Origin of the sequence: Sphingopyxis sp. UBA6723, assembly GCF_002454115.1 — a bacterium.
Lineage (GTDB): Bacteria > Pseudomonadota > Alphaproteobacteria > Sphingomonadales > Sphingomonadaceae > Sphingopyxis.
This window is the reverse complement of the sequence record NZ_DKIH01000006.1, coordinates 243,735-346,961: the sequence shown is the minus strand read 5'-3', so window position 1 is coordinate 346,961 and position 103,227 is coordinate 243,735. Positions and strand designations below refer to the sequence as shown.

Here is a 103,227-nt window from a genome sequence, read left to right as displayed (position 1 = left end):
GGGGTGACGATGATGGATGGGGCGGCTTTCGGTCGCAACCCGCCGTCACCCCATCATCACACCAGCGCCTTGTACAGCCCGAACGCGCTCGTCGCGGTCAGCACCACCCCGACCATCACCAGCATGACCTTGGGCGAAAAACGCTTGGCCATATAAGCGCCAAGCGGGGCCGCCGCGACGCCGCCGATGATCAGCCCCAGCGTGGGGCCAAGGATTTCCTCGAACCCCAGATTGGCGATAAAGGCGATCGACACCGCGACCGCCAGGAAGAACTCGACGCTGTTGACCGTGCCGACGATCTTGCGCGGTTCGCCGCCTTGGACGAGCAGGTTCGAGGTCACCACCGGCCCCCAGCCGCCGCCGCCCGCGGCATCCAGAAACCCGCCGACCACCGCGAGCGGCGCCACGACCTTGGGTTTCGAGATTTTCGGCGGATACAGCAAGCCGCGCACCAGAAGCCAGACGCCGATCAGCGCCAGATAGCCGAGCACGAACGGCTTGACGATGTCGGCGTGGAGCGAGGTCAGCACATAAGCCCCCAACACCCCGCCGATGACGCCGGGAATCAACAAGCGCCAGAACAAGGGCCAGTCGATGTTGCGGTGGAACAAATGGCTGAGCCCCGACGCACCGGTCGTGAAAATCTCGACGACATGGATGCGCGCCGACGCCGTGGCGGGCGGCACGCCCAATACCGCGACGAGCAGGGTGTTACAGATCACCCCGAACGCCATGCCCAGCGCGCCATCGACGAGCTGCGCGGCAAAGCCAATCAGGATGAACGGCAGCAGGGCGGTAAAGTCGATAGCCGCGAAGTCGATCATAGGATCATCCCAACCGATTAAGTTGAGAACCTGCTGCCGCGATTTGTGGGCCGAGGCGAGTCCAATTTTTCTGCTGCCGACGAAGGGATTTGTTTCCGCGCCGGACCGAGCCCCGAAACAAGGGCGATCGCGTCAAAAATGGTCGGGCAGATATTCGCGCGCATAGTCGATGAAAGCGCGCAATTTGGGCATCACCTGTTTGCGGCTGGGATAATAGAGAAAAAGGCCTGCCGTGCTCGGCGAGAAATCGCCCAGCACCAGGTTCAACTCGCCGCGCGCGACGTGTTCGGCGACGACCGGTTCGGCGGTCATGCCGATCGCCAGCCCGCTACGCACCGCGACCATGATCCCGGCAAAATCATTGACGATCACCGGCCCGGTCACCGGCACATCGAATTCGCGATTTCCGTCGACAAAGGTCCACGGCATGATGCCGCCGCTCGACAGCCGCATCCGGATGCAGCGGTGGTCGCGCAATTCTTCGGGGCGCTGCGGCATGCCATAGCGTGCGACATAGGCGGGCGCTGCCACCGCGACGAAGCGGAACGGTCCGGACAGGCGGATCGCGATCATATCGGCTTCCAGCGCTTCGCCCATTCTGACCCCGGCGTCGAAGCCGCCGGCGCTGAGGTCCGACAGCGCATCGTCGGCGTAGATCTCCAGCTCGATCTCGGGATAGGTATCGCAAAAGCCCGCTATGATCGGTTCGAACAGCGGCTGGATCGCGCCGCGCATCAGATTGATCCGCAGCCGACCGGCGGGCCGGTTGCCCAGATTGCGCGCCGCTTCATACGCCTCGGCCAGCCCCGCATAGGCGGGAGCGGCGCGTTCGAGAAATTGTTCCCCCGCCTGCGTCAACCCCACGCTGCGCGTCGTGCGCATGAACAACGGCGCGCCAACGCGCGTCTCCAGCCCCCTGATCGTCTGGCTGATCGCCGAAGGCGATACCCCCAAATCCGATGCGGCGGCAGAAAAGCTGCGCCGTTCCGCGACACGCAGGAAAGCTTCGATCCCGTCGAGCGCCCCATGGGGGATTGTTAAATCCTGCTTCAAAGCACTTGCAGATTATAGAGGATTATCTATCTGCGCAACCGCGCCTAAAAAGGTTGCACAACAAAACGAAAGGACTCTCTCCCATGGCCTATCAGATCTCCTCATTTCGCCGCTTTCCTGCCGCCTTCGCCATCGTCGCCGCTTCGGCACTGGCGTTCACCGGCCTGATGGCAACCGCAACCCCCGCTTACGCCCAGTCAGGCAGCGACTATCGCTGCGCCGGTCTGGCCGAGCAGGCCCATGTCGCCGCTGGCGGCGTCGAAGGCGGCAAGCAGGCGAGCGCCAAGCGCTTCGTTTCGACCGGCAAGAAGCTGTGCGAAGCGGGCAACGAACGCGCCGCTGCGAAGCAGTTCCGCGCCGCGCTGAAGATTGCCGGCGTCGCCGAAGTCGAAACCGACAGCCGGATGGCGTCGCGCTAAGACGAACCGCTAAGCCAGACAAGACACCAATCTCCGAACCGTCCTCTCCCTCTCCCCGACGGTTCCACTAAACTGGGGCGGCACTCATAAAGAGGCCGCCCCATTTGTTTGGGCGCCGTAAACTTCGGCGTCAGCGGCGGCGGTAGCGGAAATACCACACTTCATGTGCCAAGTCAATCATACTATTGAAATAGAATGATTTTTCACAAAATATTGACCTCAAAAAATTGGCCAGCAATCACCCAGCAATCACCGTTTCCAGGGGCGAAAAAACCTCGTGTCCACGCGCAAATCTGCTCGTCGATCGGACCTTTCCAAGACCAATCTTGACGACTGTCCGATGGCGAAGGTCACCGGTTCAAATCCTGTAGGTTGCCTCCCATATCCTCCCTCAGTTAGCCTCGCCAAAGATGGCGAGAAGTGCCGGGCCGTGGGTAAGAATCTAGTACCTCTCAACCCAACATTGGACCAGTTTAGGCTACCACCGCCTGACAGGTTCAGATCGCGTGAGGCGCAAGAGCGGTCGCTCGATCTAGCGATCGCCGACATCGAAGACGCGCAACCCCGCTGGCGCAGCTTTGGACGGCATACTCTAATTAGATCCATTTTCGGTTCCAGTTTTGGTTGCTGATTATGATCAATCTGTTGGAAGTAGGCGCCCGCCCGTATAGTCAACTGGGCGAGTGACCGGGTTCCGCCACGTATGTCCAGGCAATTGCTAAAGGTGGCGGTACGTGCTCCAGACGCGCGTTTCCTTTGCTCGGTCACTTTTTCGCGATGCAACGCCTAGAATAATAATTGGATTATTAAATAGTATCGCTCTGGCGAGAGGCATACTTTTCAACTGCGACTCATCTTGGTCGCAACCTTGAAAAGGAACGTGACATGAAAACGCATGACGACATCATCGATCTCGGCGCCGCCCAGGACGAAACCCTCGGCGCGCTGCCGTCGGGCCAGCAGGACGTACAGCCCGGGGACAAGTTTATCCTCGGCGGCATCAGCGCCGACGATTGACTGACGCGTGGCGTGCAGTCCTCGCACTGCACGCCACCGCTCCGTCGCGCGCTTCCATGATGAATGTCATCACTTCAGCTGCCACGCATTGGTGCAGAGTCGGCGGCACCTTCGTCTTTCTGGACTTGTCCCGCGATCGCTATTTCATGCTTGAGCAAAGTGTGGCTGATCGCTTTTCCCGGATTGTCGCGGGAGCGCAAGAGGAGGGTGACAATGATTGGCTTGCCGCACGCGGCTTGCACCATCTGGCGCCGCCGGTCGATCAATCTAGTTCCGCAAGGATCGCTCCGACCAGCAGTGTTCTCGAGGAGCCAAATCTCGAAAGGGCTTCGGCGGTTGAGACAGCCCGTGCGGTATTGGCCCTGGCCATAGCTCAGCGACATGTGCGGAAACTCCCTCTTCAGGAAATTCTGCCCAGTAGTTCGCAAGTCGTGCCGGTACCGCTGCAAGTTCAACGGTCGGATGCGCGCCAGGTAGCCGCCGCGTTTAAGCGGGCGCGGCATTATTTTTCCGGCATGGATGAATGCCTCAGCCGCGGCGTTGCAATGCGCCGTGTGCTGGCCGGAAAGGGGTGCGAGGCCCGGCTGGTGATCGGCGTAACTTTGCCATTCGCCGCGCATTGCTGGGTGCAGCTGGACTCGGCGGTATTGACCGATCCGCTTGATGTGGTGACCCCCTACACACCGATATTGGTCGCCTGATGCCGGGGTACTTTCGCATCGAGATTTCCGAGGCGTCAGGACAGGCTGATCGTGACGACATCGAAGCGGACTCATCCACCTTATCGCTTCCAGGCGCTCGACTCTGGTGCGATCAGCAGCCGCTTGCCATGGGTGGGCATGGATATCTGATCGGCCACCTGTTCGAGCGAGGTGAAAAGAGCCGCCGCGTCTTGGATCTCCACGAGACGGCAGTCGCCAGAATCGAGGCGTCTAGCGGTCGGTCACTCGTGTCCGACTATTGGGGCGGCTATGTGTCCATCTTGGCGCGGCCCGGTGGAGGTCTCGCGATATTTCGCGACCCGTCCGGGTTGTTGCCTGTCTATTACCGCGCCGATGGGGCGGGCGTCACAGCGTCGAGCGACGCCGCCGATCTCGGCAGACGTGGCGGCGTCGATTATCCGGCAGTTGCGCGGTTTCTGGCTAATGGAGGCGCGCCTAGCCGAGAGACCTGTCTCGAGGGCGTTCGAGTCCTGCTTCCCGGCGAATGCCTGATAGTTTCTCCTGGATCGCATTGTCTGGAAAGCTGGTGGTCGCCGTGGGATTGGACGCAGGTCCCCCACAAGCGGTTCAACGTGGCCACCCGTAAGCTTCGCGTCGTGGCGCTCGACTGTATCGAAAGCTGGGCGACTTGCTTTGACTCCATATTGATCGGCGTGTCTGGTGGGCTCGATTCCTCGATCGTTGCCGGCGCCGCTGCCCGCCGCGCCGCCGCGCTTCTTTGCCTGACGATGGTAGAAGACGATGCCATTGGGGATGAGCGCCGCTATGCTTCCCTTCTCACGGAGGCGATTGGCGTACCATTGCGCGAAGCCCGCTACGACCTCAGCGAGGTTGATATCGGTCGCGCCGTGGCGCCGCACCATCCATGGCCGCACGCACCATTCTATATGCAGGCCATCGCGTCGGTTCATCAAGAACTCCGCCGCGAGCATCAGATTGATGCCTTCTTTTCGGGCAATGGCGGGGACAATATCTTCTGCGCAATTCGAAGCGCCTCGCCCTTCGTCGATCGCTTCATGGCACAGGGACCGCGCCATGGGCTATTCGACACCTTGCGCGATTTGAGCGATCTGACGGGAGCCAGCGGTGCGACCATCTTGCGGCACGCTTGGGATCGCTATCGTGACTGCAGCCGGCCTGCGAAAATTCATCGCGACACTTCCGGGCTATCTTCCGCCGCGATCGCCGAACTGGATCAATCCGGACCCTCGCACCCGTGGATAGAAGCGCCCGACGGGACGCCGCCCGGCAAGACTGCGCATGTCAGGTTGCTTGCGCGCGCCCAGCGCAGCATTGAGCTTTATCCCCGCCGCACCCATCCGCAGCATGTCGCGCCGCTGTTGTCGCAACCGATCGTCGAAACATGCCTGTCGATCCCGACATGGCAGTGGATCGAGGGCGGCAGGGATCGGGCCGTCGCGCGGGCGGCATTCAAATCCGTCGTTCCTGCGCCGTTGCTGCGCCGCACGTCCAAGGGCGGGCCGGGCGGCTTCATGCAGCGAATTTTTCAGTCGAATGCCGAAGAGGCCGGCGATCTGCTTCGCAACGGCCTGCTCGCGCGGGCCGGTCTGCTCGATCTCAGGATCTTGGAAGGGGCGTCGCAACCGACCGTCGAGGGGTTTGAGAAGGCGCAGCGGATCCTCGCGCTGTGTGCCGCCGAAAGCTGGGTTCGTTGGTGGACGGACGTTGGCGCGTCGTGACGCTATCTTCGCTCGGCGCCCAGCGCTCGCCTGCACCCTGGCTTCCATTGCGCCGCCATTTTTGACCAGCGATCAAATGCGCCTCTGTCCTCCAGTTCCGGGTCGCGCCGATCTCGTAGCCAGAAGTCGAACCAGGCCAGATTCTCTCGCATCGCGCGCATCCGATTGGACGGGATATGAAACAGATGGGTCTCATCGGTGGCAGTCGTCTCGCCAGGATAGAGGCTGATCTGCGCGGGAACATTGGCTTCGCGAAGCACGGCATAGAAATCAATCGCTCCCGCAAAGGGAGAAGCCATCTGCTGCAGGATTGGACCGCACGCCTTGTCAGCACGGAGCGACGGCGACAGCTGGCGATAGGCATCGAGGTGTTGGCCGGAGGGGGGACCGCCGAAGATGGCGTGGTACCCGTCTTTCGGATCCGAATAGGATGCGGGTTCGAGATAATTGCCGTCTCCACTGGAAGCAGCGCGGAATATCTCCGATTGGGTCATGGCGACATTCACCATCTGCGATCCGCGGCTGTATCCGGCAATGCCAATGCGGTCGGATCCACAATGCCTTCGCTTGCCAACTCGGCGAGCGCGTCTTCGAAACTATAGACGCCGTTGAGCCAGATCAGCTCGCGCAGCTTAGCGGGACCGAGTGTGCCGGGGCCTCCCGACCACTCCATATAGGCGTTCCACAGATGTGCCTGCTGCCGCGCCGAGGGGTCATTTATGAGGATAACCACATATCCGCGCTCGGCGAACAGCTGGGCCGGGTAGTTCCATTGCAAGTCGGCGCTCGCAAAGCGCTCGTCCGCGTCGCTGCCATGGGTGATGATGATCGCCGGGTAGCGGCTGTTTTCCTGGTAATTGCGAGGCCAGATGATGAATCCGGTCGATCGGTAACCGAGCCGGTTTGTCCATTGATGGGGCGTGACGCGCAGCGGTGCGATTGACTCATGGACAGAGGCCAGCGGGGCCAATGTCTGCACGCGCCCATCATGCGGTGAGACCTGCACGAGGCGCGGGGCTTGGTTCAGCCCCTCCTCGACGCAAATACCCCAGGCAAGATCCTTGCGAAAATCGCAGGCCGTCAAGCTGCCCGAGTGGATCAGCGGCTTTGCGTGCCGGCTTGTAAGCAGAACCAAGCCGTACCGCGGATGCGAGAGCGTTCGCACCCCCAGCAGGGCAGTTCGCCCATCCGCCGCGAGCCAGTTTCCCGCGGACCGCGGGTCGCCGACATAATAGGGCTGGCCGCCATATTGGATTTTCCGGCCATCGGTTCGCGTCTCGGTAAGCGCTACCGCGCTTCCGAAACCTTCGCTCGCGACGGTTCCGCCGTTAGGGCCGTGCAGCAGCCCGATTGCCGGAAAACCCGAACTTTTCTCGATGGGGCGGCTCGTCTTGGTGGCAAAGCTCCAGGCAAAAGTTCCGACGCCTTCGGTCCATTCCGCATCGGATTGCTCCAATTGATAGCGCGGCCCTTCCTCGGTCCATTCGACATTGCCACCATAATAGAATGCGAGCCGGTCGCCCGATGGCCGCGATGCCACTAGCCAGTCTTCGCCCGTCGCCGACCGTATTCGCAGCTCAACCATTGCTTTGACTGGCGCGCGACGCCGATTGCGCTGGCTAACCACCGCGTCGTCGATGGCTACATCGACGGGCTCCGAACGCGGCTTGAGCGCGGCGTACCAGAGCCATTGCCCGTCGGGAGACCAGTCGTGATACAAGATACCGATACGGCGAGGCGCACCGCTTCGGACCGCGAACAGCCCGCCTTCGGTTTGGCCGACGGTGACTTTCCCATCGCGCACCAGCAGCCGTTTGATCGTCCCTTCGGCGTCGAGAGCATAGAGCTGAAGACCGTCGCCCTGATCGAGCAGGAGGCTCCAGCCCTTGCCTTTCGGCAGCGGCCGGAGCTGTTCTGCGCTTGCCGCTCGCAGAATCTCGCGCGAGACGCGCGAGCGCGGGTCAAACAGGTGGAGGATCGAGACGGTCTCATTCTTTTCGAGATCCGCCCGCCGTTCGAGATAGGCGAGCGACTTGCCGTCGCTCGCCAAGCTCAAATCGAAATCCGCCGGGACGGTCACCACATCCTCGACCGTCCAGCGCCGACCTTCCTCCGCGACGGCCGTGCCGACGTTAGCGAGACTGCCCAACAGAAGGAGCGGCAATATGCGAGCGCTACCAGTCATGCCGGACCGTGAAGCTCAGGAAGCGGCCAATTGCTGACCCGTTCGTCGTGTCAAACGGTGCATCGAAAGGCGAGGTGGTGAAGATCGGCTCGGGCTTGCTGTCGAACACATTCTGTGCGCTCAGTGCGACTTCCGTGCCTGCGCCGAGCCGCAATCGGCCGGTCAGGTCAAGCGTTGTCGATCCGCTGAGTTTGACGGCTGCAGGACGACGATTGTCGGTGACGCTCGCGCTGTGATTAAGAAAAGCTGCGAGCGAGAACGCCTTGTCGCTCAGCGTGAGCCCGCCGCGCGCCCGAAAATGCGGCGGGCGGAAAATCGTTCCCGCAAGGTCGGTCACCGGCAGGCCGGGAAGCAATTGCTGGCTGCTGTCGAGCCAGGTGGCTCCAGCGTTCAGGCTTAGCTGCCGGTCGCTGCCAAGCTGGGCATCATATCGCACCGCGATGTCGACGCCGCGATATTTCTGCCGCGCGATATTGCGGTCGCGAGCATCGAGGAAGGCGACGACGCGCGCCGGGTCGTAGGGAAACCCCGTAATGTTCTGGAGCCCGCCATCGGCACCGGCGAAGATGGCGTCGAGCAGGGCAGGCGCAGGGCTTAAGGTAACGAGATCGGCAAAGATCGGATTGTTCAGAACCCCGGCGCCCGAGGCGAGCGGCGGCGCAACCCGATCCGTGTAGTCGATCCGGAAATAACTTGCCGACACCTCCAGACCATGGACCGGTTTCACGGTGGCGCTGAAGGTCCAGTTTTCGGAGCGTTCAGGCTCGAGCTGGTCGTTCGGCCCGAGGGCATAAGCGACGGTCGATCCAGCGGGAAAACCCTGCCCGAAGCCGCCGACCGGAACGAGCAGCGCAACATAGCCTGAATATTGCTGATAGAGCGTCGGGAGCTTGAAGGACTGGCCCCATGACACCCCCAGCCGGACCTGTTCGACCGGATCATAGACGAAGCTCAGCTTCGGGGTGACGATGTTGCCGGAGTCCGAATAATCCTCATAGCGTAGCGCGCCGGTCAGCGAAGCGCGATGCGCAAAGGCCAGACCCTGATCGGGGTCCGCGATCGGCAGCAGCAGTTCACCATAGGCAAAGTGATTGCGACGCGAGCGTGAGAAGCTGCGCGTCCCGATTTCGGATTTGAAACGGTTGGTGCGATAGCCGCCGCCAAAGGCCAGTCGCGCGGCGCCCGCGGGGAGCTCGAACAGCGACCCCTCCAGTCCCGCCTCCACCGCGATATTCCGGTTGAAGAAGTGCCGGGCGGTGGCGGTGCTCGGCGCGCCGCCGCTGAAATTCTGGCTGAGGCCATCGGTCGTGTCGGTGCCAAAAAACGCGCCCGCTTTCAGCTTCCAATTGGCCGACAGTTCGGCCGACAGCGTCGGTGCGACACCGAATGTTGCGAATTTGGTGCGCGCCTCGAGCCCTGAGTGTCGGAGCGGCTGGGCCACGGTGAAACCGGTCGCGGACTCCATCCGTCCGCGTTTGTAAATAAGATCGGCAGCCAGGGTGACGCCGCCGCCAAGCGACTGGTGACCGCTCAGCAGAACCGCGTGGCGGCGAAGGTTTGGGAACAGCGTGGAGTCGGGATTGTTGGCGGAGGCATAGCTGCGATCCTTCGCGCGGATCGCGGTGCCGTGCGAATAATCATAAGCTGCGATGATGCCGCCGTCCGACCAGCGCGAGCCGCCGAGAAGATTATATTGCTGCTGGAAATTGCCGCCGTCGGTCGACAGGCCGATCCGGGCGCTGGTCGACACGCCCTCATAGTCGCGCTTGAGGAGAATATTGACCACCCCGGCGACCGCGTCGGCGCCGTAGATGGCCGATGCCCCATCGGCCACGATCTCGACGCGGTCGACCGCCGCGATGGGAATGGCGCTGACGTCGATCACCGAATTGACGCTGCTGTAGGCAAAGCGATTGCCGTTGATCAGCGTCAGTGTCGCATTGGGACCGATACCGCGCAGGTTGAAAGTCGATGCGCCATTGGCGTTGACGTTTTCATTCGCCGCGCCTTGCGAATTTCCGATTCCGGGATTCTGGCCTCCGCCAAAGTTCTGCGGCAAGCTGCGCGCCACCTCGCCAAGATCGGCATGACCCGAATTGCGGATGTCTTCCGACGTTACCCGGATGACGGGGGTTGCCGTGGGCGCGCCCGTGATCCTCGACCCCGTCACGACGATTGGCTCGGCGTCGGTTGCGGTGGTATCGTCGGCGGACGTGAGTTTGGAAATGACGACCGAGCCGACTTCGAACCTTGCGGTGAGCCCGCTACCTTTGAGGAGCGCCTCGATTGCTTCGCGGCTCGTCAGCTCGCCTTTCAACGGCGGCGCAGTCTTTCCATCAAGATCGCGCGATGACGCGTAGAGTTCGATGTCGGCAATCGTGGCAGCGCTGCGCAGCGCGTCGCCGAGATCCTGCGCCTGTAGATCATAAGACTGGCGCTGTTGCTGCATGGCCAGCGCAACCGCAGGTGAAAAACAGGCGGCGCTGCCGACCAGCAGCGCGACCAGCGAACGGGACTTCTTCAACATTATCACTCCCCCATTTTCTCGGCCGTGCTTCAGGCAGGCGGCCAGTGGGGGTGCGTTGACGGGGCGAAGGGGAGCCCCTTAGTCTTGGGTGAAAAAATTATCGGCGGCGCAGATGGATGCCTCTCGCCGTGCGGTCGACCCTGAGACCGAACAGGATTGCGATCCGTTCGGCGAAAGCTTCGGTCTCGCTGAGATGGAAGCGGCCGGAAACCTCAAGGGCTGCGCTCGTTCTATCGTCAATCACGATCGGGATGACGGCATAGCGATTGGCCTCGGCAACCAGTTTGTCGAGCCTTATCGACCGATATTCGGACCAGCCTTCGGGCCAGGTTGCGGGAATGTCCGACGCTTGAGGCGTCCTAAGCTGCAACTTGCCATCATCCCGATAGGTCAGCGTCCTTCCCCGTGACAGCGACGTCGCGGGACCGGTTTTGGCGTCTGCGCGCAGGTCCGCATCGCCGCGCCGGAGTACCGCGCTAACCGTTCCCGCCTCGTCGAGGCTGAGGTCGATCTCGGCATCGTTGGCGATTGCTGCGCCTGGCCCGGCGTCGATATGGAGCGGTATAGCTTGGCTGGCGATGGAAAGACGGACCCTGCCCTTTACCAAGCGGACGCTGCGGTCGCCGTTTCCAAACGCGACGTCCAGCCGGCTGTCGGTATCAAGCGTCGCGCTCGAGCCGTCGGCAAGCCGGAACGTGCGGATCTCGCCGCGCTGCGTAATCAGGGGTTCGGCGGCGCGGGCGATCGAGGCGCTGCCCGGCTGGCCGGGAAGGGAGGCGCCTCCAGCTCCGATTACTACAATCAGGAGTGCAATTGCCGTCGCGGCGGCGCCCCATGGCAGCCAGCCGCTTACCCGGCCCCGCCGAGCTTCGGCATGGCTGCTTCCGTACCGCTGCGATCCCTTGAGAACCGCCAACGCCGCCATTCGGTGTTCGGCACGGCGATAGGCTTCGCCATGATCGGCGGATGCGAGGAGCCATCCTTCAAACTCTCCGCGCAGCGCGCCGGCATCCTCGCCGCGCATCTTGATCAGCCACGCCTGGGCCACCTCGTCGACGGGATAGTCGCCGCCGCTTGTGCTGGTCATCGGCCGCCGTCCACCACCTTGGAAATCTGACCGAGCGCTTTCATCATATGATATTCCACCGTCGCGATGCTGATGCCCAGCAGTTCATGTATCTCGCGATAACTGAGTTCGTCCACCCGGTGCATGAGGAAAACGCGCCGCGTCTTTGGCGGCATGGCGTCAACTGCGGCTTCGTACAATCGCAGCAAGTCCGCGGCTTCGAGGTTCCATTCCTGCGCGGCAGGCGTGGCGCCGTCGCTGTCTTCGCGAAGCGGAAAGAAAGTCGCCCGCGCGGACGTTTGGCGCCGCGCGCGATCGATAAGAAGATTTTGGGCGATGCGGCGAAGAAACCCGCCCGGATTGATGAGTTGGTGGCGCTGCGTGCTCCCGGCGGCGCGAGCAAAGACTTCCTGCACGAGATCCGGCGCTTCCTCGGATCCCGCCTTGCGGCGCAGGAAATGGAATAGCGATATGCGATGCGTCCGATATATCGCGTCCAGATCGTGCCCGGCTTCAGGCTGCTGCTCGACCGGCGGCGGACGATCGGCCGGATGGGCATGGCAGGCCGAGGACACCGAAAAGGGATGACGCGGCGGGGCACGGTCGCCGCAGGTACAGGAAGACACGACAGAAAATCCCGGAGGCACGAGCGGGACCAGCCGGCATTCGCCAGAGACCCGTCTCCCAGTGCTGTGCCGCCGTTTGGTCGCTCGCGCGAACCATGGACCGGTTGGGCCGCCGGTCCGGTCAGGGACTGGCGCATATGATGCCTGGCGAAATATTCCGCGCAGGAGCTGCCAGCGATGCTCTTGCACGGTCGAATCATGTCAATTGTGGGCGGTCCTGACAAGCAAAACGTCACTCTCTTTTCGGCCAGCGATCATGGCTGTCGACCTGGATGACCGGCGAGCGTTCGGGCGTAGGTAGCCGCTTCATGCGCGCGCCGCTCGTGATAGCGGAGCAGGAAGTTGCGCACTTTCGCCTGCGGCTCGGCATCGGCGAAGGCGATCGCGATTGCTTCATACTCCTCGTCGGCATCGGCGAGGATCGTCACGTCGAAATGACGCGAAAGCTGAAGCCGGTCGCCGATCGCAGCGATGCTCGCGACTATTTCGCTGTTCGACGAGCGCTCGGCAATCGCGAGAAACAGGTCGGCGACGCGATCGGGATAAGGCTGGTCAGCGGGGACCGACGTTGCCGACCCTTTTTGCGCCGTCGCTAGCGCCGCGAGCAGCAGGATCAGGTGCAGCTCGAGCAGGTCGCGAAACTCGGTCTCTGTCAGGCGATGGACATGAAAACCCTCGCCGGGCATGAAATCGACCATCCGCTCGCCATTGAGCCGGTAAAGGCTATCGCGTACCGGGGTGACGCTGACTCCGAGATCGTCGGCGAGACGGGCCGCCTCGATCCGGGTACCGCCGGCCCATTCCCCGCTCATCAGCCGACGCTTGATTGCCTCATAGGTCGGCTCGAACACATGCGCCGGGCTCATTGGCCGTTCCTTTCGGCAGCGGCAAAATCGGCGACCGCATCCGACTGGTCGGGCCTGAGCGCGTCGATCGCGCCGATATGGGCGGGAATGTCGTCCTTGAGCAAAACCGAAGGACATTGGCCCTCGTAATTGCCGAGATTGGGGCGGTGCTGCGCATAACCGGCGAGCGCAGCCAATTCAGGCGGAAACGTCCGGGCGACCTCGGGCGGATAAGCGAGCCACAAATTCTCATAGGGCTTCAGCCATCCCAGGCTGTAGCTGACGAGTACGCCGCGCCGGACCTCGTTGCTGAGGTTCGAGCCCGCCCCGTGCGCCGTCGATCCCAGAAAGCAGATTGCTGCGCCCGGTTTGCCTTCGGCGAAAATGGGCGGACCAAGATCGGTTTTCGCGATGCCTTTCACGCCGTGGCTCTTCGGAAAGATCCGCGTGGCGCCATTTTCCTTCGTGAAAGGCGTCAGCGGCCAGAGGACGTTGACCAGATATTCCTGGCTGCCGTCGGCGCCGCGCCACATATCCTGGTCGCGGTGTGGAAACTGCCGCACTTCGCCCGGATGAATCTCGATCGCCTGGGTGAGGTTCAGCTGGATCCGGTCGCATCCCGTGCCGAGGATCGTCTCGACCGCAGACAGGATGATGGGGTTGAGCACCAGTTCGGCCATATGCGGCGACCTTTTGAGCAGGCTGCCGAACCTTTTCGTGCGGCGACCATAGAAATTGCCTTCACAAAAGGGCGTCGCGGCGAAGATCGGGTCGAGATCCCTTGCGAGCGCATGGACACGCGCGACCGCCTCGTTGCGAATGATGCAATAGCCTTTGCGGCGCAGCTCATCGACGAGCAGGCCAGGAAGATCGGCTTCGGTCAGATCCTTTTTCATCGCCCCGGCTCCCCGCCTTCTTCGAACTTGAGGACAAGCGGCGCGTAGGTGCCGGTGCGCTGCAACCCGGGGAGCGTGTCCTCGTCGATCGCTATGCTGAGGGCGAGTATCCGGCACGCGCCGTCCCGCTGAACGGGACCCAGCGTGCGGCATGTCCAGCCAAATTTGCAGATCGTGTGATACCAACCGGCTTCGGCGACACCGACATATTCGCCTATGCCGTGGTGGAGAGCATAGTCCGCGAGCGCGGTGACCAACTGGTTGCGCGCATCGCGGCACTCGGTCGGCGTTTGCGCGGGGTCGAGGCAAAAGCGGCTGATCTCCCATATGCCTTCGCCGGACGGCGCCTCGCCGGCGCAAAGATGCGAATAGATGTTGCCGAGCAGGTGCGGCGCCGTTGTCGGCAGGAGCCGCGCCGACGCCCGGTGGCGCAGATCATCGGGATCGAGCAGGATGAGATATCGTGCGTCCGGGGTATCGAACTGGTCGAGCTCGAAGCGGCCATCGAGGGCGGGCAAATCCCATTGCAGCTTGTCGATGAAGACCTGCTTGCGGGCGGCGAACATGGCGCGTAGCGCCGCATTCCCGGGCGCGTCATGCGCCCGCGTGGATTGAGTGATCATGAAACTTCCTTGGCTGTTGAAGCCGGAATCAGACCATCAATCCCGCGGCACGCCTATGCCCATTTCTGGGCAAGCTTTGTGCGTTTGTCTGCTCCTCGTCAGAGCGGGCGCCACCAATCATAGACATCCGAAAAGCCGATGACGCCGTCGAACAGGGCGCAGAGGATCAGCATTTGCCGGCACGGCACCGAATAGCGCTCGCGCGCGATCTTGAGATGACGGACCACGGTCTCTTCGCTGATGCCGAGGATGCCGGCGGTCTCGCCGGCGGTCTTGCCGCGCGCCGACCAGAGCACGCACTCGCGCTGCCGCTCGGTCAGCGCCGCCCGCGGAGTATAGGAGCCTGTCCCGATGAGCTGCCGCGCCGCGGCGAGCGCCACGGCGCCGACAATCTCGGCGGCGTGGAGCATCTCGAGCGGGAGCCTGGCATTGGGAGCGACGGCAAAGGAGCAGCTTCCGGTAGCTTCGCCAGGCAAGTGCCGCGGCACCGTGAAGCCGTCGCCGATTCCGCTCTCGCGGGCGACCTTCAGCAATTGCCGGTCACCGCGGGAAAGCGGGATGTAGTGGTCGACATTGCGCCATTGAAAGCCCGTCATGGATTTTTCGCCGGCGCGGCGGATCGGGTCGGTGCCGCTCAGGTCGAAGCCGACATAGACATTGGCCCAGGCGTCGGGATAATTATGCACGAGCATCGATGCGGCTTCGCCGCCGCCGCGGCGGTCGAAGGCGAGCGCGAAAAGATCGAATCCCATGCGGTCAGCGGCGTTCGAGAGGGCAGCAAAGAGCCGCTCTTCCTTGTCGGCGCCTGATATGTCGTGTGCGAGTTCCTCCGTCAGATTAAAATGCTTCACGTCGATTCATCGGCCGCCGGCACGTTCCCGACCCGTCCGCCCGCGATCCGCTCCATGGCTCATCGCTCCCGTTTCCTCTCCGGGAGACAATGAAGTTGGACAAGCTTCGCGATGGTCCTCGCACTGCGGCGGGCAGGTAATACCTTAGCCTCTATACGCAATGCCGATCGCCTCTTCGGTGTAACGACAGGAAATCGCCTGATAAAGCGGCTTGGTGTGCTAATCGGACCCAGATTGACACCAATCGGTCCATGTAGAGACTGGACCGCGATAATCCTCCAAGCGGAGCCGACGCACATGGGTGATAATCGTCCCACGGCATTTCACCGACCACAAGGATGGTGCTTTGCTTTTACGGTGATCAAATCGGACGCCTTGCCCGTGGATCGCGGGCAGTTTCATGTGACAAAAGCTCCAACTGAATTGCGATGAGTCAGAGCTTTTGTCACATCGCGAACGGAGCAACGGGGTCTGTCCTACATTGTCCGGCCATGGCATGTACGGCCAATGGATCAGGAACCGAAATGGAAATCGCGCGCGCTGGCGATCGAATTCTGGTTCGCCGCCGTACTCGTCGGCGGCTCCTTCATTGCCGGACTCGTCGGCGCGATCCGATCGCTGTTCGGCGGATGAAGCGTTGCCCCACGATCCAAACTCTCAAAGGAGCGTCGGGGTCTCGGCGCTCGGGGGCTTGCGGCTAAACCACGGGACGTCGGTCCGCTCGACCTCCAGCTGGCTTGCCGGATATTGGGTCACAAGCTTCATAGCTTCCTCAGGGGGCGCTTGCAGCCAGGCATCATGATCGGCGGCGTGAAGAATGACCGGCATCCGGTCGTGAATATCAAAGAGCTCCTCGGTCGCATCGACCATCACCATCGTATAGCAGTCGCCCCACTCATCGGTCGGGCGCCACAATCCTGCACAGGCCGCGAGCGGCTGATCGGCGACGCGAAGCCAGGTGCGCGTCATCTTGCCCTTCGCGCCCTCGGCCTCGGCGAAGGCGCTGATCGGGATGAGACAGCGCTGGGCGGGATTAGTGAACCAGGTCCGCCAATAGGTCATCAGCTTGTCGTCGCGGGCATTGTTGACGGGCTTCGGCTTGCTCGTCGGTTTCATATGCTTGAGCCGAACCGGGAAGCCCCAGGTCATCGACTGGAGCGCGCGGGCGCCCCCGTCCTCGCGCACCACGAACCCCTGTCCGCCCGGATAGACCTCGCCGGGCTGAGCATTAGTGAGGGGGCGCCGCGCTCCGAAGGCCGAGGCCACTTCGGCAACCGAAGCCTTGAGGGTCACGAGATTGCACATGGCGGCGGTTCCCCTTGGACGGTTTCGGTCAGGCCGCGCCGAGCATTTCGTCGAAATTCTGCTGAATCGGCGGCATGATGCTGAAGCTATTCTTGGGGAAAGGCCGCAACATGTCCAGCGGCGGCCGCGCCCCCATCAACCAGTCGAACCAGTCCTCGGGGCGGACCACGCCGACGTGGCGATCCTTGTGCGGCGCCAAATCGTCATAGGCCGGGACGGTGAGCGCCGCGAAGCTCTCGGGCCACAGGCGGTGCGCCGGCCGCCAGACCGCCGCGATGCAGAAGAAGGGCTCGTCGCTGATGAGGATTGCGGCATAGACCGTCTTACCGCGCTTCACGAGGCCGAACTCATTGGCGAGCAGCAGACAGGGCCGATCGATGATCGCGGTCTCGGACTTCAGGAGCGGGATCTGGAATATATCGGCATCGCGCGAGGGCAGCCCCCACAGCATCTCCTTCTCGCGTTCGCGCTGGCCGTCCCATACCATCACGCGGTGGAGCTTGCCGATGCCGACCAGTGCGTCGTCCGTCTCGATATCCATAAGATCAGTCCTCAGGCGCGGAAACGGCTGAGCGCGCGCTTCCATTCGCGTTCTTCGGGCATCGGCAGGGCGATGTCATCGGGGCTCGGGTCGACAAGTTCGATCCGCACCGGGCGAACGCGCTTGCCTGTCCGCGCGCCGCAGCGGACGCACCAGAATTTTTGGCACGCCTTGACGAGATTGCCGTCCCACATCCTGCACTCGAAGCGCCACCAGATCCCATATGGATTGAACGTCGCGCTATGCCCGCAGCGGCAAACGGGCTTGATCGCCCGAAACCAGGCCGCGGCCTCGAAGACATGCGTGGCGCGATGCTGTCCGTCCTTTGTCCAGCCGCCCACGTCACAGGGAGAGCCCGAGCTGGTCGGGGTTTTGTGGCTCCGCGCCGGCGCGCACGCTCTCGACGATCACGCGCGCGAGTTCGAACGCGGCCTCGACCCGGATATGGCTGGTCGGCGCGGTGATGCCAACGCGCGCCCAGCCGGGGGCGGAAAGGATGGTCTCTGCGACTCGGGCGGTATCGATATTGTCCATCCCCCTATGAGAACATAGGAAGAACATGTTGACAAGTCCCGCGGCGTAGTCGGGTCGGGCAGCGACAGCGCACGTCGGCCGTGCGGCGGTGATGCCGCCGCACGAGAGGCAGAGGAGGGCCGGGAAACCGGGACGGATTGGGCGCGGCGAGAGAGGCTCGCCGCCGGTCCGCCGCGGAGACCTGAAATGCCCCAACTGGCAACATCCCACCATCGCGGCGACGCGCGCGCGTCGCTCTATGAAGATATCACCAGCCGAATCATCTCGGAACTCGAAGCGGGGCGCCTTCCCTGGGTGCAGCCGTGGGACGCGGGCCAAGCTGCGGTCGGCCTTCCCTATAATGTCGTAAGCGACCGGCGATACAGCGGCATCAATATCCTGACGCTCTGGCACGCGGTACTGACTCGCGGTTTTCAGGGACACGGCTTCCTGACGTTTCGCCAGGCCGCCGCGCTCGGCGGCACGGTTCGGCGCGGCGAGCGCGGCATCGGCGTCGTCTACACACGGCGGGCAGGAACCGATGCCTCCGAGCCGCGCCATGATGGCAAGCGCGAGCGGAAGGGTGGCTTTGCCTTCCTGAAGCAGTTCACTGTCTTTTCGGTCGATCAATGCGACGGGCTTCCCGACAAATATCATGTCCCGGCGCCGCCGATCCCTGAGGGCCTGATCCTGCCGCACGCCGAGGTGCTGATCGCAGCCACTGGGGCGGACTTTCGGATCGGCGGGGCGTCGGCCTATTACAGCCCCCGCCATGATTTCGTCGCGGTGCCGCGTCCGGACGATTTTTACGAACCGATCAACTGGCACCGGACCGCTTTCCACGAACTCGGCCACTGGACGGGCCATGACAGCCGTCTGGGTCGAGATCAGACCGGCAGCTTCGGCTCGAAGCCCTATGGCCATGAAGAACTGATCGCCGAAATGGCGGGCGCCTTCGTCTGCGCGGCGCTCGGCATCGCGCCGAGCGTGCGTCATGCGGATTATATCGGCTCTTGGCTCGATATCATCCGCGAGGATCATCGCGCGATCCTCCGCGCCGCCAGCGCCGCGTCGAAAGCGGCCGACTATCTCCTCGCCTTTCGGTCCGAGTTGGCGGCGGATGCCCTTGCGTCGCCCGTGCGCTGCCGCGCCAACGACAAACTGCAGATCGAGGGGATCGCGGCATGAAACTGCTCACCCCCGAAATCACCGCCCGCCTCGCGGCCAACGCTCGCGCGCGGGTTGCGGCGATCGAACGCGGCGCGTGCGAACCCGACCCGAAACCCGTGGTGCGCTTCTTCAATCCCGTCGGCGCCGCGACCTGGCTTGCCACCGAGATCGACGCGGATGGCATCCTGTTCGGCCTCGCCGATCTGGGGTTCGGCTGTCCGGAACTGGGCAGCTTCTCGGCCGCCGAACTCGAGGCGGTGCGGCTCCCCTATGGTCTCGGCATCGAGCGCGATCTCCATTTCGAGGCGGCGCATCCACTCTCGGTCTATGCCGAAGCCGCCCGCGCAGCGGGCTCGATCATCATTGGCGAGCAGCGCCTCCGCGCGGCGGCCCGCCGGCTTTCCGGCCGCGGCTGACGACGCGGGCCTTGTCCGGGGCCGCCGGTGGCGGCCCCCTTCGAGGAAGAGAGAAGCCGGGGCTTCGTGACGGGCTTCAAGAGCCGGGAGAGTGTCTCGCGGCGGCCCGTCATGGAGAATGGCCATGGCCAGAGCAAAGCAGAAGATCGTCCTCAGCCCGTCGCGCGACATTCCGTTCGACCGGCTGATCCTGTCCCAGTCCAATGTCCGGCGCGTGAAGGCCGGGGTGTCGATCGGCGAGCTTGCCGATGACATCGCCCGCCGCACCCTGCTGCAAAGCCTCAATGTGCGGCCACACATCGGTGACGATGGCGCGGATACCGGCCTGTTCGAAGTCCCCGCCGGCGGCCGGCGCTACCGCGCGCTCGAACTGCTCGTGAAGCAGAAGCGGCTGGCGAAGGATGCGCCGGTACCTTGCATCATTCAGTCGGCCACGGGCATCCTTGCCGAAGAAGACAGCTATGCGGAAAACGCCATGCGCGAAAATCTGCACCCGCTCGACCAGTTCCGCGCGATGCAGGCGATGGTCGACAAGGGCAACGAAGTCGAAGCGATCGCGGCGCATTTCATGACCACGCCCGCCGTGGTGCGCCAGCGCCTCAAGCTCGCCGCGGTGTCGCCGACGCTGCACGACCTCTATGCCGCGGATGACATGTCACTCGATCAACTCATGGCCTTCACGGTGTCGGACGACCATGAGCGGCAGGTCCAGGTCTGGGAACTGCTTGCGCACAGCTGGAACAAGTCGCCGGCGTTCATTCGTCAAAAACTCACCGAGAATAGCGTCCGCGCGGCGGACAAGCGCGTGCGCTTCGTCAGCGTCGATGCCTATGTCGCGGCGGGCGGTAGCATCGTGCGCGACCTGTTCGAGGCCGATGACGGCGGCTGGCTTACCAATCCGCCGCTGCTCGACCGCTTGGTCGACGAGAAGCTCACCGCGATCGGCCAGCGCATCGGAGAAGAAGGCTGGAAATGGGTGCAGACCACGATCGACTTGCCCCACGGTGCGGCGCGGGGATTGCGCTGGCTCGAAAGCAGCGAGGTCGCGATGACCGAGGACGAAGAGGCCAGCCTCGCTGCGCTCGAAGCCGAGGCCGAGACGCTGTCGGACAAATGGTCTGAAGAGCCCGAGGTGCCGGAGGAGGTTCACGCACAACTCGAGGCGATCGAGGCCAAGATCGGTGCGCTGATTGATCGACCGAAAATCTTCGACGAGGCTGAAGTCGGCCTCGCGGGTGTGTTCGTGTCGATCGAGTATGACGGGACGATCCGTGTCGATCGCGGTTTCGTGCGGCCTGAGGACGAGCCGGTCGAAGAACAAGACGGCGGCGACGCAAATCCCGCAGGCGAGGTGCCCGTCGGCGACGGCGAGGGCGATGCGGGCGTTCCGGAGGCCGAACCCCGCGGCGGTGACGTCGCGCCGGTCGAAGAGGAAGGGCTCAAGCCTTTGCCCGATCGTCTCGTCGCCGACCTCACCGCCTGGCGGACGCTCGCGTTGCAGGATGCCTTCGCGCAAAATCCGCAGCTGGCGTTCGGCGCCGTCCTTCACGCGTTCGTGCTGTCGCTCTTCTATCGCTTCAGCCACGCATCCTGTCTCGGACTGCGGGTCACGGAGGTCTATTTCTCCAATCCACCGGAAGGCCTTCGCGACAGTGGGCCGGCGCGGGCAATCGATGCGCGGCATGCGGCATGGCGCGAGCGGTTGCCGCAGACCGAAGCCGAACTGTGGGACGCGCTCATCGCGCTCGACGCGAACGAGCAGGCGAGCCTGTTCGCCCATTGTGCGTCGCTGTCGCTCAACGCCCAGATCGACGCGGGTCAATCCGCGCGCAGCGACATCGCCGGTCGTGTGGCCCACAGCCATGCCCTCGCGCGCATCGTGGCACTCGACCCGATCGCGGCGGGGTGGCGAGCGACCGGTGACGGCTATTTCCGCCATGTCACCAAGGCGCGCATTTTGGCCGACGTCACCGAAGCGCGCGGGGCGGAATTCGCCGGAATGATCGATCATCTCAAGAAACCCGACATGGTCCGTGAGGCGGAGGCGCTGCTCGAGGAATCGGACTGGCTGCCCGAGCCGCTGCGCACCCCGGTCGAACAGGCGTCTGGCGAAGAGGTGCCTGTCGAAGAGGTGTCGTCCAATGAGGTGTCGGTCGGGGAATCCCACGGCGTCGAAAACGAGGTCGCCGCATCCGATGCCGACACGGACGGCACCGAGGCGGACGGGACCGGCGAACGGGACGGTGTCGATAGTGACGACGGCTGGGACGAACTCCCGGTTGCGGCCGAGTGACTACGAACGGGGCGGCTTCGGTCGCCCCGTTTGCTCGCGCGGCAGCGGACGGCATCATGCCGTTCGCTGCCGCATTTTCTTGAAATCGGCGCGTCGTTTATGGCATCCTCCGCTGCTCTGCCGGCAGGGGCTGTCGGCGCCGTATGCGCGGGCGGGCCGATCCTTGACGATTGGCCTTGCGCCGCGTCCGTCGCCGTGGAGCCCCCATGGACAGTATTTCCGACATCGTGCGCCGCTTGGCCGAAAACGCCGAGGCCGTCTGCCGCCGCTATCTTTCGAACGGTCGCCGCGAAGGCCGCTACTGGCTCGTCGGCGATATCCACAATGCGCCGGGTCGCAGTCTCTATGTCCTGCTGTCGGCGGCAGGCGACACGCGCGCGCAGGTCGGCAAATGGACCGATGCGGCGAGCGGCGAGCATGGCGACCTGCTCGACATCATCGCCGCCAGTTGCGTGCATAGCGCGATGCGCGAAACGCTCGCCGAAGCCCGAAGGTTTTTGAGCCTGCCATTGCCGACGTCGTTCGGCACGCGATCGCCGCGTGCCCGCAAGACACCGGCCGGGACGCCTGTCACGGCGCGGCGCCTCTGGGCGGCGGCAAAGCCTGTCGGTGAGACGGTGGTTGCAGCCTATCTCGCGGCGCGCGGTATCGGCGTCGCCGGGAGCGGCGCTTGGCTGCGCTATCATCCTCGCTGCTATTACCAGGCGTCACGGGACGACGCGCCTGGCGTCCGTTCTGCATGGCCGGCCATGATCGCGGCGGTCACCGACGATCAGGACGATATCGTCGGTGTCCATCGCACCTGGCTCGATCCGGCAGGCGGCAAGGCTCCGGTCGCCTGTCCGCGCCGCGCCATGGGACACCTTCTCGGACATGGTGTTCGGTTCGGGCGCTCTGACGCGACTATGGCGGCCGGCGAAGGCATCGAGACGATGCTTTCGCTTCGCGAGGCCCTGCCGAGCCTCCCGATGATCGCGGGGCTGTCGGCGGCGCATCTTGCCGCCATCCGCTTTCCGCAGCCGCTGCGCCGCCTTTATGTCGCCTGCGATAAGGATCCCGCCGGGGCGGGTGCGCTGAAGACCCTTGTCGAACGCGGCGTCCATGCTGGGATCGAGGTCGTGCCGCTGGTCCCGGAGCGAGGCGATTTCAACGACGATCTCGGCGCGCTGGGACGAGCGCGATTTGCGGACCGGCTCGGGTGCCTGCTTCGGGGCGAAGACACAGCACGCTTTCTCGTTCGTTGAGGCGGCCGGGAGGGAAGGCGTGGGGGCGGGCGTGTCGGCGTTTGGGCGCGTGCGTCTCCGGGAGGGCTGCGCCTTCGGCCTTCGCTGGAGGGCGACTGCGGCACGCGGGGCCGGTACCGCAATGGCTTGCCGGGCGGCTATTTTCCGCCGGGGCTGACGCCCCTTTGCATCGCGATCCAAAATAGCCTTCGGCCGCCATCCTCCGCTGGCGCTCCGGCCGGGCGGGGGCAAGCCCCCTTCGGTGCGGACCCGGCCCGCGCGCCGCAAGGCGTCGCCGCGAAGGCCGCGAAAGGCGCGCGCCTTCAGCCGGAGAACAGCGCCATGACCTATGATGCCGAACAGCCCGATCCCGACGAACCCTTCGAACCCGGCGCGAGCGCGCATCTTCTCCAGGAAATGCAGCTCTACGGCCATCGTCCCTTCGAGGACGAACCCGACGGGCGCCCGCTGCCCGACGACCGGCTCGCCAGCGGCGCGGTCGCCGACATCTTCGATGCGCTTACGGGCTGTCTGATCGACACCAGGATCGAACCCGATCTTGAGGATTTGCTCTGGGGCGTCGTCAATCTCTTCCACGGCGCGGGCACGCGGATCGAACGCGATCTCGATCGCAACGAGGCGGCGCAGCGCGACCTGCAGCGCGAACAGGATGGCAGCGAAATCCGCTCGGTCGAACTCGAGCGCACGATCGCCGAGGGCATCACGATGATCGAGCGGCGCGATACGATGGAATTTTTCCGTGAATGTGCCGCCGAGCAATATCGCATCCATGCCCGCAAGGCCTGGCAGCCTCACACCGGCTCACGCATCCGCCACAAGACGATGACCGCTGCGATGATCGACAGCCGCGACTTCATGGACAAGCGTCTCCGCGAAAAGGCCAAAGCCCTGATCCCCGAGGGGACGCGCATCGCCTTCAGCGGTGGACCTTCCTGCAACGATCACCAGCATATCTGGTCGGCGCTCGACAAGGTTCATGCCCGCCATGCCGACATGATCCTGCTGCACGGTGCGACCCCGACCGGGGCCGAGCGTGCCGCCGCTTGCTGGGCCGACGCCCGCAGCGTGCCGCAGGTCGCGTTCCGGCCCGACTGGAACCGCGACAAGAAGGCTGCCCCGTTCAAGCGCAACGAGCGGCTGATCGACGCGATGCCCACCGGGCTGATCGTCTTCTCGGGGACCGGCATCCAGGACAATCTCGTCGACAAGGCGCGGGCGTTTGGCATCCCGGTCTGGGATTTTCGGATCAAGGAAGGGGCGTGAGGTGCCGATTTGGATCCGACGGCGCTTGCCATCCGGCGAGCGAAATTACACAGGTGAGAACAGTCATGCGAACCGATCTCGATCATCTCCCGGCCAACAAGCAGCGCGAGCTCGAGCGCGTGAAAGCGATCATCTTCGAAGAATTCGAGGATGCGATCGCGCTCGGCACCATGGGCTGGAAAAAGAAGGGCCGGATCGACAAGATCATCTTGTACGGCAGCTATGCGCGCGGCGGCTGGGTCGATGAGCCGCACACCGCCAAAGGCTATCGCTCGGACTTCGATCTGCTGATCATCGTCAACGACAAGCGGCTGACCGACAAGATCGATTTCTGGTCGAAGCTCGACGATCGGCTGACCCGTGAGCTTGCGATCGACAAGACGTTGCACACGCCGGTCAACTTCATCGTTCACACGCTGCAGGAGGTGAATGACGGGCTCGCGCACGGGCGCTATTTCTTCATGGACGTCGCGCGCGACGGGATCGCGCTCTACGAGTTTGACGACAAGGAGTTGCACAAGCCGAAGCCGAAGACGCCTGAGCAGGCGCTGGCGATGGCGCGGGAATATTTTGACGAATGGTTTCCGGCGGCCCTGCGAAAGTCCAAGCTGTCGAGTGATGCGATCGAGCAATCATTTACAAAGGAAGCCGCATTTCTCCTGCATCAGACCACTGAAACGCTATACCACTGCGCGCTTCTGGTCTGCACGTTCTACACGCCGCACGTTCACAACCTGGGCTTTCTGCGGACGCAAGCCGAGCGCCTCGATATGCGTTTGGTCGATGCTTGGCCGCGCGAAGTAAAAGCGGATCGATCGCGCTTCGAGAAACTCAAGGAGGCCTATGTGAAGGCCCGCTATTCGAAGCATTATCGCATCAGTGAGGAGGAGCTCCTCTGGCTGGCCGGATGTGTCGAGAAACTCGGCCGGGCCGTCCATGCCATCTGCTCCGAGCGCATCGTCGAGTTGGAAGCTCGCGTCGGCGCCTAAATCATTTTTTGCCTCGGAAACGCGCGAAACGCTCCCGACCTTCGATGACCTCCAAGGCGATATCTGCATTTCTGCATTCGTCGCCGCGGATTGATCCGTCCCTGCAATTGGCGGCGACCTCACGAGCAGCGTCGGGGTTCGCCTCGAAATATTGAACGCTTCGTGGTTCGCTTTGACCGCAGGCCGAAAGGCAAACGGCGAGGAGCAGAATGACGGGCGGTTTCAAAGGATCCTCCATGTTTGATGAGGAGGCAAAGATATCGAGATCTTCCTTGGTCGAAAGCGCAATTGCACCCGAATTGAGAGTCGATTGCGCCGTCGGCTTTGCGCCTCATGCACTAACCCGCTTCGCGGGATGGGCGCCTTGGACTGAGGTGGCAGGGGACGCAGGGACGTTGAGCTAGGCCGACAGTGGGCAGATCATGGAGCTCCTTCAACGAAGAGGAGCCTGCCATGACTATTGTTACGACCGACGCCCCGATCACCCCGCTTCGCCAGCGCATGCAGCACGATATGATGATGCGCGGGCTGGGTCGGCACACCCAGCAGGATTATATCCGCCACGTCCGACGCTTCGCCGCATTCCTTGAACGCCCGCCCGATACGGCAACGGCGGAGGATATTCGGCGCTTTCAGGTGCACCAGCACGAGCAGGGCGTCAGCCCTTCGACTATCAACGGGGCCGTTTCGGCGTTGCGCTTCCTGTTCGCTGCGACCCTCGGGCGGCGGGATCTGGCGCGCTCGCTGGTGATTATCCGCTATCGGCGCAAGCTGCCCGAGGTGCTCAGCGTCGAGGAAGCGGCGCAGCTGCTCGAGGCAGCGCCGGGGATCAAGTACAAGGCGGCGCTCGGCGTCGCTTACGGCGCCGGTCTGCGCGTGTCAGAGGTAGCGCACCTCAAGGTCGATGATATCGACAGCACCAGGATGCTGATCCGCGTCGAGCAGGGCAAGGGACGCAAGGACCGCAATGCGATGCTCTCGCCGCAGCTGCTGGAGCTGCTCAGGATGTGGTGGCGCGAGGGCAAGCGTCGCAACGTCATGCTTCCCCATGGCTGGCTGTTTCCGGGGCGCAGCTATACCGATCCGGTCTCGACGCGGCAGCTACACCGCGCGGTCCAGGAAGCCGCCGAGGTCGCCGGCATCCGCAAGCGCGTCAGTCCGCACACATTGCGCCACAGCTTTGCGACCCACCTGCTCGAGCAGGATGTTGATATCCGCGTGATCCAGGTGCTGCTTGGCCACAGCAAGCTCGAGACGACCGCGCTCTACACCAAGGTATCGACGCGAACGATCCATGCCGTCGCCGGCCCGCTCGAGCGGTTGACCGCCTTGATGGCAGACAAGGCGCCGCCCGGCTGAGCCGTGCAGACCTCGCTCGAGGTCGCCGATATTTTCCGCAGCGCTGGTCCCGCCTATCGGGCCGCCCATGCCGGGCACCTCAGCCTCCAGCAGCTCAAGGTCATGTCGGCGATCGAGCAATGCCGGACCGCGGCGCTCGGCGGCCATATCGAGGCCTGCGAGGACTGCGGCCACTGGCGCATCGCCTATAACAGTTGCCGTAACCGTCACTGCCCCAAGTGCCAGGGCGCTGCGGCGCGCGCATGGCTTGAAGCCCGCGAGGCCGACCTTCTCCCGGTCGGCTATTTCCACGTCGTCTTCACGCTGCCCGCCGAGGTCGCCGACATCGCGTTCTACAATAAGGCAGTGGTCTATGATCTCCTGTTCCGGGCGGCATCGGCGGCGATGCTGACCATCGCTGCCGATCCCAAGCACCTCGGCGCCCGGATCGGCATCACCGCTGTGCTCCACACATGGGGATCCGCGATGACGCACCATCCGCATGTGCACATGATCGTGCCCGGCGGCGGCGTCGCCCCCGGTGGGAAGCGCTGGATATCGTCTCGGCCTGCGTTCCTACTGCCGGTGCGCGTACTCGGACGGCTGTTCCGTCGCCTGTTCCTGACCCAGCTGCTGGCGCTGTACGATGCCCGGCGTCTCAGCTTTTTTGGGACGATGGTTCCGCTCGCCGAACGACGGACATTCCTTCGCCACCTGTCGCCGGCCCGGAAGAAGAACTGGGTCGTCTATGCCAAGCCCCCGTTCGCCGGGCCCGAGGCCGTGCTCGCCTATCTGTCGCGCTACACCCACCGGGTCGCGATCTCGAACCGGCGCCTGCTCGCGTTCGGCGATGCCGGCGTGACAATGCGCTATAAGGACTACCGCCGCGACGGCGCCGACCGCCAACGCGTCATGACACTCAGCGCTGACGAGTTCATCCGCCGCTTCCTGCTCCACGTTCTGCCGCGCGGCTTTCACCGCATCCGGCACTATGGCCTGCTTGCCGGTTCCACCCGGAGGGCCAGTCTCGCGCTCGCCCGCGAACTGCTCGATGTCATGCCGGATGCCGGGGATGCGCCTATCGACGAACCGGTCGATCCAACGCCGCTATGCCCATGCTGCGGCGGCAAGATGACCGTCATCGAGGTGTTTGTCCGATGGCGCCAACCTCGCGCCCCGCCGAGTGCCGCCGTTCCGATCCGGACGATCGCGTCATGAACCGGCATGGCTTATCCGCAAGAATGACCGCGCGATGCCGGCGCTGGCCAACGGGTCGCCTTGCGCCGATCGCCTCAGCGCGGTGCCACACGTCCGCTGAACGACGACAGATCGACGTTCCGGACCTCGATTATTATGGTCGAGGTCGCGTCTCGGGATGCCGCCTCGGCCGTCTTTCAACTGTGCGCGGCGGCATCCCGACCAGGCCAAAGCACAAATCCCCATAGCTCAGTCCCAGAGCCCACGCGGGTTCCTGCATGAGAGGCTTTTGTACGCTGAAGCGCCCGAAACCCTTCACCATCTAGGTCGTAGCTAGCCGCGAGACTGCTTCCCGAAACCGGCCGTTCGCGCAGGCCACTGGCTACTACCTGTCGCTTCCAGAAAAGCGGTGATAGGAGACGGCCTCAATGCCTAATTAGTCGCTGGAGATACCTTGTGGCAAACCAACTTGTCTTAAGTCCCGTGCAGCTTCCCACAGTCTCCACTTTTTCGGCTCCCATGTTGATGGCTCTAACGTCAGCCTTGGGCATAGATCGCTCGGTGCTGGCATCGGACAGTCAGATCCAGAACGCTTGGCAGAACCTTCCCCAGTTGCTGAGCAACATTCCTCCACATCTGAGGACTGAGGGTGTGATGCGGATGTGCGTGGCAGTCGCCACCGGCCTTTTTGATTCCGCCATAAACTACGCGTGGAACGCAGCGGTCGTTGAGCTTCGTGATAAAGTTAGACGCTTCGGTATCCATATAATACCGCAGATCATAGATAAGGACTTCGACGAGAAGAAGTTGCTCGATATGCAAGATTCGGAAATGCTGAATCTGTGCCTGAAACTGAACCTTATCTCCGAAACCGGTTACTTCATGCTCGATCAATGCCGGGACATCAGAAATAATTTTTCTGCTGCTCATCCAGTTATCGGGAATATCGATGAATATGAGTTCATCAGCTTCCTGAACCGGTGCAGTCGACACGCTCTTAGCGACGAACAAAACACTGCAGGCGTGGACATCAAGGAATTCATGACCGCGCTCAACGCCGCCGGCTTCTCTCAGGAGCAGATGCAGATTTGGTGTCAGCGCATCACGCAGACCTTCAACGCACAGCGCGACGCAATTTTCGGGATGCTCCACGGCATCTATTGCGATCCGACCAAGGAGGAACATTCTAGGGTAACGGCAATCACCGTCTGTAGCCATTTTTCTACAACCTTTTCGCCCAGTTCGATCTCGCTGCTCATCAATCAGCACCAAAAATATCAGGCAAAGGGTGAGCAAGAACGCTTCAAGGCTTCACAGGCCTTCTTCGAGAACCTCAAGATCATCGGGCTTTTGTCGGAAACGGAGCGGCACGCCCTGATCTCGACAGCTTGCAAGAACCTGATGACGATCCACCAGGGCATCAATAATTTCTACAATGAGGCGCCTTTTGCGGAGCGCGTCGCCAAACTCTCTGAGGGTCATCAAGTCCCGGAGACGGTCCGTCGCGAGTTCGTTGAGACCGTCGTCACCTGTTCGGTGGGCAACCCCTATGGAACGGCCAATTCAGCCGACTTCTACTATATGCAGATGATAAAGGGGTTCTCGCCGCGCGAGATACAAATGATGTTCGAAGTGGTCTCGGCTCATACGGTGTTGGCAGGGCGTGTTGCCTCGCATCACCGCTGCAAGACAAAGTTCAGGGAAATCGTCCATTCACTCCAGCCAAGCAGTATCCCAACCAGTTCAAAATCCGTCTATGACAAGTGGCTCCAATCCTAAACTGGACCATTAGGGCCAACTTGGATATCTGACCGCGGCGGCAACCGTAGTCTCATACGGGAACCGACATATCTCCGGGCTAGAAGCTATTTTATCAAGGTCTGGCGCCGCCAGCTCTCGACAGCTTTTTCGAGCGCAGCCGCAGCCGAACCGTCGGCCCAGCGATCCCAGAAGTCGATCGTTCCGCTGAGCGGCTCGTTGACGGGTTTTGCGATCCGGATGCGCGTCGGCAGCAGGATGGCGTCGCCGACAACAAGCGCCTCGCCAGTATCGAGGATCGGGAGCAGGTCGCCGAAGCCTCCGAGACTGTCGGGCAGCAGACGCCGGACGACATTCTGGTCGTCGCCGTTGGTAAGGCGCATCGCGATGAGATTGTTGCACTGGCTGACCACGGTGCGATTTACCTCGGCAGGGCGCTGGCTGATCACCACGAGTCCCACGCCATATTTGCGGCCTTCCTTAGCGATGCGCTCAAAAGTCGCTATCGCATTTTCGGCGGCGCCCGAGTTCGCGTCCTGCGGGATATAGAGATGGGCCTCGTCGCAGAAAAGAGCGACCGGATGTCGGGTACCCTGTGCGCTCCATTGCTGCACAAGGAAGGCTAGCCGGGCGACCATGCCGACGATCAACGGCAGAATGTCCGAGGGCACTTCCGAAAAGTCGATGATCTTCACGCCGCCGCGGCCGCCCTTCGCCGAACGTCCGCCGAGAAGGAGCGTCACCGCTTGGTCGAGCCAGGCATAGTCGTCGGCGACGCCCGCCGCCGGATACAAGAAGCCAAGACGGCGATCGGTCTGCTTTCCAGATAGCCTTTGGATCAGACGGCTGAGCTTACTGTGAAACTCGCCCTGCTTCTCAGTCCCCGCGCGCGCGCCTTCGACCATCTCGCTGTTTAGCCGGTCGAGCTCGGTCAATACATCTGAAATCGCGAAGGGGACAGGGCTGTCGATCGTAAAATTAGCAAGGATTTCGTTGTGATTTCCGGCTGTCAGGAAGCGCGTTTTAGCATCGATGATCGCGCGTGACATCACCATTGCCTGGTTGGGCGCATTCTGGTCGCTGCGATCGACAAACATCGAAACGAGCGCCTCGTAGCTCATCAGCCAATAAGGAAGGTGGAGCACACCGTCGGCCAGCGTCTTCCTGGCGTCGATGTCGCCCGGCCCGGCAACGCGGAGATGGACGAATCCGTCGCCCTGCATGGAGGCATATTCGCCGTGCATGTCGAAAACGATGGCGTTCGCGCTGTCGAGCTCGGCTACCTGTTCGAGAAGGCGCGCGGTGGTCCAGGACTTCCCTGAGCCGGTGCTGCCAACGACGAGCGCGTGGCGCTGAAACAGGCGGTTGCCGTTGATATAAGCCTCGGCATTGGGATCGAGCGTATAAGTTCCAAGCGACAGGCGCTGCGCCCCGCCGGTCACTTCGGAAATCACCCCCATGAAGCGCGTGAGATGCTCGCCTTCCATCGCGAAGCAATGCGCGTCGATCTCGGGGACCGTCTCAAGCGTGCGGCGGAACACATTGCTGCGTGCGCCATCCTTGTCGAGGAGGGTTCCGATCAGCGTGATGCGAACCAGATTGAGCTCGGGATGCGCTTCTTCGCCCTGTTCGACATCCGCGCGCTTCGATTCCTCGATCGCCGTCCGCGTAATCTTGTGAATAACGCCGATCAGCTTGTGCCCCGCGAGGCTGCTTCGAAGCGCGACGAGCCGATTGACCTGAAGCGCGCGGAGCCGTTCGACATCGTCGACGCGCACGATCACGGTTGTGGTGTCGACCGACTGGACGCAGCCCAAAGCGTCTTCGTCGGCGAAGTCCAAAATGCTCATGCACGTGCCCCTGTCATATGGTCGAGAAATGGATCGAGCTGCCACAGCGGCTTGTCGAGATCGAAACCGTCGGGAACGTCATGCATATAGGCGCGGGCGCCCGCCGGCCCGTCTTCGATCGCCAAATAGCGTCGGCATTGACCGCTTTTGAGGATCGTCCGCGCCGTCGGCGTCAGCTCCTTCGTGATCAGGACCAGCGGAACCGAATCCCAGTCGCAGCGGGCCTGAAGCTTTGCTTGCAGATGTTCGTCGTTGAACCCGTAACCAACGCAGAAGTAGGCGCGGGCTTTCTCTACCGCGGCATTGGCGCAGGCGAGGACCGTGGTGAAGGGCTCGCCATGCGTGAGGCGATATTTCTCGATGCCGGGTGTGATCATCAGCGGCGTGAGCGCAGCGGGTATCTTGAGCGCGCTCCGCACCCCGAAAATTTGCTGCGCTGAATCCTGGAACCAGTCGAGAGAGCCATGGACTTTCCAGATCGCGACGGTACGCACCGCGCGCCCGTCGACCGACACACGCGTTTTCGCGTTGCGCGCGCGCGTTTGCAAATAGCCGTAATTAAAGCCCGTAAAACAGGCGATATCTGCGGCATCTGCGGCATATTCGGCGACCCGGTCGTAATTGGGCGTCACGACGTCGATCGTCATATGCGTACTGTCGAACAGATGCCGGAAGAGCCGCGAGAGCGGCAAAGCGCGCCGATCGAGCAGCAGCTCTTCCAGCACAGTAAGATCGTAGGGCAGCAGAAAGTCGCGCGTCATGGTGACGATGAGATGCGTCTGGCGCACCGTCGGACGAATGTCCTGCATCGCGCTTTCCAGATCGATCCCGGCTTTAAGGTGCACGAGGAACTTTTGCCATTCGGCCTGCTCGTCGACGTTCCAGTCGGGATTGATCGCCGCAGTCGAGAGATGATCGGCAAGCGGCCCCATGCCAGGAATGCCATGCGCCGCCGACGCGCCGCTGCCCAGAATGATCACCGGTGCTGCGCTGATCGCCGACTGGGCAAATTCCTGCGCGTTCTCGGCCGCGCTCTTGGTCGACATTACAGATCCTCTCGGTGGGGTTAGGCGCGGCGGGACAGGGACGTCATGCGATCGCGATCCGCGTCGCATCTATCCCGCGATAGGCGCTCGTGCGGCAGCTCAGTACGATCACTTGCATCCGCCGCGACGCCTCGGTCAATATGTCGAGCATCGCGTCGAACCGGTCGTCGTCGGCAAAGACGAGCGCATCGTCGAGGAGAAGCGAAGCGGGTTTGCCCTTCTCGATCAGAAGGTCCGCAAACGCGATGCGGGTGAGGACCGCGAGCTGCTCCTGCGTCCCCTTGCTGAGATCGCTTGTGTCCTCCTCGCGCCCGCCGCGGGTCAGGAGCGTTGGACGAAGATCTTCGGAAAAGGAAATGCTCGCGCCGGGCAGCAAGCGGCCGATATAGGGCGCAACGCGCTGCGTGACGGGGGCCAGGAATTGCCGCGAGGCTTCAGTCTGTGCCTCGGCGATAGTCCGCGCGAGGAGTGACAGCATCGCGGCTTCCTCTTCGAGTTTGGCTTGCGCCGCGGCTGCGGCATCGGACAGCTCGGTGGCGGCCGCAAGGCGGCTCGCCGGGCCGACGCCGCCCAAGGTCTTGGCGCGCTCGGCAAGCTGCGAAATATCGCTGGCAAGGTCGACCCGGTCGTCGGCGAGCCGAACGCGTCGGCGCCGAAGGTTTTCGCGGCGCTGTGTAAGCTGAGTTTCATCGAGCCCTTCCACCGCGCGGCGGGCTTCGTCGCGAGCGACGGTCGTGCGCGCTTCGCCGGCGCGCGCCTCGACGAGTGCGTCCTCAAGCGCGGCATCGTCCTGATCGCCGATCGCAGCCTGGAGCTCCGTTTCGAAGCGCGCGACCTCGGCGGCGGTCTGTTCGATTGCCGCCGCGCATTTGACGCCGGCGATATTCGCGACGTGAAGCGCTTCGAGCGCGGCAGTGCGGCGTCCTTCGGTGGTGCGCTCTTCGGTTCGAGCCTTATTCCATTCTTCGTCGAGCGCGCCCTCGTCTTCGCTTTCTGCCGCGTTCGCCGCTGAGGGACGCTCCTCTTCGGCCAAGGCGCCGCGAAGCGCGTCGAGGCCCGCAGCGATGTCAAGCGCGTCGTCCGCTGGACAGGCGGCCTGGAGTTCCGCGGTGAGGCGCGCGACACGCTGCGCCAAGTCTACGCGCGTGCGTGCAGCTTCGCGCGCCGAGGCGGCGTCTTCGAAGCCGACCTTCGCCAAGAATGCCGTGAGATCCTGCTCGGCCGCGCGGTGCCGTGCCTGTGCCGGCTCGCCTGACGCAGGAGGCGTGATCGCCACCGTTCCGAAGCCATCGATTTCGAGCGTCTGCGCTTCGGTGACAAGCGTGCGGATATCCCAAGCTACCGCCTCGCCGTTGAGTCTTGCGGGCGGCGCGGCGGCCAGCAGGGCGATTTCGAGCGTTGCGGCGCCTGCGGCAGCCGCGGCTCTCGTTTCGGCAACCGTCTGCTCAAGGTCCTGGAGCTCGCGGCTCGCTTCGGGTGTCATCGCGGTGCCAGCGAGCTCTTCGGCCGACGCGCTTTGGTCGGATGCAATCGCCTCGGCCGCATCGAGCCGTTCAAAGGCAGCGGCAAGCGCGCGGTTGCGTACGCGGGCACCGCGCGCTCGCTGCGCCGTCTGTCGCGCGTCCTCGGCGGTGCGAAGCGCCGCACGGGCATCGTCGAGCGCGGTGACGGCGTCGCTTTCGGCGGTGCGGGCCGCCGCTAGCACATCGTCATGTTCTTTGGCGGCGACGCGAGCGCCTTCGGCGGCGGTTTCGGCGCGAACCAGCGCTTCGGCAAGGTCGCGGCGCTTAGTCTGGTGCGTTTCGAGGCGCTCGCGCTCGCCTGCGGCCTCGCGCAGAAGCGCCTCCGCAGTCTTCAGGCTCTGTGCTGCAGTCTTGGCGCTGTCGATGTCGGTATCGAGCTTGCGAATCTTCTCGAGCTCGGCGGGATCGTCGAGTTCATCGAGCAGGCGCCGTTGTTCGTTCCGCTTGGCGTCGAGACGATCGAGAGTCGTATCGAACTGGTCGAGCTCGGCTTGCGCGAGCCGCACGTCTTCGGCCGCTGCAGCAGCAGCGTCCTGTGCGGCGGAGAGACGCCGCGCTGGACGACCCGTAGCGGTGCGAAGCTCGGCGAGCGACCGCTCGACATTTTGCAGGATCGCTTGCGTCCGCTGTCCGCCGGTCACGAGACCAACTTCGCCGGCCAGCACATCCTCGAGGGTGCGGCGGGCACTAACCCCCGGCGATCCGATGATGAACGACTGACCCTGCTCGACCCACAGAAGCCCGAGCGCACCGCGGCTGTCGTCGTCGGCACCGCGATTGCCCGCTCGCGAAAATCCCAGAAGCTCTTGGAGGCGCTCCTCGGCCTCGTCGCCGGTTGCCCGTCCCGCTGCGCTCTCAAGCTCGACCGAAGCGGACTGGAGGAAGCGTTTGCGGAGGCGCCATCTCGTGCCGTCGATCTCGAAATCGAGCTCGACGGTGGGCGCGACCTCATCACCGTGCGGGCGAAAGGAGCGGATGCGGTCGCTCCGTGAGCCATGACGTTCAAAGAGGACGGCGCGCAACGCTTCGAGAATCGTCGACTTGCCTGCTTCATTCTGGTCGCAGAGCAGGTTGAGGCCGGGTTCGAAACCGGCGAGCCGCAGCGGCTGGCGAAATTTGCGAAAATTTTCGATCGTGAGTTCGTGAATCCGCATCAGCGTGCGTCCTGGCGCTCGGCGCGCTTCTGCTCGACATAGAGCCGCTCGAGGGCAGCGGCGGCCACCCTGCCTTCGGCGCCGCCGTCGGCCGCAGCCGCCTTCAGCGTCTCGGCCGCGGCACGGAGTACGCCGTTGGCATCGATTTCGGCGAGATCGGCATCGGTCGGGCGCGCAAACAGATCGGCAAGATTGAGGTCGAGCCAGCGCACCTCGTGTGCGAGTTCGCCTTCGAGGCGGTCGCGAAGCGCAACACGCTCGGCGAGCGTCAGCATCCCCGACAGCTTCAATCGCGCGACAAGGTGGCGGCGCTCAACGCCGGGCGCGAGCGCGGCGATCAGCGGGTCGAGATCGTCGATGGCGGCGAGCGACCAAGTCTCTGCGGCCCAATGATAGCGTCCTGTCTCGATGTCGGAAACTGCTGCCCGTTCGCCCGAAAGGTCAACGCTGAGCGCGACGCCGCTCAGCTCGCGCCCAAAATCGTCGGGCTCGGGGGTGCCGCTATAGTGAGTAAGGGAGTCGACGGCGATCCGCCCATGCCAGTCGCCGAGCGCAAGATAGGAAAGACCTGCGCGTGCCGCGCGGTCGGGAGCGATCGGGTTGGGCGTTGCGCCCGCCGACCCGAAATCGCGGATCGACCCATGTGCGAGCCCGACGCGCTTGACGCCTACTGGCGTTTCGGCCTGATCGAACCAGGCGGTCGGATCGTCTAGGCTGCGCTTGAACTGGAGCGGGGCGGGGAGGATCCAGAGGCCATCGCCGAGGTCGAGCGGCTCGGGTTCGAGGCAGACATCGACCGACGGCGGCGCTTCGCCGACGAGCCGGCTCCACAGGCCGCCCGTGCGCGCCGGATCGTGATTGCCTGGGAGCAAGATCCACCGAATATCGGAGGCCTGCGTCATGCGGGTGAGCGCCTGGCGATAGATTCGGTCGCCGGGCTCGGGGCTGTCGAAAACATCGCCAGCCACGAGAATGGTAGCGGCGCCATTCTGGCGTGCGCAAGCCGCGAGGGTGTCAATGACATCAAGCCGCGCCTCGAGCAGCGCGGCGCGCGCTTCTTCGGGCGCGCGCCCGAAGGGCTTTCCAAGTTGCCAATCCGATGTGTGTATGAACCGCATTATTTCCCCTCGCCCAAATCGTACATAACGTTCCGTGCGGCAAATTCGAGAGTAGAAATCAATGTGGGGATTGGCCGGTTAGTCCATTTCGAACCATTATTGAACAGCAGCTACTCGACCTTTTGCTAAGCAGACCGTAGGAATTTGCAACTGATCAAATTGCGCGCCGGACATACGAAATCCCGCGGCGGAGCAGAGAGGGCATTATTCCAAACGAGCGTCAAGCACCGCAAACACGCCGGCTGTGCTCCAGAGGTTGCGGTTGCCGATGACATAAAGTGCCTCCTTCGCCCTAGTTACAGCGACGTTTAAGAGGTTGGGCTGCTTCCCGGCCCAGCCGCGCGCGCCGGTTTGATCGGGATTGGGGGCGCCTAGCACGAAGATCACGGCTTCGGCCTCGCGGCCCTGCACCGTGTGAATCGTCCCGACGCGTTCAAAGACCCAGCTGCCGATGTCGGGGATGGCTGCATTGAGCGCGGCGCTCTCGCGAATCGCGGCGCGCAGCCCGTCGGCGACCTGCACGAAGGGCGTCACAACATAGAGGTCGGGCGCAATGCCTTTCGCGATGATCTGCTCAAGCAGGTGGACCGCTTCGTCGCCTTCCGCCGGACACCATTTGTCGCGTCCTGAACCTTGGACATCGATCCAGCGCGACGGGCCAAGGCAAGCGCGAATCGCCGAATTGCGGGGGGCCTTCGCCTGCACCATGAGATTTTCATAGGCGACGCTGTTGGCGATCTTGAACATCGGTTCCGAGCAGCGGCGGTGCACGAGCAGTGGTACCCCGACCGTCCGGCTGCCGGCGCCGGCCGGGAATTCGGCGAACCAGGCGGTGGCATCGTCGGCGAGGGTCTGGACCGATGCGGCCGGCGCGCTGAAGCGTTCGGCATCGACCCCGAAACTGCGACAAATGGCGCCGACAAGGCAATCGGGAAGCATCACGACTGGCGGTACCTGGATCGGATCGCCAACCACAATCGCATGGTTCGCACGCAGGAGCGCGCCGACCGCTTGCTGAGGCGCCGCCTGACCAGCCTCGTCGATGAGAAGCCAGCCGAGCGATTGGGGCGGGAGCTTTCCGAGCATCGCGGTGACCGAGGCGAAAGTCGTCGAGACCGCCGGCACAACGAGAAACAGGCTCGACCAGATATCCGGAATTACCGCGTCGCGCGCGGGTGAACCGAGACCCTTTCCATCCAGGACTTGCATCGCGAGGCCGAGATTGTGGCGAAGCGGTTTGGCCGCAGCATCGAGGAAGGCCCGGTGGAGATCCATTGCCGCTTCGAACAACGCATCGCGTTCGCGATGCTCAGCCTCGGTCAGCCAGGGCGCCGCTTTCTGAACGATTGTGTGGCCATTTTCGAAAAACTCCTCGTCGATGATATCGGCCGCACGCGCTCGCTTGTCGCGCCGCCATTCGGTCGCCATCGGCGCGAGCCGCTGGCGAAAAGCGGCCGCCTGTTTTGTGGCGCCAAATCCGAGCCAGGGCGAGCGGCCGAGTTTCAGAGACTTGCCTTCCGGCCATAATTTTTCCTGCGACGCGATCTGGCACGCCTCGACGAGCGCGTAGGAAAGCGGAGCGTGATCGGTTTTCCAGTCCCGATACCGGCGAGTGCCGAAGAGGCGGTGGAACCAGCCTGGCCGATCGGTGCCATGCTTTTCTGCTGCCTCGAAGCGTTGCTCGACAAGCGGGAGATGGATGCCGCGCACGCGCAGAAGCTCGATTTGCGCGAGCGTGTCGTTGACGCGTTTTTCAAGCTGACGGAAGTGCTCGCGCTTCTGCCGCCAATTGCCAAGTGCCTCGCGCCGGCTGCGCGGCGGATCGAGCGCGGTGACGATATGGGGTGGTCGTGACGGCTTGCCGGGCTCGTCGATCTCGACTTCCCGGCCATCAACCGCCTTCAGGTAAGCGAACAGACCATTGTCCGCGTTCCACCAGAAATCATCCTTGAACGCATAACGATTGGATGAATTGCCGAGAACCGCGGCGATCAACCCCCAACTCGGCGCGCCGACCATCTTTTGGGCAATGGGTTCTAAATATCGCATCTCTGAATCCGTGGCGATGGCGCCTTTCGCGGGCAGCTCGCCGCTGACATTTTCGACCGCTTTGTTGTTCGACGAGGCGACGAGCATCTCGAAGCCCTTGAGGCGCGGATCGAGGCGGTAGAGATGAATCCACGCCGCACCAGCCTTCAGCGTTTCGCCTGACGCCGTGAAGGCCTGCTCAGGATCCGCAAATCCAGCCATCACGCTCGCTCTTTCCGTCACGAGACCCGCGACGACATCGCGAAGCAGCGTCGTTTTTCCCGTGCCCGGCGGGCCGTTGACGGCCAATATCTCACCTGCCGCTGTCGCGGCGGCGAGGTTTACCGCAGCCTGCTGTATCAGGACCAGCGGGTGGCGGCCGGGCCCCGGCCACCGCCCGGCTGGAAAGGAGGCAGGAGCAACAGCCTGTTCGATTGCAGCGGTGTCGTGCTTGAGATCGCGCCGCTCTGCGGGAACTTTTGCGCCGAGGTAGCGCAGCAGCAATTCGGGTGCATCACGGCCGGCGCACAGCTTGCTCGCTGCCCCGAGGTCTTTCAGAAAAAAGCTGTTGAGGAGCAGCGCATCGGGCGGGTCATTTGACTTGAACGGGACGAGGCTGCGGACCGCGAAGCTTGGCGGACGAAGAAGTGCCGGGTCGATGGCATATTCGGCCGTCAGCCATTCATAGGCGGCGCGGATGGCTCTTTCGTCGAGCGGAAGGGGTTTTCCGTCGGCGCCTTCCCGGCACAGGCGCTTGTGCAGGGTTTCGCGAATGCGCTCCTCCTCGACCGGCCATCGTGCAAGCGCGGCCGGACCTTCGCGCAAGATGACAGGCAATCCCCAGCCGAAACTCGACAATGTGGCGCAAGCCTCGTAGATCGGTCGGCCGTCACGATCGACGATGACGACCGCGAGCGGCGTTTCGCCTCGAGCCTGCGGGCGCTCGGCACGCCCATCGCCGAAGCGCTGGAGCAGGTGGTCTATCGCGCCCGCCATGTCGATCGATCCGAGAACGATCTGGTAATAGAGCCGCTTTCCAGGCGGACCTTTTGCCCCGCCCTCCCATGGAAGGCCGCGATCAAGGCGCGCGATTCTCTTGATGTCGCCTGCAAGATCGGCGGGGCGCCGGTAGGTGGTCGGAGAAAGAACTTCGAGCGCGGTCCAGGCCTCCAATATGTCGACCGGCCGGTTCGACTGGTCGGCTCGCTCGGGCAGGGGCACGATGGGCGGTGCCGCCGCAGCCGGCATCGGGGCATCAGGGCGGACGCTGGCGCGCGCCGCCTGCCTTGTCTGCGGGCGGAGCGTCCCCGGGGCTGGCGCAGGCTTCGGCAACGGCTGGGTAATCTTCGTCGCGCGGGCCTTTGGCGTTTTTTGGGCCGCGGTCAGTTGGTCGCGCAACCGAACGGCGCGCGCTGTATTGCGGTGACGCAGTTCGGCGAGAATAAGCGCGTCGGTGGTCGCATCCTTGCCGGCGAGCGTTTCGAGTTCGGCGATGCCGGACTGAGCATAGGGACGGTTCTTGAAAGACATCTCGGCGACTTAGTTTCGTTTCCGGTGTTAGAGGGGCGAAGGCGCTTTGCGACGCGCGGTCGCTCCTTGTGAAGGCGGACCGATGAATTTCTAGTTCGTCATCCAGTCGATATAGCGCGCGATCCAATGATGTTCTTCGGGCGCAATCCGGCCGTCGGCCTCGATCACCCGCTTCGCATAGCCCGCCACGATCGGCCGCAGCGCAGCCGAGGCGCGGATGCGCTGCGCCGCGAGGACGAAGGCCTCGACGTCCGGCGCCATGCGCCGGATATGAGCCGAAATGTCGGCCTCGGGAAATGGCGCGTGGATTTCGGCACGGATCCACCAGGACGCGGTGAAGGTATCGATCTCGTCATTCTCGGCGGCGTCGACATGCCCGTCGCATCGCGACAGGAAAATGAGGGCGGTCAGGCCGGCGCCGAGGTCGGCACGCTGCACCGGCGACAGGCCCCAGCCGAGCGGGCTCGCCGAAATCCGGTCGTCGGCGAACGGCGCAAAATAGTCGGTGCCGCCGGCCAGTTCCTCGCCCGTCTCTGCGTCGTGGACGGCATCGATGCGCGTCATCAAAAAGACACGCTGCGCGCGGCGATGATGGCAAAAGGCCCGCAGATAGCGCTTGCCCTGGCCGGTTTCGATGCGGATGCAGCTGACCTGTCGCAGCGACGCGGCTCCCTTCGCGTCGCGATAGGCGATGATGATCGTCAGGCCATTGACGCTGTCGCCTGCGAGTTCGCGCATTGCCGCAAAATCGGCGGGTGCTTCATCGGAATCTTCATGCGGCAGGCGGGGCGCAAAGCCTTGCGGCGACGGCGCGTGCGGAACGCTTGCGCCGAATCTCTCGCGAACCAGTTCGAGTATCTGAAGCATATGAACCTCTGTCCTTTGTTACATAAGGGCAAATGATGGGGCGATGCTCATGACAGCGCCAGCGCGATGCGGCGGATCATGTCGGCTACGTCGGTTTCGAGATGCGCATGGCGCTTGACCCAGAAGCGGCGGAGCAGATCCTCCGGGATATAATCGTCATATTTTTCATGGGCGAGATTGGAGACGAACCGGCCAAGGGTCTCGATCGGCGGGCAACCGTCGAGCGCCCCGAGCACATGGGCCGCCTCGTCTGAAGGCGTGCCGAGGAGCGTCACCCCGACGTCGAACGTTTCGCATTCGAATCCGACCGATCCGAGCAGCACGGCGAACAGGCCGTTGGCGACGCTGCCACGCCAGGTCATGAGATGCGTATCCTTGCCGGCCGCGATCAGCGGCGTTCTCGCGAGGTCGAGGGCTGCGAACATGTCGCGCCCTTCCGCGAGCAACTGGGCAGCGACGGGGTCGAGATAGGCTGGCATGTCGGATGCGACGAGGGCGTCGCGGATCGCACCCGCGAGCCGATCGTGGATCGGTTCCCCCGACACGCGATCGAATTTGGGGATCCGCCCCGCGCGATGCGCGACGACCTCGACGACTTTCGCTGGGTCGTCGATCGCGACCGCGCGCCACCGGCGCCCGGCGAAGGACAGGATGCTTCCGACGGCGAGCGCATTGACGATCGGCAGCGTGCCAAGCGCCCGGCCCTGATTGACGAGGCGCCACTCTTCGTCCGTTTTGAAGTTGGCGTAAAAGTCGCGCGAGGCGGTGAGCCGTTCGCCAAGTGGCCCGAGCATCAACGACCCGTCGGGCGCCTGTTCGAGCATCGGCTCTTCGCCGCCGCCAAGCCCGCGCAGCAAATCCGCGAAATCGCCGGGTTCGATCGCCGCGAACGGTCCGTCGCGGCCGATCGCCCTGTAGAGTTGATCGGCGCGCTGCGCGCCGCGCTCTGCAATGCGCGACAGGAGCTGGTGGACGGTGACGGAGAGCAGGGCAGGGTCGCCCGACGGCGGCTCCACGAAGCGCTCGGCAAGCAAATGCAACGCCGCGACCGATTGCGCGACCGGAAGATGGAGCCGATCGAGCGGATCGGCGTCGGCTGCCAGATAGGGCTCGCGGATATAACCCCGGAAAATGGCGGCGCTGCCTTCCCGCCGCCCGGACCGGCCAAGCCGTTGACGCAGCGAAGCGAGCGAGCGCGGTGCCCCGAGCTGGGCAACGCTGTGGACCGACCCGATATCGATGCCGAGTTCAAGCGTCGTCGTGGCAACGGCAGTGGTGGGGAGGCGATCCTCCTTGAGGCGCGCCTCAACCTCTTCGCGCAATTCCTTGGCAAGGCTTCCATGGTGCGGGAAAAACTCGTTTGGCACGCCGCCGTCTTCGGACAAGGTCCTGAGGCGGTCGGCGAGTGCTTCGACATTGGCGCGCGAGCCGGCAAAGAACAGGTTGTTCTTGCCGCGCAGGATCTCGTGCGCGTGACGCGCGATCTCGGCTAGCGCACTGCGAGCCTCAAGGTCTGCTGTTGGCGGGCTGGTCTCGGGCGGCTCGACGACGGCACGCACCTGGAGCTTTAGCGGTGCGCCGCCGCCGTCGACCGCGATAATCTCGGGTTGCGGGCCCTCGCCGGCGAGCCACTCGGCCGCATGCTGTTTGTCTCCAAGCGTTGCCGACAGGCCGATGCGGCGCGCGCGGCTATGCGAAATGGCGTCGATCCGATGCAACAGGCTCCACAGATGCAGCCCGCGCGGGCCCTGAAGAAACGCATGGAGTTCGTCGATCACAATCGCGTCGAGCCGCCCAAACAGGGCCTCGACGCTCGCGGGTCGTCGCACGAACATCGCCTCGATAGATTCAGGCGTGATGAGCACAACACCCTCAGGTGACTTCAGTAGCCGCGTCTTCGGGCCTTGGGGGGCGTCGCCATGCCAGCGCGTCAGCCCGATTTCGAGATCCGCGCAGAGGCCTTCCAGCCTTTTATGCTGGTCGTTGATGAGGGCTTTCAGCGGCGCGACATAGAGGATTGCGACCCCGCGATCCTGCCGTGCAGCGGCCGCGCCGAGAAGCGGCAGGAAGGCCGCCTCCGTCTTTCCAGCGGCAGTCGTCGCCGCGATGAGGACGTCGCGGCGGTGACCCCCAATGGCCGTGATAGCGCGCGTCTGGACTTCGCGCAGCTGCGACCAGCCCTGCGCACGCACCCAGCGCTGGACCTGCGGATGCAGTCGGTCGAACGCTGCGGCATGGTCAGAGAGTGAAGTCGGCAAGGCCGTCGTCTTCAGCCGCGATAGCCTCTTCGGCTGCTCCATCGTCCTGCTCGAGCGCGATCGCACCAAGAAGCTGCGTCCATTCAGCGCCCGGATTCTGTTCGAGAACGGCCAGAAACTGCACGAACGCCTTGATCGTGTTGCGCGGGGTCCGGAAATACGCCTCGCCGATCCGCTTGTTGCAATGCTCCATGAAGGCAGCGAGCGCCGCATCGGGAACGAGATATTGTGAAACATCGCCAAGCGCGAAGACCGACCGGATATTGCCGAGCAGCACGAGGAAATCCTCGGGGGACAGATTCTGGAGCCGGATAACGGGCCCCGTCATGTCGACGAGGCCCTGCGCCGCAAACTGATTTTCGGCGAGCCGCGACTGGAGCGCTTCATAGCTGTAAAGCCCGCGCCGGCTGTCCATCAGAAATTCGGGAGTGCCGCCGAAGATGAAGCCGAGACCTTCCGAGCTGCCCTGCAGCATGTCGTTGACGATCCGCAGGATCTGCTCGAAATTCTGGTTGCGGGCCTGAGCGCTTTGCAGCTTGTAGATGTTCACCATCTCGTCGAACACGACGACAAGACCCGAATAGCCCGCCAGCCGCACGAATTTCGCGAGAAGTTTCAGGCTGTCATAGACATCGGCGTCGTCGATGATCGAGCGCACCCCGAGCGCCTGCCGCGCCTCGGTCTTTGTCGGATATTCGGCGCGCAGCCAACGCAGCGCTGCCGCCTTGAGGGCGTCGTCACCGGCTTCGCTCCCGCGCCAATAGCATTTGAGGACCTGCGCGAAATCATGGCCTCCAACAAGGTCCTGGATCTCGCCGAGGCGCGTGTGGATGGCTTGCTCGACCGTCCCGCCTCCGGTCTCGGCCTCCTTGACGCATTCGCTGATGAAGCGTTCGACGACACTTGACAGCGCGCCGCCATCGGCTTTGGTCCGGGTTGCCATGTGCCGCACCGCCTCGGCATAAAGACCGCGGGCCTGCCCGCCCGTCGCATGGATGCGGCGGTCGGGGGCGAGGTCGGCGTGAATAGTAACGCATCGCCGCTCGAGCGCGATCAGCCGGACGAGGCTCAGGAAGAAGGTCTTGCCCGCGCCATATTCGCCGATGATGAACCGCACCGACGAGCCGCCGTCGGCGATCCGGTCGATGTCCTTGACGAGCGCGCCGACCTCGATCGCGCGGCCGACCTGGATATGCTGGAGGCCGACGCGCGGAACGACGCCGGCGGCCAGCGCCTGGACGATGGTGTCGCGTTCGCGGGGCTTCACCTGTGCGGGCTGAGTCATGGCTTTTGGATCATTCCTTTGAGGATGGCTAGAATATGTGGCTGCAGGCAGTAGATGTCCTCATCTTCGATCGCGACCTCGTCGAGGATATCGAACGCCCAATCGTTGATCGTCTCAATCGCACCGCCGGGAAGGAGCTTCTCGCGCTTACAGAGCGAGGCAAAGGCATCGGCTTCAAGGGGCGTCTCGATGAGCGCCATAAGAAGATGGCTATGCGGAGCATCGAGCCCGGCGAACAGCGCTTGTACTTCGGCCTGCGGCGGTGCTGCCGGTTCCGGTTCGGTTTCTGGCTCCTCTTCGCGGAAGATCGAGGCGAGCATGGTCGAGACGGCGGCCGTTTCTTCGCGAATGCGAGCGAGCTTGTCGCCATCGATATCGCGCGAAACGCGGGCCGCGGCCTTGTCCGGTGCCGGTGACGGCGTGCCGGGCCCGGAATGGAGCCGCGAATAAACTTCGTCCTGCGGCTTCCCGAGCAATTTGTAGAGCCCCTCGAGAAAGCGGACCTCGGTCGGGGTCACGCGCTGGTCGGCAAGAACGGCATTGATGACCGACTGCAGAACCATTTCCTTGTCGGCAGGAGTGAGATCAGCAACGCGCTTGGTCGCGGCGCGGAGCTTAGGCGGGTTGTGGACAAGCGCATGCATGTGCGCCTCGAGCCGCGTGCGCTCCGCCGGCGTGAGTTCATTGAGTGCTGCAAGATCGCGCACGATCGATTCCAGTTCGGCCTCGACGACCAGATTGTCCGCCTGAGCTGCGAGAACCGCAATTTCCACCATCGTTCGCGCAACATCGTACCGGCCGCTGCCGGCCGCAGGCGCGCCCGGGGCGGCGGCGAACAGGCACAACGTCATATCCTCGTCGAGCGTCGGAGCCGGTCCAAAACGCTTGTCGGGTTCGAATCCGACGTCCATCGCATCCAGAATGTCGCCGAGACGCTTCTGATAATTTTGCCTTTTCTCCTTGGCCTCATGGGCGCCGGGGCCCAGCAACAGGTCAAGGATCTCCGCGAGCTTGACAGGTGCGAAGCCGGTCCCTGCGATCCGTTCGCCAAGCTGACTTCGCACCTGCGCATAAGGGCCCGAAGGATCGCGTGATCGGACCGGGATCGGGGCGAGCGCGGCAGCGAGCACCGAGCCTTTCTCGGCTGGGTGACGGCCGAGGAAGCGGCTCAGCGGATCGAGCGCATCGGTACAGTCGTTGAGCAACTGCTCGAACTTGGCTACGGGGGCACTGATCGCTGCAATGTCGGGAAGATGATCCAGCGACTCGATGGCGTTGAATTCGCTGCTTGCCGAGCGATATTGATAATTTAACCGGGTCTTGGGTTTGGCGACCTTGATACCGCCCGGAAAGCGCGCCTCATATTCATGGTGCCAGAGCGCTTTGAAGTCGTCGAAGCAGCGTTTCGCTGCGGTGCGGGGCCAGATCTGCGGATGCGCAAGCGTCCAGCAAAGCGCATCCTCGGGACCTATCGGCTCGCCGTTAGCGACTTTCTCGCCGAGGTAGAGCCGGACCGGCATCGGTATTTCCCATCCATAACGAGGATCGATCGATGCGGTGAGACTGTCAGGGGCCGATCCGTGCAGCACCTGCGCGGCATCCATCAGCGAACGGGCGTATCCGGCAAAACTATGATGGCCGCCATAAACCGACATGAGCGCATCCAACTCGCAGAGAATGGTGTCAGATTCGTCGGCCGCCTTCGCTTTGATGAGGCGCCTTTCCAGACCGTAGAAATAGAGGAAAACATAGCCGAGCGGCGTCGCCGGATCGCGCCTGCCGCCGGCCAGCCATTCGATATAGGCCCGCCGGGCGCCCGGCTGAATCTCGCTATAATGGGGCCAATAGCCGAGGCTGCTGCCATTGCGGTCGGACCACGCCCCTAATGGAAGCGCGGGATCGACGAGAGCGCGGTGCCGACCCTCCTGCTTGGTCGGCGCACCGAAGTAGAGAAGTTCGGCATCGAAATCGATGTCGCCGACTGTCACCGTCGTCGCCTTTGCAATCCAGCGTTCGGGGGCGGCGTTGCGTCCGGCCGATGTTCGAGGGCGACCCGTCTCCGCTGCCGTCTTGGAAGAAAAGAGCGATGAGAGGGCGCTGTGAAATCCCATCGCTGGCTGCTCGCTTTCACGCGCCACCGCCGCCGCATGTATCGCTCGCTCTGGCTGTTGTGTTGGAATTGGCTCGGGAGGACGGATCGAAGGGGTGGCGGCGCCGTGCCGCCTTTCGGCATAGTGCCGGGCCTGGTCAAATGTCGTAAATATATAGCCGGCGCACGCAAAGCGACCGTCATCGGTTTCATGCACTTCGGGCCAGCCCGGGAAAGGCGGGGCGGGCGTGCTCGCCGGGCTGTCGGGTTCGGCGACGACCGTCGGTTCAATTGGCACGACCTCGGTCATGGAAGGCAAGCTTACGGGAGGCAGTGTAGAGGGGCGCGGCGCCCCTGCGGGAAAAGCGGGCTTGCGCCGCCGCTCAGCCTCCGAGCGCGCCTGCTCAAAGCTCGAATAGCTCAGCCCACCGCTCGCATAGCGCCCGTCTGCGGTGCGCTTAACGTCGGGATCGCTCGTATCACCCGCCGGTTCGGAGACCGGACGCTCGGCCGAGACGCGATCGGCGAGACGCGCATGCGACGGAAGCGGGCGAAGAGGGCTGCGTTGCTGTTCGGCGAAATCGCGCGCCTGTCGTTCGGTCATAAAGCTGAATCCGCCTGCCACGAACCGGCCGTCGCTGCGCGCCTCGACCTCGGTGCCTGTGAGCGGTGCCGTGGCGCACGGCGCGTCCGGTGCACCCTGCGCGGCCTCTTTTTGAGGGAATGGCAGCCGACGGCGTCCTCGATCGAGCGAGTCCTCGTTGACCGTATCGCTGTGTCGGGCGACAGGCTTGCTCGGGAGCACCATCAGCAGCAGGGACACTGCAAAAAGCGCTAGACCGATGGGCGGCGCTATGAGCAACGCAAGGTAGGCGACGCCGTTGATCAGCGCCAGCCAACCAGTCAGTCCGATGTCGCGGAAGCGGCGAACCTGAAGCGCGAACCAGGGCACCGCGGTTGCGAGCCACCACAGCAAATAAGCGAGAACTGCACGTGGCGCGTCGGCGGCTGGGTCGACGGCGTTGCCTATCTGGGCGTCGAAAAGCGAGCCGAAGACAGTGAGCACGAAGACAAGCGCTGACAGGCTGAAGAACAGCCAGAATTCACTTCGATCCGACCGACCCTGAAAATCAGCGTAGCGCCATAGAGGCCGCAACAATTTCGCCATCGCGCCGCAAATTCCCCCTCGACCCCGCAGGCAGCTTGTCGAACGTACGGCGGATAAACAAGCGATTATCGACATATTAGCTTGAGACGACGCAGCAACCCTTTCGCCGGGTCACGCTGAAAGCCCGTCTTCAAAGCTGCTTCCGCTATGGGATGCGCTTCTCAAGAAAATAGTCCAGATCGGATGAAATTGATGGGCGTCCGAATCGGCCGCTGCAAACGCAGCAGATCAATAAACAGCGTCGCCCTGCTCTCAGCAGTCGAAGTCCGCTTTCTCCGAGCTCGGCCTGAGAGCCAACAGGCTGCAAACGGCCAGTTCTGCTTATTCCCACCGCTTCGTTTGCCTGTGGCCGGCGGTCAGTCGACCAAGGCGGCATCGATCATGGCTCGATAAATTCTTCTGACTTCATCTTTGCCAATGTGACCGACCTTTAGCGCGGCGGCGCCGATCATCGTAATGTCGGGTTCGCGAAGAGCCATGATTGCGGCCCGGGCCTCCGGCAGATAGTCTTGCCAAAGCGGCTTGCCGCCCATCGTCGCATCGGGCGGATTTGCATCCAACTCGCAAAGTGCGCGGGCGACTCGTTCTAGGCCGGGCGTCATGCCGGGAGAATAACATAGAACGCCGAACTGATCTGGTGGGATTGCTATGTTTCTGGCGATTCCAAATCGGTCCGATTCCGCGCTCGAATATCGGTGACTTTCCAGAATCTCGATCCCTCTCTACAGCGGCCCGGTGGCTAGACGCTCAACTATTGCAGAACGTGTGGAGGCGCTCGTCCGGCGAATGGAGGGGACGCCTCTCTGCGACGAATGTATCACGGACCGGCTCGATCTTTCTTCGATGGCGCAGGCCAGCGTTGCGACGAGTGCGGCCGGCGGTGTTGGAGGATTCGAACGCTCAAAGGGACCGTGCGGTCTGTGCGGCGAGCCGCGGCACGTCATTCGACATAAGGGCTGAACTTGCACTTTTGCCGCGGCCAAATTGAGCGCGGCTGAATGGGCGTGCTCTGGCGCCGACAGGCGGCGCCAGGGGCCGCGCGTTGTTTTGGGCCGCGCAGCGCACTTGGCTCGGTTTCCTTGCCGGACGGCGGCTGGCCCCCAAGCCCGCGCGCACGCCGTCCGGCTGCGGCCTCGCCAAGAGCGCGTTCTTCTTTGGGCGCTTCGCGCTGCGCTTTGCTGACTTTTGATAGCTGTGACGTTTGAATCGATCAGTCGTCCGCATTACGGAACGGGCTATGATGTTCAGCCTGTACCTGCTCGCCTCGGTTGTTCCGGCCGGCCAATCCTTCACCTGCACACCCGTCGCGGTCTGGGATGGCGATGGGCCGATCTGGTGTGCGGAAGGCCCGCACATTCGCCTCTCGGGTGTCGCTGCACGCGAAATGGACGGCAGCTGTAGTCCGGGGCATCCCTGTCCGGACGCCGATCCGGTCGCGGCGCGCGATCATCTCGTCGGCTTGCTTGGTGAGCCGCAAGGGCGGAACCGGACGGGACATATCCTCGTCCGCGGACCGGTCATGCGCTGCTTGTCCCGAGGCGGAGCCGGCGGCACCCGAACCGCCGCCTTCTGCAAATCGCCTCGTTCCGGCGATATCTCCTGCGCCATGGTCCGGAGCGGCCTTACCGCGCGCTGGGACAAATATTGGGGTGCGCATCGCTGCGATTGATCGGACCGGATCGGGCGCGTGGTTTGGGTGGAGCGGCCTTAGCGTGCAGCGCTGATCATTGAATGGACGTGGCGGCGGCTTTGTCTTCGTTGCTCAAGGTCACCCCCTTCCTGTCGCCTTTCTGCGGGCCCGGCTCGCCTCTGGCCGTCAACCCCATGCGGGGTTCGCCCTCGCGTACCGCTCGGTGACGGCAGCTCGCGGGCCCTTCTTCTGGCGCCATCGGGGATGTCCCCCGAGCAACTGAAGGAGAAAATCCATGCCCACCATCGCCAACCTCAACGTGAAGCCCGACGGCAGCTTCGAAGGCACGCTCGCCACCCTCAACGTCACCGCGCCGATCGCCATCGTACCGAATGGTCGCAAGACCAAGGAAAACGAACCCGACTATCGCATCATCAGCCGCAAAAATGGCTTCGAACTCGGTGCCGGTTGGACCCGCACCTCGCAGAACAACGGCGCCGAATATGTGTCGGTGACGATGTCGGCCCCCGAATTCGGAACGATCTACGGCAATGTCGCCAACGCCCCCGGCGACGACCCCATGAAGAAGGTCATCATCTGGAATCCGCCGGCCTGACGGTTCCCCGGCTCCGCCTTCGGGCGGAGCCGATTGATCTTATCGACGTGAAGGCGGTCCTCTGGGCCGCCTTTTGCATTTCCTGCGCTGATGAGTGTCGGTTTCCGAGGCCCCGCACTCGGTTATCTTCCTTTTCGGCGACTGGGGTGCCGCAGACGACGAGGGCCGCGCGTGTTGCGAACGGCAGAACGTCGACAGTCTGCGAAATGAAAGGTCAGCGAGGGGGCCGGGACGCGGCGGCGAACCGGGGGCGGGTGGGTCGTGGGGGCTCTGCCGCATGGGATCGGGCCATTCCCGCTCTCGATTGCCGCTATTCCCTTGGCCGAGGCCAGGCCTCCTTCAATCAACCCGTGAAGGGTCCCGACGCTTCGCTCGGGCCGCGGCTTCGCGCGCGGTGATTGCGGCATGTCCCCGTCCGGCGGGGCGCCTGTCGAGCGGGAATGGCCCGCTCCCAAGGACAGGAGTTGATCCCATGCCGCTTTCCACCGCCCAGTCGCTCGGATGGAGCCTCGCCCGGACCATGATGACCGTGATCATCCTCATCGAGACCAGCGCCGGATATTCGGTGATGCCGCTCGATGAGTTCGACGGTGATCCCGAAACGATCGTCAGCGAATATGACCCGTTCAATCGCTAAGCGTCTGGAATTGGTTCCAGAATGGGGCCGGTTCGGGTTCTCCCCCGAGCCGGCTCTTGCTATGCTCTCCATGCAGATTGCGCTGTGGAGGTGGTGGTGGGCGCGTCCGACAGGAGGACGTTCATGACCCTGATGCTGATCTTCGGCGCGATTGCCGCATTCTATTGCCTGCTGCTGCTCTTTCGCTGCGCGACCTACGCGCTACCGATCTTCGCCGGCCTTGGTCTGGCCTTCACACTCCGGGACCATGGTTTCGGCTGGATGGTCATATTGGCGGCGGGATTGCTCGCGGGTGTCTCCATCCATGCCCTGGGTCGGCACCTGGCGCGCGGCTCGGCACCGCTCGTCCTCCGGCTTGGCGTCATACTAGCGTTCGTGGGCGCCGCCGCGGCTGCTGGCTTCCAGGCTGGGGGCGCGCTCGCGATGCTTGCCGACCTCGATCCCTGGACGCAGCGCGGCCTGTCCATCCTGACCGCCGTCGTCACCGGCTATGCCGGGTGGCGTGATCTACTGTCGCCCGGGGGTGGGATCGAGCAACCAGCGCTGCACAGCTAGGCGTTCCCCCGCCTCTCATCCTTTTTTGCTTCCCGGCCGACCGGCAACACAACCGTCCGCCGAGCAGCACCATCGCGGCCTCTCGACATGCGGCATCTGTCAGCGGGCCGCTTCGCTGGCCCGGCTTGGTGCAACCGCGCCGTTCGACTTTCTTCCCCTGGCGTGCCGCCATTCCTCGCGAAACAAGAAAGACGAACGGCGCGGTCCTTCGCTTCGCTGCGGGCCTGCGGCTGCACCGCCGGTCCCCCGCTGACGACCGATGCGCATCGAGGCCGCGATGGTGCGGCCCGAACCAAGGAAGGAATGCGACATGGCCAAGATCGGCACGTTCAAGAAAGTCTCCGGAGAATTTCGGGGTCAAATCACCACCCTCTCGGTGCAGGCGAAATCGGTTCGCATCGCACCCGAAAAAGATCCGAGCGGCAATGCTCCCAGCCACCGCGTTTTTATCGGTGACGTCGAAGTCGGCGCGGCCTGGGAAAAGCAGACGCAGGACAAGCGCCCCTATCTTTCAGTCAAGCTCGACGATCCGAGCTTCACCGCCCCGATCTTCGCACAGCTGTTCGCGGGCGAAGGCGATGAGCACGACCTGGTCTGGAGCCGCCAGACCCGCCGCGGCGACTGAGCCGCAGGGACCCGCCCGGCAGTGCCGGGCGGGATACCCATTACTGGGGATGGGTATCCCCGCCTCTTGGAATTGGCTCATGCCCGCATATCGCCAGTTTTTCGGCCTCCACCGGAGGCTGTTATGGCGGTTGAGAAGAGGGCAGAAAGCAAGCGGGCACTGCGCCTCGACTTTCCCGGCTACGCCCAGGAGTTTCTGCGCCGAAGCCCGGACTATCGCCGCGATTACAGCAGTGTGATGTCGGATCGCGAAGACGATCCGGCGTCGCAGGAGGGCATGGCCCGGCGATGGGGCCTTTGCTTTCCCGGCTGATCCGCATGTTTCGGCGCTCGACGCGCCGGCCTTCTGGGACGCGGCGGTCTGCCCTTTTGTCGTGATCCTCGACGCTGCGCCGCCGACCTTTGCCGCCGACCTACTCCTCGATCCGGCTCGCTGGACGCATCGCCTAGGCTTCCGGACCGCGCCTGACGGTGGTCATTATATATTAGGCGACGGCTGCATCATGCGCCGGATCTGGCTGCGCTGCGATCCTGCAGGTGTTCCGCTTGCTGCGCTGATCCCGTGCGATACCATGACCGAGACGCGCCTTCAGGCGGTCTCCGATCTCGAACGATGGCTCCGCGGAATGGCGTCTGCGTCGGCGGTGTCTCAGCCGACCTCCTACCAGTCGCAGCGCCTCGATCTGCTGCTCTCGATTCTCGATCTTCGCGGCGAAAGGCAAGTCACCAGCCATGAGGTCGCGCGATGCCTCATCTATCCGCGCCTGGATGTCGGGCGCGGCGCAGCGTGGAAATCCTCTCCCGAGCGGCGCCGGACCCAGCGGCTCATCCGCGAAGCCGAGGCGCTGTCGGCGGGCGGATACCGCGCGCTGCTGGCGGGACGGGCGGGGCGACAAAATTAGCACCGCAATTCAGCCGCTCCCCCGCGCGCCCGGTTCCGCGCCACCACGCGACATCACCCGCCGGCCCGCGCTTTCCGGTCCGGCCGCTGGAAGGAGCCCCCAATGACCACCGGTCACCCGCCGCGTTTTCTCACGACCCCCGAAGCTGCGAAGCGGGTCGGCCTGTCGCACAGGACGATGGAAAAGCATCGCTGCTATGGAACGGGGCCAGCCTATCGCAAGCTTGGCGGCCGCGTCGTTTACGCGATCGACGCACTCGATGCCTGGGTGGAAATTGGCCGGCGTTCGTCGACATCCGATCCCGGCACCGGCACCGTGCATCCGGCACGGAAGGTGGGGCGCTGATGCGGCCCGCCGATTTTGAACGGGCGCTGGGCCCGCCGCTGATCGCAAGGTGCAACGCTGGCGCCCACCAGTCGCCGGGTGACGCTGCACTCACCGAGGTCGAAATGACCTGGATCGAGGGGCGACATGAGCAGTGGATCCGCTTCGGCCGCATTGCAGCCGAGCGGATCTTGAGCCGCGCAACGCGCGTCGCGGCGTTCCGGCCTGGCGCCGTCTTTGCGTATGTACGTTGGACGTCGAACGACTTCGGGACGATCCATTCGACCTTGGCGATTGCCGCGGCGGTGGCGCCCGGCGAGCCTTATGCAACGCTGCCGTTCGTCCGCCCCGGCGCGGATATCCTCGCGCGGATCGACGGCTGGCCGAACGTGCAAAGGGCGCTCAAGGCGGTCGATGCTGTCGAAGCAATCGGGATCGATGCCTGCGATGCGGCGCCCGATCATTGGCGCCATGTCGGCAATCGCATTGCCGCGGGGCTTCCATTCCGGCCCTATTCCCGCGACCGCCACACGGCATGGCTTCGCCGCCGCGCGGTGGAGCCATGAACCGCCGGGCGCTCCGCGCCACGGCGGCGGCCGCGACGATCTTCAGCACGTCGTTCATTGCGGTCGCATGGCTGAAGCCCGCGCCGCGCCTCCTCTGGAATGCGAGCGCCAGTGCTCCGATCGGCCTCTATAGGGTCGATGTCGGCGCGCCGCCGCGGCTCGGCGACCTTGTCGCCATCGCCCCGCCGCCCGCGCTCGGGATGTTCCTCGCGCAGCGCGGATATTTGCCGCGCGGCGTGCCCCTGCTGAAGCGAGTCGCGGGCCTTCCCGGTGCGCTCGTCTGCCGTTCCGGCGTCTTCGTCACGGTGAACGGCGTGGCGGTCGCCCGCGCGCTGGCGCGCGATCGGGCGAACCGCCCGCTCCCAGTGTGGACCGGTTGCAGGCTCGTCGGCCGTGACCAACTCTTTCTCGTCAATGCAGCGCGGGACAGCCTCGACGGCCGCTATTTCGGACCGATATCTGCCGCCGGCTTGCTCGGCCCCGCGCACCCGATCCTCACCCGCGCGCATCCGGCGGCGCCGCTTCGCTGGCACCCTGTGGAACCCGGCTCCGCGCAATCACATAGCAAGAAGGAGAAACCAGAATGATCATCGGGACTATGCGCCGGAATGCAGCGGGAGACTTCTCGGGCTCGATCAAGACACTGGCGTTCGACGCGCAGATCGAACTCGCGCCTGCGGCATATTCTGAAAAGGACAATGCGCCGAGCTGGCGCTTATTGATCGGCGATCCTGCACTCGGTGCAGAGATCGGGGCCGGTTGGAATCGCGCGGGTCCGCGCGGCTTTTACATTGCGCTTCAAATCGACGACCCTAGCCTTGCAGCCCCGCTGCGTGCAAATTTGGTCCGCCTGGGCTCCGACGACGGCGATTTCTCGATCCTTTGGTCGCGCCCCGAGCCGCAGGGCGGGAACTGATCCATGGCGCGATCGCTGCGCTTAGGGTTTCGTTTTGCGCTGCACCTCGCCGCGCCATGCGGCGCGCTGCTCGCATCATTTGCCCTGTCTGGGGCTTGCGCGCCGGCTGCTGCGGCGATGCAGCCGGCGCGTCATCCTTTTGCCGCTCCGGTCGCCGAAGCCGCACAGCGTTTCGGTATCCCGGAGCTCTGGATATGGCGCGTGATGCACGCCGAAAGCCGCGGCAACGCAGGCGCGGTTTCCCACGCCGGCGCGATGGGGCTGATGCAGATCATGCCCGGAACCTGGGCGTCGCTGACCGCGCGCCATCGGCTCGGGGTCGATCCGTTCGACCCGCGCGCCAATATCCTCGCCGGTGCAGCCTATCTGCGCGCGATGTGGGACCGCTATGGCGACGTTCGTTTGATGCTCGCGGCGTACAACGCGGGGCCGGGCCGCGCCGATGCATACGCATCGGGACGCCGCGGCCTCCCCGCTGAGACGATCGCCTATGTCGCCAAGATCGCACCCGAACTGCATGTATCAGGCAGCGCTGCGGCTGCTCCGTTGACGCTGTCGCCCGCGCCGGGATGGCGCGATGCGGGGATTTTTGCTGAGCGAAATTTGCCGTCTGACGACGCGCAACCTGCAAGCCCGTCGGGAACGGCTGCGCCTGCCCGGGCTGCGGGTGCTTCGATTTTCATTCCCTTGTCCGTGGGCCGTGACCGGTGACGGACGGCGGGGTCGCTGGTGTTTTTGACAGGCACCGCTCTGGGCCTGTGGTCGTTTGCTGGAAGGGGAATTCGGGAGGGCAAGATAAAAGCCGTGCCAGCTTCGGGCACTTCATGGTCGGTTTTCTGCGGGTTTGCGCGTATGGCTCTGCCGAAATCTGCCATATCATCGCGTTGAACGCGCCGTTTTCTCCCAACTTTTCGTATGGCACCGCCCCCGATGCGCGGTGACGACCATGATTTCCGCATCAGGCCGGGACGGAGCCGCGATCGCGGGGCAGGGTCGGCAGGCAAGGGCAAGCGGCTCGCTACACAGGTGCGCAAAGCAGCCTCGCGGTCGGGCTACACCCGCTCGCGGCCTGGCCGCGGCGCTGGCGGCGGGACCGGCACGCATGGACGGGGCCGGCGGGCCATGGCGGCGATGCGCCGTCAGCCTGGCGCCCGGCGCGTCACGGTCATGGCGCGCGTCGTCCGCCACCAAGGCGCGCGGTTTCGCGCCGCGCCGCTGGCGCGTCATATCTCCTATCTCGAGCGGGAAGGCGTGACCCGTGACGGCCGCGACGCGAGCATGTTCGATGCGGGCGGCGACGCCGCCGATCGCGATGCCTTCGCCGCGCGCTGCGAAGACGACCGGCATCACTTCCGGCTGATCGTGAGCCCGGAGGACGCCGCGGATCTCGGCGATCTCCGTTCCTTCACGCGCGATCTCATGACGGACATGGGACGCGATCTCCAGACCCGCCTCGACTGGGTCGCGGTCGATCATTGGAACACCGACAATCCGCATATCCATATCCTCGTGCGCGGCGTCACCGATGATGGCGCCGATCTCGTCATCGACCGCGGCTATATCGCCGCAGGCATTCGCGGACGGGCCGAAGCACTTGCAACGCTCGAACTCGGTCCACGCAGTGAGCTCGACATGCAAAGCGCGCTCGCGCGCGAAGTCGATGCCGATCGCTGGACAAGTCTCGATGCCCGACTGCAGAGGCTCGCCGACGAAGCGGGCGGAGTCATCGATCTGCGCCCCGCAGCGAACGAAGACCGGCATATGCACGGCCTGCTGGTCGGCCGCGCCGCCCGGCTCGAGCAGATGGGTCTCGCCGAGCGGCAGGGCGCCGGCCTTTGGGCGCTCGGGGCCGGCGCCGAGCCGGCGCTGCGCGAGGTCGCGGTGCGCGGCGATATCATCAAGACGATGCACCGCGCGCTGTCGCGCGGCGGGCGCCGCTTCGATCCCGCCGCGCTCGCGCTTCACGACGGCGCGCCCGAGACCGCGATCGTGGGCCGCCTTGTCGAGCGGGGGTTGCATGACGAACTTGCCGGCAGCGCCTATGCGATCGTCGACGGCGCCGACGGGCGAACCCATCACATCCGCTTCAACTACATGGAGATGACCGGTGATGCCAGGCCGGGCTCGATCGTCGAGCTCCGCAGTTGGGAGGATGGCAAGGGGCGCGCGCATATGTCGCTTGCGACGCGCTCGGACCTCCCGCTCGCGTCGCAGGTCACCGCGCCCGGCCCGACCTGGCTCGACCGCCAACTCGTCGCCCGTGAACCGGTCGCGTGCGGGAATGGCTTCGGTCTCGAAATCCGCCAGGCGATGGAGAAGCGGGCGCGCTATCTCGTCGAGCAGGGATTGGCGTCGCGCGCCGGGGACCGGCTGACCCTGTCATCCGGGCTCATCGACAAGCTCGCTTCGCGCGAACTGGAAGCCGCGACCGCATCGATTGCCGAGCGGACCGGCCTTGCCCACAAATCGTCGGCTGCCGGCGACTATGTGAGCGGCGTCTACCGCGAGCGCGTGACGCTCGCATCGGGGCGCTTCGCCATGATCGACGACGGGCTGGGTTTCCAGCTCGTCCCCTGGCGCCCCGCGCTCGACCGCCATCTCGGCCAGCACATCACCGGCACCATGTCCCCCGGCGGCTCGGTCGATTGGGCGCTGGGCCGGGGCATCGGCATCTAGAAAGGCATTTTGCAATGAACGACAAGATCCTCTGGGGACAGATTACTGCGGTCGGTTCGATCGTGATCTTCGCGGTCTGGGCAGCGACGCAGTGGACCGCGGGCGCGCTTGGATTTCAGCCGGCGCTCGGCGCGCCCTGGTTCCGCATCGGTGACTATCCGGTCTATCCGCCGCCCGCCTTCTTCTGGTGGTGGTTTGCCTATGATGCCTATGCGCCGCCGATTTTCTACCGCGGCGCCATGATCGCGGCGTCGGGCGGCTTCGCCTCGATCATTGTCGCGATTTCCATGTCGGTGTGGAGGGCCCGTGAGCGGCAGCGCGCCGAGACCTACGGTTCAGCGCGCTGGGCCGAGGCTGGCGATATCCGCCGCGCAGGCATGCTCGACGAGGCTGGGGTCATCTTGGGGCGCTTTGGTCGGAGCTATCTTCGCCATGACGGCGCCGAACATATCCTATGCTTCGCGCCGACACGGTCGGGCAAGGGCGTCGGGCTTGTCGTGCCGACGCTGCTCACCTGGCCGGGCAGCTGCATCGTGCATGACATCAAGGGCGAGAATTGGCAGCTGACGTCGGGGTTCCGGGCCCAGCATGGGCGCGTCCTGCTCTTCGATCCCACCAATATCGCGTCGGCCGCTTACAATCCTCTCCTCGAAGTGCGGCGCGGCGCGTGGGAGGTGCGCGACGTCCAGAATGTCGCCGACGTACTTGTCGATCCGGAAGGCAGCCTCGAGAAGCGCAACCATTGGGAGAAAACGAGCCACTCGCTTCTCGTCGGAGCCATCCTGCATGTTCTTTATGCCGAAGAGGATAAATCGCTCGCAGGCGTCGCGGCCTTCCTCTCCGATCCGCGGCGCGGTATCGCCTCGACCCTGCGCATCATGCAGTCGACGGCACATCTCGGCGAGAAGGGTATCCATCCCGTCGTCGCGGCGGCGGCGCAGGATCTGCTCAACAAGTCGGCCAATGAGCGGTCGGGCGTCCTTTCGACCGCCATGTCCTTTCTAGGGCTTTACCGCGACCCCGTCATCGCTGCGGTGACGCGGCGGTCGGACTGGCGCATCGCCGACCTTGTGGCGGGGGAGACGGCGACCTCGCTCTATCTCGTCGTGCCGCCCGGCGACATCAGCCGCACCAAGCCGCTCATTCGTCTGATCCTCAATCAGATCGGGCGGCGGCTCACCGAGGAACTTAATCCGCGTGCGCGGTCGCAGCGCCTTCTTCTCATGCTCGATGAATTTCCGGCGCTGAGGCGGCTCGATTTCTTCGAGAGCGCGCTCGCCTTCATGGCCGGCTATGGGATCAAGGCGTTTCTGATCGCCCAGTCCTTGAATCAGATCGAGAAGGCTTACGGCCAGAACAACGCCATCCTCGACAATTGTCACGTCCGAGTCAGCTTCGCGACAAACGACGAGCGGACGGCCAAGCGGATCTCGGACGCGCTCGGCACCGCCACCGAAATGCGCGCAATGAAAAATTATGCCGGGCACCGGCTATCGCCCTGGCTTGGCCATCTGATGGTCTCGCGGACCGAGACGGCCCGCGCCTTGCTGACGCCCGGCGAGGTCATGCAACTGCCGCCCGATCAGGAAATCGTCATGGTCGCCGGCGTCGCGCCGATCCGGGCGAGCAAGGCCAAATACTATGCCGACCCCCGATTGATGGCGCGGATCCTGCCGCCGCCCGCGCCGCCGCAAGTCGGCGAAAGCCGTCCCGACGACTGGAGCGCGTTGGAACGACCGAAAGACCTGTCCGGCGGGAAGGTCGAGATCGCAGTTCATGATGAGATCCCCGATGCGAGCGACGGCGAGGAGGACGATAGCGACGCCAACAGCGGTATCCGGCAGGAGCCGGCGATGGCCGACCATGAGAATATCGTATCTGAGGCTCGCCCGGATGTCAGCGAGTTCGATTTCGCAACCGAGGAACGAGAGGATGACCCCGTCCGCGAGCGCAAGGCGATCGACGGTGCGATGCGCCGCGGCGCCCGCCTGGCGTCGCAGGATCCGGACGACGGGATCGAACTATGAGGAAGTCGTCGGTCAAGCGGACCTTCCGGATCGATAGCGCGCTGGCGCGCCAGCTCGACGAACGCGCGAGCAGCCGCCGCATCACGCGCACCGACATCGTCGAGGCCGCGCTCGCATCTTTGCTCACTCCCGATCATGAGGAGCGACTTGAGGCCGTGCTGACGCGGCGGCTCGATCGGCTGTCGCGGCAACTCGACCGGCTCGAATGGCATGTCGAATTGTCGAACGAAGGCTTCGCGCTGTTCGTCCGCTCCTGGCTGATCAACAATCCCCCGCTCCCCGACGCGGCACTCCGGGCGGCGCAGGTGACCGGCAAGAAACGGTGGGAGGCCTTTGTCGATTCGTTGAGCCGCCGGATGGAGCTCGGGCCGAAGCTTGGTGACGAATTGTCGCGCGATATGGACGGCGATCATTCGTCGCCCGCCGCGAAATAGGCCAGGAGGCGGTGCGCGAGATCGGGGGCCATCCGGATGAAATTGCGTCTTCCGTCGTGGCGATCCGGCTCCCGCGCCAACAGTCCCTCGTCGCAAAGGCGCTGCAGCAGCCTGAGGGCCGTCGTTCTCGGAAGGCCCGACGCGATACAAAGCGAGCTGGTCGATACTGATTTCGCCGCTGCCTCATGGATGAAGAGATCGATGAGCATATCCCAAGCCGGTTCGCCGAACAGGCCTTCCGCGCCGACAAGTTGTCGGCGCAGAAGGCGCCGCCGCCATACGCGCTGCGCGTTGGCGAGCGCCAACTCGGCATCGGGTGAGTTCCGCCAATCGGCAATTCTGTCGCGAAGTAGCGTGCCGGGCGAAGACGTCGAACCAGAGGTGGATCGCCCCCGGAGGATCATCCGATGCCCCCGGAGCGCGACAATGATATGTTCCAGCACCTCGACGTCGAGCGCTTGTCCTATCGTAGCCAGGCGCTCGGTCGCCTCGATATCGCACCGGCTGGGCGCTGGGTCGCCGCTCGGATGGTTGTGGACGAGAATGATCGCGGCGGCGTCGAGTTCGATCGCCCGCCGAAATATGGTGCGCGGATAGACTGCGAGATGGCCGAGCGTTCCGCGCTGTAATTGTTCATCGGCGATGAGGCGATGCGACGGGTCAAGGAACAGCACGCGCAGCGCCTCGTCGGGAAGCGCTCCCATCGATGCCCTCAGATAACACAGTAATTTGGGATTGTCGGGGTCGATGCCGCGACCGCTCAGCTCTTCGCGCATGGCCTCCAATGTCGCGCGGTGCGCGGCAACGATCATAGCGCCGACCGGGCTGTCCTTGCCGAGCGTTCGCGCCAGCGCTTCGGGGGACTGCGCGAAGAGCCGCGCCAGGGTCCGATGTTCCGCGAGCAATCGCTCGGCTAGGGACTCGCAATGCTCGGGATCGATGGCCGCGACGAGATTTGCCAGCATGGCTCGCTGTCGCCGCGCGCCAGCCGACGCCGGTGACGCCAGGTTGCGAGGATGAGGATCGCCGGCACCGGCCAGGACGTTGCCACCTGCATCGCGAGATAGGCTGCCGGATGCAGCGCCACGTCGAGAATCCGGCTCGTGTGGGCAAGGAGGGGGACCATGTGCAAGACGGCGATGCACATAGGCCAGAAGCGATGCGCAAACAGCGCGAGCGTGACGGTGGATGCGGCTCCAAACAGGTCGATCGTGAGATGGCCGGTGTCGAGCGAAGCGAAGGTCGGCGGAACGAACAGGTGGAGCAATTGGTCCAAGCCCACCATCGTCACTGCGATCGCCGCCATCGTCCGTTCCGGCCCGCCACCCTTCCAGGCCGCATAGCCGACAGCAACAGCCAAGAAAGCGAGAAACAAGGCGATGCGCATGCCCTGAAAGTTTCACGACTGTCGCTCCCGGTCAACCGGCGTCAGGCCACAGCGGCCTGCGCGCTCGCTCCTGCCTCCGCGATCGACGGGCATTCATGCAGGTCATAACCCGCCGTCTCGCGCCCGATATCGGCGAGCTCGCCGTGGACCCGCAGGATATCGCCGCTAACGTCGACCAGCGCCATTTGCGCCTTCATCAATCGGCGGATCGTTGCCTGGCCTCTGGTCGCCGGCACCCCGTTGGTGTCCCGCCGTGCGGTGACGACGCTGGTCATCAGCGAAGACACTGCGATGAGCGCATCGTCGATCCTGACTTCGGCGGCAGGGACGTCGCGGATCAGGCGTGCTGCCGTGATGGTAATTTCTTGGGACATGACTTCTCCTCTGCCGGAAGCTCCCGCTCCGGCCCATGATTGTGGACAGAATAAAAGAATCAGCCGGAGATCAGCCGCGTTAGCGTTTCACCGATCGTCACCCCCGCCAGCGTCAGCAGGATCAATCCGGCGAACATCGCCGCCATGATCCAGACTTTGCTCGAACGCGCGTGATCGCGCCTCCAGAGACCCTTTAACGGCGGGTCGACCGCATTGGGATGCTTGGCGAGCGATGCATGATCGTTCAGCGCCAATGCGGCCGGCTCTCCGTCCGGGAAATCGGATCGCATCAGTCTGGCCTGCGGCGGTAGTATGATCGGATCCCATGGTATTCGGTCATAGGTCCGTTTGAGACGCGCATAGCGGACGGCCGCCTCGGCTCTGCTATCCGCTCCCAGAATATCGCGCGCGGTCGTGAGCCTGAGATCGACGGCCTGTTTGGAGATGTCGAGCCGCCGCGCAATCTGCTTTGAGGTCTGATGCTCAAGCACAAGATCGAGACAAGCACGTTGCTTGTCCGTGAGCCGCGCCCAGCACAATTCATCCTCTGACGGCTGCGACCCCGAATCAGTCATTGTTACACTGTTGTCAAAATCGGGCGTTTCACAAGTTCCACCATGATTTTTATCCGTTCCGATGCGGAGCGACCTACGCCACGGCCTGTCTTTCTACGAGACGGTACGACGGCACGAAAACCTTGTTGAATTTGGGTTTTCTCTGCGTCTCTTACTCATCCCCGTCGAGCCGGGCATCGTCGCCAAGGCTCATGAAACGGGGTTCCCGATGGGCGCAGAACCAATCCGGCTGGAGGCACGTCACCGCAGCGCGCGCATGCTGCGCACCGCGATGGGCGGCGCGATCGCGGATTGGCTCGCCGACCGCGTAGTCATCGAAATCATGCTCAATCCCGACGGTCGGCTCTGGGTTGATCGCCTCGGCCAAGGGATCGAGGACAGTGGTGAAACGCTGAGCGCCGCCGATGGCGAGCGCATCATCCGTCTCGTCGCGCATCATGTCGGCGCCGAAGTCCACAGCGCCGCGCCGCGCGTTTCGGCCGAGCTGCCGGACGGTGGCGAACGCTTCGAGGGGCTGCTGCCCCCGGTCGTCTCGGCGCCGACCTTCGCGATCCGCAAGCCGGCGATCGCGGTCTTCACGCTCGCCGATTATGTCGCGTCGGGCATCATGTCGGCTGGCGCTGCGGATATTATGCGCTGCGGCGTCCGCGACCGGCTCAACATTCTTGTCGCGGGCGGCACCGGGACCGGCAAGACGACGCTGACCAACGCGTTGCTCGCCGAAATTGCCGGAAGCAGCGACCGGATTGTCTTGATCGAGGACACGCGCGAACTGCAGTGCGCGGCGCGCAATCTCGTCGCGATGCGCACCAAGGACGGTGTCGCATCGCTGTCCGATCTCGTCCGCTCTTCGCTGCGCCTGCGGCCCGACCGCATTCCGATCGGTGAGGTGCGCGGCGCCGAAGCGCTGGATCTCCTGAAAGCATGGGGCACCGGTCATCCCGGCGGCGTCGGAACGATCCATGCCGGAAGTGCGCTTGGCGCGCTCCGCCGGATGGAGCAGCTCATCCAGGAAGCGGTGATCACCGTCCCGCGCGCTCTTCTCGCCGAGACGATCAATCTGGTCGCCGTGCTCGTACGCGACGGAACGGGCCGGCGCCTCGCCGAACTCGCCCGCATCGACGGCTTTGACCGGCTGAACCTCGAATATCGGCTGACCCCGCTCATCACCCCTGAAGGAGAAAATCGATGATCCATGCCCTCCGGCATGGCGCGCGCCGCGCCATGCTCTGCTCCACCGCGCTCTTCGTCGCGCTTGCGGTGTCGGTTCCCGCTCATGCCGGCGGCTCGTCGATGCCGTGGGAGGCGCCGCTCCAGTCGATCCTCGAGAGCATCGAGGGACCGGTGGCGAAGATCGTCGCGGTGATCATCATCATCGTTACGGGGCTCAGCCTTGCCTTCGGCGATACCTCGGGCGGCTTTCGCCGGCTGGTCCAGATCGTCTTCGGCCTGTCGATCGCCTTCGCTGCCTCGAGTTTCTTTCTGTCCTTCTTCTCCTTCGGCGGCGGAGCGCTCGTCTGATGAGCCGGGAAGGGGAAGTGCCGGGCTTCTTTGCGCCGGTCCACCGGGCGCTGGCCGAGCCCATCCTGCTCGGCGGCGCGCCGCGCAGCCTCGCGATCGCCAATGGCACGCTTGCCGGGGCAATTGGTCTCGGCCTCCGCCTCTGGCTCGCCGGGCTCGCGATCTGGGCGATCGGCCACGCCCTCTCGGTCTGGGCTGCCCGCCACGACCCGCAATTCGTCGACGTCGCCCGGCGTCACCTCAAATATCCCGTCTGGATGCAGCCATGATGAACCTATCCGAATATCGCACGAAATCCGCCCGCCTCGCCGATTTTCTCCCTTGGGTCTGCCTGGTGGCGGAGGGCGTGGTGCTGAACAAGGACGGCGCCTTCCAGCGCACGGCGCGCTTTCGCGGGCCCGACCTTGACAGCGCCACGCCCGCCGAACTCGTCGCGGTGACCGCGCGCCTCAACAGCGCGCTGCGGCGCCTCGGGTCGGGCTGGGCAGTCTTTGTCGAAGCCCAGCGCGTGCCCGCGGTGACCTATCCGGTGTCCGATTTTCCCGATGCGGTGTCCGAGCTGGTCGATGTCGAACGCCGCGAGCAGTTCCGCGAGCAAGGCGCCCATTTCGAGAGCTTCTATTATCTGACCCTCTTGTGGATGCCGCCGGCAGAGGAAGCGGCGCGCGCTGAGTCCTGGCTCTATGAGGGTCGCTCGAAAACCGGCGTCGATCCCAAGGAATTGCTGAAAAGCTTCATCGACCGCACCGGCCGCATGCTTCACCTTGTCGAAGGCTTCATGCCCGAGGCCGAATGGCTGGGCGACGGCGACACGCTGACCTATCTCCACAGCTGTATCTCGACCAAGGTCCAGCGCGTCCGCGTTCCCGAGACCCCGGTCTATCTCGACGCGCTGCTCGGCGATGAAGCGCTGGTCGGTGGGCTTGAGCCGCGGCTCGGCGATCATCATCTGCGCACCCTCACCATCACCGGCTTCCCGAGCGTCACCTTCCCGGGCCTGCTCGACGAATTGAACCGCCAGGCGTTCGCCTATCGCTGGTCGTCGCGCGCCATCATGCTCGACAAGACCGACGCGACCAAGCTGCTGACCAAGATCCGGCGGCAATGGTTCGCCAAGCGCAAGTCGGTCGCCGCAATCCTCAAGGAGGTGATGACCAACGAGGCCTCTGTCCTGATGGACAGCGATGCCTCGAACAAGGCGGCCGACGCCGACATGGCACTGCAGGAGCTCGGCGCCGACGAGGCGGGCATCGCCTATGTCACCGCGACGGTCACCGTCTGGGATCGCGATCCGGGCCAAGCGGCCGAGAAGCTGCGCCTCGTCGAGAAAATCGTTCAGAGCCGCGATTTCACCTGCACGGTCGAAGGCGTCAATGCGCTCGAGGCCTGGTTCGGGAGCCTCCCCGGCCATGTCTATGCCAATGTGCGCCAGCCCCCGATTTCGACCCTCAATCTCGCCCACCTCATTCCCCTGTCGGCGGTGTGGGCGGGGGCGGAGCGGGACGAGCATTTCGGTGATGCCCCCTTGCTTTACGGCAAGACCGAAGGTTCGACCCCGTTCCGCTTTTCGCTCCATGTCGGCGACGTCGGCCATTGCCTCGTGGTCGGCCCGACCGGTGCCGGGAAATCCGTCCTGCTGGCGCTGATGGCGCTCCAGTTCCGCCGCTACGAGGGCAACCAGATATTCGCCTTCGACTATGGCGGATCGATCCGCGCCGCCGCGCTCGCGATGGGGGGTGACTGGCAGGATCTTGGCGGCGCGCTGCACGATGCCGGCAGCGCCGGGTCGGTCTCGCTGCAACCGCTGGCGCGGATCGACGAGGCCGCTGAGCGCGCCTGGGCCGCCGAATGGCTCGCGGCTTTGCTCGTCGGCGAGGGGGTCGATGTCGATCCGGCCGCGAAGGAGCATCTCTGGTCGGCGCTGACCTCGCTCGCGACCGCGCCGGTCGCCGAGCGCACGCTGACCGGCCTCGCCGTGCTTCTCCAGTCGCAGGATTTGAAGCTCGCGCTTTCGCCCTATCTCGTGGGCGGTCCCTGGGGACGGCTGCTCGACGCCGAGGCAGAGCATCTTGGCGATGCGCGTGTTCAGGCGCTCGAAACCGAAGGGCTGGTCGGCGCCTCGTCGGCGGCCTCGGTCCTCGCCTATCTTTTCCACCGCATCGAGGGCCGCCTCGACGGCTCACCGACGCTGATCATCATCGACGAAGGCTGGCTCGTTCTCGACAGTCCGGCCTTCGCCGCGCAGCTGCGCGAATGGCTGAAGACGCTCCGCAAGAAGAATGCGAGCGTGATCTTTGCGACGCAAAGCCTCGCCGATATCGAAGGCTCGCTCATTGCGCCCGCGATCATCGAGAGCTGTCCGACAAGGATATTCCTGCCCAACGAACGCGCCGCCGAGCCGCAGATCGCGCGGGTCTATGAACGCTTCGGGCTCAACCATCGCCAAATCGAAATACTGAGCCGGGCGACACCGAAGCGCGACTATTATTGCCAGTCGCGGCGCGGCAACCGGCTGTTCGAACTGGGCCTCGGCGACATCGCGCTCGCTTTCACTGCCGCCTCTTCAAAGACCGACCAGATCAAGATCGGCGAGCTGATCGAGACGCGCGGCCACGCCGATTTTGCCGAATTCTGGCTGCGTCACCGCGGCCTCTATTGGGCCGCCGATCTGCTCGCGAACCTCGAAACCCCCGACCAGCTGAAGGAGTCCTTGTTATGAAGAATGTGACGAACCGCGTGCTGCTTGCTGCCCTGCTCGCCGGATCGACCTTGATCGCGAGCGGAGTGACTGTTCCCGCCGCGGCGCAGATCGGCGGCATCGTTCACGATCCGCGCAATTATGCGCAGAATATCCTGACCGCCGCGCGCACCCTCGAGCAGATCAACAATCAGATCTCCATGCTGCAGAACCAGGCGACGTCGCTGGCAAACGAGGCGCGCAATCTGACCAGCCTGCCCGTCTCGACGCTGCAGGAATTGCAAGGCCAGGTCGATCGCACCCGCCAATTGCTGAGTGAGGCGCAGCGCGTCGCTTATGACGTCGGCGATATCCAGACCGCTTTCGATGCCCGCTACAAGGGCGCAGCCTTGTCGGGGCCGCAGGCGGCGATGGTCGCCAATGCCGAGGCGCGTTGGAACGACAGCGTCGGCGCGTTCCAGGATGCGATGAAGGTGCAGGCCGGCGTCGTCACCAACATCGACGGCACGCGCCAGTCGATCGGAACCCTCGTCTCGGCGAGCCAGTCGGCGACCGGCGCCTTGCAGGCGGCGCAGGCGGGCAACCAGATCCTCGCCGTCCAGTCGCAGCAGCTCTCCGACCTTACCGCGGCGCTCGCCGCGCAGGGCCGCGCGCAGATGCTCGACGCTGCGCGCAGCGCCGCCGCCGAGGCTGAAGGCCGCGAGCGCTTCCGCCGCTTCCGCAAAGGCAATTGAGATGGGCCGGGCGGCGAAGATAGCGGCGGTCGCGGTGCTGGGCGGCCTGCTCATGACGCTGGCAATTCTGCATGCGTCATCGCCGCCTACGCCTCGTGCGCCCGTCCCCCCGATCTCCGGGGCGAGCGCACACCCGGCAGCCGCCGACGTCGCCGACCGCTGCCGCACGGTCACGGTCGCCGATGCGGACTGTGAAGCGGCTTGGGACGCCAAGCGCCGCCATTTCTTTGGACAGAAGGACTAGCCCGATGGAAGACACCGGCGTTATCGACCAGTTTCTGGCGGTCTTCTCGACTTATATCGACAGCGGCTTCGGCCTGCTCGGGGGCGAAGTCGGCTTTCTCTCCTCGACCCTCATCGTCATCGACGTGACGATCGCCGCGCTGTTCTGGGCGTGGGGCACCGACGAGGACATCATCCAGCGCCTCGTCAAGAAGACCCTCTACATCGGCGTCTTCGCCTTCATCATCGGCAACTTCCAGGCGCTGGCCGTCATCATGCTCGAAAGCTTCGCCGGCCTCGGCCTCAAGGCGAGCGGCGGCGCCATGGCGATCGGCGACTTCATGCGTCCCGGCGTCGTCGCCGCGACCGGCATCGATGCGGCGCAGCCCCTGCTCGATGCATCGGCGGACCTGGTCGGCCCGGTCGGTCTCTTCACCAACTTCGTGCAGATCATGATCCTACTGATCGCCTGGGTGATCGTCGTCCTCGCCTTCTTCATTCTCGCGGTGCAGGTCTTCGTGACCATCTTGGAATTCAAGCTGGTGACGCTCGCGGGCTTCGTGTTGCTGCCGTTCGCCTTCTTCGGCCGCACCGCCTTCATGGCCGAACGCGTGCTTGGCCACATCATATCGTCGGGCATCAAGGTGCTCGTCCTCGCGGTGATCACCGGCATCGGGGTGACCCTGTTCGACCGCTTCATGCAGGCCGGCCTCGGTCCGGAGCCTGACATCGAACAGGTCATGGCGATCGCGCTCGGCGCTTTGACGCTGCTCGGCCTCGGCATCTTCGGCCCATCGATCGCCAACGGGATCGTCGCCGGCGGTCCGCAACTCGGAGCAGGGGCCGCCGCAGGCACCGCAGTCGCCGCAGGCGCAACGCTTGCCGCCGGGGCGGCTGGCGCGACCCTGGCCACCGGCGCGGCTGCAGCGGCGGCGCGCGGCACAGCAGCAGCGAGCGCGCGCGGTGCGGGGAGTGCGTCGGCCGCTTATGCGGCGGGCGCGGCCGGGAAGAGCAGGGCGAAGGCCATCGGCGGAGGACTTGCGAATGTGGCGCGTACCGCAGCCAGCGGCGCAGCTTCACCTGTTCGCAGCATGGCCGAACGGGTTCGCGCGAATTTCGCGGCGGGCCGCGACGGTCCCACCGATAGCGCGGCGCCAGCGCAAGCCGCGAGCGCGCCGCCGGCCTGGGCGGCCGCAATGCGGCGGCGCCAGACCATGACGCATGGCGCGACGATCGGCGCGCAGACGCTCAAGAGCGGCGACAGCCACGGGGCCGGATCGGCGCCGAACATCAGCGAAAAGGACTGATCCCATGTTCAAAAGACCCACCAATCATTATGGCCGCGCGCCCGAGCCGGTCACGCCCTACCAGCGCGCCGCGCAAGTGTGGGACGATCGGATCGGTTCTGCGCGGGTCCAGGCCAAGAACTGGCGGCTCGCCTTCTTCGGCGCGCTGATCATCTCCGGTGGTCTTGCCGGCGGCCTGGTCTGGCAGTCCGCCCGCGGGACGATCACGCCCTGGGTCGTCGAGGTCGACAAGCTGGGTGAAGCGCGCGCGGTCGCGCCGGCCGACGGCGATTATCAACCGACCGATCCGCAGGTCGCGTTCCATCTCGCGCGCTTCATCGAACATGTTCGCAGCATTCCCGCCGATCCGGTCGTGCTGCGGGCCGACTGGCTCAGCGCTTATGACTTTACCACCGCGACCGGAGCGCAGGCGCTCAATGACTATGCCCGCACCAACGATCCCTTTGCCGAGGTCGGCAAGGCCCAGGTCGCGGTCGATGTGTCGAGCGTCATTCGGGCTTCGAAAGACAGCTTCCGCATCGCCTGGAGCGAGCGCCGATATCAGGACGGCAGCCTAGTCGAGCGTTCGCGCTGGTCGGCGATCGTGACCGTCGCGATCCGGCCGCCACGCACGCCCGACGCGCTTCGCCGCAACCCGATCGGGCTGTTTGTCAATGCTATCAACTGGTCGAAGGAACTCAGCCAATGACGCGATATCCTCTGCTTCCGATCGCACTCGGAGCCATGCTGTCCCTCCTTGCGGCGCCCGCCGCGGCGAGCGAGGCCGCCGATCCCCGCCAGCGCGTCGGCCGCGCCAACGCCGAGGCGCGCGTGCAGCCCGACCGGCAAGGCTATCGGAACGCCATCCAGCAATATGCCTGGTCCGAAGGCGCGCTCTTTCAGGTCTATGCTGCGCCAGGGCAGGTCACCGATATCGTCCTTCAGGAAGGCGAACAGCTCGTCGGCCCGGGGCCGGTCGCCGCGGGCGACACGGTGCGCTGGATCATCGGCGATACGGTCAGCGGGACCGGGGCCCGGCGGCGCGTGCATATTCTGGCGAAACCCACCCGATCCGATATCGCCACGAATCTCATCATCAACACCGACCGGCGCACCTATCATGTCGAGCTGCGCGCGACCGCCGCGGCCTATATGGCATCGGTATCCTGGACCTATCCCGCCGATGAGCTGATCGCCTTGCAGCTTGCCGAGGCCGAGGCGGCGAGGGTGGCGCCCGTTGCCGGGGCGATCGATCTCGCCGCGCTCAACTTCCGCTACCGCATCGCAGGCGACAAGGCCGCGTGGCGGCCGGTGCGCGCCTTCGACGACTCGCGCCAGCTAATCATCGAATTCGGTGAGGATATCGCCACCGGCGATATGCCGCCACTCTTCGTCATCGGCGGCAGCGGCGAGGCAGAGCTTGTCAACTACCGGGTGCAGGGCCGCTACATGATCGTCGACCGCCTTTTCGAGCGCGGCGAACTCCGCTTGGGCGCCGGAAAGCAGGCCCGCGTCGTTCGGATCAAGCGTGAAATGCCGCGCCGCCGGGGGCGGTCGTGACCGGGCCGGCAAGCGAGGCGGTGGCGCCCGCCGACGTGCCGGAAGCGGGCGAGCGCACGGCGCCCGGCCCGGAGGTCGATCCTTTTCGGCTACGCGGCGACACGCCGCGGGTCATGCGGCTTTCGCGCAAGGCGCTCGCGATGATCGGCGCTGCCGGCGGCACCGCGATCGGCGGCGCTCTGCTCTGGGCGCTGCAACCCGTAGCCCCGAAGACCGCCGAGAATCTCTACACGGCCGATGGAGCGAATCGCGCCGAAGTCGTCACCGGTGCGCCCGCCGACTATGGCAAGGTGCCGAAGCTCGGACCGCCGCTACCCGGCGATCTCGGGCGACCGATCGTCTCGGCGCAGCAGAACGGCGAGACGATCCCGGTGCCGCCGATGGGAAATCCGCCCGCCGGCGGGCGCTCACCCGCCGACGAGGCGCGCGATCGGGCGCGGCTGGAGCGCGAGGCCGCCACGGCGAGCCGGATATTCCTTGGAGGAGGGACCTCGGGCGCGCCGGTTGCAGACGCGCAGCGTGGATCGATCGAACCGTCCGCCGCGACCATGTCGGCACCCGAAGGCGGCGCGCGGACTCCGGCGGCGGCGCGGCGCGCCTTTCTCGCGGGCGGCTCCGCCGAACCGTTCGAGAGTGCCGAGCTCCTTCATGCGCCTGCTTCGCCATACATCCTCCAGGCGGGAAGTCTCATTCCGGCCGCGCTGATCACTGGTATCAGGTCCGACCTTCCCGGACAGGTCACGGCGCAGGTGACCCAGCATGTCTTCGATAGCCCGACGGGTCGCATTCTCCTCATTCCGCAGGGTGCCCGGCTGATCGGCGACTATGACAGCGAAATATCCGTGGGGCAGGAGCGCGTCTTGCTGGCCTGGAACCGGTTGATCCTGCCCGGTGGCCGATCGATCCGGCTCGATCGTCAGCCCGGCGCCGATGCGCGGGGCATGGCGGGGATTGCCGATCGCACCGACCATCATTGGGGGTCGATGCTGCGCGCGGCGCTCGTCTCTACGTTGCTCGGCGTCGGAGCCGAACTTGGCTCGGACGGGGATGATGCGCTCGTGCGGGCGCTTCGCGACGGGCCGCAGGATACGGTCAACCAGTCGGGACGGCGGCTCGTCGAGCGTCAGATGAACATCCCGCCAACCCTCACGATCCGCCCCGGCTTCGCTTTGCGGGTCCTTGTCACACGCGATCTGATACTCGAACCGCCGGCGGGTGCGGCCCCATGAGCAAGCTGCGCCTAGGCCCCATCGCCGACGACAAGCCCGTGAAGCTGTCGATCGAATTGCCGGGATCCCTCCATCGCGAATTGCTCGTCTATGCCGAGGTGCATGCGAAGGCTAATGGCCTCGCGGCGCCTATGGCGCCGGAAAAGATCGCGGTGCCGATGATCGAGCGCTTTATCGCGACCGATCGTGGATTTGCGACGGAACGGCGGCGGCGCTGAGTGTCTGCGGCGTCATCCTCACGTCGGTCAGGCGTGATCACCCATATGTGTTCGTTCAAACCGCTGGCGGCGGTGCGCCAAAAAAAAGACGCCCGCGCGATCGAAACCGTGCGGGCGTCAGGTGAAGATCTCTGTTTCCTGAAAGGAAGAGCTCTTCTGGGTCGCACCGCGCGGATAGCGTCGCGAGCCGACCGATAATTGTACGGCAGCGCCAAAAGATACCCTGGAGCTCAAACCGTTGTCGGCTTTCGGTTAGTTTCAGTCAGAAACCCGGCGATCTCCGATCGGCCAAGACCAGCGATTCCCCTGAGTATCGAACATTCCGGGGAGAGGGGGTCATTTCTTGCCCTATTTGCTCAAAGAATTCCTGTGTCCTTTAGCCAATCTTCCACGAGCGTCGGCCATCTCTCAACGGGGTGACCCAGCGGGCGCATGGCGAAGGCGTGACTTCCCTTGGCAAAGAGATGGACTTCTGCTGGAACACCCGCCTCGTCCAGCGCTCGCGCATATACTATGCTATTGCAAATCGGATCGACAGGATCGTCCCAAGCCTGAAGAAGAAATGTTGGCGGGGTCATCTTGGTAACTTTGATACCAGGATCAAGCGAGCCCCCCGATCTGCACAGGTGGCCTGGGAACATTGCGATGGCAAAATCGGGCCGGCTGCTCACTTTGTCTATTTCGTCGACCGGCTCATAAGCAGGTTCGAATATATTGCTGGTCTGCGCGACCAGATACCCTCCGGCTGAGAAGCCTATGACACCGATCTTGCGGGGGTTGATCTTGAGCTCGCTGGCGCGCGAGCGCACCAGGCGTATCGCACGCTGGGCGACCTGCAACGCAAGGAGGTGCTTGGGCGTCACTGCACAATGGCAGTCTTCATCATAATGGTGGCGGCTTTTGGGAACATGGTATTTGACGAGCACGCAAGTGGTGCCTGTTGAAGTCAGCCAGTCGCGAACTTCACTACCTTCCAGATCGATCGCGAGCTTGGAGAATCCTCCGCCGGGAAAAACCAGCATCGCTGTGCCATTGCCTGGTTGTTGGGGGGGAAACACCGTGAGAGTGGGCACAGTGACGTTGAAGGCGCCGGCAACCGGACGTCCGGCGAAGCGTTTCGGATTCGTTGCCGTTTCGCTATACTCTGGAGGAAGTTTGACATCCTCCATGTTCGGCGCCGCTCCAGGCCACGGTGGCGTCTGCTGATGGCCCGCTGGGGTTGCCACACGCCCTCCTCCCTGCCCTCAACGCTTGCCGTCTCGGTCATCTTTGTCGGGCCCTTAGCGTCAGGATCACGCGTCTCGGCCTCGCTGCAGCCAACAACGAAGCCTTGAAAGCACAAAAGGCCTGCTGGAATCACGCTTCGCTGCAATGAAATTCCGAACCGCCCCACATTCCGCATTTTCCTGCTTCCTCACCTCGGATCGCCACCGGAAAAATTTCTCCTGACGACATCCAACCCTTAATTGACCGGGTGACCAAAGGATGATTTCTCGGGCTAGCGTCCAATTTTTTTAGGGACATGCCGTGGGTCGGCGATCAATCTCGCTAAACACGCGCCGCGCCTTTGAAGCCGCAGCGCGGTTGTCTGAACAACCTGAATAGTTCGATCGGGCAAGCACTGCTCGCGTCTCAGGCAGGGTGCGATACTTTCGTCATCGGGTTGCGCAATGTGGTTGGGGGCAAAGCATTGATCCGGAGCATGTTCGGCTCGCTCTTGACGGCGGTACTGTTGCTCGCGCTGAGACCGGGCGCGTCCGCAGAGTTAGTTTTCGAGCCGCTTCCGCCCAGCCCGGAACTAAGCGACCGTCGGCAAAGTGCCTATGCCGGGTCCTCCAGCGAAAATCGTACCTGATAGAACCGGTTGGTCCCATTGCCCGTCCGTACGGACGTTGCTGGGCTAAACGGCAGGCCGAGCTTCTTTATGTTTCCCTATTCATGGGGGAGTATTAAAGCTGGATTGGCCGCATCGTGGGTCAGCTGACATGGGTCGATGGAGGGAGCGTCGTCGGTCGTCGTTTCGGGCCCTTGGCCGAAGCAGGAGTTTGGCAAATGGAATTAATGTTCGCCCCTCTCATGGTGGCGGGATCGCGCGCGCGATGAGCCCTGCAACCGTCGCCGCGCTTCTGTTTCTGTCCGGGGTAGCGCCGCCTCCGACCGACCTCGCATCCGAAAGCCAGACTGAGACCGAGTTGCAGCGGGTAGATGATCCCTCGGCCCCACCCGAGCCGCCGATCGTTGTGCCAGCACTCGGCAACACCCCGCATCCCTCTTTAGCCGCGCCAGCAACCTCCGACGACGAGACTATGGCCGAAATGCCCTCGGCGCCCCATGATATTGTGGTGACGGCCCGTGGCGATGCGCCGCCGGGAGATCCGCTTCAAGCGGTCAATATTGCCTCTTATCGGGCGGTCCAGTCGATCGATGCGGCGCTCGTGGCCCCAGTCGCGATGGGCTATCAAGGTATCGTACCCGAACCTGTTCGCGACGGGCTGGGCAATGCACTGCGTAACCTCAGCGAACCCGTCAATTTTCTGAACTTCCTGTTACAGTTCAAGATCGGCAAGGCTGCCGAGACGCTCGGCCGTTTCGCCGTAAACACGACATTTGGTGTCGGCGGCCTTTTCGATGTCGCGAAGACAATGCCTTTCAATCTGCCTTACCGACGCAACGGCTTTGCCAATACATTGGGTTTCTACGGCGTCGAGCCCGGTCCCTATTTCTATCTTCCGCTTATCGGGTCGACGACATTGCGCGATCTGGCGGGCAACAGCATTGACTTGCTCGTCGTGCCGACCGCGGTCGGCGCGCCTTTCGACCGCACGGCATATGCCGTTCCGACAACTGTGGTCAGGCAACTCAATGACCGCATCGAGGGCGACGCTCAAATCCAGCGCTTGCAACAGGAAAGCCTTGATCCCTATGTCGAGACACGGACCCTCTATCTGGAACTGCGCAAACGCGAAATCGACGCATTGAAAGTTAGGCGCAGCGACCGCAATGGCGAGGCTGGACCTCAAACAGAAATCACGGTCAGCCAGACCGGGCCCTTGTCCGATCCAGAAGGTCTCATCTCCGTCGGCCCCCTTGAACTCGAGACGCCGACCTCGGACGGTTTGCCACCGCGACCTTAACGCCAATGATGCACATTTGGCGGGCGCGCAGAGAAGCCAAAGCGCTTCGAAATTTTGCTCGCACGGAACTCAAGCCGTCAACTGCAATCGCCGCGGTGAATCTCAATAAGCTTCCTCGCTGAAGTTTGGTCTTCCGGTTTCGGACGTGTCGAGACAAATGCCCACAACCGCTATCGGTTCGGCCATCGCGGATGAGTTTGTCGATCATGAACGCGTGCCTCGCGCTGTCTCCGACTGGCGTTCCCGAACTCGCCGATGGTCCCATGTCAAATGCTCGTCGCTTTGCGTGGGAACCGCTGGGCCTTCGCGTGGCAAGATGCGCCGCGCGTCAGATGGGTGTTTTGCTCGCCGAATGGCTCAATTACCGCGCAAACCAGGCTGCCAGATTGGGATCTGGATATCTCTTTTCTGTTCAAAAATTATAGGTTCGCAAGCAAGCTTGGGAATATCGTGATCGATGCGGCGGCCAAGAGTGTCATGCTGCACTCGGCAATCAGGGGCCACAAACCGCCGCGATGATCGTGCCGCCTCCGAACGCTGCCGGATTGATCGCGAGCTCGCGGTGCCGGAGACCAGCGTGCTTCCTACAAGTGCCCGTGGGCAACGGTCAGCGCGCCGTTCGCGTCGGTCGCATGCGACATCGCAAGCACAGGCCGCGAAATTCGGAGATCCTTGAGATGGCTCCAGATGACTTGCCTCTTTCCGTCGCAGATGCCCCCGTTTGGTGCCTTGGGCCTGGCGCATGGAAACCGGCGTCGGAGAAGGTTCCCCCGTCTCTCCGACGCCGCGATTTCTATGCGAGTTAGATTGGAACCGCTAAATCGTCAGAATTTTGCTCCGATGGCGACACCATAACGCCGCGGATCAAGAGTATAGATGTTTGTAAAATTACCGGAAGATGCATCGGTGACATAAAGTCCGGTAACCGAGTTGCTATCGAAAATATTCTGAACGAACCCCCGGACAAACCAGCGCTCGTCGGCGCCATTCAACTGTAAAACCGCATTTGCCTGGACGAAAGGTTCGATACGATTAATCCTGCCGTTGAAGATATTGCCATATTGCTTTCCGGTAAGGGAAATGTCGACGCGGGGGACGAGTGTCATACCATTCCCAACCTCTGCCGTGTACTGCACGCCCATCGAGACCTTGACATTCGGCGCTTGGGGCAATGTGTTGCCCTTGATGTTAACCTCGACGCCAGGACTCAATACCTGGATCCCGCTGTTCGCAGGGATAGCGCTCGCGAGGACACCGCAAATGCCGAACGCGCCGCTGGAGGCGATATTGCCGTCCGAAGGAAATTCCTGCGGTGCGCGAAGGCCGAGAGCCGCATTTACTCCCGCAACGAACGCATCAGCAACGCCAGGCGCAGGTCCCGTGACAGCGCAGTGCGCACCATTGCTGATGTCCTTGATAATCACGGCATCAGGATCTCCGCCGCCCGGATCACGCGGATTGGAGAAGAATTGATCGCCGGCGACCTTGGCATTGAGATAGCTGAAGGACAGATTGATAAGCCAGTTCGGGTCCGGCCTGATGACAGACTCCAGTTCGACACCCCAGATATTGGCGTCAACCGTGTCATTCACAGACGTTCTTGCCACGATGCGGCTGAGCTGCAGTCCACTATATTTGTAGTAAAATGCGGTGGCATTCAGTTGCAACGCGCCGTTTGCGAAGACGTTCTTGGAGCCAATCTCGAAGGCATCGATCGATTCAGAGCCGAAACTCTCGCTGACGGCGAAAATCGGAGAAAGCGGAGGATTGATACCGCCGGATTTGTAACCCCTCGAGTAAGATGCATAGAGTGAATTGTCCGGCGTAACCTCGAAGGCCAGAACTGCTCGTCCGGTAATTTCGTCGAAGCTTACTTCGCGAAACTGGGCGAGCTGTTGGCCCGGTGTCCCCGGGTCGGCATCGAAAAGTCCAGACGGCCCGGTGAGAGGCGTTATCGGGGTATCGAACGGATCTCCATCGTTGGCATAAGGGTTCAGGAAACTGATCAGTGTCGTACGCGCCGTTACATCCTTCTTGTCATTGTTGTAACGCAGCCCCCCGGTCAACGTCAGCCGGTCGCTTAGATCGAAATAGACCTCGCCGAAAATCCCATAGCTCTCCAGATTCGATTCCAGCGAGTTGTTCCGATACATCGACGTCGCGAAATAGGATGGCGGAAGGCCGCCCGACAAGGAGCCGAATGAACCCAATATGGCACTGGCGTAATCGAGCGCAAACGAGTTCACATAATAGCTATTGTCGGTGGTTTTCGATTTCGCGTAAATTCCCCCCAACAGGAAATTGAACGGCCCGTCGAAGTCACTCGTAAGGATGAGCTCTCCGCTCCACGATTCGCGTTGTTCCGAAGATCGATCGAAAGAAAGCGGCGTTTCGGAACACAGCGAGTTCCCTTCGAAAGCGCCTCTGCTTCCATCATCATTATCCGAGGTGCACAGCACGCCCTGCGGACCGTCCGGGATGAGAGCGCCGGCAATCGGCGAAAAATAGGCCGAGGAGCCGGGAATGAAGGCCGGCGCCGGCGGAGCAAGACCCGTCGGCAATCCGTTAGCCGCAAAAAAGGCCAGCGTATTGAGCGCCGGGGCGAAACCGGCACGGCTTTGAATTCCAAGAAAATAGTCCTGCCTGGAATCGACTTCAGTATCCTGATAAATGCCGGTGGCCGTCAGGGTCATCGCGCCGAATTTTTGCTCAAGGCGCGCCTGCACCTGTAGCTCTTCCGCAAAATAGAAGGGCGTATAGGCCGTGTTGACGACACGCACATCGCCAGGCTCCTGAAACCCGGAAAACCCGTCAGGGCCATAAAGGCTGCCAAGGCCGAGTACGGCGGGAATGCCCTGAATGGCGAAGAACTCGGAAGAACTGAGCGTCGCACCGACCGTGGAATTTGCGTTCGTGGTATCGAAATCACGTCGATTGTTCAGGCATCCGAGCACGCCCAATGGATCGCGTTGGCACGTTTGTTTCTGGTTTCTGAGGCGCGTGTCCTTTTCCCGGAAATAATAGCCCATGAGATCGATCGTCGTATCAGGACCGGGCTCGAAACGAAGTGAGCCTCGCAACGCGTAAAGGTCCCGAGTGTCGATGTCCGATCCATCATAAAGATTCGTCGTATAACCGTCGCGGTTCACATATATGCCCGCCAGTCTCACGCCGATCATATCCCCGATCGGGACATTGACCATGCCACGCGCTTCGATGCTGTTGAAATTGCCATACTCGAATTGCGCTTCAGCCTCGAAACGGGAGAGTTTGGGTTTCGCGGTCACGACATTCACGACCCCGGAGGTCGCATTCCGACCGAACAGGGTGCCTTGAGGTCCGCGAAGGACTTCAATCCGTTCCAGATCGAAATATTCGGTCTCGAACAGGCGTGTTCCGAACAAGGGTGATCCATTGACATGAATTGCGGTCGCAGCATCGCAGGTGACGCCGACGCACAGGTCGCCAACGCCGCGAATAGTGAATGAAGCTGAGGTGAAATTGCCTTTCGAGAAAGATACATTGGGCAGCGTCAGCTGTAGATCCGAGGCATTTTCGATCTGCTGGCTTTCAAGCGCCTCAGCGCTGAATGCGCTGACAGCTATCGGCACGTCTTGCAAGCTTTGCGCCTGACGTTGCGCCGTCACGACGATGACATCGTTACCGCCATCTGGCTCTTCAGCTATGGCTTCCTGAGCATTTGAGACCTGTGGCAACGCCATCAGGACGGCGCTTGCCAACAAATAAGCTTTGTTATTCATCACCCTTCTCTCCCTGTCTCGATTTTTTAGTTTCTTACGCGAACCCGTCCTTTTCCCCGATAGTCGATGTTCAAAAATGGGGCAGCTCGCCGAGCTGCCCCGAGTTTGAGAGGTGGCCAGAAGGAGATTTCCGGAGAGGAAAAGATTCTCGCCGCCCGGCTTGAAGCTGAGCAGTTTTTCGGTATTTGGTAAAGAACTTTATTATGGCACTTTATTATATTGCTCGGGGCGCTGGGAGGTGTTCCATCTCAGATCCGAAGAAATCAGTTTATACATCCGATGCTTGCTGTCAGCGCTTCAGCCTTGGCACGGTCGAGCGCGCGCCGACGACTTTTGGATGCGGCTGCGGTACGGCACGCCCGATCCCGAGCGCATGTCCCGCCGAAGCTGGACAGCCTTTTGTGGCTCCATGACCTTGCCTTGCTGTTTGCCTCGGAAGGCATATCGACCAACTGTGCCACGATAGATTTCTTTGTGGCGCCAAGCAACACAGGCAAGAGAAGAAGATCTAAACAGAACATATGAACTCTGCTTGGTTATTTCTGCCTCGGCCTTAGTATTTATGTCTTGCTGTGCAAAAGAGGCCTCATCGTTTAAATAAATGTTGGATCGGCAATTTTCGCATCGCCATTACGGTCGCATGCAACCATAAAATCGCGCTAGACGTTGCTCAAGTCGGCGCTTCCCAAAGCCGGAGAAGGCTCCTCAACGCGGTGACAAAGGCCAGCGGCTGGTCGAGCATCAGATGGTGGCGGGCTTGAGGCACGGCAATGATCGGAATGGCTCCTCCCCCCAGTTCACGAACATATGCCACGGAATCCCGGTTGAAGAGCTGGCTCTCCTCGCCGTGAACGATAGCCTTGCGGCCCGGCGCGTTCACTAGGCGCTCGCCGATGGTGAGCCACTCGTCGGGCCGGTTGCTCCTCCGGAACACTTCGGGAGAGAATTTCCACGTCCAACCCTCCCCGTCACGCCGCAGAGAATGAAAGGCCATATAGTCCAAAAGAAATGGCTCACCGACAGGCTGGGGTGGGGAAAGGACGTATCGACTGCGCGCCGCGTCGTAGCTGGGATAGCGACTTTTGGCTTTGTCCGGGTCGCCGGATCCGGGGCTGGCGCGGCGGAGATTCCAATACGCTTGCAAGAGCGCAGGTCGCATGACCATCAGGTCGCAAACCACAATGCCGGAGAAGGTATCGGGCGATTGGGTGACGGCCGTCAACGCTGCGCCAGAACCGAAACTGTGGGCAATGATCGTGGGCTTGTGGCCATCCGCAAACAGTCCAAGCGCTTCGGCAATTTCGCCGAACTCGCGCCCCCTGGCCAAGGGGTCGGCGTGCCCTCGCATTTCGCTGTCGCCCATGCCGGCAAGATCGAAGGCCACCACATCATAATCTTCGGCCAGAAACGGCGCGATGAAGGAAAAGCAGCGGGCATGCGAGAGAAAACCGTGCGTCATCAGTACCTTGGGTTTCGCCCGGTCGCCCCAGCGAAAGTAATGCGCTTTGGCACCCTCGATCTCTACATAGCCTTCCTCGCGCGGCACCCTGAGAGCGGAAACGAACCATTCGGGCAGATGCGAACCATCGCCCGCCCAGAGAGCGTCGATGTCCTCGGGGCAATCTTCAATCTTTACCGCCTCGTTCATATTGTTGGGCCGTCCTTGCGTGTGAGTTTTTCGAAAGCGAAGCCAGCATAGCTGCCGGCCGCCTCTTCGTCGCAGAGCGCGGCATAGCCAGACACGCTCGGAAAATTGATGAGCTGGCGCTTCTTTCCCGGAATATTCGCGCCCATGTACCATGAGGCCGCCTCGGGAAAGAGCGTCATCGCGCCAGCCGCGGCAACCATTTCAGTCCAGCCAGTTTCGGCAGCCGGTTTGCCCTCGAAAAGATCGATGTCCCTCCTACGCAACCAGACCATGAAATCGCAAATCCAGTCGCCCTGTATTTCCGCGCTTGTCGGGCCATTGGCGAAACCCGACGGGCTGAGAGGACCATAAGCGAACAACATGTTGGGAAAACCCGACACCGCCATGCCGAGATAGGCGCGCACACCGTCTTCCCACGCCTGCCAAAGGGGAAGCCCCTCCCTCCCGGTGATGTTCATGTCGATCAACCCGCCACGCCCGGCATCGAAGCCGGTCGCAAAAATGATCAGATCGCATTCGACCTCACCGTCTTCCATCTTGATGGCCTGGGGCTCGATACGGATGATCGCGTTTGCCTTCAGATCGACCAGCGCGACATTATCCTGCTCGAAAATTTCATAATATCCCTGTTCGAGCGAGGGTCTTTTCGTGCCGAAAGGATGCGGCGGCTCCGCAGGCGCAAGTTTCTCAGCCAGAACGGGGTCGATGATCCGCGCGAGAACCTTTTTGCGCCAGAACTCATAGGCGTAGCGGTTCGCTTCGCGATTGGTCAGTATGTCGGCAAAGTTGTTGTACCAGAATTTGAGGCCGCCCTGCCGCCACAGGGTCTCGAAATGGTTGTTGCGCGTCGTGGCGTCTACATCGAGCGCGGAGATGTCAAGCGACTGGCATTCGAATCCCCCGTTCGTTCGCTTGCGCCGAACAAAAATGGCGGGATAGCCCTGCTTATCACGCTGCTGAATGTCTTCGGTAAGCCGTTCCTGGCGCATGGGCAGGCCCAGAATAGGAGTCCTCTGAAACAAGGTCAGCTTTTCTGCACATTTGGCGGCCTCCTGCGCGATCTGCACTCCGCTCGCACCAGTGCCGATGACGGCGATCCGGCGGCCCGAAAGATCGATACCCTGTTGCGGCCATCGCGCCGTGTGACACCAATCGCCTTCGAACGCCGCGATTCCTGGCATATCGGGAATATACGGCTTCGATGCGAATCCCAAAGCGGGCAGAAGGAAGTGTGTCGATATTCCTTCCCCGCCCTCAAGCTGCAGGCGCCACCGTCGTCCCTCTTCATCGAACCTTGCGCTTTCGACCCTCGATCCCATCCGCATAAGCGGCCAAAGGCCCAGCGTATCGCAAACATGCCGGAAATAGGCTCTGAGCTCCTTCCATCCGGGAAAGCGCTCGCTCCAGGCCCATGATTTCCAAACCTCGGGTATCGAAAACTCATAGAGCGGTACCTGCGAGTCCACGCGGGCACCGGGATAGCAATTCCAGTACCAAATGCCGCCGGGCTGGGCGGCCGCATCTACCAGCAGCACCTTGAACCCGGCGTCACGCAATTTGTGCAGCAGATAGATGCCGCTGAAGCCTGCACCGACGATCACGGCATCGTAATCGGGAGAGCCAGTCGATCTCACGTCGCGACATTCGATCGTTCGGCAATCGCTTTTGCCGTTGCATAATCGGCCTTGCCGTTCGAGGCTCGCATGGGGATGTCTGTCGGAATTATGGTCTTGGGGGTTTTGTATCCCGCCAAATGTGCGCGCACATGGGTTTTGACCGCTTGTTCGTCGAACTGGGCGTGGTCGTTGAGGTGGACAATCGCGGTTACGGCTTGGCCCCATTTATCATCCGGCACGCCTACGACCAGCGCGTCCCCGATGGCGGGATGGGTCTTGAGCACTTCCTCGACCTCCTCGGGATAAACTTTCTCTCCCGCCGTGTTGATGCAGACGCTTCCGCGGCCGAGCAAGGTAAGGCTGCCATCGGCTTCTACCCGACACCAGTCGCCCGGAATGGAATAGCGCACCCCATCGATCGTGCGAAACGTCTTCGCGGATTTCTCGGGGTCCTTGTAATAGCCTTTGGGGATCGCACCCTTCCGGGCGATAAATCCCGGCACGCCGCTCCCCGGTTCGACTTTCTGGTCGGTTTCGTCGAAAACATCGCAGAACTCGCCGATCCCAAATTTCGCGGTATTCGTGCCGCCCTCCGCAGTGGTGACGGCAAGGCCGAAGCCCAGGCCTTCGGATGCGCCAAAACTGTCCATCAGTACGATTTGCGGAATATGCCGGCACAGGCCGGACTTGACCTCCTTGCTCCACATCACACCGGAAGAGAGGATTGTAACGAGGCTGCTGGTATCCCAGCGGCCAGGGTGGTCGTCGAGCGCGGAAAGCATTGGCTTGGCAAAGGCGTCGCCCACGATCGCTATGCCTTCCACCTTGTGCCTTTCCACCGTATCCCACATTTCCTCGGCATCGAAAGACCATGCCTCCAATGTAACTATCGCGCCGCCAGACATCAGCGTGCCGATCGCAGTGATAAAGCCCGTTCCGTGCATCAGCGGGCAAGAGGAAAGCGTACGCCTGCCCGGGCCTTCGCGGGCGATCAGCGCGACATTCTCTTCGAGTGTCTCTGGAACGGGGCCGAGCAACTTCTGTGCGTCGAGTTGGGCCTTGCGCATGTCATCATGACGCCACATCACGCCCTTGGGCATTCCGGTCGTACCACCCGTATAGATGAAAAGCAGATCGGCGGGCGAGCGTGTAATGCCGAGCGCCGATCCGTCCCCCTCTTGCGCGAGAGTCTCATAGTGGATCGCAAAGGGCGCGATTGAAGACAGCTCGCCAATTTCGACGAAGGTGCGAACCTTCCTAAGCCGGTCGTTGAGTTCGACGATAGTGTCGCGGAATTCCGAACTATAAACGATGACCTCGCTGTCGGAATCGTCGAAGATATAAAACACCTCTTCGGCCCGATAACGGTAATTGATGTTCACATGCGTCAAACGCCCCTTGAAGCAGGCCGCCATCAACTCGCCATATTCGGGTCGGTTGCGCATATAGAAGGCGACCTTCGCGCCATCGCGGATGCCGCGTTGGCGCAACCCGCGGGCGATATTGTTCGAGCGCGCCGACATCTCGGGCCAGGTGACGATCCGGTCTCCATGTATCAGAGCCGGCGCATCTTCGGGCATGACGGGCTCGATCGCGTCGAGAATATCCCCGAGATTCCAGTCGATCACATTGATTCTCCTCTCTGGACGGGGCCGCAGCATCGGCGCGCACGACTCCCAGTACTATCAGGCTGCTCTCGTCCAACCCTGCAGAGCCGCTGCCTCGGCTCGCACCGCTTCGGGGCCACCCAAGACCTGCCGATCGAAGCCGATCCGTTTGAACCAGTAGTGCAGGCCGAGCAGATCGGTGAACCCCATCCCGCCATGCACTTCAGTGGCGGTGCGGGCGACAAATCGGTGGACGTCGCCCGTGAGGGATTTCGCATGGCAAGCCGCGAGAGATGCATCCTCCGGCAGCGCATCGAAGACATGGGCGGCGTACCAGACCAGCGCGCGGCACGGTTCATGGCGTGCGGCCATTTCGGCGCACATGTGCTTTACCGCCTGGAAGCTGCCGATAGGGCGGCCGAACTGCTCTCGCTGACCAGCATAATCGACCGCCTTTTCAATCATGGCCTGCCCTGCGCCCAAGCTGTCGGCGGCAAGGATCACGCGGCCAGCATCGCGCAGCCGAGCCGATGCTGTGCCGCCGTCGTCGGCAAGCGGATCGGTCTCGACAGCCGCAAAGGACAATTCTCCCACGCTGCGCGTGCGATCGATGGTGGTGAGGCGGGTCGCCTTGAGTCCCGATGCTAGGGCTGGGACGAGGTGCAGCCTGCCACCGGCGTCCGCTACGAGATACGCGTCCGCGCCTTCGAAATCGAGGCAGAACAGGGCGGTGCCGCTAAGCTTCCCTTCGGCGAATTGAACTCCCGCGCCGTCGCGCGCCTGGACCGTCGCGGAAATCGCGACTCCGATACGGGCCTCGCCGCGCGCGATCTTCGGAAGCCATTGGCACTTTTGCTTGTTAGTTCCTGCCTCGCTCAGCGCGATCGGGGCGAGAACTACGCTGGCTAGAAATGGCGCTGGTGTGACCGCATAGGCGAGTTGTTCCGCCACGACCGCAGCGTCAAGAAGGGTCATGCCTAGGCCACCATGCTCTTCGGGGACAAGCATGGCTGGGACCGCCAGATCGTGGAGGGCTCCGAAAATAGTGTCACTTAACGGGTTGTCGCGCCCGGCACATTCGCGGACATGCTCAAGCGGGGAGGTATCGGCAAGACACCGCGCAACCGCGTCGCGCAGTATCTGCTGATCCTGCGAAAGGCCGAAGTCCATCACGCCGCTCCCTGCCTGTCGGTCTGCATGCCTGCAGCTCCCTTCGCTTCGTCGTAAATCCGCGCCAGCTTCGGCTCGCGCGGCATCTCGAGGCCACGTTCGGCGATGATGTTCTTCTGGATCTGCGCGGTGCCGCCACCTATTATGAGGCCGAGTTGGAACATATAGTTCCATTGCCAAGCCCCTCCGTCTCGTTCCCGCGGGCTGCGGTGATACAAAATGCCCATCTCGCCCATCGCGTCGATCGCCAGCGCAGAGATCTGATGCGCGACCTCGCAACTCTGCAGTTTGACGATCAGCTTCGCCATGCCGCCAGGCTCGCCCTTGAGGCTGTTCGATAGAATGCGCATTCCATTACATTTCATCGCCGTCACTTCGGCCTGGAGCGCCACCAGCCGGTCGCGCAGGACCGCATTGTCGATCGCCCGACCTTCGCCGATGGATTCCTGCTGCATCAGGCCAATCAATGCCTGCAGTCGGTTCTCGAGTGCGTCGGGATCGCCCAGCATTCCGCGCTCGTGGCCAAGCGTTGCGTTCGCGACGAACCAGCCCTGTCCTCGCTGGCCGACGATCTGGTCCACCGGAACCCGCACATTAGTAAAGAATGTCTCGTTGAACTCGGCGTGACCGGTCATCGTCTTCAAGGGGCGTACCTCGATCCCCGGTATGTCCATCGAGAAAATCAGATAAGAGATACCGCTATGCTTCGAGGCCTCGAGTTCGGTCCTCACAAGGCAAAAGATCATGTCGGCTTGCTTCGCGGTGCTGGTCCAGATTTTCTGGCCATTTATAACGAATTCTCCATTCTCGATGCGCGCGCTGGTTTTGAGGTTGGCGAGGTCCGATCCCGCACCCGGTTCAGAATAACCTTGGCACCACACGATTTCACCCGTCAGCGTTGGCGCGATCCACCGCCGCTTCTGCTCTTCGGTGCCCAACTCGAGCAAGGTGGGCACGAGCATCGAGATGCCCTGATTCCCCAGGCCACTCGCAACGCCGGCTCGCGAAAACTCTTCCGCGATAATGCGCGATGTGAGGATATCCGGGTCCGCTCCGTAGCCGCCATATTCGGTCGGTATCGTGCGCGCGGTATAGCCGCGCTCGATCAACAGCTTCTGCCATCGGATAGCCTCGGCCGAGGGCCGGGAGAATCTTATAGCTGAGGGTGGAGCAAGATGTCTGTGCGCATTGATGAAGGTGCGCATCTCCGCGCGGAACGCATCATACTCTGGGCCATATTCGAGATCCATATCGGCTCTACCCTTCACGCGGACGAAAGACGGGCAGGCGAAAGTCCCCTCCGATCAGCTCGAAAGCGAGATCGACCGGCAGATCGAGCGCGAGTCTGTCACGCTCGCAATCCACGAGGCGCGTGGCCATGCGCACGCCTTCCTCAAGTTCCACCACGGCAGCCACGAATGGCACGTCGGCGGCAAAAGCGGGGTGCAGCGCCTGATGGGTCACGGTCCAGGAAAAAAGCGTGCCCTTGCCGCTGCTGGGTTCCCAGGAATAGTCTGGCGAGCCGCATCGTGCACACATGTAGCGAGGCAGGTGGCGAAAGATGCCGCAACTTCCGCAACGCTGGAAATAGAGTTGACCGTCCTGGCACAGCCTCCAGAACTCCTGTTCGATCGGGTCCTGCGGCCGCGGCCGCGGCTTGGCCGGCGTTGCCTGCGCGGAGGGCCGCGCCTTGGGAGGCACATCATGCTCGTCGCTCATGCAAACCTCCTGAGGATCGCGATGCTGCCATCGCCAAGGTCTCCCCAGCCTGTCACAAGGCCGGTCTGGGCTCCGATCACTTGACGCTCGCCGCAGTCATGGCGCAGCTGTCGTACTGCTTCCACAACATGGTTGAGACCCCAGACATGCGCCTCGCTAAGCAAGCCGCCATGGGTGTTGATCGGTAAGCGCCCGCCCAGCTCGATCTGGCCATTGGCGACAAATTCGGCCTGCGCGCCAGGCTCGCAATATCCGAGCGCTTCGAGCTGCAGCAGAACGATATAGGTGAAACAATCGTAGATCTGGAGGAAGTCCATGTCGTCGCGCGTGACGCCCGCCATATCGAATGCGCGCGGGGCGGCATCTCTGAGGCCGATCTTGAAGGGGTCGGGGCGGGAAGGGATGTCGTCGGCGGGATAGGGATGGCCTTCGGCCGCGCCGGCGATGCTGACGGGCACATGCGGCATGTCTTTGGCACGGTCCATGCGCGAGAGGACGACAGCACAGGCGCCATCGGTCTCGAGGCAGCAATCGTAGAGGCGAAACGGCTCAGATATCCAGCGCGCCGAATAATAGGTTTCCGCGTCGAGTTCGCGGCCATAGGTAAAGGCGCGTGGATTCAATTGCGCATGACGGCGGCAGGCGAGCGCCACGGCCGCCATGGCATCTTCGCCAACGCCGTAGAGCTTCGAGTGACGGGTCGCCAGCCAGGCGTACATCTGCACCGGCAAGAATACGCCGTAGGGGCTGTAGTAGCCTTGGATCGTATTGGTCAGGGTGTTCATGTTCATCGGCCGGGTGGGCGGGGCGCCCGGCTTAGGTCTGAGAGCGGAATAGCCGTTCCAGCCCAGTGTCACGAGCACATGATCGCATAGACCACAGGCGATCGCCATGGCGGCATTCTGTAGTGCCGTTGTCGGGCTGGCGCCGCCCATGTGCACGGTTGCCGCATAGCGCAGCACATCAATGCCCAGATTGGCGGCCATCTCCTCCGACGTCGTATAGATTGGCGGCGGCACCATGCCGTCGATATCGGAGGGTTTCAGTCCAGCATCCGCGATGGCCCGGCGCGAGGCGGTGAGCATCATTTCCACTGCAGTCCGCTCGGTGCCCTTGACGAAATCGGTCTGGCCGACCCCGGTGATTGCTGCCTTGTCGGCAAAGGAAAGGGTGGATGAAAGATTCATGCCGCGTCCCTGTCTCGCTCGCCGGTCAGAAATGAGTTCCGGCGCCGGCCAATGCTCTCTCCGCGCCCTCTATAAGGTCGCGCATCACGACTGCCGCTGGGCGGATCGCATCGATCAGACCAATCCCCTGGCCTGCGAAGCCGGGCATGATGTCCTTGCGTGCGGCCTTGATGCCAGACGCCATGACAGGCCCCGAAACCATCGACTGATAAGGCATCGGAAGCGGCTCTTTGCCGGCCGCCACCCAAGCATCGGCCCATTTGTTCCGAATCATCCGGGCAGGCTTGCCCGTTAGCGATCGGCTGACCACCGTATCGGCATCGCCGCTTTCGGTGATGGCTTCTTTCTGAAATTGTTCGATACCTGCTTCGTCGGTTGCGAGGAACGCCGATCCGATCCACGCCCCCTGGGCGCCGAGCATCATCGCTGCGGCGACTCCGCGACCATCGGCTATTCCTCCCGCACCGATTACGGGAACACGATCGCCGACTGCATCAACCACTTGCGGAATCAGCGAGAAGGTTCCGACAGGAGAGTTGTGGCCGCCGCCGTCGTGACCCTGCGCGACGATCAGGTCGATACCCGATTCCACTACCTGCAGGGCGTGCTTGACCTTTCCGATCACCGCCATGACCTTGGTGCCATTGGCATGAAGGCGTTCCATCCACGGTTCGGGATTGCCAAGGCCTGCGGCATAGACCGGCACTTTTTCTTCGATGATTACTTCCATCTGCGCTTCGAAGAACTCCCGCGAGAACAGCTGCAGTCCGCCCTTGCCCATGTCCGGGGCGCCCGCCGCGCGCATCGCCGTGGCGGCGTCCACTGCGGGCAAATGCTCGCGCTCCATGAATTCGCGGGTGAACTCCTGATATTCGCCGAGCAAAGCCAGGGGGTTTTCTGCTACACCTCCGCTCTCCGGCGCCGAACCGCGCCTGACAGACGCCGGCAGCAAGGTATCGACCCCAAAAGGCATGTCGGTCATCTCGCGGGTTTGCCTGATCCAGCTACGTAACTGGTCGGGCGAGCATGCGGCAGCGCCGAGAACACCAAGTCCGCCTGCGTTCGACACCGCGGCAGCGAGTGCAGGCACGCTCGCCCCGCCCATTCCAGCCAGAAGAATCGGATATTCGATCCCGAGAATTGTGCAAACAGGGCTCTTCAGCGCCATTATCCTACCCTCTCCGTTCCGCGCCCGATCAGACGCAATTTTCTAAATCTGCCCCCACCTGACACGCTGGGATACAAGCTCGGGGCTTCGCTCTGCCAGATAGGACGCGGATCCCGAGACGAGCCGGGCCATGGCCTGACGCGCCGCTTCGGAATCCCCGGTGCGTACTGCTTCGAGGACACGGCGGAGGAATCGCAATTGGACCGCTCGCTCCTGCGCCGAATAGCCAAGTGAGTGAGAGAATTCGCGCGTAATTAAATGCAGCGTCGACGTTAATAGCCCGAACAATGGATTGCCGCTGGCCCAGCCGAGAAGGTCATGAAAACGACGGTTCAGTTCCTCGAACTGGCCTCCGGCTTCATTTCGTTCCAGCTCTTTGAGGCAATCGGCGAGTGCGCTCAGGTCGCCGGTAGTCGCGCGCTGCGCGGCGTAGGCGGCAACATCCGCGGCGATCGCTTCGCGTAGTTCGAGCAGGCCTCTGAGGTCGGCGTCCATGAAATGCAGAATTAGCGAGAGACTGTTTGCAAAGTCGCCGGTCTGCGGACGCGCAACCACCGGACCGCCGCTACGGCCCAGCTGAAGATGGATAACGCCCTGGAGCTCAAGGAAGCGGAGCGCTTCGCGCAAGGTCGCTCGCGCGACATCATATCGCGCAAGCATTTCTTCCTCACGCGGCAACCTGTCGCCCGGGGCGTGTGCACCTGCCTCGATATCGCGAACGATGTGCTGGGCAAGCGAGAGTGCGCGCTTAGCTTTCTTCGCGTTTTCGACTTTCAGCAACATCACTCTGTCTCACCCCTGTCACGAAGCCTTATAAGATTTAAGTTCCGTTTATGTCCATGGGCGTGAGATAAAAATGTTTCAGATGCAAAAAAATGATAAAACCTTATAAGCATTATTGACTGAGCCTGAGAAGGGATTTACGATTTCAAGTAGGGCAATTGTGCTGTTATCGACGAAGGGCGCGACATGGATACCGACATGGTGGAGCCGAATATCCGCGAAAAGGTCGCTTTCATCCCGATCGACGAGATTGATGTTGCGCGTCCGAGCCTTTTCCAGAAAGACACGGTCGGCCTGTTCTTCGAGCGGCTTCGCCGAGAGGAGCCGGTCCACTACTGCCGCGAAAGCTATGTCGGACCATATTGGTCGATTACAAAGTTCGACGACATCATGGCCGTGGACACCAACCATAAGGTATTTTCGTCAGAGGCGAAGCTCGGCGGTATCGCCATCGAGGACATGCACTCGGCGAAAAGCGCGCTTGAACTTGAAATGTTCATCGCGATGGACCCACCAAAGCACAACCAGCAACGAAAGGCCGTTACTGGTGCGGTCGCGCCGTCCAACTTGCTGCTGCTTGAGCCAACTATCCGCGAACGAGCATGCCAAATCCTCGACGACTTGCCGGTCGGCGAAGATATTGATTGGGTTGATAAGGTGTCGGTCGAATTGACCACAATGACCCTTGCGACTCTGTTCGACTTCCCGTGGGAGGAACGCCGCAAGCTCACGCGCTGGTCCGACGTCACAACGGCCGCCCCTGAAACTGGGATCGTCGCATCCTATGAGGCGCGGCGCGCAGAGCTGATCGAATGCGCAATGTATTTCAAGGGTCTGTGGGAGCAGCGCATCAATGCGGAGCCGAAGAATGACCTGATCTCCATGATGGCGCATTCTCCGGCGACACGGGACATGCCCTTCCTGGAGTTTCTGGGCAACCTCTTGCTGCTTATCGTGGGCGGCAATGACACCACGCGCAACTCGATCAGCGGTGGTGTCCTGGCACTGAACCAGAACCCGGACGCGTATTTGAAATTGAATAACGATCCTGGGCTCATCACTAGCATGGTGCCAGAGATCATCCGCTGGCAGACACCGCTGACCCATATGCGCCGCACGGCGCTGCAAGATTGGGAGATCGGCGGCAAGAAGATCAGAAAAGGCGACAAGGTTGTGATGTGGTACCTGTCGGGTAACCGCGACGAGACGGTCATCGACAGGGCGGACGAGTTCATCATAGACCGTAAGAACCCACGGCATCATCTGTCTTTCGGCTATGGCATTCATCGCTGTATGGGCAACCGGCTCGCAGAACTGCAACTACGGATCATCTGGGAAGAGATCCACAAGCGGTTCGCGAAGATCGAAGTGACCGGTGAACCCGAGCGCCTGTTCTCGAACCTAGTGCGAGGGATTACGAAACTGCCGGTGAGGCTCCACGCCCGCTGATTGGCTGATTCAAAAAAAGCGGAGCTTGATATGGTCAAAGTGACGTTCGTTTCCAGCGATGGAACGCGGAGGGCAGTCGACATAGCCGAAGGTGAGACAGCGCGCGAAGCGGCGCTGTTCAACGATGTGCCGGGCATCGACGGTGATTGCGGCGGGGTGTGCGCTTGTGCAACCTGCCATGTGTTTGTGGATCCGGCCTGGATCGACAAGGTCGGCCGCTTGGCCGAAGGCGCTGCGGAGGCAGACCTCCTGCAGTTTGCGGAAGGGGCGAACGAATATAGTCGCCTCGCTTGCCAGATCCCCATCGAGCCCTTGATGGAAGGTCTGATTCTGCATGTTCCCGAGCAGCAATACTGACATGCCTGCGTGACGCGTGTTTCACACGACGCTCGACTGTCTGAAATCGCGAGTAGAGCTCAACCAGGAGGTACTTGCTACCTTTCAGAGGTTCCACATCAAATGGCGGATCTGTGCTGACCTAGCTCTCGTGCGCCCGCGAGTCGAGGGGGGCGTGCCAACAGTGCCTTTCAACTTAAAATTTCATACGCTGCGCCGTATCCTGCGTTGGCGGGAATAGTGAGGATGTTCTTGCCGTCTCGCTGGATGACTTCTGGAAGGACCGGCACGATTTCGCGAGCCTTGGCCCGCGCGACGCAATCGTCTGCGCTCGCAGCTTCGGCTAGCAGTTGCAGGTTCAATCGCGTGGGAAAGATGATCGTTCGTTCACCGCTGACACCCAGTTTCAGGGCTTTGCTTGGCGAAAGCCATTCCGCATCAACGGTTTCATATCCATCACATGCTGCGATCTGGCGCTCTGGGGCGCGAACGACGAAGAAATGAGTGTCGAAGCGCTTTTGCATAAAGCTGGGCGTGATCCACCGCGCGAACTCGCTCAGGCGATCAAGGCGCAGTTGCACATCGGCCTCGCGCACAATGTCGAAAAATTCGCGCTCGCCTCGCTCGACGGCTTTGCGGCTTTCAAGATCGCAAATATCCTCGAACTCGCTACCGTCGCGATGATCGGCCAGCAGGATGCCTGCTTCCTCAAAGGCTTCACGAATCGCGGCAATCCGAAGGGTGCGCTGCGTAGGATCTAGCGTTTTCCAGCCCCTGCAATAATCGGCCCATTCAGGCGCTTCATCGGCAGCAGAAGGCTTTCCACCGGGAAAGACCAGCGCGCCGGATGCAAAATCGATCTGGTGATGCCGCTTGACCATCAGCACCTGGAACTCCGGCTCGTCGCGAAGCAACAGCATGGTGGCTGCGGGGACCGGATCGACTGGCTTCTGCAGTGTCATCATAAACTCCAGTTCTCAGTTGGCCTGATATTGGACGCTGGCCCGTTCAAGCTGAGCAACGATCTTATCGCCATTTGCGCAGAAGAACCAACCCGGCAAGAGCCACTGCAACACTTGCAAGCACCCAGGATTGATTCGCAAGCAGCGCCGCGGAGACGATAAGTGCGGCCGCCACAGGACCTTTGACAGGCTGGCTCGCGCGGCGAATGGCTGCGAGCTTCTCAAAACTTGCCGGATCAATCTGGACAGGCACATGCCCGGACTTGGCTATAGCGGCGGCGTTATCGAGAAGGTCAGGCATGATCGCCGCTAGGGCGAGGAGTTGTCGGCCAACTTTTTTTAAATTGGCGCGATTCCTGCCAAGGGAGAATCTTTCTGCGAACAGCTCCAACATGATGGGGCGTGTTTCCTCCCCGATATTATAGTCAGGCGCAAAGGAACGCGCAAACCCTTCCGCCGTGAGCAATGTTCGAAGAAGGATCGCCAGATCAGGCGGAAGTGCGAGCTGATAGTCTCGCAGGAGATCGAACACGCGGCTGAAAATATGCGAGAACTCAATCCCCGAAAGGACGGTTCCTCTGAATTCACCTATCAGCTGGTCCAAATTCTGGGTGAGCCCATCACGGTCAACTTTTGGATTTCCGGCCCATTCGAGCAACACGTTCGCGACGTCGGCTGTGTCCTCGTCGGCTATAGCCATGACAAGTCGCACCAGCTCCTCGCGTCTCGCCTTCGTGAGAGTGCCGACCGATCCAAAGTCGATAAAGCCCACATCCTGTTCCCCGATAAGGAAAACATTGCCCGGATGCGGATCGCCATGGAATTCGCCATTCAGAATGATCATGCGCAGGACTGCATTCGCATATTGTCTCGCGAACGCCGCCACGCGTGGGTCGGTCGAGCCGGCCTCGAGCGCAGACGCGGGCGTTCCATACAGCCGCTCCTGGACGTTGACCCGTATCCCCGTCAGTTCCCAATGAATTGTTGGAGTCTTGATCCCAAGCGTGTCAAGATAGCCACCGATACGCTCGCATGCACGAGCTTCGGCTGCCAGATCCATTTCCCAGGCAAGATTTCTGCCAAAGGTTCGCAGGAACTCTACGGGGCGATAGCGGGCGATTTCAGGGGATCGATCCTCGGCAACGGCGGCGAGGCGCGACAGCAGCCGCACATCGGCCTCCATTCGCGCAGCAGTGCCCGGACGCCGCACCTTTATGATAACGCCGGCGCCGTCGAGCAGCGAAGCAGAGTAGGTCTGCGCTACCGAAGCCGAAGCCAGTGGTTGTTCATCGAATTGGGTGAATTCCCCTCGCCAGTCAGCTCCCCAGCTTGCGGCAAGGATGGGCTCGATTTCTTCGAATGGCACCGGAGAAACCTGATCGTGGAGCGTCGCGAAGGCAGCAATCCAGGACCTGGAAAACAGATCGCTGCGCGTCGCCAGCAGCTGTCCAAGCTTTATTCCGACCGGACCAATGTCGCGCAGGAGTGCGACGACCGCCGCCGGCCGCAATTCACCTGGATCGATTGAATTGGCAGGATGCGGAATGACGCCGAGCGCGCCCGCCAGGCTTTTGGCGCCGTGCCGGACAAGAATCTGTCCTATCTCGGCGGCGCGTGCGATGTCTCCTATCGGTTTATCTCGGAACCCAGGCATATGTCCTATTCCGCATCGGTCCGGCTCTGATCGAGATTCGACGCAATCCGCACAAGAATGTCCAGCAACGTCCGTTTTTCGTCGCGCGTGGCGTTCCGCCATAAGACCCTATGCAGCCCGTCCGCGGATTCTCTCAGTTGGGGCAACAACCTGTCGAGCTCCTGGGTCAGGATGAGCTGCCATGCCCGGCCGTCCGTTTTGGCTCGTCGCCTTTCCATCAATCCTTTCTCACAAAGGCCAGCGACGGCTTGACCGATCGTGGCGGATTCCAACTCTAGTCGCTTGGCAATTCCGGCCTGCGTCAACGATGGTTCGCGGAGAAGTTGTCCGATGATGCGCCACTGCGTCTGATTGAGGCCGCTCTTGGCAATCCGTGCGTCATAAGCGCGCCTCGCCCCCCGACTAATCTCGTCCATCAAATATAGCATACGGTCGTCGTCGGTGAGGGCGCCTTCGCGAAGCCGTGGCGGCATTGTGTCGAGATTTGCGTTCATACCGCTGCCTAGTCCGTTTCGTGGGAATGCCAAAACGCAAATTACTAAACGATTTTACTAACTGGATGGAACGGTCTACGCCACGCCATGAAGCGACTTAGCACATGTCCAAAATCCTTCGAAAGAGGCAGATGACCGACGAACCAAATGAGCGGGAACAGGATCGCGCGCCCGCATCCAGCCTGAAATCGCAACCCAAATTTCGCCTCATCCTCATCATAGCCATCACTGCTGCGCTGATTGCAGGTGGTTGGTGGTATTACAGGCATGTCACCTACGGGCAGTACATGCAGTCGACCGACAACGCCTATGTCGCGGCCGACAGCGTTGTGGTTTCATCAAAAGTGGCCGGATACGTGGACGCGGTGCTCGTCTCTGAGAACGGGCGGGTCAGTCCCGGCGAGGCGCTCGTGCAACTAGATGTGCGAGATTATAGAGCCCAGGCGCAACAGGCGCGTGCGCAGATTGCGGCGACGCTGGCCGGCGCCGACACAATCCGCTCGCAAGTAACCGAACAGGACTCAGCGATTCGACAGGCGCGGGCCCAACTCGCCGCCAAGCGCGCGGCGCTCGACCTCGCCAATGAGCAGGTAGCGAGGTATCGCCCCCTCGCCGCGACCGGTGCGGAGCCGCGAGAAAAGCTTCAACAATATGAGACACAGGCGCAGCAAGCGCACGCCGACTTTGTTGCTGCCCAGGCAGCAGTCTCTGCCGCCAACGGTCGGAGGGCCACCTTGTTCAAACAGATCGACCAGACCGAAGCCCAAGCTGACGCGGCCCGCGCGCAGCTGGAAGCGGCCGACCTAGATGTCACATCGACCCTGCTGCGAGCCAGCAAGGGAGGTCGCGTTGGCGATCTAACAGTAAGGGTCGGCCAATTCGTTCAGCCCGGCCAGCGATTGATGACGGTGGTTCCGGTAAACGAAATCTACGTCATCGCTAATTTCAAGGAGACGCAGGTCGGCCTTTTGCGGGCGGGGCAACCGGTCAAGCTCGAGGTCGACGCACTTCCCGACTTTGAGATTGCCGGACGCGTTGAGAGCATCTCCCCCGGAACCGGAGCAGAATTTTCAATCCTGCCGCCCGAAAACGCCACAGGGAATTTCACCAAGATTGTTCAGCGGATAACGGTTCGTATCGCGATAATAGCCTCGCCCAAAGTGCGTCGTCTGCTCGTCCCGGGCATGTCGGTTGTGGCAGTTGTCGACACGCGAAATGCTGCCGGAGAGCTGAAAGAGATCTCGAGTACCGACAAATGACCGCCGAGTTGGCATCGAACAGCGCCTCTGGTACTCCGACTGCAGACAGGCGGAATGCCGATATCACCGCGTGGATAGCGGTCGCAGCGGGCGCACTTGGCGCCATGCTCGCAACACTCGATATCTCTATCGTCAATTCCGCGCTTCCGGTGATCCAGGGCGAAATCGGAGCCAGCGGCACCGAGGGAACCTGGATTGCCACCGCATTTCTCGTAGCCGAAATCGTGGTAATTCCGCTTAGCGCCTGGCTTGAACGCCTTTTTGGACTGCGAAATCTGCTCATCATTGCGGTTTCCGCGTTCACCGGCTTTTCAATTCTTTGCGGTATGGCGACCGACCTCACGACCATGATCATCGGTCGCACGGGTCAGGGTTTCATGGGTGGTGCGCTGATACCGACTGCGATGACCATCGTGGCGAAAAGATTGCCGCCCCATCAACAGCCGATCGGCATGGCGCTGTTCGGCATGACAGTGATTCTGGGTCCGGTCATGGGGCCGCTGATCGGTGGCTGGCTGACCGAAAATTTGAGCTGGCACTATGCCTTCTTTGTCAATGTTCCAATCTGCGCTGTGCTGCTGCTGCTGCTATTCGTCGGGCTTCCTCACGAAGAGCCGAAGTGGGAGTATCTGACCGATGCTGATTGGGCGGGCATTGCCGGCCTGATTTTGGGGTTGGGCGCTCTGACTGTGTTGCTTGAGGAGGGGCATCGCGAGGAATGGTTTGAATCCGCTCTTATTCGCTGGCTGGCCCTCATTGCCGTCATCGGTTTCGCTTCACTGATCTACGGGCAGCTGAATGCGTCCAAGCCCGTCCTGAAACTCCGCCTCCTTCTCAATCGCCAATTCGGAAGCGTTGCGGTGATGGCTCTCGCCTTGGGAATGGTGATGTATGGTTCGACCTACGTCATTCCCCAATTTCTTGCGATCATATCGGATTATAACGCTTTTCAAACCGGGCTCGTTATATTTTGGATGGGTATTCCGGCCTTTGTGCTTATGCCGATCCTGCCCTTAATGATCCGTAGGCTCCACATCCGCATTGCCGTCGGAGTCGGAATGCTTCTGATGGCGGCCAGCTGTTTCGTCAGCATAAGCCTCACCGCGGAATCCGGGGGCGCCGTATTCATCGAAAGCCAGCTTATTCGGGGCGTTGGCATGATTCTGTCCATGATGTTCCTGAACCAGGCTACCGTAGCCTCAGTGGCAAATACAGATGCTGGCGATGCCTCCGGTATTTTTAACGCCGCTCGAAATCTCGGAGGATCTTTCGCTTTGGCCGGACTGGCTTCGTTTCAGGACCAGCGGATCTGGCACCATAGCCGGCGCATGGAAGAAACGCTGAATGCCAACAGTGTTTCGCTCCAGATTTATCTTGATGAACTCGCGAAAAGCTTCGGCGGGATGGAGGGTGCCATGTCGATGCTAGGCCGGACCATCCAGCGGGACGCGTTCGTAATGACCTACAATGATGTGTTCTTGGCGATGGGCGTCCTAACCTTGATGACCGTTCCTTTGGTCATCTTTTTGAAGCCGCTTCCCAGGAATGTTTCCCTTTCGATGCACTGAGCCTGATATGATAAAAAAATCTGTAATATCGCTTCTCGCCTCGTTTCTGCTGGCCGGTTGTGTCGCGGGCCCAGACTACGCCGGGCCTCCAGAAGTATTCTCGGCGAACCGAAATGACGGCTTTGTCCGTGCCGGCGGTAACGTCAGCGATGCCGAGCCCGAGCTGGCAGATTGGTGGCTCCTTTTGAACGATCCGGAATTGAACAGGCTTATCGAGGCCGCGTTATCGGACAATCCTTCGCTTCAGGCTGCGCAAGCGCGGATCGCGCAGGCGCGGGCATCCGTGAGACAGGAGAAGGCCGGAAGATTTCCGACGCTTGGAACCCAGGCGACGGCTATTCAGGGCCGCTTGCCGGGCCTTGATATTCAGAACAGTGCCCCGCCTTCGGCGAGCGCGCCTGTTAGTCCGCAGGGACAGGCGGATGATAGCCTCAGTGTCTACAATCTCGGGCTCAACGCTAACTGGGAGCTGGATTTCGCAGGAGGAACGCAGCGACGGATCGAGGCCGGCAACGCTCAGGCAGCGGCAGCGGTTGCCAATGTGGAGGATGCCAAGGTCCAGCTGACCGCCGAAGTCGCCAATGCCTATGTCAACCTGCGCGAGGCCCAGTTTCGAGCCAAAGCGTACCGAACCGAGTGCGAGTTGCAGCATCAAATCCTCTCGCTAACCTATCAACGGTATCAGCAAGGCGTTTTGCCCCTGTTCCCTCTCGGCAATGCAAATGCCGAGCTCGAGTTGCTCAAGTCTCAGCTCGCCGAGGCCGAAGCTGACACGGCGGTATTGCTCGATGCGCTTGCCATTCTAGCTGGACAGATCCCAGGGACAACGGACGAAGCGCTGAAACAGATCTTCGATGTTCCCCTCCCGCCGGAACAGGTCGCCGTGGGCGACCCCTCCAACCTTGTCGCACGTCGGCCCGACATCCGCGCGGCCGAACGCAGCCTGGCGGCAGCAACGGCTCGGATCGGTGTTGCGGAGGCTGCACGATTTCCGAAGCTGTCATTCATGGGAATCTTGGGACTTGGCGGAACGTCGCCAGACGATCTCTTTGATGTGAGCAACCCGTCAATTCTCGCTATTCCGCAGCTGCAGTGGAACTTCCTCGATTTCGGTAGGGTCGATGCCTCGGTCGATCAGGCGAGCGCCGTCCGTGCCGAGGCAGTTGCCAACTATCGAAAGACAGTGCTTTCTGCACTTCAGGACGCCGAGCGCGCGTTGTCGCGCTTTAGCCAGCAGCGCTCTGCCCTGGTGGCGTTCGCGCAGATCAAGTCCCAGGCAGATGGCGCAGCCGATCTTGATCGACAACGATTTGCCGGCGGAGTGATCTCGCGCGCCGACCTAAATCGCACGCTTCGCAAACAGCAGCAGGCGGCAACCGACCTCGTCCGGGGAAAGGCGGCGCTCACGCTGTCATGGATCGCCCTGCAAAAATCACTCGGCCTGGGATGGCAAGTGCAAGCAAAGATTTAATGTCACCTACGAGTGTCGTTAATATGAACCCCAAGGTGCGATATCGGTTCAGAAAGAATCTCATAGGGATTTCACCTGACAATTTTATCTAACCTTAGCAAGAGTATCCTGTGCTTATTCAAACGATCTGTCGGCCGATTTGTGCGCAGCATACTCCTTGCAAGCGACCTGATATAACGCTACGCTGACGTTTACATAATGTCATTGAGGCAAGGCGCGATGTGTGGATCGGCATGGTTAAATGTGTGGGGTCAGTGGTCCCGCTTGCTGGCATGATCCGCTCGACGACGGGCTATGGGAGAGGAAGTTGCCACGGGCGATCCGCTCTCCCGACACCGGTTGGAGACTTGCTGCGATGAATGCGCGCACAGCACCGAACATCTTCGTTCGCGAAGGAGATGGCATTTCAACGTTGGTCGTTGAAGGTGACTGGACAGCGATTTCGATCGCAGGCCTTTCCGGGCATGTTCTGAGTCCCTCGAACCTCTCCTTCTCAAGCGACTTCGGAAACCTGGGAAGGATAGACAGCGCAGGCGCGCTCGCCATCCTGACTCTCGCACCCAATGCGGCATTTACCGCAGACCTGCCCGCCAATCTTGCTGATCTGTTCGCGCTGGTGGGCTCGGCCATGGCCGACCGCGATGTCCCGTCTATCAAAACTCCCCCATTTCACGTGCGTCTTGGCCAAAAAGTTTATCGAGCTGTCCAGGAAATCGGCGCAAGCGCTCGATTTCTCGGGCAACTTGAGGTGGCGCTCATGAAATCTCTTGCACATCCCAAAAGGATGCGACTGATCGCACTGGCGTCGTCAATTCAGAAGGCCGGCTTCGATGCGCTGCCACTCATAGCGATCATGACATTCTTTATCGGCGCAGTAGTGGCTCTCATAGGAAGCGATCTGCTCAAGACATTGGGTGCATCGGAACTGGTCGTCGAACTGGTTGGCATATCCGTCCTCCGCGAGTTCGGCGTCCTCATTCCCGCGATACTACTTGCCGGTCGGTCCGCTTCCACTTTCGCGGCCCAGATCGGCGCAATGCGAATGAATCAAGAGACGCAGGCAATGAAGGTGATGGGCATCGACCTGTTCGACGCGCTGGTTGTGCCACGCGTATTGGCATTGCTTGTAATTATGCCCCTCCTGGCGATTGTTGCCATGCTGGCTGGGTTGGCCGGCGGGCTTGTCGTCAGCTGGGGCATACTCGACGTGAGCCCGACATATTTCGCCGAACGACTCTCGGCTGCGGTCGATATCCGACACTTCTGGGTTGGAATGGCAAAAGTACCGGTGCTGGCCATTGTGATTGCGCTTGCCGGATGTCGCCACGGCCTTTCGGTACGCGGAGATGTTGAGGATCTGGGCGGGCGGGTGACCGTCGCCGTTGTCCAAGCGCTATTCGCAATCATCCTTCTGGATGCCGCCTTTGCAATTCTCTTCAACGTGCTCGAAATATGATTTGCGATCCGGACGTCGTTATTCGGGTGGAGAATCTTAAAACCCGATTTGGCGATCACATTATCCACCAGGATTTGAACCTAGAAGTCCATCGTGGCGAGATTCTTGGTGTCGTCGGAGGGTCCGGTAGTGGAAAATCCGTCCTGATGAACACCATTTTGGGCCTGATTGCGCCTAGCCATGGGACAATCGAAATCTTTCAGAAAAAAATTGGGAGTCGCTTTGATCGTACGGAAATTAATCACCGAATTGGCGTCATGTTTCAAAATGGCGCGCTTTTTTCTTCTCTTAGTGTGCAAGAAAATGTCGAGGCTCCTCTCATCGAACATACCCGTCTTAGAGAGCCGTGGCTCGAGGCCGTGGCTCTGATGAAAATCGGCCTTGTCGGACTCGATGCCGAGGTGGGCCGGCAAATGCCCGCTGAACTTTCAGGCGGAATGCGAAAACGTGTAAGCGTAGCGAGGGCCTTGGCGCTCGATCCAGAATTGCTGTTCCTTGACGAACCCACTTCGGGCCTCGACCCGATCGCAGCCGCGGAATTTGACCAGCTGATACGGACGCTGAGCGACACGCTGGGGCTTACTGTCGTGATGGTGACCCATGATCTCGACAGCCTGTATTCCATCAGCGACCGCGTGGCCGTGGTTGCGGATCAGAAAATTGTCGAGGTTTCGCCAATCGCGGAACTTGAGAGGTCTGACCATCCTTGGATCAGGGCGTTTTTGGGAGGGCGGGCGGAGCGCGCCAAGGAAAGGAACCGCTAATGGAACGCGACGCGAACTACGGTCTGATTGGGGGCCTGACGCTGGCTCTGCTAGCGGCGGCTTTCGGCTTCATCCTCTGGCTCGGTCAATCCCAATTCGCGCGTGATTTCGACGAGTATCGGATCATTTTCGATGGTCCTGTCCGCGGGCTGAGCGAGGGAGGCGAGGTGCAGTTCAACGGAATTCCGGTGGGAGAAATCACGCGTATTAGTCTTGATCCCAGAAATCCAAACAGGGTGCTTGCAGGAGTGCGCCTGCGCGAGGATACGCCTGTGCGCGTCGATTCTACCGCCGCGACGGAGTCGCAAGGCATAACCGGCGGAAGCTACATCCAGATCAGTGCGGGGACGCCCTCTAAGCCGTTGTTGAAGGAGGTTTCCAAGGAAGCGCTCCCAGTGATTAAGGCGGAAAAAAGTTCGCTACAATCCCTGATGGATGGAGGTGGCGCATTGTTGGCGGATGCTTCGCAGGCCCTGGAAAGGGTCAACCGGACCTTGTCCGACGAGAATATCGAAAATGTTTCGGCTGCTATTGCGAATGTAACAGCTACCACGGCGGAATTGCGATCTAGTCGCGGAATGTTCAGCAAGGCTGAACAAGCGTTTGCACGCCTGGACCGGGCGGCGGCCGATATCGAGGCCGCGGCCGCATCGGCGCGCACGACGATCGATGGCGACGGTCGCAAGACGTTTGCCGATGTCTCGGCAGCCGCTCGAGATCTTCGAGAGGGGATCGCCGAGGCGAGGGTGGTCATTCACAGGCTTGATGACGCCGCGAGTGGATTGGCGGCGCCCGACGGCTCCGGGATTGCTGCAACTTTGAAATCGCTCGATAGCGCGGCGCAGGAAATCGAGCAGCTCGCCGGCCAGCTACGACGGACCCCTCGTGAAAGGAAGCTCCCCCAATGAAAACGATCTCTGCAAGAATGTTTTTGCTGATGGGCGCGCTAATTTGCCTTTCTGGTTGCGGGAATATTCTGGGAACTGGCGGCAAATCGACGTTGTACCGGATCAGTAGCACGCCCGTACCGGAGCGTGAAATTGCACGACAGTGGATTCCGGTGTATATTACGCGACCGACGCTTCCGCCTGGGGCCGATGGAGACAGGATCCTCACGATCGAGAATCGCGAAGTCACGTATCTGGCCAAAGCACGGTGGATGAGGCCTGCGCCCGAGATGATCCGCGAGGCTATTGCCGGAAGCGTAGCGCGCAAAATCGATCACGCATATATCCCTGTCCAGAGCGTTGCTTCCGATCATTACGTCCTATCCGCACGGCTTTCTTCTTTTGCAGCCTATTACGACCAGGGGCCCGACGCGGCCCCGATCATTCGCATCGCCGCGCAAGTGGAACTAAGCCGATCCAAAGAATCGGAACCACTGGCAGTCACGCGCATCGTCCTTGATAGGTCAGCAAGTGCAAATAGCGTTTCGAGTATCGTCGAAGCCTTTGATCGCGCGAGCCTTGAAATGGCCGACGAAATCGCGAGTTGGACGGCTGCGGCGATCAACTAGCGTGAAGCCAATGGAAACTTAGTCGGGACAACGGCCCAGCCCAAGATGAAGCGGGAATGTTATGGGTGGCTCCCCTTCAGGGAGGGGCGGCAGCCGTACACAAATAGATCGACAGCTTGCCTCATTCGGGCTGAAGAGGTTTCATTGTGACTGGTCACTCCCACTCCAAGAGCGGCCCGACGAAAAGGTGACAAAATGACGCTGGAGATAAACTGCTCCGCAGCAAAATTCGCGTCTGACACCCTGATTTCTCCCCTCTCCTCGGCTTTGCGCAAGACCTCTGCCACCAATCTCGTCGTGCGTCCTACCCCGAATTCGTAAAGGTTTCGCGCTAAAGCGGGAAAACGTGCAGCCTCAGCCATTACAACGCGTTCCAACGCGACATGAATGTCGGTAAGCATCCAGGACAGCAGTTCATCGGACAGCTCTTCAAGCTCGAGCCGAACGTCGCCATGTTCGGGAACGTGCTGTTCGAGGAAGGAGAGCCGATCCTCGATTTCCATGAGTATTGCCGCTTCGAAAAGCAGCTGTTTGTTCCCGTAACGGGCGTACAACGTGCGCTTGGAGATGCCTGCTTTTGCAGCAATCCGTTCAGCCGTTGAACGACCGAATCCGTCGGCAAAGAAGACATCGCGGGCGACACGGAGAATTTTCCTCGAAAGTGCTTGCGAGGCTTGTCGAGTGGGCCTCCCTGTCCGTCCGGAGCCTGGTTTTTTGGTTTTCTGGGTCGACGTCATGCCTCATCTTGGCCATACCTTGACCGCGCTGCAAGCGTAGAGCGCTTTGCCTTGGACAGCGCGACCCCGAGATTGCCCGGGCTTATGCAAGACCCACGAAGCCCGCTGAAATTATCCCGCCCGAAAGGATCGCTGCCATTCGCACGGAATGGACGCAGTGTGATCTCATCTAGGCGAGTTGGTTACGATACGCTTCGCGTAAGGCCTTTTTGTCGATCTTTCCCGTTGCAGTGAGCGGTACTGTCGCGAACAGGATGTCGTCCGGCAGCCACCAACGAACAACCTTCGTCTCCAGATGCGCGCGAATTGCGTCGGCTGTGACGGCTTGACCTTCATGCGTTTCGATCACGAGAAGGGGGCGCTCTTCCCATTTTGGATGATATACGCCAACGACCGCCGCGACCCGGACGCCGGGGTACCCAACCGCCGCATTCTCGATATCAATCGAGCTGATCCATTCGCCCCCGGACTTGATCACATCTTTCGCGCGGTCGGTCAGCCGGAGAAAGCCGAAGCGATCGATCGTACCGATGTCCCCGGTGTCGAACCAGCCATCGCTCCCGGCACCCTCAATATCGGGGAAATAGCGATCGACGACCCACGGTCCGCGGACCTGGAGCGCACCCGCCTGCTCACCGTCCCAGGGGAGCGGCGTGCCATCGCCGTCGATAATGCGCAGTTCGATGCCAAATTGCATGCGACCCTGCTTCGTCAGCAGGAGGTCGTTCGCGAAATCCTCGCCTTCGGCCATCAGGAGCGG

97 protein-coding genes (1 of these 97 cut by a window edge) are annotated in these 103,227 nt (G+C 62.4%); 51 read left to right on the top strand and 46 right to left on the bottom strand.

Annotation, left to right across the window (positions count from 1 at the left end; translation table 11 throughout):
* Window positions 1–56: 56 nt before the first annotated feature.
* Window positions 57–824, bottom strand: a complete 768-nt coding sequence (locus B4F07_RS05255; protein WP_293702714.1) for a sulfite exporter TauE/SafE family protein — start codon at window positions 822–824, stop codon at window positions 57–59.
* 132 nt (window positions 825–956) lie between these two features.
* Complete coding sequence (locus tag B4F07_RS05250) at window positions 957–1,877, bottom strand: LysR substrate-binding domain-containing protein (RefSeq protein ID WP_293702711.1); 921 nt, start codon at window positions 1,875–1,877, stop codon at window positions 957–959.
* Window positions 1,878–1,960: 83 nt separating this feature from the next.
* Between B4F07_RS05250 and B4F07_RS05245 the strand changes: the two genes are divergently transcribed.
* The 4 genes from B4F07_RS05245 (at window position 1,961) to B4F07_RS05230 (ending at window position 5,735) form a co-directional block, all read left to right on the top strand.
* Window positions 1,961–2,296, top strand: coding sequence for a hypothetical protein (locus B4F07_RS05245; protein ID WP_293702708.1), 336 nt, complete (start codon window positions 1,961–1,963; stop codon window positions 2,294–2,296).
* A gap of 885 nt (window positions 2,297–3,181) precedes the next feature.
* The gene (locus B4F07_RS05240; protein ID WP_257545256.1) at window positions 3,182–3,313 is read left to right on the top strand and encodes a hypothetical protein; all 132 of its coding nucleotides are present in this window, start codon (window positions 3,182–3,184) and stop codon (window positions 3,311–3,313) included.
* A gap of 56 nt (window positions 3,314–3,369) precedes the next feature.
* Window positions 3,370–4,014: a lasso peptide biosynthesis B2 protein gene (locus B4F07_RS05235; RefSeq protein ID WP_293702700.1), complete on the top strand. Its 645-nt coding sequence runs from the start codon at window positions 3,370–3,372 to the stop codon at window positions 4,012–4,014.
* Window positions 4,014–5,735 carry an asparagine synthetase B family protein gene (locus B4F07_RS05230; RefSeq protein ID WP_293702697.1) on the top strand — a complete coding sequence of 574 codons (1,722 nt, stop codon included), beginning with the start codon at window positions 4,014–4,016 and terminating at the stop codon, window positions 5,733–5,735. The genes B4F07_RS05235 and B4F07_RS05230 overlap by 1 nt, the downstream gene beginning before the upstream one ends.
* Window positions 5,736–5,737: 2 nt before the next feature.
* Here the strand turns inward: B4F07_RS05230 and B4F07_RS05225 are convergent, their stop codons facing one another.
* The 9 genes from B4F07_RS05225 to B4F07_RS05185 form a co-directional block, all read right to left on the bottom strand.
* On the bottom strand, window positions 5,738–6,271 hold the full coding sequence (locus tag B4F07_RS05225) for a prolyl oligopeptidase family serine peptidase (protein ID WP_293702846.1): 534 nt from the start codon (window positions 6,269–6,271) through the stop codon (window positions 5,738–5,740).
* Window positions 6,238–7,920, bottom strand: coding sequence for an alpha/beta hydrolase family protein (locus B4F07_RS05220; protein WP_293702694.1), 1,683 nt, complete (start codon window positions 7,918–7,920; stop codon window positions 6,238–6,240). Before B4F07_RS05220 ends, B4F07_RS05225 begins: the two co-directional genes overlap by 34 nt.
* A complete protein-coding gene (locus B4F07_RS05215; protein ID WP_293702691.1) occupies window positions 7,910–10,447 on the bottom strand; it encodes a TonB-dependent receptor in 2,538 nt (845 codons plus the stop codon). Before B4F07_RS05215 ends, B4F07_RS05220 begins: the two co-directional genes overlap by 11 nt.
* A gap of 97 nt (window positions 10,448–10,544) precedes the next feature.
* Window positions 10,545–11,534 carry a FecR family protein gene (locus B4F07_RS05210; RefSeq protein WP_293702688.1) on the bottom strand — a complete coding sequence of 330 codons (990 nt, stop codon included), beginning with the start codon at window positions 11,532–11,534 and terminating at the stop codon, window positions 10,545–10,547.
* Window positions 11,531–12,328 carry an RNA polymerase sigma factor gene (locus tag B4F07_RS05205; protein ID WP_293704570.1) on the bottom strand — a complete coding sequence of 266 codons (798 nt, stop codon included), beginning with the start codon at window positions 12,326–12,328 and terminating at the stop codon, window positions 11,531–11,533. The genes B4F07_RS05210 and B4F07_RS05205 overlap by 4 nt, the downstream gene beginning before the upstream one ends.
* A 65-nt stretch (window positions 12,329–12,393) precedes the next feature.
* On the bottom strand, window positions 12,394–13,005 hold the full coding sequence (locus B4F07_RS05200) for a GntR family transcriptional regulator (RefSeq protein WP_293702682.1): 612 nt from the start codon (window positions 13,003–13,005) through the stop codon (window positions 12,394–12,396).
* Window positions 13,002–13,880 carry a phytanoyl-CoA dioxygenase family protein gene (locus B4F07_RS05195; protein WP_293702679.1) on the bottom strand — a complete coding sequence of 293 codons (879 nt, stop codon included), beginning with the start codon at window positions 13,878–13,880 and terminating at the stop codon, window positions 13,002–13,004. Before B4F07_RS05195 ends, B4F07_RS05200 begins: the two co-directional genes overlap by 4 nt.
* Window positions 13,877–14,503, bottom strand: coding sequence for an acyl-homoserine-lactone synthase (locus tag B4F07_RS05190; protein ID WP_293702676.1), 627 nt, complete (start codon window positions 14,501–14,503; stop codon window positions 13,877–13,879). The genes B4F07_RS05195 and B4F07_RS05190 overlap by 4 nt, the downstream gene beginning before the upstream one ends.
* 98 nt (window positions 14,504–14,601) lie before the next feature.
* Window positions 14,602–15,354, bottom strand: a complete 753-nt coding sequence (locus B4F07_RS05185; RefSeq protein WP_293702673.1) for a LuxR family transcriptional regulator — start codon at window positions 15,352–15,354, stop codon at window positions 14,602–14,604.
* A 507-nt stretch (window positions 15,355–15,861) separates the two neighbouring features.
* Between B4F07_RS05185 and B4F07_RS05180 the strand changes: the two genes are divergently transcribed.
* Window positions 15,862–15,987: a hypothetical protein gene (locus tag B4F07_RS05180; RefSeq protein ID WP_283214590.1), complete on the top strand. Its 126-nt coding sequence runs from the start codon at window positions 15,862–15,864 to the stop codon at window positions 15,985–15,987.
* 24 nt (window positions 15,988–16,011) lie between these two features.
* On the opposite strand, the gene B4F07_RS05175 is transcribed toward B4F07_RS05180, so the two are convergent.
* From B4F07_RS05175 to B4F07_RS05160, 4 genes are read right to left on the bottom strand one after another with little or no spacing between them, the layout of a single operon-like run.
* Window positions 16,012–16,659 (bottom strand): SOS response-associated peptidase, encoded by a 648-nt coding sequence (locus B4F07_RS05175; RefSeq protein ID WP_293702663.1) that lies wholly within the window; start codon window positions 16,657–16,659, stop codon window positions 16,012–16,014.
* Between the two features lie 28 nt (window positions 16,660–16,687).
* Window positions 16,688–17,200 (bottom strand): hypothetical protein, encoded by a 513-nt coding sequence (locus tag B4F07_RS05170; RefSeq protein ID WP_293702660.1) that lies wholly within the window; start codon window positions 17,198–17,200, stop codon window positions 16,688–16,690.
* An 11-nt stretch (window positions 17,201–17,211) separates the two neighbouring features.
* Window positions 17,212–17,541 (bottom strand): hypothetical protein, encoded by a 330-nt coding sequence (locus B4F07_RS05165; protein ID WP_037556209.1) that lies wholly within the window; start codon window positions 17,539–17,541, stop codon window positions 17,212–17,214.
* 1 nt (window position 17,542) lies between these two features.
* On the bottom strand, window positions 17,543–17,734 hold the full coding sequence (locus tag B4F07_RS05160; protein ID WP_293702639.1) for a DUF6771 family protein: 192 nt from the start codon (window positions 17,732–17,734) through the stop codon (window positions 17,543–17,545).
* Window positions 17,735–17,920: 186 nt separating this feature from the next.
* Here B4F07_RS05160 and B4F07_RS05155 point away from each other — a divergent pair, with 186 nt between their 5' ends.
* The 6 genes from B4F07_RS05155 (at window position 17,921) to B4F07_RS05130 (ending at window position 25,088) form a co-directional block, all read left to right on the top strand.
* The gene (locus B4F07_RS05155; protein ID WP_293702637.1) at window positions 17,921–18,901 is read left to right on the top strand and encodes an ArdC family protein; all 981 of its coding nucleotides are present in this window, start codon (window positions 17,921–17,923) and stop codon (window positions 18,899–18,901) included.
* Window positions 18,898–19,299, top strand: coding sequence for a DUF2958 domain-containing protein (locus B4F07_RS05150; RefSeq protein WP_293702634.1), 402 nt, complete (start codon window positions 18,898–18,900; stop codon window positions 19,297–19,299). Before B4F07_RS05155 ends, B4F07_RS05150 begins: the two co-directional genes overlap by 4 nt.
* 124 nt (window positions 19,300–19,423) lie before the next feature.
* Window positions 19,424–21,592 carry a ParB/RepB/Spo0J family partition protein gene (locus B4F07_RS05145; RefSeq protein WP_293702631.1) on the top strand — a complete coding sequence of 723 codons (2,169 nt, stop codon included), beginning with the start codon at window positions 19,424–19,426 and terminating at the stop codon, window positions 21,590–21,592.
* Between the two features lie 206 nt (window positions 21,593–21,798).
* On the top strand, window positions 21,799–22,836 hold the full coding sequence (locus tag B4F07_RS05140; protein ID WP_293702629.1) for a DUF7146 domain-containing protein: 1,038 nt from the start codon (window positions 21,799–21,801) through the stop codon (window positions 22,834–22,836).
* 321 nt (window positions 22,837–23,157) lie between these two features.
* Window positions 23,158–24,099 carry a DUF2493 domain-containing protein gene (locus B4F07_RS05135; protein WP_293702627.1) on the top strand — a complete coding sequence of 314 codons (942 nt, stop codon included), beginning with the start codon at window positions 23,158–23,160 and terminating at the stop codon, window positions 24,097–24,099.
* A gap of 65 nt (window positions 24,100–24,164) precedes the next feature.
* Window positions 24,165–25,088, top strand: a complete 924-nt coding sequence (locus tag B4F07_RS05130) for a nucleotidyltransferase and HEPN domain-containing protein (protein WP_293702624.1) — start codon at window positions 24,165–24,167, stop codon at window positions 25,086–25,088.
* Window position 25,089: 1 nt separating this feature from the next.
* Here the strand turns inward: B4F07_RS05130 and B4F07_RS05125 are convergent, their stop codons facing one another.
* Window positions 25,090–25,314 (bottom strand): EexN family lipoprotein, encoded by a 225-nt coding sequence (locus B4F07_RS05125; protein WP_293702621.1) that lies wholly within the window; start codon window positions 25,312–25,314, stop codon window positions 25,090–25,092.
* 227 nt (window positions 25,315–25,541) lie between these two features.
* On the opposite strand from B4F07_RS05125, the gene B4F07_RS05120 reads away from it, so the two are divergent.
* The 3 genes from B4F07_RS05120 to B4F07_RS05110 all read left to right on the top strand — a co-directional run bounded on the left by B4F07_RS05120 (window position 25,542) and on the right by B4F07_RS05110 (window position 29,402).
* Window positions 25,542–26,447, top strand: coding sequence for a tyrosine-type recombinase/integrase (locus B4F07_RS05120; RefSeq protein ID WP_293702618.1), 906 nt, complete (start codon window positions 25,542–25,544; stop codon window positions 26,445–26,447).
* Window positions 26,448–26,450: 3 nt separating this feature from the next.
* Window positions 26,451–27,644 (top strand): IS91 family transposase, encoded by a 1,194-nt coding sequence (locus B4F07_RS05115; RefSeq protein WP_293702615.1) that lies wholly within the window; start codon window positions 26,451–26,453, stop codon window positions 27,642–27,644.
* Between the two features lie 435 nt (window positions 27,645–28,079).
* Window positions 28,080–29,402 carry a hypothetical protein gene (locus tag B4F07_RS05110; protein ID WP_293704569.1) on the top strand — a complete coding sequence of 441 codons (1,323 nt, stop codon included), beginning with the start codon at window positions 28,080–28,082 and terminating at the stop codon, window positions 29,400–29,402.
* An 86-nt stretch (window positions 29,403–29,488) separates the two neighbouring features.
* Here B4F07_RS05110 and B4F07_RS05105 read toward each other — a convergent pair whose 3' ends face one another.
* The 5 genes from B4F07_RS05105 to B4F07_RS05085 form a co-directional block, all read right to left on the bottom strand.
* The gene (locus B4F07_RS05105; protein ID WP_293645124.1) at window positions 29,489–31,231 is read right to left on the bottom strand and encodes an ATP-binding protein; all 1,743 of its coding nucleotides are present in this window, start codon (window positions 31,229–31,231) and stop codon (window positions 29,489–29,491) included.
* Window positions 31,228–32,277: an SIR2 family protein gene (locus B4F07_RS05100; RefSeq protein ID WP_293702610.1), complete on the bottom strand. Its 1,050-nt coding sequence runs from the start codon at window positions 32,275–32,277 to the stop codon at window positions 31,228–31,230. The genes B4F07_RS05105 and B4F07_RS05100 overlap by 4 nt, the downstream gene beginning before the upstream one ends.
* A 43-nt stretch (window positions 32,278–32,320) precedes the next feature.
* Window positions 32,321–34,954 carry an AAA family ATPase gene (locus B4F07_RS05095; protein ID WP_293702607.1) on the bottom strand — a complete coding sequence of 878 codons (2,634 nt, stop codon included), beginning with the start codon at window positions 34,952–34,954 and terminating at the stop codon, window positions 32,321–32,323.
* Complete coding sequence (locus B4F07_RS05090) at window positions 34,954–36,072, bottom strand: metallophosphoesterase family protein (protein WP_293702605.1); 1,119 nt, start codon at window positions 36,070–36,072, stop codon at window positions 34,954–34,956. Before B4F07_RS05090 ends, B4F07_RS05095 begins: the two co-directional genes overlap by 1 nt.
* A 204-nt stretch (window positions 36,073–36,276) precedes the next feature.
* Window positions 36,277–38,604, bottom strand: a complete 2,328-nt coding sequence (locus B4F07_RS05085) for a DEAD/DEAH box helicase (protein ID WP_293702602.1) — start codon at window positions 38,602–38,604, stop codon at window positions 36,277–36,279.
* Window positions 38,605–38,856: 252 nt separating this feature from the next.
* Between B4F07_RS05085 and B4F07_RS05080 the strand changes: the two genes are divergently transcribed.
* Entirely contained in the window at window positions 38,857–39,702 is an 846-nt protein-coding gene (locus tag B4F07_RS05080) for a hypothetical protein (RefSeq protein ID WP_293702600.1), read from the top strand.
* Between the two features lie 18 nt (window positions 39,703–39,720).
* Here B4F07_RS05080 and B4F07_RS05075 read toward each other — a convergent pair whose 3' ends face one another.
* The 5 genes from B4F07_RS05075 to B4F07_RS05055 form a co-directional block, all read right to left on the bottom strand.
* Window positions 39,721–40,497, bottom strand: coding sequence for a WYL domain-containing protein (locus B4F07_RS05075; RefSeq protein WP_293702597.1), 777 nt, complete (start codon window positions 40,495–40,497; stop codon window positions 39,721–39,723).
* A 47-nt stretch (window positions 40,498–40,544) separates the two neighbouring features.
* A complete protein-coding gene (locus B4F07_RS05070; protein ID WP_293702595.1) occupies window positions 40,545–42,755 on the bottom strand; it encodes a DEAD/DEAH box helicase in 2,211 nt (736 codons plus the stop codon).
* Window positions 42,736–44,040, bottom strand: coding sequence for an ATP-binding protein (locus B4F07_RS05065; RefSeq protein ID WP_293702592.1), 1,305 nt, complete (start codon window positions 44,038–44,040; stop codon window positions 42,736–42,738). Before B4F07_RS05065 ends, B4F07_RS05070 begins: the two co-directional genes overlap by 20 nt.
* Window positions 44,037–47,297 (bottom strand): TerB N-terminal domain-containing protein, encoded by a 3,261-nt coding sequence (locus B4F07_RS05060; protein ID WP_293702590.1) that lies wholly within the window; start codon window positions 47,295–47,297, stop codon window positions 44,037–44,039. The genes B4F07_RS05065 and B4F07_RS05060 overlap by 4 nt, the downstream gene beginning before the upstream one ends.
* A gap of 356 nt (window positions 47,298–47,653) precedes the next feature.
* Window positions 47,654–47,899, bottom strand: coding sequence for a hypothetical protein (locus tag B4F07_RS05055; protein ID WP_293704568.1), 246 nt, complete (start codon window positions 47,897–47,899; stop codon window positions 47,654–47,656).
* 635 nt (window positions 47,900–48,534) lie between these two features.
* Here B4F07_RS05055 and B4F07_RS05050 point away from each other — a divergent pair.
* From B4F07_RS05050 to B4F07_RS04980, 15 genes are all read left to right on the top strand, one after another.
* Window positions 48,535–48,966, top strand: coding sequence for a hypothetical protein (locus B4F07_RS05050; protein ID WP_293702585.1), 432 nt, complete (start codon window positions 48,535–48,537; stop codon window positions 48,964–48,966).
* Between the two features lie 256 nt (window positions 48,967–49,222).
* Window positions 49,223–49,543, top strand: coding sequence for a DUF736 domain-containing protein (locus B4F07_RS05045; RefSeq protein WP_293702583.1), 321 nt, complete (start codon window positions 49,223–49,225; stop codon window positions 49,541–49,543).
* A gap of 472 nt (window positions 49,544–50,015) precedes the next feature.
* Window positions 50,016–50,180, top strand: a complete 165-nt coding sequence (locus tag B4F07_RS05040) for a hypothetical protein (RefSeq protein WP_167919412.1) — start codon at window positions 50,016–50,018, stop codon at window positions 50,178–50,180.
* 123 nt (window positions 50,181–50,303) lie between these two features.
* A complete protein-coding gene (locus tag B4F07_RS05035; RefSeq protein WP_293702571.1) occupies window positions 50,304–50,735 on the top strand; it encodes a hypothetical protein in 432 nt (143 codons plus the stop codon).
* A gap of 310 nt (window positions 50,736–51,045) precedes the next feature.
* Window positions 51,046–51,360: a DUF736 domain-containing protein gene (locus B4F07_RS05030; RefSeq protein WP_293702568.1), complete on the top strand. Its 315-nt coding sequence runs from the start codon at window positions 51,046–51,048 to the stop codon at window positions 51,358–51,360.
* A 123-nt stretch (window positions 51,361–51,483) separates the two neighbouring features.
* Complete coding sequence (locus tag B4F07_RS05025) at window positions 51,484–51,672, top strand: transcriptional regulator domain-containing protein (protein WP_293702565.1); 189 nt, start codon at window positions 51,484–51,486, stop codon at window positions 51,670–51,672.
* A 190-nt stretch (window positions 51,673–51,862) separates the two neighbouring features.
* Entirely contained in the window at window positions 51,863–52,261 is a 399-nt protein-coding gene (locus tag B4F07_RS05020; RefSeq protein ID WP_293704566.1) for a DNA -binding domain-containing protein, read from the top strand.
* Window positions 52,262–52,363: 102 nt separating this feature from the next.
* A complete protein-coding gene (locus tag B4F07_RS05015; protein ID WP_293702559.1) occupies window positions 52,364–52,606 on the top strand; it encodes a helix-turn-helix transcriptional regulator in 243 nt (80 codons plus the stop codon).
* On the top strand, window positions 52,606–53,151 hold the full coding sequence (locus B4F07_RS05010) for a DUF2840 domain-containing protein (protein ID WP_293702556.1): 546 nt from the start codon (window positions 52,606–52,608) through the stop codon (window positions 53,149–53,151). Before B4F07_RS05015 ends, B4F07_RS05010 begins: the two co-directional genes overlap by 1 nt.
* Window positions 53,148–53,738 carry a S26 family signal peptidase gene (locus tag B4F07_RS05005; protein WP_293702553.1) on the top strand — a complete coding sequence of 197 codons (591 nt, stop codon included), beginning with the start codon at window positions 53,148–53,150 and terminating at the stop codon, window positions 53,736–53,738. Before B4F07_RS05010 ends, B4F07_RS05005 begins: the two co-directional genes overlap by 4 nt.
* Window positions 53,735–54,067, top strand: a complete 333-nt coding sequence (locus B4F07_RS05000) for a DUF736 domain-containing protein (protein WP_293702550.1) — start codon at window positions 53,735–53,737, stop codon at window positions 54,065–54,067. The genes B4F07_RS05005 and B4F07_RS05000 overlap by 4 nt, the downstream gene beginning before the upstream one ends.
* 3 nt (window positions 54,068–54,070) lie before the next feature.
* The gene (locus B4F07_RS04995; protein WP_327520431.1) at window positions 54,071–54,778 is read left to right on the top strand and encodes a lytic transglycosylase domain-containing protein; all 708 of its coding nucleotides are present in this window, start codon (window positions 54,071–54,073) and stop codon (window positions 54,776–54,778) included.
* Between the two features lie 219 nt (window positions 54,779–54,997).
* Entirely contained in the window at window positions 54,998–56,743 is a 1,746-nt protein-coding gene (locus B4F07_RS04990; protein WP_293702840.1) for a relaxase/mobilization nuclease domain-containing protein, read from the top strand.
* A 14-nt stretch (window positions 56,744–56,757) separates the two neighbouring features.
* Entirely contained in the window at window positions 56,758–58,770 is a 2,013-nt protein-coding gene (locus B4F07_RS04985; RefSeq protein WP_293702547.1) for a conjugal transfer protein TraG, read from the top strand.
* Window positions 58,767–59,204, top strand: a complete 438-nt coding sequence (locus tag B4F07_RS04980) for a ribbon-helix-helix protein, CopG family (RefSeq protein WP_293702544.1) — start codon at window positions 58,767–58,769, stop codon at window positions 59,202–59,204. Before B4F07_RS04985 ends, B4F07_RS04980 begins: the two co-directional genes overlap by 4 nt.
* On the opposite strand, the gene B4F07_RS04975 is transcribed toward B4F07_RS04980, so the two are convergent.
* The 4 genes from B4F07_RS04975 to B4F07_RS04960 are packed head-to-tail and all read right to left on the bottom strand — an operon-like array spanning window position 59,180 to window position 61,504.
* Window positions 59,180–60,169: a JAB domain-containing protein gene (locus B4F07_RS04975; protein WP_293704564.1), complete on the bottom strand. Its 990-nt coding sequence runs from the start codon at window positions 60,167–60,169 to the stop codon at window positions 59,180–59,182. The two genes, B4F07_RS04980 and B4F07_RS04975, sit on opposite strands and share 25 nt — an antisense overlap.
* On the bottom strand, window positions 60,118–60,591 hold the full coding sequence (locus B4F07_RS04970) for a hypothetical protein (protein ID WP_293702541.1): 474 nt from the start codon (window positions 60,589–60,591) through the stop codon (window positions 60,118–60,120). Before B4F07_RS04970 ends, B4F07_RS04975 begins: the two co-directional genes overlap by 52 nt.
* 41 nt (window positions 60,592–60,632) lie before the next feature.
* A complete protein-coding gene (locus B4F07_RS04965) occupies window positions 60,633–60,965 on the bottom strand; it encodes a hypothetical protein (protein ID WP_293702538.1) in 333 nt (110 codons plus the stop codon).
* A gap of 59 nt (window positions 60,966–61,024) precedes the next feature.
* Window positions 61,025–61,504 carry a helix-turn-helix domain-containing protein gene (locus B4F07_RS04960; RefSeq protein WP_293704562.1) on the bottom strand — a complete coding sequence of 160 codons (480 nt, stop codon included), beginning with the start codon at window positions 61,502–61,504 and terminating at the stop codon, window positions 61,025–61,027.
* 244 nt (window positions 61,505–61,748) lie between these two features.
* Here B4F07_RS04960 and trbB point away from each other — a divergent pair, with 244 nt between their 5' ends.
* The 11 genes from trbB to B4F07_RS04905 are packed head-to-tail and all read left to right on the top strand — an operon-like array spanning window position 61,749 to window position 71,008.
* Window positions 61,749–62,732, top strand: coding sequence for a P-type conjugative transfer ATPase TrbB (gene trbB, locus B4F07_RS04955; protein WP_293702532.1), 984 nt, complete (start codon window positions 61,749–61,751; stop codon window positions 62,730–62,732).
* Entirely contained in the window at window positions 62,729–63,061 is a 333-nt protein-coding gene (locus B4F07_RS04950) for a TrbC/VirB2 family protein (RefSeq protein WP_105998658.1), read from the top strand. Before trbB ends, B4F07_RS04950 begins: the two co-directional genes overlap by 4 nt.
* Window positions 63,061–63,330, top strand: coding sequence for a VirB3 family type IV secretion system protein (locus B4F07_RS04945; RefSeq protein ID WP_293702522.1), 270 nt, complete (start codon window positions 63,061–63,063; stop codon window positions 63,328–63,330). The genes B4F07_RS04950 and B4F07_RS04945 overlap by 1 nt, the downstream gene beginning before the upstream one ends.
* Window positions 63,327–65,780 carry a conjugal transfer protein TrbE gene (gene trbE / locus B4F07_RS04940; RefSeq protein ID WP_293702519.1) on the top strand — a complete coding sequence of 818 codons (2,454 nt, stop codon included), beginning with the start codon at window positions 63,327–63,329 and terminating at the stop codon, window positions 65,778–65,780. The genes B4F07_RS04945 and trbE overlap by 4 nt, the downstream gene beginning before the upstream one ends.
* Window positions 65,777–66,493 carry a P-type conjugative transfer protein TrbJ gene (trbJ, locus tag B4F07_RS04935; RefSeq protein WP_293702517.1) on the top strand — a complete coding sequence of 239 codons (717 nt, stop codon included), beginning with the start codon at window positions 65,777–65,779 and terminating at the stop codon, window positions 66,491–66,493. Before trbE ends, trbJ begins: the two co-directional genes overlap by 4 nt.
* A 1-nt stretch (window position 66,494) precedes the next feature.
* Complete coding sequence (gene trbK-alt, locus B4F07_RS04930) at window positions 66,495–66,737, top strand: putative entry exclusion protein TrbK-alt (RefSeq protein WP_293645116.1); 243 nt, start codon at window positions 66,495–66,497, stop codon at window positions 66,735–66,737.
* Window positions 66,738–66,741: 4 nt separating this feature from the next.
* Complete coding sequence (trbL, locus tag B4F07_RS04925) at window positions 66,742–68,022, top strand: P-type conjugative transfer protein TrbL (protein ID WP_293645114.1); 1,281 nt, start codon at window positions 66,742–66,744, stop codon at window positions 68,020–68,022.
* A gap of 4 nt (window positions 68,023–68,026) precedes the next feature.
* Window positions 68,027–68,710 (top strand): conjugal transfer protein TrbF, encoded by a 684-nt coding sequence (gene trbF / locus B4F07_RS04920; RefSeq protein WP_037557588.1) that lies wholly within the window; start codon window positions 68,027–68,029, stop codon window positions 68,708–68,710.
* A gap of 35 nt (window positions 68,711–68,745) precedes the next feature.
* A complete protein-coding gene (gene trbG, locus B4F07_RS04915; protein WP_327523827.1) occupies window positions 68,746–69,561 on the top strand; it encodes a P-type conjugative transfer protein TrbG in 816 nt (271 codons plus the stop codon).
* Entirely contained in the window at window positions 69,558–70,790 is a 1,233-nt protein-coding gene (locus B4F07_RS04910; protein ID WP_414711725.1) for a TrbI/VirB10 family protein, read from the top strand. The genes trbG and B4F07_RS04910 overlap by 4 nt, the downstream gene beginning before the upstream one ends.
* Complete coding sequence (locus tag B4F07_RS04905; RefSeq protein WP_293645110.1) at window positions 70,787–71,008, top strand: DUF2274 domain-containing protein; 222 nt, start codon at window positions 70,787–70,789, stop codon at window positions 71,006–71,008. Before B4F07_RS04910 ends, B4F07_RS04905 begins: the two co-directional genes overlap by 4 nt.
* A gap of 356 nt (window positions 71,009–71,364) precedes the next feature.
* Here the strand turns inward: B4F07_RS04905 and B4F07_RS04900 are convergent, their stop codons facing one another.
* Window positions 71,365–72,177 carry an alpha/beta hydrolase gene (locus tag B4F07_RS04900; protein WP_293645108.1) on the bottom strand — a complete coding sequence of 271 codons (813 nt, stop codon included), beginning with the start codon at window positions 72,175–72,177 and terminating at the stop codon, window positions 71,365–71,367.
* A 930-nt stretch (window positions 72,178–73,107) separates the two neighbouring features.
* Here B4F07_RS04900 and B4F07_RS04895 point away from each other — a divergent pair.
* Complete coding sequence (locus tag B4F07_RS04895; protein ID WP_161786577.1) at window positions 73,108–74,142, top strand: MlaA family lipoprotein; 1,035 nt, start codon at window positions 73,108–73,110, stop codon at window positions 74,140–74,142.
* Window positions 74,143–74,966: 824 nt separating this feature from the next.
* Here B4F07_RS04895 and B4F07_RS04890 read toward each other — a convergent pair.
* The 10 genes from B4F07_RS04890 to B4F07_RS04845 form a co-directional block, all read right to left on the bottom strand.
* Window positions 74,967–77,903, bottom strand: coding sequence for a TonB-dependent receptor (locus B4F07_RS04890; protein ID WP_137752008.1), 2,937 nt, complete (start codon window positions 77,901–77,903; stop codon window positions 74,967–74,969).
* A 670-nt stretch (window positions 77,904–78,573) separates the two neighbouring features.
* Window positions 78,574–79,551 carry an alpha/beta fold hydrolase gene (locus tag B4F07_RS04885; protein WP_037557592.1) on the bottom strand — a complete coding sequence of 326 codons (978 nt, stop codon included), beginning with the start codon at window positions 79,549–79,551 and terminating at the stop codon, window positions 78,574–78,576.
* Window positions 79,548–81,152, bottom strand: a complete 1,605-nt coding sequence (locus tag B4F07_RS04880) for a flavin-containing monooxygenase (protein WP_293645104.1) — start codon at window positions 81,150–81,152, stop codon at window positions 79,548–79,550. The genes B4F07_RS04885 and B4F07_RS04880 overlap by 4 nt, the downstream gene beginning before the upstream one ends.
* A 29-nt stretch (window positions 81,153–81,181) precedes the next feature.
* Window positions 81,182–82,795 (bottom strand): acyl-CoA synthetase, encoded by a 1,614-nt coding sequence (locus B4F07_RS04875; RefSeq protein ID WP_293645102.1) that lies wholly within the window; start codon window positions 82,793–82,795, stop codon window positions 81,182–81,184.
* Window positions 82,796–82,852: 57 nt separating this feature from the next.
* The gene (locus tag B4F07_RS04870) at window positions 82,853–83,944 is read right to left on the bottom strand and encodes an acyl-CoA dehydrogenase family protein (protein WP_088443970.1); all 1,092 of its coding nucleotides are present in this window, start codon (window positions 83,942–83,944) and stop codon (window positions 82,853–82,855) included.
* A complete protein-coding gene (locus B4F07_RS04865; protein ID WP_293645100.1) occupies window positions 83,944–85,194 on the bottom strand; it encodes an acyl-CoA dehydrogenase family protein in 1,251 nt (416 codons plus the stop codon). The genes B4F07_RS04870 and B4F07_RS04865 overlap by 1 nt, the downstream gene beginning before the upstream one ends.
* Window positions 85,195–85,201: 7 nt before the next feature.
* The gene (locus B4F07_RS04860) at window positions 85,202–85,663 is read right to left on the bottom strand and encodes a Zn-ribbon domain-containing OB-fold protein (protein ID WP_293645098.1); all 462 of its coding nucleotides are present in this window, start codon (window positions 85,661–85,663) and stop codon (window positions 85,202–85,204) included.
* On the bottom strand, window positions 85,660–86,850 hold the full coding sequence (locus B4F07_RS04855; protein ID WP_293645096.1) for a thiolase C-terminal domain-containing protein: 1,191 nt from the start codon (window positions 86,848–86,850) through the stop codon (window positions 85,660–85,662). Before B4F07_RS04855 ends, B4F07_RS04860 begins: the two co-directional genes overlap by 4 nt.
* Before the next feature lie 25 nt (window positions 86,851–86,875).
* Window positions 86,876–88,018, bottom strand: a complete 1,143-nt coding sequence (locus B4F07_RS04850) for an NAD(P)H-dependent flavin oxidoreductase (protein WP_293645094.1) — start codon at window positions 88,016–88,018, stop codon at window positions 86,876–86,878.
* Window positions 88,019–88,060: 42 nt separating this feature from the next.
* Window positions 88,061–88,801, bottom strand: coding sequence for a FadR/GntR family transcriptional regulator (locus tag B4F07_RS04845; RefSeq protein WP_037557604.1), 741 nt, complete (start codon window positions 88,799–88,801; stop codon window positions 88,061–88,063).
* 186 nt (window positions 88,802–88,987) lie between these two features.
* Between B4F07_RS04845 and B4F07_RS04840 the strand changes: the two genes are divergently transcribed.
* Window positions 88,988–90,250: a cytochrome P450 gene (locus B4F07_RS04840; RefSeq protein WP_293645092.1), complete on the top strand. Its 1,263-nt coding sequence runs from the start codon at window positions 88,988–88,990 to the stop codon at window positions 90,248–90,250.
* A 30-nt stretch (window positions 90,251–90,280) separates the two neighbouring features.
* The gene (locus B4F07_RS04835) at window positions 90,281–90,607 is read left to right on the top strand and encodes a 2Fe-2S iron-sulfur cluster-binding protein (protein WP_088443994.1); all 327 of its coding nucleotides are present in this window, start codon (window positions 90,281–90,283) and stop codon (window positions 90,605–90,607) included.
* A gap of 170 nt (window positions 90,608–90,777) precedes the next feature.
* Here the strand turns inward: B4F07_RS04835 and B4F07_RS04830 are convergent, their stop codons facing one another.
* From B4F07_RS04830 to B4F07_RS04820, 3 genes are all read right to left on the bottom strand, one after another.
* Window positions 90,778–91,551, bottom strand: coding sequence for an NUDIX hydrolase (locus B4F07_RS04830; protein ID WP_201792079.1), 774 nt, complete (start codon window positions 91,549–91,551; stop codon window positions 90,778–90,780).
* Window positions 91,552–91,612: 61 nt separating this feature from the next.
* Window positions 91,613–93,202, bottom strand: coding sequence for an ABC1 kinase family protein (locus B4F07_RS04825; RefSeq protein ID WP_293645090.1), 1,590 nt, complete (start codon window positions 93,200–93,202; stop codon window positions 91,613–91,615).
* Window positions 93,203–93,207: 5 nt separating this feature from the next.
* Window positions 93,208–93,696: a MarR family winged helix-turn-helix transcriptional regulator gene (locus tag B4F07_RS04820; RefSeq protein WP_052182484.1), complete on the bottom strand. Its 489-nt coding sequence runs from the start codon at window positions 93,694–93,696 to the stop codon at window positions 93,208–93,210.
* A 131-nt stretch (window positions 93,697–93,827) separates the two neighbouring features.
* Between B4F07_RS04820 and B4F07_RS04815 the strand changes: the two genes are divergently transcribed.
* The 7 genes from B4F07_RS04815 to B4F07_RS04785 all read left to right on the top strand — a co-directional run bounded on the left by B4F07_RS04815 (window position 93,828) and on the right by B4F07_RS04785 (window position 101,730).
* Window positions 93,828–94,955, top strand: coding sequence for an HlyD family secretion protein (locus tag B4F07_RS04815; protein WP_293645087.1), 1,128 nt, complete (start codon window positions 93,828–93,830; stop codon window positions 94,953–94,955).
* The gene (locus B4F07_RS04810; protein ID WP_293702501.1) at window positions 94,952–96,523 is read left to right on the top strand and encodes an MDR family MFS transporter; all 1,572 of its coding nucleotides are present in this window, start codon (window positions 94,952–94,954) and stop codon (window positions 96,521–96,523) included. Before B4F07_RS04815 ends, B4F07_RS04810 begins: the two co-directional genes overlap by 4 nt.
* 7 nt (window positions 96,524–96,530) lie before the next feature.
* Window positions 96,531–97,994: an efflux transporter outer membrane subunit gene (locus B4F07_RS04805; RefSeq protein WP_293702498.1), complete on the top strand. Its 1,464-nt coding sequence runs from the start codon at window positions 96,531–96,533 to the stop codon at window positions 97,992–97,994.
* Window positions 97,995–98,349: 355 nt separating this feature from the next.
* Window positions 98,350–99,450 (top strand): MlaE family ABC transporter permease, encoded by a 1,101-nt coding sequence (locus tag B4F07_RS04800; RefSeq protein ID WP_037557609.1) that lies wholly within the window; start codon window positions 98,350–98,352, stop codon window positions 99,448–99,450.
* Window positions 99,447–100,214 carry an ABC transporter ATP-binding protein gene (locus B4F07_RS04795; protein WP_037557610.1) on the top strand — a complete coding sequence of 256 codons (768 nt, stop codon included), beginning with the start codon at window positions 99,447–99,449 and terminating at the stop codon, window positions 100,212–100,214. The genes B4F07_RS04800 and B4F07_RS04795 overlap by 4 nt, the downstream gene beginning before the upstream one ends.
* On the top strand, window positions 100,214–101,122 hold the full coding sequence (locus B4F07_RS04790; RefSeq protein WP_293702488.1) for an MlaD family protein: 909 nt from the start codon (window positions 100,214–100,216) through the stop codon (window positions 101,120–101,122). Before B4F07_RS04795 ends, B4F07_RS04790 begins: the two co-directional genes overlap by 1 nt.
* Window positions 101,119–101,730, top strand: coding sequence for an ABC-type transport auxiliary lipoprotein family protein (locus tag B4F07_RS04785; protein WP_058801017.1), 612 nt, complete (start codon window positions 101,119–101,121; stop codon window positions 101,728–101,730). Before B4F07_RS04790 ends, B4F07_RS04785 begins: the two co-directional genes overlap by 4 nt.
* A 59-nt stretch (window positions 101,731–101,789) precedes the next feature.
* Here B4F07_RS04785 and B4F07_RS04780 read toward each other — a convergent pair whose 3' ends face one another.
* Window positions 101,790–102,467: a TetR/AcrR family transcriptional regulator gene (locus B4F07_RS04780; RefSeq protein WP_293702481.1), complete on the bottom strand. Its 678-nt coding sequence runs from the start codon at window positions 102,465–102,467 to the stop codon at window positions 101,790–101,792.
* Between the two features lie 169 nt (window positions 102,468–102,636).
* A protein-coding gene (locus tag B4F07_RS04775) for a long-chain fatty acid--CoA ligase (RefSeq protein WP_349681311.1) crosses the window boundary here: on the bottom strand, window positions 102,637–103,227 show its final stretch. 1,062 nt of this gene lie beyond the right edge of the window; the window shows 591 of its 1,653 coding nt (coding positions 1,063–1,653); its start codon lies off the right edge, out of view; it ends in the stop codon at window positions 102,637–102,639.

Excerpts from the sequence above, each read along its gene's own strand:
- B4F07_RS05255 (WP_293702714.1), bottom strand. The coding sequence starts at position 824 with ATGATCGACTTCGCGGCTATCGACTTTACCGCCCTGCTGCCGTTCATC.
- B4F07_RS05245 (WP_293702708.1), top strand. The coding sequence starts at position 1,961 with ATGGCCTATCAGATCTCCTCATTTCGCCGCTTTCCTGCCGCCTTCGCC.
- B4F07_RS05240 (WP_257545256.1), top strand. The coding sequence starts at position 3,182 with ATGAAAACGCATGACGACATCATCGATCTCGGCGCCGCCCAGGACGAA.
- B4F07_RS05235 (WP_293702700.1), top strand. The coding sequence starts at position 3,370 with ATGATGAATGTCATCACTTCAGCTGCCACGCATTGGTGCAGAGTCGGC.
- B4F07_RS05230 (WP_293702697.1), top strand. The coding sequence starts at position 4,014 with ATGCCGGGGTACTTTCGCATCGAGATTTCCGAGGCGTCAGGACAGGCT.
- B4F07_RS05220 (WP_293702694.1), bottom strand. The coding sequence starts at position 7,920 with ATGACTGGTAGCGCTCGCATATTGCCGCTCCTTCTGTTGGGCAGTCTC.
- B4F07_RS05215 (WP_293702691.1), bottom strand. The coding sequence starts at position 10,447 with ATGTTGAAGAAGTCCCGTTCGCTGGTCGCGCTGCTGGTCGGCAGCGCC.
- B4F07_RS05210 (WP_293702688.1), bottom strand. The coding sequence starts at position 11,534 with ATGACCAGCACAAGCGGCGGCGACTATCCCGTCGACGAGGTGGCCCAG.
- B4F07_RS05200 (WP_293702682.1), bottom strand. The coding sequence starts at position 13,005 with ATGAGCCCGGCGCATGTGTTCGAGCCGACCTATGAGGCAATCAAGCGT.
- B4F07_RS05195 (WP_293702679.1), bottom strand. The coding sequence starts at position 13,880 with ATGAAAAAGGATCTGACCGAAGCCGATCTTCCTGGCCTGCTCGTCGAT.
- B4F07_RS05190 (WP_293702676.1), bottom strand. The coding sequence starts at position 14,503 with ATGATCACTCAATCCACGCGGGCGCATGACGCGCCCGGGAATGCGGCG.
- B4F07_RS05180 (WP_283214590.1), top strand. The coding sequence starts at position 15,862 with ATGGATCAGGAACCGAAATGGAAATCGCGCGCGCTGGCGATCGAATTC.
- B4F07_RS05175 (WP_293702663.1), bottom strand. The coding sequence starts at position 16,659 with ATGTGCAATCTCGTGACCCTCAAGGCTTCGGTTGCCGAAGTGGCCTCG.
- B4F07_RS05170 (WP_293702660.1), bottom strand. The coding sequence starts at position 17,200 with ATGGATATCGAGACGGACGACGCACTGGTCGGCATCGGCAAGCTCCAC.
- B4F07_RS05160 (WP_293702639.1), bottom strand. The coding sequence starts at position 17,734 with ATGGACAATATCGATACCGCCCGAGTCGCAGAGACCATCCTTTCCGCC.
- B4F07_RS05155 (WP_293702637.1), top strand. The coding sequence starts at position 17,921 with ATGCCCCAACTGGCAACATCCCACCATCGCGGCGACGCGCGCGCGTCG.
- B4F07_RS05150 (WP_293702634.1), top strand. The coding sequence starts at position 18,898 with ATGAAACTGCTCACCCCCGAAATCACCGCCCGCCTCGCGGCCAACGCT.
- B4F07_RS05145 (WP_293702631.1), top strand. The coding sequence starts at position 19,424 with ATGGCCAGAGCAAAGCAGAAGATCGTCCTCAGCCCGTCGCGCGACATT.
- B4F07_RS05140 (WP_293702629.1), top strand. The coding sequence starts at position 21,799 with ATGGACAGTATTTCCGACATCGTGCGCCGCTTGGCCGAAAACGCCGAG.
- B4F07_RS05135 (WP_293702627.1), top strand. The coding sequence starts at position 23,158 with ATGACCTATGATGCCGAACAGCCCGATCCCGACGAACCCTTCGAACCC.
- B4F07_RS05130 (WP_293702624.1), top strand. The coding sequence starts at position 24,165 with ATGCGAACCGATCTCGATCATCTCCCGGCCAACAAGCAGCGCGAGCTC.
- B4F07_RS05120 (WP_293702618.1), top strand. The coding sequence starts at position 25,542 with ATGACTATTGTTACGACCGACGCCCCGATCACCCCGCTTCGCCAGCGC.
- B4F07_RS05105 (WP_293645124.1), bottom strand. The coding sequence starts at position 31,231 with ATGAGCATTTTGGACTTCGCCGACGAAGACGCTTTGGGCTGCGTCCAG.
- B4F07_RS05100 (WP_293702610.1), bottom strand. The coding sequence starts at position 32,277 with ATGTCGACCAAGAGCGCGGCCGAGAACGCGCAGGAATTTGCCCAGTCG.
- B4F07_RS05095 (WP_293702607.1), bottom strand. The coding sequence starts at position 34,954 with ATGCGGATTCACGAACTCACGATCGAAAATTTTCGCAAATTTCGCCAG.
- B4F07_RS05090 (WP_293702605.1), bottom strand. The coding sequence starts at position 36,072 with ATGCGGTTCATACACACATCGGATTGGCAACTTGGAAAGCCCTTCGGG.
- B4F07_RS05075 (WP_293702597.1), bottom strand. The coding sequence starts at position 40,497 with ATGCTTCAGATACTCGAACTGGTTCGCGAGAGATTCGGCGCAAGCGTT.
- B4F07_RS05065 (WP_293702592.1), bottom strand. The coding sequence starts at position 44,040 with ATGACTCAGCCCGCACAGGTGAAGCCCCGCGAACGCGACACCATCGTC.
- B4F07_RS05060 (WP_293702590.1), bottom strand. The coding sequence starts at position 47,297 with ATGGCGAAATTGTTGCGGCCTCTATGGCGCTACGCTGATTTTCAGGGT.
- B4F07_RS05055 (WP_293704568.1), bottom strand. The coding sequence starts at position 47,899 with ATGACGCCCGGCCTAGAACGAGTCGCCCGCGCACTTTGCGAGTTGGAT.
- B4F07_RS05050 (WP_293702585.1), top strand. The coding sequence starts at position 48,535 with ATGATGTTCAGCCTGTACCTGCTCGCCTCGGTTGTTCCGGCCGGCCAA.
- B4F07_RS05045 (WP_293702583.1), top strand. The coding sequence starts at position 49,223 with ATGCCCACCATCGCCAACCTCAACGTGAAGCCCGACGGCAGCTTCGAA.
- B4F07_RS05040 (WP_167919412.1), top strand. The coding sequence starts at position 50,016 with ATGCCGCTTTCCACCGCCCAGTCGCTCGGATGGAGCCTCGCCCGGACC.
- B4F07_RS05035 (WP_293702571.1), top strand. The coding sequence starts at position 50,304 with ATGACCCTGATGCTGATCTTCGGCGCGATTGCCGCATTCTATTGCCTG.
- B4F07_RS05030 (WP_293702568.1), top strand. The coding sequence starts at position 51,046 with ATGGCCAAGATCGGCACGTTCAAGAAAGTCTCCGGAGAATTTCGGGGT.
- B4F07_RS05025 (WP_293702565.1), top strand. The coding sequence starts at position 51,484 with ATGGCGGTTGAGAAGAGGGCAGAAAGCAAGCGGGCACTGCGCCTCGAC.
- B4F07_RS05020 (WP_293704566.1), top strand. The coding sequence starts at position 51,863 with ATGCGCCGGATCTGGCTGCGCTGCGATCCTGCAGGTGTTCCGCTTGCT.
- B4F07_RS05015 (WP_293702559.1), top strand. The coding sequence starts at position 52,364 with ATGACCACCGGTCACCCGCCGCGTTTTCTCACGACCCCCGAAGCTGCG.
- B4F07_RS05010 (WP_293702556.1), top strand. The coding sequence starts at position 52,606 with ATGCGGCCCGCCGATTTTGAACGGGCGCTGGGCCCGCCGCTGATCGCA.
- B4F07_RS05005 (WP_293702553.1), top strand. The coding sequence starts at position 53,148 with ATGAACCGCCGGGCGCTCCGCGCCACGGCGGCGGCCGCGACGATCTTC.
- B4F07_RS05000 (WP_293702550.1), top strand. The coding sequence starts at position 53,735 with ATGATCATCGGGACTATGCGCCGGAATGCAGCGGGAGACTTCTCGGGC.
- B4F07_RS04995 (WP_327520431.1), top strand. The coding sequence starts at position 54,071 with ATGGCGCGATCGCTGCGCTTAGGGTTTCGTTTTGCGCTGCACCTCGCC.
- B4F07_RS04990 (WP_293702840.1), top strand. The coding sequence starts at position 54,998 with ATGCGCGGTGACGACCATGATTTCCGCATCAGGCCGGGACGGAGCCGC.
- B4F07_RS04985 (WP_293702547.1), top strand. The coding sequence starts at position 56,758 with ATGAACGACAAGATCCTCTGGGGACAGATTACTGCGGTCGGTTCGATC.
- B4F07_RS04980 (WP_293702544.1), top strand. The coding sequence starts at position 58,767 with ATGAGGAAGTCGTCGGTCAAGCGGACCTTCCGGATCGATAGCGCGCTG.
- B4F07_RS04975 (WP_293704564.1), bottom strand. The coding sequence starts at position 60,169 with ATGCTGGCAAATCTCGTCGCGGCCATCGATCCCGAGCATTGCGAGTCC.
- B4F07_RS04970 (WP_293702541.1), bottom strand. The coding sequence starts at position 60,591 with ATGCGCATCGCCTTGTTTCTCGCTTTCTTGGCTGTTGCTGTCGGCTAT.
- B4F07_RS04965 (WP_293702538.1), bottom strand. The coding sequence starts at position 60,965 with ATGTCCCAAGAAATTACCATCACGGCAGCACGCCTGATCCGCGACGTC.
- trbB (WP_293702532.1), top strand. The coding sequence starts at position 61,749 with ATGGGCGCAGAACCAATCCGGCTGGAGGCACGTCACCGCAGCGCGCGC.
- B4F07_RS04950 (WP_105998658.1), top strand. The coding sequence starts at position 62,729 with ATGATCCATGCCCTCCGGCATGGCGCGCGCCGCGCCATGCTCTGCTCC.
- B4F07_RS04945 (WP_293702522.1), top strand. The coding sequence starts at position 63,061 with ATGAGCCGGGAAGGGGAAGTGCCGGGCTTCTTTGCGCCGGTCCACCGG.
- trbE (WP_293702519.1), top strand. The coding sequence starts at position 63,327 with ATGATGAACCTATCCGAATATCGCACGAAATCCGCCCGCCTCGCCGAT.
- trbJ (WP_293702517.1), top strand. The coding sequence starts at position 65,777 with ATGAAGAATGTGACGAACCGCGTGCTGCTTGCTGCCCTGCTCGCCGGA.
- trbK-alt (WP_293645116.1), top strand. The coding sequence starts at position 66,495 with ATGGGCCGGGCGGCGAAGATAGCGGCGGTCGCGGTGCTGGGCGGCCTG.
- trbL (WP_293645114.1), top strand. The coding sequence starts at position 66,742 with ATGGAAGACACCGGCGTTATCGACCAGTTTCTGGCGGTCTTCTCGACT.
- trbF (WP_037557588.1), top strand. The coding sequence starts at position 68,027 with ATGTTCAAAAGACCCACCAATCATTATGGCCGCGCGCCCGAGCCGGTC.
- trbG (WP_327523827.1), top strand. The coding sequence starts at position 68,746 with ATGCTGTCCCTCCTTGCGGCGCCCGCCGCGGCGAGCGAGGCCGCCGAT.
- B4F07_RS04905 (WP_293645110.1), top strand. The coding sequence starts at position 70,787 with ATGAGCAAGCTGCGCCTAGGCCCCATCGCCGACGACAAGCCCGTGAAG.
- B4F07_RS04900 (WP_293645108.1), bottom strand. The coding sequence starts at position 72,177 with ATGGAGGATGTCAAACTTCCTCCAGAGTATAGCGAAACGGCAACGAAT.
- B4F07_RS04895 (WP_161786577.1), top strand. The coding sequence starts at position 73,108 with ATGAGCCCTGCAACCGTCGCCGCGCTTCTGTTTCTGTCCGGGGTAGCG.
- B4F07_RS04890 (WP_137752008.1), bottom strand. The coding sequence starts at position 77,903 with ATGAATAACAAAGCTTATTTGTTGGCAAGCGCCGTCCTGATGGCGTTG.
- B4F07_RS04885 (WP_037557592.1), bottom strand. The coding sequence starts at position 79,551 with ATGAACGAGGCGGTAAAGATTGAAGATTGCCCCGAGGACATCGACGCT.
- B4F07_RS04870 (WP_088443970.1), bottom strand. The coding sequence starts at position 83,944 with ATGGACTTCGGCCTTTCGCAGGATCAGCAGATACTGCGCGACGCGGTT.
- B4F07_RS04865 (WP_293645100.1), bottom strand. The coding sequence starts at position 85,194 with ATGGATCTCGAATATGGCCCAGAGTATGATGCGTTCCGCGCGGAGATG.
- B4F07_RS04860 (WP_293645098.1), bottom strand. The coding sequence starts at position 85,663 with ATGAGCGACGAGCATGATGTGCCTCCCAAGGCGCGGCCCTCCGCGCAG.
- B4F07_RS04855 (WP_293645096.1), bottom strand. The coding sequence starts at position 86,850 with ATGAATCTTTCATCCACCCTTTCCTTTGCCGACAAGGCAGCAATCACC.
- B4F07_RS04850 (WP_293645094.1), bottom strand. The coding sequence starts at position 88,018 with ATGGCGCTGAAGAGCCCTGTTTGCACAATTCTCGGGATCGAATATCCG.
- B4F07_RS04845 (WP_037557604.1), bottom strand. The coding sequence starts at position 88,801 with ATGTTGCTGAAAGTCGAAAACGCGAAGAAAGCTAAGCGCGCACTCTCG.
- B4F07_RS04840 (WP_293645092.1), top strand. The coding sequence starts at position 88,988 with ATGGATACCGACATGGTGGAGCCGAATATCCGCGAAAAGGTCGCTTTC.
- B4F07_RS04835 (WP_088443994.1), top strand. The coding sequence starts at position 90,281 with ATGGTCAAAGTGACGTTCGTTTCCAGCGATGGAACGCGGAGGGCAGTC.
- B4F07_RS04830 (WP_201792079.1), bottom strand. The coding sequence starts at position 91,551 with ATGATGACACTGCAGAAGCCAGTCGATCCGGTCCCCGCAGCCACCATG.
- B4F07_RS04825 (WP_293645090.1), bottom strand. The coding sequence starts at position 93,202 with ATGCCTGGGTTCCGAGATAAACCGATAGGAGACATCGCACGCGCCGCC.
- B4F07_RS04820 (WP_052182484.1), bottom strand. The coding sequence starts at position 93,696 with ATGAACGCAAATCTCGACACAATGCCGCCACGGCTTCGCGAAGGCGCC.
- B4F07_RS04815 (WP_293645087.1), top strand. The coding sequence starts at position 93,828 with ATGACCGACGAACCAAATGAGCGGGAACAGGATCGCGCGCCCGCATCC.
- B4F07_RS04810 (WP_293702501.1), top strand. The coding sequence starts at position 94,952 with ATGACCGCCGAGTTGGCATCGAACAGCGCCTCTGGTACTCCGACTGCA.
- B4F07_RS04805 (WP_293702498.1), top strand. The coding sequence starts at position 96,531 with ATGATAAAAAAATCTGTAATATCGCTTCTCGCCTCGTTTCTGCTGGCC.
- B4F07_RS04800 (WP_037557609.1), top strand. The coding sequence starts at position 98,350 with ATGAATGCGCGCACAGCACCGAACATCTTCGTTCGCGAAGGAGATGGC.
- B4F07_RS04795 (WP_037557610.1), top strand. The coding sequence starts at position 99,447 with ATGATTTGCGATCCGGACGTCGTTATTCGGGTGGAGAATCTTAAAACC.
- B4F07_RS04790 (WP_293702488.1), top strand. The coding sequence starts at position 100,214 with ATGGAACGCGACGCGAACTACGGTCTGATTGGGGGCCTGACGCTGGCT.
- B4F07_RS04785 (WP_058801017.1), top strand. The coding sequence starts at position 101,119 with ATGAAAACGATCTCTGCAAGAATGTTTTTGCTGATGGGCGCGCTAATT.
- B4F07_RS04780 (WP_293702481.1), bottom strand. The coding sequence starts at position 102,467 with ATGACGTCGACCCAGAAAACCAAAAAACCAGGCTCCGGACGGACAGGG.